This window comes from Mesorhizobium sp. M0019 (assembly GCF_040323975.1).
GTDB lineage: Bacteria > Pseudomonadota > Alphaproteobacteria > Rhizobiales > Rhizobiaceae > Mesorhizobium.
In genome coordinates this window covers 1-113476 of record NZ_JAMYVK010000013.1, presented here as the reverse complement: position 1 = coordinate 113476, position 113476 = coordinate 1, and the positions used below count along the sequence as shown (strand labels likewise).

The following is a 113476-nucleotide window of genomic DNA, read 5'->3' as shown; positions in this document are numbered from 1 at the left end:
CGGCAACCTTTCTGGCGGCAATCAGCAGAAGGTGGTGCTGTCGAAATGGCTGTTCGCCAATCCGGAAGTGCTGATCCTCGACGAGCCGACACGCGGTATCGACGTCGGCGCCAAGTATGAAATCTATACGATCATCGCGCGTCTCGCCTCCGAGGGTAAGGCAATCATCGTCATCTCGTCGGAAATGCCCGAACTGCTCGGCATCACCGACCGCATCTACGTCATGAACGAAGGACGCATCGTCGGCGAAATGGCGGCAAGCGACGCCAGCCAGGAAAAGATAATGCGCGCCATCGTCCGCGGAGAAGGAAAAGCATCATGAGCACCGAAAGCGCTCCCGGGCCGCAGACCGGCGTTGCCCAGGATCTACAACAGGGACCTCGCATTGCCGTCTCGGCGCTGGTCACCAACCTGCGCGAATACGGGTTGGTGCTGGCGTTGATCGCAATCATGGTGTTCTTCCAGTTCACCACGTCCGGAACGCTGTTCAAGCCGGTGAACCTCAGCAATCTCGTGCAGCAGAACAGCTTCATCATCGTGATGGCGCTGGGCATGCTTCTGGTGATCGTTTCGGGTCACATCGATCTCAGCGTCGGCTCCGTCGCCGGCTTCATCGGCGCACTGGCGGCGATGATGATGGTCATCTGGCCGCTTGGCCCATTGAGCAATCCGCTGGTGGTGTCGATCATCTGCCTGATCGTCGGTGGTGCGATCGGCGCGGCACAAGGCTACTGGATTGCCTATCACCGAATACCGAGCTTTATCGTCACGCTGGCGGGCATGCTGATCTTCCGCGGCATCTGCCAGGCGCTGCTGGGTGGCGGGTCTTCCGTAGGGCCGCTTCCCGTCGGCTTCAAGGCGCTCAGTTCCGGCTTCATTCCGGACCTGATCGGCCCATTGACGCTGATACCGCCAACCGTGAACGCCGCCGGCAAAACCATTGTCGGCAGCGGCCTGACGCTGCACCTGACGACGATCGTGATCGGCCTCGTCGCCGTGCTCGCCTATGCCTATTTCGGGCTCAGGGCACGGCGCACCCGCGAAAAGCATGGCTACGAAGCCGAGCCCTTCTCGCTGTTCGTCGTCAAGACCCTGGTGATCAGCGCGCTGGCGCTGTTTCTCGTCTACCAATTCGCCACCTATAGGGGCCTCCCCATCGTTCTCATGGTGATGGGCGTGCTGATCGCGTTGTTCGTCTTCGTTACCAAACGCATGACGATCGGCCGTCGCATCTATGCGATGGGCGGCAATGCCAAGGCAGCCCAGCTATCGGGCATCAAGACCGAACGGCTGACGTTGATGGTGTTCGTCAATATGGGCGTGCTGTCGGCACTCGGCGGCCTGATTATCGCAGCGCGCCTGGGGCAGGCTGTGCCGGCGGCCGGCCTCGGCAGCGAGCTCGACGTCATCGCCGCGGTGTTCATCGGTGGCGCTTCGGCGATGGGCGGCGTCGGCCAGGTGATCGGCGCGGTGGTCGGCGGCTTCATCATGGGCGTCATGAACAACGGCATGTCGATCATGGGCGTCAATGTCGATTGGCAGCAGGTGGTCAAAGGCCTGGTGCTGCTCGGCGCCGTCGTCTTCGACGTCTACAACAAGAACAAGGCTTGAGAGGCAACCAGGAGGCATACGGGTCACATCGCGGCGCTGCCGGGCGGCGCAAAGAAGTCCCCCCCGAGGGACCTGATCCGCGAGCGCAATCCGGACGAAGAATTTCAACCGAGGCGCGGACAGGGTCCGGGCCGCGCGGGGCAGGGTTTGCCGAGAAAGGGCAGGCCAGCCCACAATTCAGAGAGGGTTACCATGCTGATCTCACAAATCCTCGACGACGCCGAGACGATCCGCGTCGTTGCCCGCAACGGCGGCAAGACCCGCGTCATCAACGGCGCCCGCAGCGTCTATTCGCTGGCGATGGAAGCCGCGCGTACCGGCAGCGGGCTTGTCGCCCTGATCGAGCGCAAGGGCTTCGGCGAAACCGTCGATCTCGACGCAGCCTACAAGAAGGGCCGGCTGCTGTCGCCGATCAACCATCCCGATCCGGCGCATCTCCATCTCACCGGCACCGGGCTGACGCATCTCGGCTCCGCCGCGACCCGCGATTCCATGCACAAGAAGCTCAGCACGGACGGCGAGGAACAGCTGACCGATTCCATGAAGATGTTCCGCATGGGGCTTGAGGGCGGCAAGCCGGCGAAAGGCCAGACCGGCGTGCAGCCGGAATGGTTCTACAAGGGCAACGGCACCATGGCAGTAGCGCCCGGGGCGGCGCTTATGTCGCCCGCCTTCGCTCAGGATGCCGGCGAGGAGCCGGAAATTGCCGGCATCTATGTGATCGGTGACGACGGCGCCCCGTTCCGTGTCGGCTTCACCCTGTCGAACGAGTTTTCCGACCACGTCACCGAGCGTGTGAACTACCTCTTCCTCGCCCATTCCAAGCTGCGCAACGCCTCGTTCGGGCCGGAGATCCTGATCGGCGACCTGCCGTCCGACATCCGCGGCGCTTCACGCATCCTGCGCGACGGCAAGCTGCTTTGGGAAAAGCCGTTCCTGTCGGGCGAGGCGAACATGTCGCACACCATTGGCAATCTCGAGCATCACCACTTCAAATACTCGGCCTTCCGCCAGCCGGGCGACGTGCATGTGCACATGTTCGGCACGGCGACGCTGTCCTTCGCCGACGGCATCAGGACCGAGGCCGGCGACGTATTCGAAATCGAGGCGCAGGATTTCGGCCTGCCTTTGCGCAACCCGCTTGAAATCGAGCAGCCGGTGAAGGTGGCGGTGAAGGCGTTGTAAACTGGTGACATAATTCAGGGGCGAGAAATGAACGGCCTGCGGATTGGCACTGTGTTCGTAAGTTTAGTCCTGTTCCTCGCCTATTTCTCCCCAGCGGCTTACAGCGCCGGACAATGCAGCGCAAAATCCTATCGCGAGGCCCGGATGTCGATGACTAACCGGCTTCTGGCCACCGGCTATTCGAAATCGCAAGTGAGCTTTCTGATGCGCAACGCGGATCGCATGACGTCCGCACTCCGCGCTGACAGACTGAACGACAATGGCAGAGCCTGCGGTGTCGACTCCGCCAGAGCCCATGTGCTGGGATGTATCGACAAGCAGTTGTTCCCCTTGCAGTCCAGCTCAAGCGCCTCACTTGACGACGAGAAGCAAACCAGAGGATTTTGGGGGAAGAAGCGATTGGCAGTGCGAGAACTGCTCTTTATCGGTCAGTTTCATGGCTGCCTTGGCGCCGCGAAAGAATATCTGTTTCGCGGCTGACGGAATTGCGAACAAGCTCAGCGCGCGGCGCGGAAATGCTTGGACAATTTCAGACCCTGCGCCTGATAGTTCGAGCCTAGATCTGTGCCGTAGAGCGCCCGCGGCCGTTTCAGCATGTGCTCGTAGACCAACCGTCCAACGATCTGGCCGTGATCGAGGATGAACGGCACTTCGTGGCTACGCACCTCGAGCACCGCCCGGCTGCCGGTGCCGCCCGACGCCGAATGGCCGAAACCCGGATCGAAGAAGCCGGCATAGTGGACGCGGAATTCGCCGACCAGCGGGTCGAAAGGCGTCATTTCGGCGGCGTAGAGTGGCGGCACATGCACCGCCTCGCGCGACACCAGAATATAGAATTCGTCCGGATCGAGCACCAGCTCGCCGGCACCGCTCTTGTAGAGCGGCTCCCAGAAATCGACCACATCCTGCGCGGCGCGCTTGTCGACGTCGACCAGGCCGGTGTGGTGCTTGCCGCGATAGCCGACCAGCCCGTCCTTGTCGCCGTCGAGATCGATCGACAGCGCGATGCCGCCGCCTGAGATGTTGGGCGGTTCGGTGGCGACCAGCATCTCGGCGCGGTGCAACTCGTGCAGCTCGCTTTCCGACAAGAGCGCATTGCCGGTGCGGAACCTGATCTGCGACAGCCGCGAGCCGGTCCGCACGACGATCGGGAAAGTGCGCGGGCTGACCTCCAGATAGAGCGGGCCTTCATAGCCGGCGGCGATCTTGTCGAACTCGTGGCCACGGTCGGTCATTACCCGGGTGAAGATATCGAGCCGTCCGGTCGAGCTTTTCGGGTTGGCGGAGGCGGAAATATGGGCGGGCAGCGCCAGGTTTTCGAGCAGCGGCACGATGTAGACGCAGCCGGTTTCCAGCACGGCACCTTCGGCGAGGTTGATCTCGTGCAGCTTCAGCCGGTCGAGCTTGTCGACAACCCTGTGGTCCGGGCCGGGCAAGAAGGAAGCGCGCACCCGCCAGGCCTTGTCGCCGAGCCTGAGGTCAAGGCTGGCCGGCTGGATCTGATCGGCATCGAGCGTGCGCGGCGATTTCAGCGCGCCCGTCTGGAACAGCGCGGAAATATCCTGATCGGGAAGAATGCCTGTCTGCCGCAAGGGTCTGGCTCCGTTCGAACGCCGGGCGAGGTCTTGTTCTGTCGCAGGACGCCTTTGGCACCTGCTTGGTACAACCCTCTTAATCATGCCGGCAATTGACGCAAGCGTGGCGCGGGTCTAAAGCTCGTTATCCCGTGGTGATTTGGCCGGTCGGCTTGCAGCCACGTTAAACAAGTCGCTAAAGGACCGTCGGGCCGCAAGGCCATATGGACCGGTTGCGACTTTCGCGACCGGTTTTTTGTTGTTTGGACCAATTTTGGTGTTTGGATGGAATGATGACCAAGAAGCGCGACTGGAAGCCTCAGACCGCACTCGTGCATGCCGGGACGCTGCGTTCCGGCTTCGGCGAGACCTCCGAGGCGATGTATCTCACCCAAGGCTATGTCTACGAGACGGCGCAAGCGGCGGAGGCCCGCTTCAAGGGCGAGGAGCCGGGCTTCATCTATTCGCGCTATGCCAATCCGACGGTCGACATGTTTGAGAAACGCATGTGCGCGCTGGAAGGAGCCGAGGACGCGCGCGCCACGGCATCCGGCATGGCGGCGGTGACGGCAGCACTGCTGTGCAGCGCCAAGGCGGGCGACCATATCGTGGCGGCGCGCGCGCTGTTCGGCTCCTGCCGCTGGGTGGTCGAGACGCTGGCGCCGAAATACGGCATTGAGGCAACGCTGGTCGACGGCACCGACATCGCCAATTGGGAAAAGGCGGTCAAGCCCAACACCAAACTGTTTTTCCTGGAAAGCCCTACCAATCCAACGCTGGAGGTAGTCGACATTGCCGCCGTCGCGGCACTTGCCAATTCGATCGGCGCCAGGCTGATCGTCGACAATGTCTTCGCTACGCCCTTGCAGCAGAAACCCCTGCAGCTTGGCGCCCACATCGTCGTCTATTCGGCCACGAAGCATATTGACGGCCAGGGGCGCTGTCTTGGCGGCATCGTTCTGTCGGACAAGAAATGGATCGACGAGAACCTGCATGACTATTTCCGCCACACCGGCCCAAGCCTCTCGCCCTTCAATGCCTGGACGCTGCTGAAAGGCCTGGAGACGCTGCCGCTACGCGTACGCCAGCAGACGGAAAGTGCCGGCCGCATCGCGGATTTCCTGGCCGAGCGCCCGCAAATCGCCCGCGTCATCTATCCCGGCCGCGCCGACCACCCGCAAGCGGCCGTGGTCCAGAAGCAGATGTCGGGCGGCTCGACGCTGATTTGCCTCGATGTGAAGGGCGGCAAGCAGGCGGCCTTTGCCTTCCAGAACGCACTCGAGGTCGTGCTGATTTCCAACAATCTCGGCGACGCCAAGAGCCTGATCACCCATCCGGCGACGACGACGCACAAGAACTTGACCGATGAGGCCCGCGCCGAGCTCGGCATCGGACCGGGAACGCTCAGGCTGTCAGTTGGCCTTGAGGACGCCGACGACCTGCTCGAAGACATCGAGCAGGCACTGAGAGTTGCCGGATAAGGGCTGGCCGAATAGAGGCGAGCGGGGACGCGCCGATCAGGCGCCGGACGGGGTCTCTTCCAGCTCTGCGACGGCCTTGGTCTGGATAGTCATCACATTGCCGCGCCAGTCGACGGCGCCGCTCAGCCATCCGCGCGCCCAAATGGCGGGAAGCATCAGGTCTCGCGCCATCATCGCCAGGATGGTGCGCAGCGACAGGTGCCATCCCTTGGCCGAGGCCAAGGCGCATTCCGGCAGGTAGGCCGCGACCAGCACGGCGATGGCGGTTGCCGGCAGGCTGACGCCGGCGTCAGCCGCCGCGATCAGCGCAAGCACCAGCGGCGGCGCTGCGCCGATCAGGATCTCGGGGGCGAAGAACAGCGCGAAGGTGACGCGGCGCAGCCGCGCCCAGCGCGCCTGCCGCGACCAGATCTCGCCAAACGTGCGCCGGCCGAGCGGCTGTTCGAAGGGCGAGGCGACAAGATTGACCCGCAGTCCGAACCCGTTGACCAGCTTGGTCGCGGCGGCGTCTTCGGCGATCTCGGCAGCAAGCGCGCAGATGCCGCCATTGGCGTCGAGCATCGGCTTATTCCACAACATGCTCTTGCCCTGCGCGAAGCCGAGGCCGAGCGCCTCTCCGGCGTACTGCCAGCGTGCCTGCAGCGTGTTGAGAAAGGTGCATTCGACCTCCCCCCAGAAGCCGTCCGGCCGCGAGCCGATCGGCGTCGAGCAGACGAGGCCGGTGTCGTGCCGCCACGCCGCCATCAGGTGCTGGACGTAGTCGCTCGGCATAAGCACGTTGGAATCGGCAAGGATGACCCAGCTATAATGCGCCGCTTCCCAACCCTTCACGCAATTGTTGAGTTTTGGATTGCCGCTGATGCGGTCGTCACCGACTAGAAGGCGGGCGCGAATAGCTGGAAAGCGCGCCATTGCGGCGGTGATCGGCTTGACCACCGGGTCGTCGGCATGGGCAACGCAGAAGATGAGTTCGTAGCGCGCCCAGTCGAGTGAGAAGGCGCGCTCCAGCGTCTCTTCGGCAAACGGCTCGACGCCGCGCGCCGGGATGACGATCGATACCGGCGGCGCGTTGGCCGCGGGCGGTGCGATCCTGCCTGGTCGCTTCAGCTTCAGCGAAGCTAACAGGATGCTGGCGAGATTTGAAAGAAGGAGGGCTATGGAAAGGAGGGCGGCTGCGAATGTCGGTTCCATCGAGATCTGGTCACTCCAGAAGTGCCGGCCGCATGACGGCCGTTTTCAACAATTCGACAGAACGCTGAGTCGCCCGGCACAAGCCTGCACACCATCATTGTCATGTGTCACTTAAATGACATTGTTTTTCGGCACCTGCCCTCGAGTCGGGCAAGAAGATGACGCGCATCGTTGATCAAACTGCGCTGAGCGTCGAAGTTCCATCTACATTGCTTTGGAGCAGTTTATGTACAGCGCCGTCACCCGCAACATCGAAGTGCAGGTCAGGCCGTTCTATCTGGAGGATCACTCCGACCCGCCGCAAAACCGTTATGTCTGGGGATATCAGGTGACCATCGACAATCAGTCGGATGAGTTCGTGCAGCTTCTGTCGCGCTACTGGCACATTACCGACGGCACCGGCAAGGTCGAGGAAGTGCGCGGCCCCGGGGTCGTCGGCGAGCAACCCGGACTCAACCCCGGCGACAGCTATCAGTATACGTCTGGATGCCCGCTCTCGACGCCGTCCGGCATCATGGTCGGGCACTACACCATGCGCAACAAGCGGGGCGAGACGTTCGACGTCGCCATCCCCGCCTTCTCGCTCGACTTGCCGGGAATGCGGCGCACCATCAATTGACGGCCGTCATCCGGCCGCTGCAAACTCCGCCGGGTCGAAGTCATATTGCTTCGAGCAGAATTCGCAGGCGACGTGAATGCTGCCATCCTCGGTGCTGTCCCTGATCTCCTCGGCGGAAAAGCCTTCGAGGATGCCGTGGATCTTCTCCCTCGAGCATGAGCATTGGTCGGCGACCGGCACCCCGCCGAACACGCGGACGCCATGCTCGTGGAAAAGCCGGTAAAGCAGCCGTTCGGCGCCGATCGTCGGATCGATCAGCTCGGTCGGTTCAATAGTACCAAGCAGCGCCAGCAGCTCCTGCCAGGAATTGTCGGTCGGGTCGTGGATTTCCTCACGCGGATCGCCGTCGCCACCGGGAAGGTCGGGTACGCGCATGCGCTCCGCCGACTGCGGCAGGAATTGTGCCAGCAGGCCACCGGCCCGCCATTGCTCGCGGGCACCGCCGACGCCGGGCGTCAGAAGCTTGGCAACCGAAAGCCGGAGGTCGGTCGGAATCTGCTCCGACTGGCGGAAATAGGTGCGTGCGGCATGTTCCAGTGTGACGCCGTCGAGCTGGACGATGCCCTGGTAGCGTTGTGTGTGCGCGCCCTGGTCGATGGTCAGCGCCAGGACGCCGCTGCCGAGCAGCGTCTGCGGTGACGTCTCGCCGGCAGAAGTCAAAGCCTGCAGCCGGTCGGCATCGAAGCGGGCATAAGCGCGCAGCGCTTGCGGCGTGGAGAAATCCGCGACCAGCATGTCGACCGGCCCGTCGGTGCGGGTCTGCAGAATGAACTTGCCCTCGAACTTCAGCGAAGTTCCGAGCAATACCGTCAACACACAGGCTTCAGCCAGGAGCCGGGCGACCGGCTCGGGATAGTCGTGGCGGCTCAGAATAGCATCGAGCATCGGCCCGAGCTGGACGGTGCGACCGCGCACGTCGAGCGGGCCGACCTCGAACGGCACGACATGGTCGTCGCCGGCGTAGCCGAATTCGCCGAGCTTGGGTTTATGTTCAGCCAATTGATGAGTTTCCAACATGACAAAGCTCCGGGGCGCGGCGATGCCGCCCTCCGGGGCGCATGCGACGAGACGCGCTCGATTTGCGTGGTGCGCCTGAGATAGGCACCACCAACTCCCGGATCAAGGCGGCCCAGATCAAGGCGGCGCAGATCAGGCCGGCCCGGATCACCGCGGCTCGTATCAAGCGCCCAGGCACCAGGCCAGGACCGCCTTCTGGGCATGGAGCCGGTTCTCGGCCTCATCGAACACCACCGAATGCGGTCCGTCGATGACCTCGTCGGTAACCTCCTCACCGCGATGCGCCGGTAGACAGTGCATGAACAGCGCGTCCGGCTTGGCTTTCGCCATCAGTGCCGCATTGACCTGATAGGGCAGGAAGACATTGTGGCCGCGGGCACGGTGCTCCTGGCCCATCGACACCCAGCAGTCGGTGACGATGCAGTCGGCCTCGTGAACGGCCTCCTCGGGCGAACGGGTGAATTTCAGCTTGCCGCCATTGGCTTTCGACCAGTCGACATGCTTCTGGGCCGGTTCGCTGCCCTCGGGCACGGCGACGTTCAGCTTGAAATGGAACCGCGCGGATGCCTCCAGCAGCGAATGCAGCACGTTGTTGCCGTCGCCGGTCCAGGCGATCGTTTTACCGGCCACCGGACCGCGGTGCTCTTCGAAGGTCATGATGTCGGCCATCAGCTGGCAGGGATGGGTCTCGTCGGTCAGCCCGTTGATGACGGGGACCGTAGCGTTTTCCGTCAGTTCCAGCAGCCGGTCATGCGAGGTGGTGCGGATCATGATGGCATCGACATAGCGCGACAGCACCTTGGCCGTGTCGGCAATGGTCTCCGAGCGGCCAAGCTGCATCTCGGTGCCGGTCAGCATGATCGTCTCGCCACCCAACTGCCGCATACCGACGTCGAACGACACGCGCGTGCGCGTCGACGGCTTGTCGAAGATCATCGCCAGCACCTTGCCTTCGAGCGGCTTGCTGCGTTCGCCGGCCTTGAGCCTTGCCTTTCGCACCGCTGCGTCGTCGAGCATGAAGCGCAGATCGCCTTCGGAAACGGCGGAAAGATCGGTGAAATGGCGAAGGGACATCAGGAATTCCAGGATTACTTCGCAGCGGCAGCGACGATGGCATCTGCCAGGCTCTTGGCGCCGGCACGAATGCGCTCGAGCGCTTCGTGGATCTCGGCGTCGGTGACGGTGAGAGGCGGTAGCAGGCGGATAACGTTGTCGCCGGCCGGAACCGTCAAGAGATGCTGGTCACGCAGTGCCACCGTAACCTTGGTGTTGGGCATCGCGCATTTAAGCCCGAGCATCAGGCCGGTGCCCCTGATGCTTTCGATAACATCCGGAAATTCGTCGGCGACGCCAGCGAGCCCCTGCTTCAACAGCAGTGCCTTGCGCCGGACGTCTTCGAGAAAGCCGTCTTCCAGCACCACGTCGAGCACGGCGTTGCCGACCGCCATTGCCAGCGGATTGCCGCCGAAGGTGGTGCCGTGCACGCCGGCGGTCATGCCGACCGCTGCCTCGTCGGTGGCGAGGCAGGCACCCATCGGGAAGCCGCCGCCGATGCCTTTGGCCACCGCCATGAGGTCGGGTGTGACACCCGCCCATTCATGCGCGAACAGCTTTCCGGTGCGGCCGACGCCGCATTGGACCTCGTCGAAAATCAGGAGCAGTCCGTGCTGATCGCAGAGCTGCCTGAGCCGCTTCAGCGATTGCGTCGGCACTTGCCTGATGCCGCCCTCCCCTTGCACCGGCTCGATCAGGATCGCCGCGGTTTCAGGCGTGATCGCCTTCTCGGCGGCATCCACATCGTCGAAACCGACCTGGTCGAAGCCGTCGACCTTGGGGCCGAAACCTTCCAGATACTTGTACTGGCCGCCGGCGGCGATGGTCGCCAGGGTGCGGCCGTGGAAGGCGCCTTCGAAGGTGATTGTGCGGTAGCGCTCGGGATGGCCCTTGACGAAGTGGTACCGCCGCGCCGTCTTGATGGCGCATTCGAGCGCCTCTGCGCCGGAATTGGTGAAGAACACCTTGTCGGCAAAGCTTGCGTCGGCCAGCCGCTCGCCGAGCCGGCTCTGTCCCGGAATCTCGTACAGATTGGAGACGTGCCAGAGCTTGGCGGCCTGCTCGGTGAGGGCCGCGACCAGATGCGGATGGCTGTAGCCCAACGAATTCACGGCGATGCCGCCGGCGAAATCGAGATATCGCTCGCCCTTGTCGGTGACCAGCCAGGTGCCTTCACCGTGGTCGAAAGCCAGGGGTGCGCGAACAAAGGTCTCGAAAAGCGCCGAACCGCTCATTATATGCGTCTCCGGAACCGGAAAAATCAAAAAGCCGCCAAAGCGGCGGCCCTTGTGGCTTATCGTGTTTTTCGGCCGTGAAGTCAACGAAAAGGTCGCGCAAGGTCGCGCGGCAAGCCCCCCAGCATAACGCCGGCTCATAAGCGACCGGGCAAGTTGGGGAAAACCGAAAAAACCGATTCGTGTTGGCCTTGGGACTCTTGTCACCGAGTCAGCGCATAAGGTAATTGTAGTAGAGAAATAACTAGATTTCGTGCGGCGGACCTAATCACCCGATATATGTGGTGTCTGCCCGGCAGAAGCCGGGTCGGGAATGGATTCCGATTGCCGCACGTTTCAGCAGGAGCGCGGTCTCATGAACTGGACTGACGAGCGAGTCGAACTTCTCAGAAAATTGTGGTCGGAGGGCCTCAGCGCCAGCCAGATCGCCGCACAGCTTGGCGGGGTCAGCCGCAATGCGGTCATCGGCAAAGTGCACCGGCTGAAACTGTCCGGTCGCGGACGCACGACCGCCTCACCGGCACGCCAGAAGAAGACGGTGCAGGGATCGACGATCCAGAAATCGGTGTCCCGGGCAGCAAGCGCCACGCGCCATGCCACCACCTCGATGTCGATCGGTGCGACCGCGCTCAAGGCGCAGTTCGATGCCGAACCGGTGGCGCGCCACTATATCCGCCCGGTCGAGAACGTCGTCGTGCCGATCTCGCGGCATCTGCAACTTGTCGAACTCAACGAGCGCACTTGCAAATGGCCGAACGGCGATCCGCTTTCGGAAGACTTCCATTTCTGCGGCAACGACGCCGCCGAAACCGGCCCCTACTGCAAGTACCACGCCCGCGTGGCGTTCCAGCCGGCATCGGAGCGGCGGCGGAGCAGATAGTTAGGGGAATAGGGGAGTAAGGCAGTACGGCAGTAGGTGAATTGTAGAGAAGCGCGCTCCCGAAGCGATAGCCTACTGCCCTACTGCCCTACTGCCCTCCTGCCCTCCTGCCCTCCTGCCCTCGCTTCAAAGCCACCCATTCTTGCGAAACCGCCAGTAAAGAAACGTGCAGATCAGGGCAATTGCCGCCAGGACGGCCGGGTAGCCATATTCCATCCTCAGTTCCGGCATGTCGCTGAAATTCATGCCGTAAATGCCGGCGAATGCCGTCGGCACGGCCAAGATTGCGGCCCATGAGGCAAGCTTCTTGGAGATCGCCGTCTCCTGGCTTTGACCGACCAGAAGGCTCGCCTCGAAGGCGAAGGCGAGAACCTCACGCAGGCTGTCGATCTTTTCCTGGACAGTGCGGATGTGGTCGGTGACGTCGCGAAACAGCGGGTGCATGGCTGTGTGGATTTGCGGCAGATCGGCGCTGGTGAGCCGCCGGCAGACCTCCACCAGCGGCAGGGCCGCATTACGCAGGCGCAAGAGATCGCGGCGCAGCATATAAAGCCGTTCGATATCGGAGCCGGTCATCGGTTTCAGCAGAACCTTGTCCTCGATCGCCTCGACCTCGTTTTCGATCTGCTCAAGCACCGGCATATAGTTGTCGACGATGAAATCGAGAATGGCGTAGAGGACGAAATCCTCGCCCTTGGCAAGCGAATGCGGGCAGCTTTCCCAATGCTGGCGAACGGCCGCGTAGGAGGTCGACGGGCCATGCCTGACGCTGACAATGTAGCCCGCGCCGACGAACAGATGCGTCTCGCCGAAGGTGACGCGGCTGTCGATCAGCTGCGCCGTGCGGGCAACGATGAACAGGGCATCACCATATTGCTCGATCTTCGGTCGCTGGTGCGGATGCTCGGCGTCCTCGATCGCCAGCTCATGCAGATGGAATTGCGCCTGGACGCGCAGCAACAAATTGCGGTCGGGCTCCAGCAGTCCGATCCAGACCACGTGGCCCGGCTTCCCGGCCCATTCGCCGGCTTCCTCGATCGGAATGTCGGCGATGCGCCGCCCAGCCGTATAGACGCCGCAAGCGATTATACCCGACATCGGCGGCGCAGGAGCAAACTCGCGGACGTATTCCATCGCAGCCTCCTGAAGGCGGGGCCTTCATCGCGGAACTGAGAAGTCGGCGCGTCGAAAGCTTAGCGCAATTTTCTGTCAGGTGGCGAATCCGAAATTCGCATCAGTTCTGAGAGAACTCACTTCGCTGGTTGGGTTGCGGGAAGAATAATCTTGTCCGTCTTGTCGCCCTTCGGACGATCGGCCGGCATCTGATCGCCGGTGACGATATAGTAGATCGTCTCGGCGATGTTGGTAGCGTGGTCGCCGATGCGCTCGATGTTCTTGGCGCAAAACAGGAGATGTGTGCAGGGCGTGATGTTGCGTGGGTCTTCCATCATGTAGGTCAGCAATTCGCGAAACAGAGAGGTGTACATGGCGTCGATCTGGTCGTCGCGGTCGCGCACGAAACCGATTTTCTCCACCGACCGCGACGCGTAGACGTCGAGTACTTCCTTGAGCTGGGTCAGTGCCAGATTGGCCAAAGCCTCGAGGCCGCGGAACAGGCTGTTCGGCTGGCGCCCGTCTGCGACGGCAACCACCCGCTTGGCGACGTTCTTGCCGAGGTCGCCTACCCGTTCGAGGTCAGCCGAGATGCGGATCGCGCCGACGATCTCGCGCAGATCCGTCGCCATCGGCTGGCGTTTGGCGATGATGATGATCGCCTTGTCGTCGATCTCGCGCTGTCCCTCATCCAGAACCAGGTCGTCCCGAATGACTTTCTGGGCAAGCCCCGGATCCGCATTGACCAGCGCCGCGACCGCCTGCTCGACCATGCGCTCGGCATGCCCGCCCATCGCCGCGATGCGCTTCGACAGATATTTCAGCTCCTCGTCATAGGCGCTGACGATATGCACGGATTGCATGGACGAAATGCCTTCCCGGGATCTCGTGGTTGAGTCGTTCCCTCGAATCCCCGCTGATACGCTAGCCGGATGACAGAAAAAAGAAACGGCCCATTATGTGCTAGAGATAGTACTACGTTAGCGAGCCGGCAAATGGACCGTGAACGCCGCACCCTTGCCGACCTCCGACCTGATGGAGAGTCTGGCGTTGTGGCGGGTCAGGATATGCTTGACGATGGACAGGCCAAGGCCGGTGCCCTTCTGGGTTCGGCTGTTCTCGACGTCGATGCGGTAGAAGCGCTCGGTGATGCGCGGGATGTGCTCTTCGGGGATGCCGGGGCCGAAATCCCTGATGGTGACGTCGATGCCTGGTTCGGGATCGCTGTCGCTGCGTATGATCGACACCACGACGCGTCCGCCCGACTGACCATATTTGCAGGCGTTTTCCAGCAGGTTTTCGAAGACCTGGAAAAGCTCGTCCCGATCGCCGGGCACGTCGAGCGGCCCTTCCGCGAAATCACGCTCGATGACGACGCCGTTTTCCTTTGCGAGCGGCCCAAGCGAATCGATGACGCTGTCGATGGCCTGGCGCAGGTCGACCTCGGTTCCCGGCTTGAGATAGGGCTTCATCTCCAAGCGCGACAGCGACAGAAGGTCGTCGATGAGGCGCGCCATGCGGCTGGTCTGGTTCTGCATGATCTGCAGGAACTGCTCGCGCGCCGCGGGGTCGTTGCGGGCCGGCCCGCGCAGCGTCTCGATGAAGCCGGCGATCGAGGCGAGAGGCGTGCGCAGCTCGTGGCTGGCATTGGCAATGAAGTCGGCACGCATTCTGTCGATCCGGCGCGCCTCACTCTGGTCCTTGAACACCAGCACGTAGAGATCCGTGGCATGGCCGACTGAAGACGCGCTCACCCGATAGGCTCGTTCGACCGGCAGCTTTTCTATGTAGTCGACGCTGTCCGAAGCGACGTTGCCCGCCAAGATACTATCCAGCAAGGCCTGCATTTCCGGCGCGCGGAATTTCAGCGACAGCGACATGCCGGGGGCAATCCCGCCGAAGGCGGCAAAGGCAGCGGCGTTGGCGTGGACGATGGCGGCGGAGCGATCGAAAATGATCAGCGGATCGGCAACCGCCGCCGCGAGATATTCGCCGGAAAGTTGTTGCACGCTTGACTCGATGGCCGCGGCATTTTCGGTCGATTGGCGGGCGATGCCGGCCGGCAGCATCGCAGCGGCAACCAGCACGGCGCCAGCCAGCAGCACCACATAGCCAGACATGCCGGCAAAACCATAGACCATCAGAACTGCAACGAGGCCGGCCGCCAGCAGCCAGCGGCTGTTCCACAGCCGCATGGCGACGGCTTGCGCCCTGCCTCTCCGCTCTGTGCCGATGTCGGCCATTTGCGCTCCGTCTGCGGCCACTTCAAGAACTTCTTGCTGGACCGGCGCTAGAGCGCAGTGCGTCCAATTGGACGCACAAAGGACGCTCTACCACTTTATCTGCTGCATCGTTCTTTCCGAAAATCGATTCCGATTTTCGGGCCGATGCAGTAAGGCTCCCAATAGCACGAGTCCGGAAGCTGGAAAGGTTCGCCTCGATGAAAAACGCTAAGGAAAGCCCCGCCGCACCCTCATCGGGGCCGCTGAAGATCATGATCGACGGCAAGGAGAGAGCGTTCGACATCGAGGCCCCCGCGCTTCCCGACTGGGTCGAGGACCGCAAGCTCACCGCCGGCGGTTACCCTTACGACAAGAAGATGAAGAGCGAGGAGTATGACGAGAGGCTAGAGAAGCTGCAGATCGAGCTGGTCAAGGCGCAGGCGTGGCTGCAGTCGACGGGCAACCGGGTAATGTCGCTGTTCGAGGGGCGCGACGCTGCCGGCAAGGGCGGCACTATCTTCGTTTTGCGCCAGTATCTGAACCCTCGCACGGCGCGCAACGTGGCGCTGACCAAGCCAACGCCCACCGAGCTTGGACAATGGTACTTCCAGCGCTACGTCGACCACTTCCCGACGTCGGGCGAATTCGTCACCTTCGACCGCTCCTGGTATAACCGCGCCGGCGTTGAACCGGTGATGGGATTCTGCACGCCCGAGCAGCACAAGCAATTTCTGGACGAGGTTCCGCATTTCGAGCGGATGATCCGCAACGAGGGCATACATTTCTTCAAATTCTGGCTGAACATCGGCCGGGAAACGCAGCTCGAGCGATTCCACGACCGCCGCTGGAGCCCGCTGAAGAGCTGGAAGTTTTCGCCAATCGACATCGCCGGCATCACCAAATGGGACGAATACACCAAAGCGCGCGACCTGATGGTCGAGCGCACGCACAAGGAGTTCGCGCCCTGGATCATTGTGCGGGCGAACGACAAACGGCGCGCGCGGCTGGCCGTCATGCAGCGCATTCTCCTTTCGCTTCCCTATGACGGCCGCGACCTCGACGTCATCGGCAAGGAGGACAAGAAGATCATCGGCGAAGGGCCGACTTTCCTCGAAAAATAAGCTCACCTCATCGATACGCGGCTCTCATGCCGCCAGCCGGGCAATCCGCTGCAGTCGCTTCAGCGTGGTGTCGTCCTGCAGCGCCTGCTGGAAAAGCGAGATCTCCTGGTCGATGCGGTCGCAGAGCGCGCCGGTGTCGCCCCTAAGCAGGTCGCGCGTCTGTAGCAGCGCCGCGACAGGCTTCTTGGCGAGTTGCCTGGCTCTTGCCAACGTGGCTTCCTCGACGCTGCCGTCCGTCACGATCTCGCCGACAAGGCCCAGTGCCCTGGCATCTTCGGCGGCGAGCGTGTCGCCCAGGCAGAAGAAGCGGAACGCCCCGGCATAGCCGAGCTTCTGCGGCGCCAGAATGCTGGTCGCCGCGTCCGGCACCAGGCCGAAATCGACGAACGGCACCCGAAACGTGCTCTTGCTCGAGGCGATCACCATGTCGCAGTGGAACAGGATGGTGCAACCGACGCCGACGGCGTCGCCGTCGACACAGGCAAGGACCGGTTTCGGGAACGTCGCCAGCGTGCGGAACATATCGGTGACGGCGGCGATCAGTCGCCGATGTTTGGTGGCGTCGAGAAATTCGGAGAAATCGGCACCGAGGCAGAAGCACCCGGCCAAGCCGCGCAGGACCACGACGCGGACGTCGTCGTCGACAGCGGCTTCGTGGAATGTCCTGGCCAGGCTTTCATAGGCCCGCCTGTCCAGGACCGGGCGGCCGTCACCCGACGATACCGTGACGATCAGCGTGTGATTGCGGAATTCTGCTTTTGAGTGAACGTTCATGGCCTCTCTCCAATCTCACGAGGCGCGTCTCTGTCCGAGCATGTCCGGGTACCCTCTGGCCAGCACCGGCGCAAAATGGTTGCGGCGCGAACGCACCACGTCGAGCGTGTGCTCGTTGAAGGTGAGCAGTGTGGCAACCACCTGCTGGTTGCCATAGGTACGCTGGTAACCGAGCGGCGTTGCCAGGAAATGCAGCTGCAGCGCGCGAAGCACCCACATCGGCTCGAATTCGATGATCACCTGGTTGACGTTGCGCTTCAGACCCCACTCGACGAAGCCGGCGATCAGCTCGGTGCCGACCGTCGACACGCCGCGCCGACCGTCGCGGAATCCCGGCGCAACCGCATAGCGGGTCAGTTCATAGACATTCGGGCCCGACGGTGGGGTTCCCTCATAAAGGTCCGCCAGCACATCGGTTAGAAGATGTGCCCGGGTCGTCGGCAGCATCCGCTGATAACCGGCGAGCTCGCCATTGCGGATGACGATCTGGTGCACTGCCTCGTCGTGGTCGAATTGATCGATCTCGAGGCCATCAGGGCGCTGCAGATCGGTCCATCCCATCTCTTCGACGAAAACTCTGTAACGCAAACGATGAACTGCCTCCCAGAGGTCGGGCCGTTCCATCAATTCCTGGGTCGTGAGGGAAAAAAGCATTTGCCGTCTCCTAGTTTCAATAGGAAGATACGGCCGTGCTTTCCCAAAAAAATTACGCGATCACGCAAGCAAGAATTTCTAGGCCGGCGCGGCCGACCTAGTTAATATAGCCGCGCCTTATCGCTTCCGCGACGGCCTGGACCCGGTTGACGGCACCGAGTTTGCTTTTGGCGTTAAGAAGGTGTTTCTCTGACGTGTGTTCCGAAATGCCGAGAATTTGTGAAATCTCCCATTCGGACTTGCCAACAGCAGCCCATTGCAGGCATTCGCGCTCACGCGGCGTTAATTCGACATGATCGATGGTTTTGCCCGCCATGGTGTGGAGCTGCATTGCGCGGCCAATCGCATAAGTCGAGACCAGCGACACCAACCCGAACTCGGCGCTCGACAATTCGACAGCCTCGCCGCCTAGCGACACCATGACGATCTGGCCATCGAGCGTGATTAGCGGGAAGGCCAACCCGTCGCGCAGCTTGAATTCGCCGGCATCGCCCATCACCTCGCCGCCGCTCTTGCCGATGCGGATGCCCTGAGATGCTTCCCGCCACTGGAATGGCGCTTGAAGCTGCTTCATGTGGCTGACGACGGGGTCGTGATCGACGTAGTTGCGCGCGACGTAGCGCTCAAGCCATTCAGCCGGCCAGTCGCAGAGCAGCACATGGTCCTTTTGCTGGTTTCTCGGCGTGCCAGGTTGCGGAACCGTCCCGGCCATCAGCGCCGTCAGCCCAAACCCGCTTGTTACCCCCAGCAGCTTTTCGCAGACGGCGGCGGCTGTGCCGGCGTGCTGCAACTGATCTATCAACTCCAGCGTACGATCGAAATGACCCATCGCAACATCTACCCCATGTTGCCTTCCGCTCTTGAGGCCAATGGCAGTGATCAACCCGCACCACGCCATCAACCCCGGACTGCAAAGCTGCCTCCCCTGTGCGTCCTACTGCTCCTCTTCAGCCGGCATCACGCAGTCACTTGCAAACTCACTAAACAATATCCCTAAATTGCAATGATGAAACCAAAAACCGTCGTACCTGTGTTTTTTTCGTACAAAAACCTGTGTTATTTCGTACGAAAGGCGGGGCAAGACCGGACGGAGTCGTCGCGTGGCGTTTCGGCGCATATCCATTTCATTGATCTTGATATTGATCGGAGCGCAATCGCTTGCGGCTGCTGCGCTCGCCGCGGAGCCGCAGGTGCCGGTGTTCTGGGACGCCAAGGAGCGGCTGCCAAAGCCGGACCTTTCGATGCTGCCGCGGCTGCGATTCCTGACCACCACGGATTTCCCGCCGTTCAATTTCCTCGATGGGGCAGGCCGGCTGTCGGGCTTCCATGTCGACCTGGCGCGCGCCATCTGCGCCGAGCTCGGCATTGCCGAAAAATGCCAGATCCAGTCGCTGCCCTGGGCCGAGCTCGAAGGTGCGCTCGGGAAAGGCGAGGGCGAAGCGATCATTGCCGGCATCGCCGCGACGCCGGAGTCGCGGTCGAAATACGCATTTTCACGCTCCTACCTGCAATTTCCGGCACGCTTCATCATGCTGAAGACACAGGCGCTGACCGAACCAATGTTCGACAAGCTGCGCAGCAAGCGTGTCGGCGTGATCGCCGGCTCCGCGCACGAGCGGATGCTGCGCGATTATTTCGGCGACGTCCAAATCGTCCCGTTCGCAAAGCCGGAGGAGCTTTATGGCGAGCTGAAAGCCGGCAAGATCGACGCCGCCTTCGGCGACGGCATGCGTTTCGCCTTCTGGCTCGGCGGTTCGGATGCAGCGGGCTGCTGCCGCTTTGCCGGCGGCCCCTATCTGGCGCCCGAATATCTCGGCTCAGGCATGGCAATCGCCACTAGGGCCGACGATCCGGCACTGGCCGCCGCTTTCGACTACGCGCTGCAGGAAATCTCGGTGAAAGGCACGTTCGCCGAGTTCTATCTGCGCTATTTTCCCGTCAGTTTTTTCTGAGCTTGGCCGCCGGCTCAGGTCAGCGTGCGAAGGCGGGCCTTGGCGGCTCGCGCAACGGCGGCGACCGTCAGCGCATCGAGGTCGAGTTCCCGGCGGACGAGCTGCAGGACGCGCACCTCCTCCAGGCGCATTTCGAGATCGACAGCTGCGACCTCGAAGGCGGCGGCATAGGCGGTGTCACGCAGGCGTTCGGGCAGCGCCTCGGCGACGCGCGCCAGGACGCCCTCCAGCCCATCCTTTTCATGCAGCATTTTCTGGCAGGCCTGGGCGACCTCGACCAGCCGCTCCTGGTTGAAATCCTCAAACACCGGCCAGGATCGAACGACGTCGCCGATCCGCGCCAGTTCGACGTCGGTCATGTCGCGGTCTGACGCCGAGGTGATGACCATCAGGTAGATCATGGCTTCGTGTGGCGACAATGGCATTTACAACTCCTTGAGATGGTCCCGAAGTTAGGAACGAGGGACCGGCGCCGCAAGGAAAAACAGCCGCGATCGTTGGCGCTCCGATCACGCCTTGGAACTTGATCCATCCTGACTATCGGGACGGGGGCTCTTAATCTTCTTGCCTGATCACGGTCCTGCCCGAAAACCGGGTTCCACTTTTCGGGATCATGGTCTAGAGCATGCGGCTGCCGGCATGGATGCTGGCAAAGTTGCAGGAATAGCATCATGGCCGAACAACAGCCGATCGATCTCAGCCCGGAAGTCCTCGCCGCCGCCGCCGAAAGCAAGGCGTGGCCATTCGAGGAAGCGAAAAAGATCGTCGCCCGCTACGCGAGCAGCGGCTACCCGGAAACGGTGCTGTTCGAGACCGGCTACGGCCCGTCCGGCCTGCCGCACATCGGCACGTTCGGCGAGGTGGCGCGCACATCTATGGTGCGCCACGCCTTCCGCGTGCTGACTGAAGACAAGGTCAAGACGCGGCTGCTGTGCTTCTCCGACGACATGGACGGATTGCGCAAGGTGCCGGACAATGTGCCTAACAAGGACATGCTGCGCGCCTATCTCGGCAAGCCGCTGACCAGGATACCGGACCCGTTCTCCAATCAGTATCCGTCCTTCGGCGCCGCCAATAACGCACGGCTGCGCGCTTTCCTCGACCGTTTCGGCTTCGATTACGAATTCGCTTCCTCGACCGACTATTATACTTCCGGCCGCTTCGACGCGACGCTGCTCAAGATGCTCGAGCGCTTCGATAAGGTGATGGCAATTATGCTGCCGTCGCTGCGCGAGGAGCGGGCGCTGAGCTATTCGCCCTTCCTGCCGATCCATCCCAAGACCGGCATCGTCATGCAAGTCGCGATCGACGAGCGCAAGCTCGACGCCGGCACCATCGTGTGGCGCGACCCGGACACCGGCGAGCGCTTCGAGACGCCGGTGACCGGCGGTCATGCCAAGCTGCAATGGAAGCCAGATTGGGCGATGCGCTGGGCAGCACTCGGCGTCGATTACGAGATGTCCGGCAAGGATCTGATCGATTCCGTCAAGCTCGCCGGGCAGATTTGCCGCGCGCTCGATGCTCCGGCACCGGAGGGCTTCAATTATGAGCTGTTCCTCGATGAGAACGGCCAGAAGATCTCGAAGTCGAAGGGCAATGGGCTGACCATCGACGAGTGGCTGACTTACGCGCCGACCGAGAGCCTTAGCCTTTATATGTTCCAGCGCCCGCGAACCGCGAAGAAGCTTTATTTCGACGTCATCCCGAAGGCGGTAGACGAATATTACACGTTCCTCTCTGCCTATCAGAGGCAGGACTGGAAGGAGCGGCTGGGCAATCCGGTCTGGCACATGCATGACGGCAATCCCCCGGCAGTCGACCTGCCGGTTCCGTTCTCGCTGCTGCTCAACCTGGTCAGCGCCTCGAATGCGCAGAACAGGGACGTGCTGTGGGGTTTCATTTCGCGCCACGCGCCGGGTGTGACGCCGACAACCCATCCCGAGCTCGACCGGCTGGCCGAATATGCCATCCGCTATTTCGACGATTTCGTGAAGCCGGCGAAAGTGTACCGTGCTGCCGACGCGGTCGAGCGCGAGGCGCTGACCAAGCTTTCGGAAGCGCTCGCCGCGCTGCCGGCTGATGCCGACAGCGAGGCAATCCAGAACGCTGCCCTCAATGTTGCGCGCAAGATCGAGCGCTACCAGGATCATTCCAAGCAGAGCCCGGAGGGCGGACCCGGTGTCTCCGTCGCCTTCTTCCAGATGATCTATCAGGTGCTGATAGGTCAGGAACGCGGGCCGCGCTTCGGCTCCTTCGCCGCGCTCTACGGCATCGCCGAAACGCGCGAGCTCATTCAGCGGGCGCTGGCTGGTCAGCTGGCGGCATGAGGACGCCGTCTTGCTCCTCCAGGATCGAGCTAGGCGCTACAGGCGCGGATCGCGACGCAGCAGCCGGGAGCGGCGGCAGGCCTGAAACGCTCGGCGCCGGCCCGAAGACGCCTTTTTTTGCTGCACGCGCCTTCTCGCCGGCTTCTGCGTAAGGGCCGCCCTTGGCGGCGCGCGCCCAGCCATTTTCGACCAGCCATTGGCCGATATCCTGATTGCCGATCCGGCACTCGGCGGCGATCAGATCACGACCGCCTTCGGGCGGCACGGCACAGACCACCGCACGACTGCGGAGAAAGGCGCGGAAGGCCGTTCGCGCCCGAATGCCGCAATTCCAGGACTCGCCGCCGTCGGTGCAAGTCTCCTCCTGCTTGACGATGTCGATACCGGAAACCGCAATCGAATAGCCCTTTGCTTCGATGACCCCGGCGGCCGACGCGACGGGCTGGAATAGTTTCGTGCCTTTCCAGTCGTCGGGCATTTTCGTTTTTGGCGGCTTGGGCGGTCCGGCCAATGCCAGATCGCTCAACGGGGCGCGCGGCTCTATCCGTTCAAGCTCGTTGGAACCGAGCTGCGGCGGCACCACGATTTCTGGATCGATTGCCCTCGAATGCGCCGCCTGCTTGGCCGGCACTGGTTTCGGGATGGCCGACGTAGCCGGCGCGGCGGGCTGCGGTTCAGCGCCGACCTGGATTTGCTCCCAGGGGTCGCCGCTTTCGCTCTGGACGGCGCGGCCGCCGGCGACAATTGCCGTGGCCATCGCCGGGATCGCCAGAACAGCCAAGGCAAGGTGAGGCAGACGCACCGGCCCCGCGCCTACTGGCTTGCCCAGACAATCCGCGCCACCCATTCGACATCGCGCATGGGGATGTCGCGGTCCGGGTGATCGGGATTGACGGAGACCAGCGCGATCGACCTCGGTGTCTGGCGGTCGAGCACCTTGGCCATCACCTCGCCGGCATTGGTCTTGACGACGACGCGATCACCCTTTCGTATGGTAGCCCCTGGCTCGACGATCAGGACATCGCCATTGCGATAGAGCGGCAGCATGGAATCGCCCTGGACCTTCAAGGCATAGGAGGTTTCGGTTGCCCGTGCCGGAAGCTCGATCAGGTCCCATCCCTGCCCCGCTGGAAACCCGGCGTCGTCGAAGAAGCCACCGGCGCCCGCCTGGGCGAAGCCGAGCAGCGGCACCGACGATCTCTGCACGGGTAGTGCGCCGGAATTACCCCGACCCTCGACCAGCCCCGCAAATTCATCCAGCGAGGCGCCGGTCGCCTCGATGATCTTGGCCAGCGATTCGGTCGACGGCCAGCGCGGCCGTCCATCTGAGGACAGCCGCTTCGATTTGTTGAAGGCGGTCGAGTCGAGGCCAGCGCGCCTGGCCAGTCCAGAGGCCGAAAGCGAATAACGCTCGGCAAGAGCGTCGATGGCGGCCCAAACGCGGTCGTGCGAGAGCACCTTGCTCTTCCTTCGAAACAGGAAAAAATACCTTCCCTGTTCTATCCCTTGGCCGCCATCTTGTCCACCGCCGAAGACGGGGTCAGGCTGCCTCCTTGGCCTCGTCCCTGGTATAGGGATCGAAGCGCTCGTAGAAGGTCTCGCCCTTCTCGGCCATATCAAGCAGCAGCTTCGGCGCCTTGAACTCGGTGCCGTATTTCTTCTGCAGGCGCTTGGCGAGTTTGACGAATTTCTTCGCGCCGATGCCGTCGATGTAGGACAGTGCACCGCCTGTATAGGGCGCGAAGCCGAAGGCCAGGATCGAGCCGACATCGGCCTCGCGTGGGTCGGTAACGATGCCCTCTTCCATCACCCGTACCGCCTCAAGCGCGATGGTGACCAACAGCCGCTGCTTCAGTTCCTCATAATCGACCTGCTCCGGCGCCAGCTGCGGGTAGAGATCCCTGAGGCCTGGCCACAGCTTCTTCTTGGCCGGTTTTGCCGGATAGTCATAGAAGCCCTTGCCGTTCTTGCGGCCCAAGCGACCATGCGTGTCGACCATCGTGTTGATCAGCGCCATCTGCTTCGGATCGACCGCCTTGTCGCCGAGGTCGCGCATGGTCTGCTTCATGATCTTCTGGGCAAGGTCGATCGCCGTCTCGTCGGTCAACGCCAAAGGACCGACCGGCATGCCGGCGGCCTTGGCCGCGTTCTCGATCATTGGCGCCGGAACACCTTCGATCAGCATCTTGTAGGCCTCCGACATGTAGCGCAGCACGCAGCGATTAACATAGAAGCCGCGCGTATCGTTGACGACAATCGGCGTTTTCTTGATGGCACGGACAAAGTCGATCGCGGTTGCCAACGCCTTGTCGCCGGTCTTCTTGCCGAGGATGATCTCGATCAGCATCATCTTGTCGACCGGCGAGAAGAAATGGATGCCGATGAAATTCTTCGGCCGCGCCGAATTCCTGGCCAGCGATGTAATCGGTATGGTCGACGTATTCGAGGCGAAGATCGCCGACGGCTTGAGCACAGCCTCGGCCTGTTCGGTGGCACCCTTCTTTACGGCCGAATCCTCGAATACCGCCTCGACCACAAGATCGCAGCCGGCGAGATCCGCATAGTCGGCCGTCGGCGTGATTAGCGACAGCAACTGATACTTGTCCTGCGGCTTGGCACGGCCCTTCTTTACCTGATCCGAGATCAGGTTGTCGGAATGCGCCTTGCCCTTGGCGGCGGACTCCATGTCGCGGTCGAGCAGCACCACCGGAATGCCGGCCTTGGCCGTCACATAGGCTATACCGGCGCCCATGAAGCCGGCGCCGAGTACGCCGATCTTCTTGAACTTCGTTTCCGGCACACCGGCCGGGCGGCGCGCGCCCTTGTTCAGTTCCTGCAGCGACACGAACAGCGAACGGATCATCGCTGCCGCTTCCCTGGTCTGCATGATCTCGGTGAAATAGCGTTGTTCGATCCGCAAGGCGGTGTCGAACGGCACCAACAGGCCCTCATAGACGCATTTCAGGATGGCGGCAGCGGCGGGATAATTGCCATAGGTCTCTCGGCGCAGAATGGCGATGGCCGGCGGCCACAGATTGGCACCGGCCACCGAATAGATCGGGGCGCCGGGCAGCTTGAAGCCCTTTTCATCCCATGGCGCCACCGGTTTCAAGCCGTTCCTGATCATCGCCTTGGCGGTTTCGACCAGCTTGTCCGGCTCGGCAATCTCATGGATCAGGCCCATCGACTTGGCCTTCTGAGGCGACAGCGTCTGGCCGGACGTCAGCATTTGCAGCGCCTGCTGCTGGTCGGTCAGCCGTGGCACGCGCTGGGTGCCGCCGGCCCCCGGAAAAATGCCGATCTTCACTTCGGGAAGCGCCATCCTCACTTTGTCTGAATCGGCCGCGACACGGCCATGGCAGGCGAGCGACAATTCGAACGCGCCACCCATGCATGTGCCGTTGATCGCCGAAACCCATGGCTTTCCCGAAGTTTCCAGCTTACGGAACAGGCCGTTCATGGTGCCCGCATTGTCGAACAGCGCCTTGGTCGCCTTCTCCGGGTCCTTCGCCTTGTCGGCGGCGAAGGTCGCCAGCATCTTCTGCAGCATGGTGATGTCGGCGCCGCCCGAGAACGTATCCTTGCCGGAGGTGATCACCGCGCCCTTTATCGCTGCATCGCTCGCCACTTTGTCGACGATGGTATTCAGTTCGAGCATCACCTCCTCGGTGAAGACGTTCATCGAACGGTCCGGCATGTCCCAGGTGACCAGCGCAATGCCGTCGGCGTCGATGTCGAGGGTGAAATTGGTGTAGCTCATCATCTCTCTCCGTCAGACGCGTTCGATGATCGTTGCAGTGCCCATGCCGGCGCCGATGCAAAGCGTCACCAGCGCGGTGTTGAGGTCGCGGCGTTCCAATTCGTCCAGCACCGTGCCGAAGATCATCGCACCGGTGGCGCCGAGCGGATGGCCCATGGCGATGGCCCCACCATTGACGTTGATCCGGTCATGCGGAATATCGAAAGCCTGCATGTAGCGCAGCACCACCGAAGCGAAGGCCTCGTTGAGCTCGAACAGGTCGATGTCCGACAGCTTCATCTTCGTCCGCTTCAACAGCTTTTCAGTAACGTCGACCGGGCCGGTCAGCATCAGCACCGGTTCCGAGCCGATGTTGGCAAAGGCGCGGATGCGCGCGCGCGGCTTGAGGCCGAGCGTCTTTCCCGCCTTTTTCGAGCCGAGCAGCACGGCCGCCGCGCCATCGACGATGCCCGACGAATTGCCGGCATGGTGGACGTGGTTGATCTCTTCCACCTCGGGATGCTTCTGCACGGCGACGGCGTCGAAGCCGCCCATTTCGCCCGGCATGACAAAGGACGGATTGAGAGCGGCCAGTGACTGCATGTCGGTCGAAGGCCGCATGTGTTCGTCACGGTCGAGGATGGTCAGGCCGTTCTGGTCCTTGACCGAGATCACCGAATTCTTGAAGCGGCCCTCGCCCCACGCCTTGGCAGCACGCTTCTGGCTTTCCACCGCGTAGGCATCGACATCGTCGCGCGAAAAGCCGTATTTGGTGGCGATCAGGTCGGCCGAGATTCCTTGCGGCACGAACCAGCCGGGCAGGCCGACCGATGGGTCCATGAACCAGGCGCCGCCGGAGGCGCCCATGCCGACGCGCGACATCGATTCGACGCCACCGGCAATGACGATCTCGTCGGCGCCCTGCGCGATCTTGGCGGCGCCGAAATTGATGGCGTCGAGGCCCGAGGCGCAGAAGCGCGATATCTGCATGCCAGGCGCCTTGGTGTCGTAGCCGGCCTCGAAAGCCGCGGCACGTGGAATGACCGCACCCGCCTCGCCAACCGGATCGACACAACCGAAGATGATGTCGTCGACGGTGCCGGTGTCCAGCCCGTTGCGGTCGCGGATGGCCTCGAGCACCTTGGCGCCGAGCCGCACCGCCGGCACTTCGTGCAGCGAGCCATCCTTCTTGCCCCTGCCGCGCGGCGTGCGCACGGCATCATAGACATAAGCTTCGGCCATTTTCCTGCTCCTTGGGTTTGCTGAAACTCGCTCAGAGCGAGCGTCCGATCAGCAATTTCATGATCTCGTTGGTGCCGCCGTAGATGCGCTGGACGCGGGCGTCGCGGAACATGCGCGCAATCGGATATTCATTCATGTAGCCATAGCCGCCATGCAATTGAAGGCATTCGTCGACGACTTTTCCTTGCAGGTCCGACAGCCAGTATTTGGCCATAGACGCGGTCACCGGGTCGAGGCCGCCGTTAATGTGGCGGGCAACGCAGTCATTATAGAAGACGCGGCCGATGGTCGCCTCGGTCTTCAATTCGGCAAGCTTGAACTGGGTGTTCTGGAATTCGATGATGGGCTTGCCGAAGGCCTTGCGCTCCTTGACGTAGTCGATGGTAAGCGCCAAGGCCCGCTCGACCATGGCGATAGCAGTGGTGCCGATCTGCAGCCGCTCCTGCGGCAATTGTTGCATCAACTGGACGAAGCCCTGGCCTTCGTCGTTGCCGAGCAGGTTCGAGGTCGGCACACGTACGTCGTTGAAGAACAGTTCCGACGTGTCGTTGGCCTTGAGGCCGATCTTGTCGAGGTTGCGGCCGCGCTCGAAACCCTCCACCTCGTCGGTCTCGACGACGATCAGCGAGATGCCCTTGGCGCCCTTCTCAGGATCGGTCTTGGCAACGACGATGATGAAATTGGCGAGCTGGCCGTTGGTGATAAAGGTCTTCGAGCCGTTGAGCTTGTACCGGTTGCCGTCCTTTTCGGCGCGCGTCTTGACGCCTTGAAGGTCGGAGCCCGCACCCGGCTCGGTCATGGCGATGGCGCCGATCAGCTCGCCGGTCGCCAGCCTCTGCAGCCACTTCTTCTTCTGCTCCTCCGAGCCGTAGTGGAGGATATAGGGGGCAACGATCGAATTGTGCAGGCCAATGCCGAACCCGTCGACGCCGACATGGCCGATCGCCTCGATGATGGCGCTCTCATGCGCGAAGGTGCCGCCCGATCCGCCATATTCCTCCGGCATAGAGGCGCAGAGCAGGCCGGCAGCACCCGCCTTCAGCCAGCTCTCGCGGTCGACCATTTCGTTCTTCTCGAACTCGTCGTAACGCGGCGCGATCTCTTCCGACATGAAGCGGTGCGCCATGTCGTAAAGCATGCCGACCTCGTCCGTCGCCCAGGCGGGCTTGGGAAGGCCAAGGATTTCGGCGGGGTGGGTCATGGTTTCTCTCTCGCGCCGACGTTCCCCTCCCCCTCGAGGAGAGGGTGGCCGCGAAGCGGCCGGATGGGGTCGCCGATGACTTGCTCGACCTTATCTTTTACAACCTGCGCCATGTGCCACGGCATTGCGATCATTTTCCTCCAAGGCATGCATCAGAATGAAGGTCGGCGCACTGCACGCAGGACCCCTCCCGGCCCTTCGGGCCACCCTCCCCTCGAGGGGGAGAGGAACGCCGAAGCTAGAACGCTTCCGCCGGCAGTGCCATCAATGTGTCGGCACCGCTGGAGATGCGGGCAAGATGCGCCGACGTCTCCGGCATGATCCGCTCTATGAAGAAGCGCGCCGTCACCAGCTTGTTGTCGTAGAAAGACGAAGCGCCGTCGGCGCCATTCGCCAATCTCGCTGCGGCCACCCTGGCCATCCGGGCCCACATATAGCCCAGCGCCACCAGGCCGAAGAGATGCATGTAATCGGTCGAGGCGGCACCGGCGTTATCGGGCTTGGCCATACCGTTCTGCACCAGCCACATCGTCGCCGTCTGCAGATCGTTGAGGCCCTTCTTCAGCGCCTTGGTGAAGGGCGCCATCGTCTCGTCGGTGCGGTTTTCCTCGCAGAACTCTCCGACTTCCTTAAAGAAAGCCTGGACCGCGCGGCCGCCATTCAAGGCCAGCTTGCGGCCGACGAGGTCGAGCGCCTGGATGCCGTTGGCACCCTCATAGATCATGGCGATGCGCGCATCGCGGACGAACTGGCTCATGCCGTGCTCTTCTATATAGCCGTGGCCGCCGAAGACCTGCTGCGCCATTACCGCATGATCGAACCCCTTGTCGGTGAGCACGCCTTTGACCACCGGCGTCATCAGGCCGGTGTAGTCCTCTGCGACCTGGCGATCTTTGTCGTCACCGGAGCGGTGAGCGATGTCGGACTTGATCGCCGTCCACAGCGCCAGCGCGCGGCCGGCCTCGTTGAACGCCTTCATGGTCATCAGGCTGCGGCGGATGTCCGGATGGACAATGATCGGATCGGCCTTCCTGTCCGGCGCCTTCGGCCCTGACAGCGAGCGGCCCTGCAGACGATCCTTGGCGTAGGAAACCGCATTCTGGTAGGCAACCTCAGATAGCGAAAGTCCCTGCAGGGCGACGCCAAGCCGCGCCTCATTCATCATGGTGAACATTGCTTTCAGCCCGCCATCGGCCTCGCCGAGCAGCGTGCCTTCAGCGTCGTCGTAATTCATGACGCAGGTCGAGTTGCCATGGATACCCATCTTCTCCTCGATCGAGCCACAGGAGACGGTGTTCTTCTCGCCCGGATTGCCTGAGGCATCGAGCTTGAGCTTCGGCACGATGAACAGCGAGATGCCCTTCACGCCATCCGGCGCGCCCTCGATACGGGCCAGCACCAGGTGGACGATATTGTCCGACATGTCATGCTCGCCGGCCGAGATGAAGATCTTCTGACCGGAGATCCTGTAGGTGCCGTCGCCATTTGGGACGGCCTTGGTGCGCAGCAAGCCAAGATCGGTTCCGCAGTGTGGCTCGGTCAGGTTCATGGTGCCGGTCCAGGCGCCCTCGACCAGCTTCGGCAACCATGTTGCCTTCTGCTCTTTGGTGCCATGGGTGATGATCGCAGCGATCGCGCCTTGCGTCAGGCCGGCATACATCATCAGCGACATATTGGCCGACACCATGTATTCGGCAACCGCAGTGTGCACCGCGTAGGGCAAGCCTTGCCCGCCAAACTCGACAGGTGCCGCGAGCCCCATCCAGCCGCCTTCGCGATACTGGTCGAAAGCTTCCTTGAAGCCTTTCGGCGTCGTTACCGAACCGTCGTCATGGCGCATGCAGCCTTCCACGTCGCCAACGCGGTTCAGCGGCTGCATCACGTTTTCGGCGAGCTTCGCGCCCTCGGCAAGGATGGCCTCGAGCACATCCGGCGTCGCGTCGGAAAATCCGGGAAGATTGGAATAACGCTGATATCCCAGCACTTCGTTCAGCACGAACAGCGTGTCCCGGACCGGCGCTCTGTAGATCGGCATGCGTTTCCTCCACCATGCGGTCTTGGCCCCGAAATCAGCCCCAGCATATGAGGATGGCAGACGGACCAACGTTGTGGTCGAGATAACAAATATTGACGTTTGCGTAAACGTCAATTCGGCGGTGCGGCAAATTTTCTCCCGCGCGCCAGGACGACAAACGACGAAGCACGGCAAACGACGAAGAATCGCGCAGCGAAAGCCACGCGGCTCTTATTCGTCACAAATCGAAAGCTTAGTTTAGCTCGCTACGCTGGCCTGCGGCGTCGAGCGCTCGATCAGCATTTGCCGGACGGTCGACATCGAAGCACTCAGTTCGCTGATGGCGTCGTCGATCAGCGCCCGCTGCTTCTGCAGACGGGCAAGCTGCTTCTCCGACTTGTCGAGCGCCAGCCGCAATTGCTTGGTGTTGGAGCCGTTCGGATCATAGAGGTCCATCATCTGCTTGACGTCGCGCAGCGAGAACCCGACCTTGCGGCCAAGCAGGATCAGCTTCAGCCGGGCCCTGTCGCGGCGTGTATAGAGACGGGTCGAGCCGTCGCGCTGCGGGTTGAGCAGACCCTTGTCCTCATAGAAACGCAGCGTACGCAGCGTCACTCCGTATTTCTTGGCCATTTCGCCGATGCGGACAAGCTCTTCACCGGCTTCGCTCGACATATCGTTGGTGTTGGCCGCGGCTTGGCCGGGCGAAATAAGTTTCATGGTCACTGGCTTTCCCCGTCTGGTGGCGTCGCGGTCGCGGACCTTGCGTCGCCTGAGTGAAAGCGGGGGCGTGCTTCCACTCGTGGTTTCAACAAACAAATCGCAAACGGCGTAATCCGCTCATTTACGTTTACGTCAATTCTATATCGATAGCCGCCTCACCACGCAAGAGCGTTCTGGTCTTGCAACTTTATGACGCAGCACCAGCGGACAACCTAAAAGGTCGTTCCCGATTTCGGGAGCGATCATGCGGCTGATCAAAATTCTACAACGTCTTTTGCGCGTCCAAAAAAGACTCCCGGCGCCGTCGGCAGCCAGCCGACGAAGTTGCAACTTCTTAAGCTTGGTTAACGCGTTGTTTACCACGTTGGGGCGAAATGTGCGCATGTCGGTTACCCGTGTCTATCCTGTACTGAATTTTTCACGGTTTTTCGGAGCGCGGATGAGACCCGGGAAGCTCGTCTTCCACTGCAACAAGCCAAGCAGTCGCCTTCGTCCCGGCAGGACTTTGGGAACCTGGTGAAAGCCAGCAATTCTGAAACGGGCGCATTGATGAACAGCAAGCGGTCCTACCTCGATACACTCAACGCCGGCAGGCAACGCCGGCCGCACACGACGCTTGAAGAGCTCAACCGCTCCCTGGAAACTCTGGAGCAGCGGCTGGAGCGGACGCGCGAGGAGACGGCAAGCCACCCCGATCCGCGCCGACCAGCGGCAGAACCACGCTATCCCAGCGCCCAACCCTATGGCCAGCAGCGCCGGTATGAGGATCCACGCGCGCAGCGGCCGAAAGGTCCAGCAGCGGCTTTCGACCAGAATTACCAGGCGATCGCCCGCGATATCGACCGGGTGCGCGGCCAGGAGGACAGCGTCGCCCTAGCCGGCAAGATCGCCGGGGAATTGCGCGGCCTGCGCGAAGACTTGCGCCAGCAGATGACCTCCGGCCTGCAACGCGAGTTCGAGGTACTGCGCAAGAATATTGGGCGAGCCTTCCAGTCAAATGGCGGCGGCAAAGGCAGCGCCGAACTCAGCGTCGAATTCGAGCGGCTTTCCGGCGCCATCCAGACACTGGCCGAAAAAAGCGACGACAGAAGCGTCAATATGCTGCGGCTCGAGCTTGAGCAGGTCAAAGCCGCGCTCGATACGCTGGCCCGCGAGGAGAGCGTGCAGGCGGTCGGACGCCGCTGGGACGATTTCGACCGCCGCTGGAACGCTTTCGAGGATCGCGTCGAGGCCGATCAGCGCAAGCGTTCCGATGCACCCGGCCTGTCGGCGCTGACGGAGCGGCTCGAACAGATCAGCAATGCCGTCAGCAGTCTGCCGGAATCGCTGTCGCTGCGCTCGCTCGAGGAAAAGGTCCGCACGCTTGCCGGAGCGGTCGACCATTTCGCCCGCCAGCAGGACAATCGCGGCGGCGACACATTCAGTCAGATCGACGAGCGGCTCGACGAGATTTCCCGCGCGATCGTCGCCTCGACGGTTGCCGCGCAAGCCAATTCGTTCGACCCCGAGCCCTTCGAACGCATCGAGAAGCGGATCGATTCACTGGCCCAGCAAATCGAAGAAGTGTCGCAGGATCGTCCGGGTCGGGAGGTCATTGACCGTCTCAACACATTGTCGAGCCGCGTGGATGAACTGGCCGGCCGAGCCAATCTGCCGGAACAGGCGATGGAGCGCCTTGCCAGGCAAGTCGCGCTTATTGCCGACAAGATCGACCACGCACCTGCCATGCCCGACGCCGACTACATCTTCCAGGGGCTCGAGCAGCGCTTCGACGTGCTGTCCAGCATGATGGAACGTCGCCAGGGCGACGCAATCGAACAAGGCAACATGCTGTTTCGCGACCTTGAGCGCCGGTTGGACGAGGTCGCCGACAGGCTGGACCGGCGCATGCCGCAGGTCGATAGCGCCGGCATTATGGATGCCATCGACGCCCGCTTCACCGCGCTGGCCAAGCGGATTGAGACGCGCGTTCCAGATCCCGCCAACGAGGCGGCGATCCGTGGCCTGGAGAACCGGCTCGAAGACATCTCAAGCCGGCTGGATTCGTCCGCGGCACAGGTCGCCAGCATCGACCCGGCGTTGATCCGCAGCCTTGAAGCGCAGGTCGCCGGCCTGACGGCGCATCTTTCCAAGCCCGGCACGCCGCTGCCGGAATTCGACGACATCAGCCCGCGTCTCAACGAAATCGAGAAGTCGCTGGCCGGAACCCGCGATTCCGTCCTCGGCGCGGCGCGCGAGGCGGCTGAGAGCGCCGTCCGCTCACTGGCCGGATCAAGCGCCAACACGGCGGCCGTTACCGGCCTCGCCCAGGACCTGAAGACGCTCGAGGCACTGACGCGCCGTTCGGACGAGCGCAATTCGAGAACGTTCGAGGCTATCCACGACACGCTGCTCAAGATCGTTGACAGGCTTGGTTCATTGGAGACGGGCGAACCGGCAAGCGCGGAGTTGAGCAAGCGTTTCGGCCGGCCATCCAAGATCTCGGTGCAGGACGCACCGTCGATGGACCTCGACCAGCCGCTGCCGTTGACGGGCAGCATGGCCGATCTCGACGGCCGCGCCGCGGCGCTCGTGCGCGACGAGCCAGGTCCGCGTACGCCAGCCGAGGCCGCCGCCGCAGCAGCCCTGGCGGCTCTCGGTTCAGACACGACGCGTGAAAAAACCGAGCAAGGCGGCGGCAGGAAATCGATGTTAGGCGGGCTGGCGCGCGCCTTGAAGGGCAAGAAGGACGCCGAGATGCCGCCGCTTGCAGGCTCGGCGCAGAGCGCCGAGATACCGAGCGTCGATCTCGACGAGCCCCTCGACCCCAAGCTCGCCAACCGGCCACTGGAACCCGGCTCCGGCGCACCCGACCTCAGCGCCATCATGAAGCGCGTGCGCGACGAGCGCGGGCAGCCGACCCGGGAAGGCGGCGCTGAGGCGGCGAAATCGGACTTCATCGCGGCAGCCAGACGGGCTGCGCAAGCGGCGGCCGCCGAGGCGGACGCCCTCAAGCGCCAGTCGACGATGAAAGGCCCGGTCAAGGCACTCAGGATCGGCGACCTGCTCAAGGCGCGGCGCAAGCCGATCCTGATGGGGGCAATCGCCATCATGCTGGCGCTTGCCGGCCTGCAACTGGGCAAAGCCTTCTTCTCCGACCCGGTCGAAGTCACCAACAATGAGGCGGCACCGGCCGTGGCCGTACAGCCGGTGGAAACCGCTTTGGCCAGCGTTGCCAGCGAGCCGAAGGCGGACGCGCAGACGACAACACAGGAGAGCGCGTCGCCCACCGTCAGGCACGCAGAGCCATCCGCATCGATGACCAAGGACGACACGGCGGCGCAAACCGGCCCCGCTACACCGGCAGCCGAGACATCGACGGCGCCCTCGGCTTCCGCGGCGCCCGCTGACCTGGCGGCGCAAGACACCGCGGCCGCGGTGCCCGCGCCGGCAGCGGCGACGGCCAGCGACGCCGAGCCAATGGCTGCCGCGCCTGCTATAGCCACCGCTGCGATGCAGGACACGACCGGCACGGTGCCGCCGGCGGATGCTGCCGCGGCAGGCGTTGCCAAGATCGACGTTCCGGCCGATGCCGGTCCGGCCGCCCTGCGCGATGCAGCGGCCGGCGGCGACGCCAAGGCGCTGTTCGAGATCGGCTCGCGCTACGCCGAGTCTCGCGGCGTCAAAGAAGACATGGCGGCGGCGGCCAAATGGTATGAGAAAGCTGCCGAACTCGGTTTCGCACCGGCAGAATACCGCATCGGCAATTTCTACGAGAAGGGCATCGGCGTCGCACGCGACATCAAGAAAGCGAAAACCTGGTACCAGCTTGCCGCAGCGCAGGGCAATGCCAGCGCGATGCACAATCTTGCCGTGCTGTTTGCGATGGCGGCGGATGGCGTGACCGACAATGAATCGGCAGCGCGCTGGTTCCAGGCGGCGGCGGATCTCGGTGTCAAGGATAGCCAGTTCAATCTCGGCATCCTCGCGGCGAAGGGCGTCGGCATGAAGCAGAACCTCGAGGAGAGCTACAAATGGTTCGCACTCGTCGCCAAGACCGGCGACAAGGATGCGGCGGCCAAGCGCGACGAGATCGCCAAGGCGCTGAGGCCCGAGCAGCTGGAGCGTGCGCGGGCCGCGGCTGAACTGTGGAAGACCAAGCCGCTCGATCCAGCCGCCAATTCGGCCGACGTTCCTGAATCGTGGCAGGACGGCACACCGCAGACGACCGCCGGCATCGACATGAAGAAAGCGGTCCAGAACATCCAGCGCATTCTCAACAAGAACGGCTACGAGGCCGGCAATCCCGACGGCATGATGGGCCAGAAAACCAAGAACGCGATCATGGCCTTCCAGGCCGACAACGATATGAAGGCAACCGGCGCGATCGACGAAAAGCTGGTCAAGGCGCTGCTTGCGCGTAAATAACGGCGGATGCGTCGTTTCCGCGACGCCCTTGCCACAGATTTGCCTGTTAACTGATTGAGTTGTTTTTTGTTTCGGCGGTGCGGCGAAGTTTGACTTCACGGCCCGGCCGGCGCAAGAACGAGATAGCCTTCTGACGCAAAATGCCCGCAACGGTTGCATTCGCCAGGAGGCAAACTGATCGAGACTGACGGGTGGGCATCTATCTCCCGATCGCGGAAATTTCCGTCAACATCTTCGTGCTGCTGGCCATGGGTGCGGCGGTGGGTTTCCTGTCGGGCATGTTCGGCGTGGGCGGCGGCTTTCTCATTACGCCGCTGCTGATCTTCTACAACATACCGCCGGCAATTGCGGTCGCCACCGGCGCCAACCAGGTCATCGCTTCCTCCTTCTCCGGCGCCCTGTCGCACATGAAGCGCGGCACGCTCGACTTCAAGCTCGGCGGCGTGCTTTTAGCCGGCGGCATCGTCGGCTCGACCGGTGGCATCTATGTCTTTGCGCTCCTGCGCCGGCTCGGCCAGCTCGACCTGTTCATCTCGCTGCTCTACGTCGTGCTGCTCGGCACCGTCGGCGGACTGATGCTGGTCGAGAGCGTCAATGCGCTGCGCGCCACTCGCAGCGGCGCCGCACCGGTGTTGAAGAAATCCGGCCAGCATAATTGGATCCACCGCCTGCCGCTGAAGATGCGGTTCAGGGCCTCGAAGCTCTTCGTCAGCGTCATTCCGGTGCTTGGGCTGGGCGCGGCGATTGGCTTCCTGTCCTCGATCATGGGCGTCGGCGGCGGCTTCATCATGGTGCCGGCCCTGATCTACCTTTTGAAAGTGCCGACCAACGTCGTCATAGGCACCTCGCTGTTCCAGATCATCTTCACCTCGGCTTACACCACGCTGGTCCACGCCACCACCAACCAGACGGTCGACGTCATGCTCGCCTTCCTGTTGATGGCAGGCGGCGTCGCCGGCGCGCAATATGGCGCCAAGGCTGGTCAGAGGCTGCGGGGCGAGCAACTCAGGGCGCTGCTGGCGCTGCTCGTGCTGGCGGTAGCCATCCGGCTTGCCATCGATCTTTTCGTCACGCCGCCCAATCTCTATTCTCTGTCCGGCGTGGGCCTGAGCTGATGGCCGGCCTAAGGACGCTCGCGGCCGCCGCCTTGCTGTCGCTGCTGGCTGCTGCGCCACCGGCGAAGGCGCAGGTGCCACTAACCGAAAACATCCAGATCGGCCTTTCCACCGACAATGTCTCGATTACCGCCGGCTTTTCCGGCGCCGACCTGACCATTTTCGGCTCACTGGAAAATGCCGATCCGCTTGTCGCACGGCAAGGGCGCTACGACGTGATCGTCGTGCTGGAAGGCCCGGCTCGGCCGGTCGTCGTGCGCCGCAAGGACCGGGTGCTCGGCGTCTGGGTCAATCTGGAGTCGGAGACCTTCAAAAACGTACCTGTCTCCTATTCGGTGGCGACGACGCGGCCGCTGCAGGACGTCACCGATCCGAACAGCTACAAGCAGCTGTCGCTTGGCGCCTCCAACCTCTATTTGCAGCCGGCCGACGCGGAGGACAGCCCGGCGACAATCGAGGAGTTCACCGCCGCGCTGCGCGAACGCAAGGCGGCGACCGGCCTCTACAGCGAGAATGTCGGCGGTGTGCAGTTCCTGTCGCAGAACCTGTTCCGCGCCACCGTCAGGCTCGCCCCAAACGTTCCGGTCGGCACCCATAAGGCCCGCGCCTTCCTGTTCAAGAGCGGCCTGTTCATCAAGGAAAGCTCCGCCCAGCTCGAAATCCGCAAGTCCGGTTTCGAACAGTCGATCTTCCGCGTCGCGCACGACTATTCCTTCCTCTACGGTGTCTTTGCCGTATCGCTGGCCATGCTGACCGGCTGGCTCGGAAGACTGGTGTTCAGGAAAGACTGAACTCTCGTAAAAGTGGTTTCCCTTTCCGAGGGTATGGGTTAGACCGCGACCCCCGGCCCGGCCGGACACGAGCTGCTGCTCCCCAAATCAGAAATACAGGAACGCACGATGCGACCAGCATTCGCCGGGATCGACTTCGGCACTTCGAATTCCACCGTAAGCGTGGTCAGGAACGGGCAGCCGCGGCTGGTGGCGTTGGAAGACGGCCAGGTCACGCTGCCCAGTGCGGTATTCTTCAATTTCGAGGACAACCGCACCTATTTCGGGCGACGCGCCCTTGCCAACTATACGGACAGTATCGAAGGCCGCCTGATGCGCTCGTTGAAGAGTGTGCTCGGCAGCTCGCTCGCCCACGAAAAGACGCGCATCAAGGCGCGCTCGATCGGCTTCATGGAGATTGTCGGCCTGTTCGTCGGCCATCTGAAAAAGAAGCTGGAAGAAGAAGCCCATGACGCGGTCGACAGCGTCGTGCTGGGACGGCCCGTGCAGTTCGTCGACGACGATGCCGAGGCCGACGCCAAGGCCGAGCACGAACTCGAAAATGCCGCTCGTGCCCACGGCTTCAAGCACATCGCCTTCCAGTTCGAACCGATTGCCGCGGCACTCGACTACGAACAAAAGGTGACGCGCGAGGAACTGGCGCTGATCGTCGACATGGGCGGCGGCACGTCCGACTTCTCAATCGTGCGGGTTTCGCCCGAGCGCGCCCGCTCGCTTGACCGCAAGGACGACATCCTGGCCAGCCGCGGCATCCACATCGGCGGTACCGACTTCGACCGGCTGTTGAGCATCGCCCATGTGATGCCGCAGCTCGGCCATCTCTCACCGACCAAGGATGGCAAGCGTAATCTGCCGGCGAGCTACTTCATCGACCTGGCGACGTGGCAGCGCATCAACCTGGTCTATACCGCAAGGGCGATGACGCATCTGCGCCAGATCCGCTATGAGGCGGAGCGCGCAGACCTGGTCGACCGCTTCATCCACATTGTCGAGCATCGTTACGGCCACGCGCTGGCGGCGCTGGTCGAAAAGGCCAAGATCGAGCTGACGGACCGATCGTCGGCCGATGTCGAGGTCGCGCTGCCGGAGGTGAGGTTCACGGCAGAAATCACGCGCAAGGGTCTCGAAGCCACCATAGCCAGGGACATTGAGCGTGTTGCGGCTACGGTCGAGCAGACCATCCGCGACGCACAGGTGAAGGCCTCGGATATCACCGCGGTGTTCTTGACCGGCGGATCGACCGCGATCCCGCTGGCCAGGCAGCAGATCCTGGCGCTGGTGCCGCAGGCGTCGGTAATCGAAGGCGATGTGTTCGGCTCGGTCGGGCTTGGGCTGGCGCTCGATGCGCAGCGGAAGTTCGGCTGATCGGCTTAAAGCGGCGCGGATCTGTCAGCTTTGCCGCCAAGATGCGCCTTGAGCGCCATCTGGGCCAGGCTTGGCTGCCGGTCGCGATGCGTGATCATGGCAAATTCGCGCTTCGGCAGATCGACCGGCACAGAACGCAGGCTGCCTTCGGCGACCGCGCGCGCGACGACGAGTTCCGAGATGATGCTGGCGCCGGCGCCGGCCTCGACCGCCTGGCGAATAGCCTCATTGCTCGGCAATACCAGGAATATCTGCAGGTCCGCGAACGAAATCCCGTCGCGTCGGGCAAGGTCCTCCAGCGCCTCGCGCGTGCCCGACCCGCCTTCGCGAATGATCCAGCGAAGCCCACCAAGGTCGGGATGTCCAGGCGAAACTTCCGCGATCTCAGGGTGCGAGCGCGCCACGACCAGCATCATGCGATCGATATCGACCTTGGCACGCCGCAAAATGTCGGATTCGGTGCGCCCCTCGACCAGGCCAAAATCGGCTGCGCCATCAAGTACATAGGTCTCGACCTGCCTGGTGTTGCCAATGCTCACGCTCAGCCTGACGGCAGGATAGGCTTCGTGGAAAGAGGCGAGCCGGCGCGGCAGCCAATAGCTGGCGATGGTCTGGCTGGCAGCGATCGAGAGACTGCCTGATATTGTTTGCGAGACATTCTCCAGCACATTGTGGGCGGCCGCAGCCCGCTCGAGGACCGCCTTGGCCTCGGGCAAGAATCGGCGTCCGGTTTCGGCAAGCTCGATGCTGCGGCCGACGCGGTTGAACAACTGGACGCCATGCTGCTGTTCGAGCGAGCGGATCGCGGCGGATGCGGCCGACTGTGAGATGCCCAGCAACTCGGCCGCTTTGGTCATGTGCGCCCGTTCGGCGACGGCGACGAAGATCCGCAACTGGTCCAGGGTCATTCCGACACTAAGAAGCAAATCCGATTGGAATTACAAGAGCAAGTTGTTAGACGGATCGGTTGCTTTGTTCTAAATTTTGGCCCGAAATTGGAAAAAAGTCGCGCCAGAGCAGTCGAGGGTAGAATTGGTGGGGCGGTTCAAATCGGTGTTTGCGCACTGGACCCGCAGCCTGCGGCGGCGGCTCTTGGGTGAACGCTATCGGCCGGAAGAGCATTACATGCGCGGCCCCGGCCCGAAGACGAGAGCCAAGTTCGCGGAGCGCAAGAGCATCACCGGATCATGACCAACAACCTGCTGCGCGGAGCCAATTCGGCACCATCACAACGGCCGCTTGCCGATACGCGCGCCCCCGCTGAAGGCGACGGCGTCGATACTTCGCCTGATGTCTCCGACAGCATCGCCAAGACCACCTGCTATATGTGCGCCTGCCGCTGCGGCATCGACGTCCATATCAAGGACGGCAAGGTCCGCTACATCAACGGCAACAAGGATCACCCGGTCAACCGCGGTGTGCTGTGCGGCAAGGGCAGCGCCGGCATCATGCAGCATTACAGCCCGGCCCGGCTGAAGAAGCCGCTACTGCGCACCGGCCCGCGCGGCTCGGGTGAGTTCCGCGAAATCGAGTGGGAGGAAGCCTTGTCGATCGCGACAGAACGGCTTTCGAACATCCGCCGAACCGATCCGAAGAAACTTGCCTTCTTCACCGGGCGCGACCAGTCGCAATCGCTGACCGGCTGGTGGGCGAGCCAGTTCGGCACGCCGAATTTTGCCGCCCATGGCGGCTTCTGCTCGGTCAATATGGCGGCCGGCGGCCTCTACACGATTGGCGGTTCGTTCTGGGAGTTCGGCGAGCCCGACTGGGACAACACCAAATATTTCATGCTGTTCGGGGTTGCCGAAGACCATGATTCCAATCCGATCAAGATCGGCCTCGGCAAGCTCAAGGCGCGCGGCGCCAAGGTGGTTTCAATCAATCCCTGCCGCACCGGCTATAATGCAATTGCCGACGACTGGATCGGCATCCGGCCCGGCACCGACGGCCTGTTCGTATTCGCCCTCATCCATGAATTGCTGAAGGCAGGCCGCATCGATCTCGAGTACCTCTTGCGCTACACCAATGCCCACATCCTGGTCGTTCAGGAGCCTGGAGCTGTCGATGACGGGCTGTTCATGCGCAATGGCGACGGCAATCCGCTGGCTTGGGACAGGGTGGCGAAGATGCCTGTCGACGCCGGCGATACCGACGCAAAGCCCGCACTGACCGGCAGCGTTCTCGTCGACGGCCGCCGATGCGTGCCGGTCTTCCAACTCGTCGCCGACCGCTATCTGGACGAGTGCTATTCGCCCGACGCCGTCGCTGACCGGTGCGGCATCTCCGCCGACACCATCCGACGCATTGCTGCAGAACTCGCTCATGTCGCCTTCGAACAGCAAATCGAACTGCGGGTGGCCTGGACGGACTGGGCCGGCCGCCGGCACGAGACCATCAAGGGTCGGCCGGTGTCGATGCATGCGATGCGCGGCATCTCGGCCCATTCGAACGGATTTCACACTTGCCGCGCCATTCATCTGCTTCAGGTGCTTCTCGGCACGGTGGACGTGCCGGGCGGCTTCCGCTTCAAACCGCCTTATCCGCGGTCCGCGCCGCCGGGTCCAAAGCCCGCCGGCAAGAATGTGAAGCCGATGACACCACTCGAAGGCATGCCGCTCGGCTTCGTCTGCGGGCCGGAAGACCTGCTGATCGACGGAGGCGGCAAACCGATCCGTATCGACAAGGCCTACTCCTGGGATGCGCCGCTGGCCGCACACGGACTCATGCACACGGTCATTCGTAACGCCTGGGCCGGCGATCCCTACACGATCGACACGCTGTTCATGTACATGTCCAACATGGCCTGGAACTCGTCGATGAACACCGTCGAGACGATGGCGATGCTGACCGACGCGGACATATCGGGCGAATACAAGATCCCGTTCATCATCTATTCCGACGCTTATTATTCCGAGACCGTGCCTTTTGCCGATCTGGTGCTGCCGGACACGACCTATCTCGAGCGTCATGACTGTATCAGTCTGCTCGACCGGCCGATCAGCCACGCCGACGGGCCGGGCGACGCCATCCGCCATCCCGTCGTCGAGCCGGACCGCGACGTCAGGCCGTTCCAGACGGTGCTGATCGAACTCGGCGCGCGGCTCAGCCTGCCCGGCTTCGTTGACGACGACGGCTCCGCCAAATACCGCGACTATGCCGACTACATCGTCAATCACGAGCGCACGCCAGGTGTCGGTCCGCTCGCCGGCTGGCGCGGCGAGGACGGGACCTCGGTCGGCAAGGGCGACGTCAATCCCGACCAGTTGCAGCGCTACATCGACAATGGCGGCTTCTGGCACCAGGACTTCGCCGCCGATCAGCGCTACTACAAGATGGCCAACCGCTCCTATCTCGACTTCGCCGAGAACATGGGCTTCATCCCGAAAGCCGAGCCGATCGTGTTCCAACTCTATTCGGAGCCGATGCAGCGCTTCCGCCTTGCGGCGCGCGGCCATGGCCGGGTGCTGCCGCCGGAGGCGGAGCGCAGCCGCATCGAGACCTATATGGATCCGCTGCCATTCTGGCATGCGCCCTTCGAAGAGGCTGCGGTCGACAGCCAAGCCTATCCGCTGCACGCGCTGACGCAGCGGCCGATGCACATGTACCATTCCTGGGGCGGGCAGAATGCCTGGCTAAGGCAGATCACCAGCCAGAACCGGCTGTTCGTGCACGATCGGACCGCCGCCAGCCTCGGGCTTGTCGATGACGACTGGGTGTGGATCGAGAGCATCAACGGCAAGGTCAAAGGACAGATCAAGCTGGTCGACGGCGTCAACGCCAATACGGTGTGGACGTGGAATGCGATCGGCAAGCGTCGCGGCAGCTGGGGGCTGAAGGATGATGCGGCCGAATCCAATCGCGGCTTTCTACTCAACCACATCATCGGCGACCAGACCTCTGCCGATGCGAATGGCAAACACTATTCGAATTCCGATCCTGTCACCGGCCAGGCGGCATGGTTCGACCTGCGCGTGCGCATCGTCAAATGCGCAGACGAGGAAGCAGGCTTCACCGAACCGCAGTTCGAGCGGTTCCGACAGCCCCCGCATTTTGAGCCCCCGCCCGATAAGCTTAGTTTCGGCGCCGAATTCCGTCGGGAAAGAGAAGCTGCCAAATGACTTGCCTTCCCACCCATACCGACAAGAAGCTCGGCCTTGTCATCGATCTCGACACCTGCGTCGGCTGCCAGGCCTGCGTTACCGCCTGCAAAGAATGGAACACCGGCGGCCATATGGCGCCGCTAACCGACATCGACCCCTATGGCGGCAATGTCGACGGCGTCTGGTTCAACCGCGTGCACAGTTATGAGCACATGACCGAGATGGGTGGGCGCACGGTCAATTTCCCACGCTCCTGCCTGCACTGCGAGACGCCGGCGTGCGTCACGGTCTGCCCGACCGGCGCCTCCTACAAGCGGGCGTCGGATGGCATCGTGCTGGTCGACGAGGACAAATGCATCGGCTGCAAACTGTGCAGCTGGGCCTGTCCCTACGGAGCGCGCGAATTCGACACCAATGTCGGCGTGATGAAGAAATGCACGTTGTGCGTCGACCGCATCTACAACGACAATCTGGCGGAAGAAGATCGCGTGCCGGCCTGCGTCGCTGCTTGCCCGACCAGCGCGCGGCATTTTGGCGATCTGGGCGATCCGGCATCCGCTATCTCGCAACTGGTGGCCGAGCGCGGCGGTGTCGATCTGATGCCGGAAATGGGCTATAAGCCGACCAACAAATATCTGCCGCCACGTGCCCACACCACCCGCGCCGCATCGGTGCCGGCGCCAGCGCTTGAAGCGGTGCGGGCCGAAGGCGGCTTCCTCGGCTGGGTCGACCGCATGCTTTCGAACTGACCCGTGCCTTCATGCATCCAGCCTTCTCCGTCGTCTTTTTCACCACGGCCACGGGCGCCGGTTACGGCCTGCTCGCGCTGCTTGGCGTGCTCGCCGGACAGGGCTTTATCCCGCCCGATTTCTGGCTTGGCCTCACCGGCATGGGGCTGGCGCTTAGCCTGATCTCGACAGGCCTGCTGTCGTCGGCCGGCCATCTCAGCCGGCCCGAACGCGCCTGGCGTGCCTTCTCGCAATGGCGTAGCTCATGGCTGTCGCGCGAAGGTGTTGCCTCGGTCGCCACCTTCGTGCCGGCGGGGTTGTTCGGTATTGGCTGGGTGGTCCTCGGCCGTACGAGCGGCTGGGCGGCTGTCGCCGGGCTGCTCGCTGCCATCGGCGCGGTCGCAACCGTCTGCACCACCGGCATGATCTACGCGTCGTTGAAGCCGATTGCCCAGTGGCACAGCCGCTTCACCCTGCCCGCCTACCTGGTCTTTTCGGCGATGACCGGCAGCGTACTGCTCAACGCCCTGCTGCAGGGATTTGCCGCAGGCTCGAATATGCCTCTGGCGGGTGCCCTGTTGCTGACCGCGCTCGGCTGGGGTTTGAAGCTGGCGACCTGGCGATACAATGACAGGCTGGAGATCCCGACCAATGCCAACACCGCAACCGGGCTTTCCGGCGGCACGGTGCGGTCGCTGGAATGGCCGCATACCGAGGAAAACTATCTGCTCAAGGAGATGGGTTTTCGCATTGCGCGCAAGCACAGCGCTAAACTCCGCCAGATCACGCAGGTGCTGGCCTTTGCTTTGCCCGCGTTGCTGCTGGTCGCGGCGTTCGCCTTGCCGTGGCCCTATGCGGCAGCACTGTCGATACTCGCCGCAATCGCCCAACTCGCCGGAATGCTGGTCGAGCGCTGGCTGTTCTTCGCCGAGGCCAAGCACACAGTCACTTTGTACTACGGCAGGTAGGTTCAGCCCGGTCTGAGCATCGCGTGGGAAATCGCGAAAATGCGCTCTGTGCCAAGCATATAGGCCATCAGCGTTTCGCGGCGGAACAGCCCGGCATAGGCGCGATCGAGCACGTTGAGCGAGCCGGTATAGGCGCCGAAAGCCGGCATGATCATGCGGCCGCCATCGCCGGCAAAGCAACGACGCCGCACCGAACGGCCTTGCTGCACGATGCGGGCGCAAGGATGCAGGTGGCCTGATATCTCGCCTTCCACTCTCACCGCCGAAGGCTCGTGCCGGAAGAGTAGCGAGCCTATGGCCAGCTCGCGTACGGTCTCGCCTGGCAAGTCGGCCGGCGCTTCTGGATCATGATTGCCGGCGACCCAGAACCAGTCGCGCCCGACCATCAGCCTTTCCAGCCTTTGGCGAAAGCTCGCGTGCATACGTGCGGCGCCGCCGCCATCGTGAAAACTGTCGCCCAGGCTGATAACGATCGCAGGCTGATAATCGGCGATCACCGCCTGTAGCCGGAGCAACGTCGCACCGGTGTCGTAAGGTGGGACCAGCGTGCCGCGCCTCGCCAGTGATGAGCCTTTTTCCAGATGCAGGTCGGATACGGTCAGAAGCCGGAATTCGGGAAAATAGAGCACGCCGCGACGGTCGCAGATCGCGCGTTCGCCGGCGATACGGACAGCGCCCGCATCCGCCAGAGGCGCAGCCATGGCGAGCGCGACAGTCATTTCGTCCCCATGGCCTCCTCGACCAGCGTGGCTGCATCCATCAGCAGCGTGTCATCGGCCTCGCCATGCACCGGCATTTTGCCGATCTCGAGCATGATCGGCACGGCGAGCGGCGATATCTGCTCGAGGTTCTTATGCATGATTCGACCTTGGACGCGCGAGAGCATCTCGGCAAGTCTGCTGACATCCAAGAGACCGGTCGCGGCATCGGCACGCGTCGCCTGCAAAAGGATATGGTCGGGCTCGTGGCTGCGCAGCACGTCGTAGATGAGATCCGTCGACACGGTTACCTGGCGGCCGCTCTTCTCCTGCCCCGGGTGGCGTTTCTCGATCAATCCCGAGATCAGCGCGCAATTGCGAAAGGTGCGCTTCAACAACCAACTGCCGGCGAGCCAGGCTTCGAGGTCGTCGCCCAGCATGTCCTGATCGAATAGCGCAGCCAGCGACGGTTTCTTCGCCCTGAACATATGGCCCATATCGGCCAGCGACCATATGGCAAGCGCATAGTCGGTGGCGACGAAGCCGAGCGGCTTGGCTCCCGCCCTGTCGAGGCGGCGGGTGAGCAGCATGCCGAGCGTCTGGTGCGCCAGCCTGCCCTCGAACGGATAGGCCACCAGATAGTAGCGGTTGCCGCGCGGAAAGGTCTCGATCAGCAGATCGTCGCGTTTCGGCAGCACCGACTTGTCGGCCTGGAAGCGTAGCCAGTCGGCGACCTGTTCCGGCAGCTTCTTCCAGCGCTGCGGATCGTCCAGCATGGCGCGGACCTGTTCGGCCAGGTACGTCGAAAGCGGGAATTTGCCACCACCGTAATACGGCACCTTGGCGTCGCTGCCGGGTGCATTCGAGACAAAGCACTCATTCTCGCGGATACCTTCGAAGCGCAGCACCTTGCCGGCGAACATGAAGGTGTCGCCATGCGTCAGCGTTTCGAGGAACGCCTCCTCGATCTTGCCCAGAACCCGGCCGCCACGCGAAGCCGCGCCTCTGCTGCCCGCCTGGACGTAGCGGACGTTGAGCGCCGGCACTTCGATGATGGTGCCGACGTTGAGCCGGTATTGCTGGGCGACGCGAGGATTTGAGACCCGCCACAGTCCGTCCTTGTTCAACCGGATGCGGGCATAGCGCTCGTAGTTCCTTAGCGCATAGCCGCCAGTGGCGACGAAATCGATGACGCGATCGAATGTCGGGCGATCGAGATCGGCATAGGGTGCTGCCGTCCGCACCTCCTCGAACAGCGCATCGGCATGGAACGGCGCACCGCAGGCACAGCCCAGCACGTGCTGCGCCAGGACGTCGAGCCCGCCATCGACCAGCGGCGGCGTATCCTGGGCACCGAGATAATTGGCGTCGAGCGCCGCCCTGCATTCCAGCACCTCGAAGCGGTTGGCCGGTATCAGGATCGCCTTGGACGGCTCGTCCATACGGTGGTTGGCGCGGCCGATGCGCTGCGCCAGCCGGCTGGCACCTTTCGGCGCACCGACATGGACGACCAGGTCGACATCGCCCCAGTCGATGCCGAGGTCGAGCGTCGACGTGGCGACGATGGCGCGCAGGGTGTTCTCGCCCATTGCCTTTTCGACACGCCGGCGCTGCGCGACGTCGAGCGAGCCGTGATGCAGCGCGATCGGCAAGGTCTCCTCGTTGACCCGCCACAACTCCTGGAACAGCAACTCCGCCTGGCTGCGCGTGTTGACAAACAGCAGGGTTGTCTTGTGGCCCTTGATCTCGTTGTAGATTTCCGGCGTTGCGTAGCGGGCCGAATGTCCCGCCCACGGCACGCGCTCCTCCGAATCGAGAATGGAGATGTCGGGCTTGGCGCCGCCAGTGACGACGATCAGTTCGGCCATCGGCCCCGGTGGATTCTGGCTGACCAGCCAGCGCCGCAATTCGTCAGGCTCGGCGACCGTCGCCGACAGGCCTATCGTCTGCAGGGCGGGCACAAACGAGCGCAGCCGGGCCAGCCCGAGCGACAGGAGATGCCCGCGCTTCGAGGTCACCAGCGAATGCAATTCGTCGAGCACGACATAGCGCAGGTCCTCGAAGAAGCGCCTGGCATCGGGCGCGGCAATCAGCAGCGCCAATTGCTCGGGCGTGGTCAGGAGAATGTCGGGCGGCGCCAGCTTCTGCCGCTGGCGCTTGTGTGCGGGCGTGTCGCCGGTGCGCGTCTCGACGGTGACCGGCAGCCCGATTTCTTCGACGGGTTTGCCGAGATTGCGCTCGATGTCGACGGCCAGCGCCTTCAGCGGCGAGATGTAGAGTGTGTGGATGCCTCGATGCGCCTGCCCCGGCCTTCTCCTCGGTCGGCCGGCCAGTTCGGTCAGCGATGGCAAGAACCCGGCCAGCGTCTTGCCGGCGCCGGTCGGGGCGATCAGCAATACCGACTGCCCACCCTGGGCTTTGGCCAGCAAATCGATCTGGTGGGCGCGCGGCGACCAGCCCTTTTCCGCAAACCATTTGACGAATGGCTGGGGCAGGACGACGGCGGCATTCTGTTGGGCAAGGCGCGGCTGCTCTGTCACGCGCCAGAGGTAGCGCGGCGACGCGCAATCGCCAAGCAGAATCAGAACAAAAGGTGATCGATTCGCATTACGGCCGGCGAAACCCGGTCGGTCCGCCATAGAGATAGCCGATACGGGCGACCGCCTCCCCCAGTCCTTCACGCGACACCAGCATGGTGTGGCCGTTGGCGTGGATCATGGTCTCCGGATCCGTCATGATCGCGACGTGGCCTTTCCAGAAGACCAGGTCGCCGCGCCGCAACCCGGCAAAATCCGGCCCGGGTTCGAGCGGCTCGCCGACGGTCGCCGCCTGCATGTCGGTGTCGCGCAGCACTTGCCTGCCAGCCATGTGCATTGCAAGTTGCACGAGACCGGAACAATCGATGCCGAAGCCGGAAACGCCGCCCCACAGATAGGGCGTGCCGAGAAACGCCTCGGCGACCGCGACGTAGTCGGGGGCAACCTCGGCGACAGGCCTGAGATGGTCAGATATGACCGCCTCGCCGGATGGCAGCAGAGCATAGTACGTGCGGCGTGTTTCAGCCGCGCCTTTCACTGTTACCGCCGATCCCATCGAGAGTTGCCCGCTGATCGGGAACCGCAAATCCGGTCCCGGATAGAGGAAAGTGCGCGGCACCGAGACAACATGCGTGGGCGCATGGTCCCGACCGCCCAGCACAGTGTCGGCGACATAGCCGACATAGCCGTCGCGCTCGGCCTGTATCCAGGCCCAGCCCTCAACGTCCTCGAAGACGAGGACGTCTTCGCCGAACAGAAGCTGGGTATCGACGCCGGCATCCGGGCGCGGAGCCTTGCGGACATCGGCCACGGAGGCTGATATGCGAGCCGGCCGGCCGGCGACGAAACGGTCGGCGGAAACCTCGCCTTTCAGCCTGGCGTCGGCGAGATCGGAGCGGAAGGCATGGAGGCGGGCATCGCTGGCGGTCAAATCGGCAACTCGTTCAAATGGGCAACTCTTGGGCTCTGGCAATGATAACATCGCCAAAGCGCTCGACAAAGAGCGCGCCTTCGACTGTACGCCTGACCAGCACGTTGCGCTTGTCGAGCTCGTCGCGATGGCGCGACACCAGTTTCAGTGCCCCCATCGTATCGAGCGCACGGGTGATCACCGGCTTGGTGACGTTGAGGCGGGCGGCTAACCCCCGCACCGTGTGTGGCGGCGGATCGAGATAGATGGTGAACAGGATCGCCGTCTGGCGCATGGTGAGATCGGGCGCGTCGTCGCGCACCTCCGACAGCACCACCTGTTGCCATAGTCGCAACGCTTGGCTTGGACGCATGATAATCGACATCCGTCCAGCATGTCGGAAAATTGTTTCGGTTCCGTTTCAGTCAATACCTTCGTCGGCTATGTCCTAGAATCAGCCGTAGCGGTTCGAAATGACCTGCTCCAGCGCCCGGATGCCTTGCGCTTCGCCACCCGCAAGGCCGTGCGGGCGGTCGAACGGGTTCCAGGCGAAGATGTCGACATGCGCCCAGCCGGCGGTCTTTTCGACGAAGCGCTTCAGGAAAAGCGCCGCGGTGATCGAGCCGGCGAAACCGTCCGACGTGACGTTGTTGATGTTGGCCACCTTCGACGCCAGCTTGGCGTCATAGGGCTTCCACAACGGCATGCGCCATAGCGGATCCTCGACCGCAACGGAGGCGTCCGCCAGCTCGGATGCAAGCGCCTCGTCACCGGTGTAGAACGGCGGCAGGTCGGGACCGAGCGCAACACGGGCAGCGCCTGTCAGCGTCGCCATATCGACCAGCATCTGCGGCTCTTCGTCATCGGCCAAGGCCAGGGCATCGGCGAGCACCAGCCGCCCTTCGGCGTCGGTGTTGCCGATTTCGACGGTGATGCCCTTGCGGCTCACCAGCACGTCGCCTGGCCGGAAGGCATTGCCGGCTATCGAATTCTCGACAGCCGGGATGAGCACGCGCAGCCGAACCTTCAACCCGGTGGCCATGATCATGGAAGCGAGACCCAGCACGTTGGCAGCGCCACCCATGTCCTTCTTCATCAAAAGCATGCCCGAGGACGGCTTGATGTCGAGACCGCCTGTATCGAAGCAGACGCCCTTGCCGACCAGCGTTATCTTGGGGGCATTGTTCGGCCCCCAAATCATGTCGATCAGGCGTGGCGCGTCGGCAGAAGCCCGACCGACGGCGTGGATCATCGGAAAGTTGGCGGTAAGAAGATCGTCGCCTTTGGTCACCGATATTTCGGCCTTGTGCGTCGCGGCCAAGGTCCGGGCGGCCTTCTCCAACTGCCCGGGGCCCATATCGCTGGTCGGCGTGTTAACCAGATCGCGCGCCAGGAAAATGCCATCGGCGAGGCGGCGGATGCGGGCGGCGTCGGTGCCTGCCGGCAGCGCGAGGCGAAGCGTCTTGCCTGGCTTCTTGCCGTAGCGGGTGAAGACATAGCCGCCGAGCGCCACGGCGAGTGCCGTAAGCTCCGGCTTGGCCGGTGCGGACGCAAAATGCCACTCGCCTTCGGGCAAGGCTCTCGCTAGTGCGCCGATGGCCAGTGCGCCCTCGCCATCACCGGTGCCGAACAGGGCTCCGGCAATCGCGCCGTTGTCGCCAGGCACGATGAGCGTCCTGCCGGCCTCGCCGGAAAAGCCGTTGGCCTTGGCCCAGGCGACCGAGGATGGCGCAAGGCCCGACGCCGCCAGAGCATCCTTCGCCACCAGATGGACCGGCAGCGCATTGCTCAATTCTTTCTCGACGAGTTCGACAGGCATTCGCTGGCCTCCGGCTTCCGAGTCGACGTTTCTTAACTCTCCGTTAGGGTTAACAGAATATTTCTGCGGGAGGAAAGATGACCTCGCAAATGGTCACGCGCATGAACGGAGCCCTGGTGCCGATGCCGACCAACCGCAGGATGAACGCCAGCGCAAATAGGCTGATCAGCACGGCGTTGATGATGGCGCTTGCCGCAGGCGTCGCTGGCTGCGGAACCAGCAAATTGACGACTGGCTCGATTTCTCGTCCAAGCGGCAAGCCGCTGGAAACAATGTCGGCGGGCGAACTGCACAACGCTACGATGGCGCTTGGCCAGTCCTATTCGAAAAACCCCAGCGACAAGCGGATCGCGACAAATTATGCCGCGGCGCTGCAGATGGACGGCGACGCAGACCAATCGCTTGCGGTGATGCGCAAGCTGGCGATCGCCCTGCCGAAGGACCGCGACGTGCTCGCCGCCTATGGCAAGGCGCTTGCCGCCAACGGACAGTTCGAACCGGCTCTCGATGCCGTGCGCCGCGCGCAGACCCCTGAATATCCTGATTGGAAACTGGTGTCGGCGGAAGCTGCCATTCTCGACCAGCTCGGCCAAAAGGACGAGGCGCGCCAAGGCTATCGCAAGGCGTTGGATCTCAGGCCGAACGAACCGTCGATCCTTTCCAATCTCGGCATGTCGTACGTGCTGGAAGGTGATTTGCGCACGGCCGAAACCTATATGCGCTCAGCCGCCCAGCAGCCGAATGCAGATAGCCGCGTCCGCCAGAACCTTGCGCTGGTCGTCGGTCTGCAAGGCCGTTTCGACGAGGCCGAGAAGATCGCCTCGCAAGAGCTGTCGCAGGATCAGGCGCAGGCTAACGTCGCTTACCTTCGCCAGATGCTGGCGCAGCAGAATGCCTGGAGCCAGCTCAAGGACCAGGACAAGGCAAAGCCCGCCACCAACTGACCGCTTCGAGCGCCGAACCGGCGCGCGAATTCCGCAACATGTCTAACGCAAAGAGCCGCGCTGCACCGGCAGCGTGGCTCTGAATCGTATCAGCGTTTCTGGCAACGCCGCTGGCGCTACTCGCTGCTGGATTTCGGCTGGTCGCCAAAGATGCCGCGCTGGCTCACCTGGATGCCGGCGGGACCCAGAATAATGGCGAACAGCACCGGCAGGAAGAACAGGATCATCGGCACGGTGAGCTTCGGCGGCAGCGCGGCCGCCTTCTTCTCGGCGGCATTCATGCGCATGTCGCGGCTCTCACTGGCAAGCACCCGCAACGCATGCGCCACGGGCGTGCCGTAGCGCTCGGCCTGAACCAACGCCTGGGACACCGACCTGACGGATTCCAGGCCAGTTCGGCTTGCAAGGTTCTCGTAGGCCTGCTTGCGCTCCTGCAGATAGGAAAGCTCGGCGTTTGTCAGGATGAATTCTTCCGCCAATGCCACCGATTGCGCGCCGATCTCATCGGCGACCTTGCGAAGCGCCGCTTCCACCGACATGCCGGACTCGACGCATATCAGCAACAGGTCGAGCGCGTCCGGCCACGCCATCTGAATCGATTGCTTGCGCTTGGTAGCGCGGTTGTTGACGTAGAGCACGGGCGCGTAGAATCCCGCATAGGCTACCACGATGCACACGAACAGCTTCACGAAAAGCGGCTGCTCGGGCAATCCGCCGAGCACGAACAGATACATCGCCGCCAATGCAAAGCCGATGAAGGGCAGGACGAGACGGAAGAAAAGGAAGCGCGTCAGCGGATTTTGCCCGCGAAAACCCGCCACTTTCAATTTCTGCAAGGTACCTTCATCCGCCAGCGCACGCCTGAGATCCAGGCGATCGACAATATTGCGCATGCCGACCGACTGTTCTTCGCGCAGGCCCTTGCGGCGGCGGTCGGCTTCGACTGCCAGCCGCGCGCGCTGCTTGGCGCGCAGCTCATCGCGCTCCAGCGCTACGGATTTCATGCGCGCCTTGAGCTGGTTCCCGCCAAAAGCGGGCAGCAGCGTGAAGACGGTCGCAAACACCGCGATACCGACCAGCAGTGCGATCAGCAGGGACGGGTCGGTGAGAGTTCTGATGACGTGATCGGTCATACGCGAGTCCTAGACTTCGAAATTCATCATCTTGCGCATTACCAGGACGCCCATCGACATCCAGATGCCGGAACAACCGAGGATCAGATGGCCGGTGCTGGTGATGAAGAGGGGCATGATGTAGTTCGGGCTCGTCAAATAGACGAGAAAGGCGACGACGAAAGGCAACGCGCCGATGATCACGGCGGATGCCTTGGCTTCCATGGACAATGCCTGGACCTTGGCTTTCATTTTCTTGCGGTCGCGAAGCACGCGCGAAAGATTGCCCAGCGCTTCGGAAAGATTGCCGCCGGCCTGAGACTGGATCTGGATGACGATGCCGAAGAAGCTCGCCTCGGTGCACGGCATCGTTTCTGGCATGCGCATGGCCGCGTCGGGGATCGACAAACCCATTTGCTGCGAATCGACGATGCGGCGGAACTCGGTCTTGACCGGCTCGGGGGATTCGTTGGCGATCAGGCGCACGGCATCGTTCAGCGGCAGGCCGGATTTTACCGCACGCACAATGATATCGAGCGCGTTCGGAAATTCGTTTAGGAACGCCTTGACGCGGTGCGCGCGGCGAAACGAGACGAACCAGCGGGGCAGACCCAAGACGCCGACCAGCAGCGCAGCCGGCAAGACCAGCAACGGTGCGCCGATGAAATAGACAAGAGCCGTCAAGACGACGCCGCAGACCGCCGAGTAGACATAGAAGCGCTCAAGCGAGATCTTCATGCCGGCCTGACGGATTTGGATCTTCAGCGGTGGTTTCTTGACCAGGCTCTGATTGGACTTTTGCTTTTGATCGAGATCCTTCAGCGAATCCTGGACGGACTTGCGACGCTTGGCCGCTTCCGCCACGCGATCGCGCGACGCCTTGACGACGGAACGATCCGTCTCGGCGGTCTTGATCGATTCAAGCCGCTTGCCGACCTGCTTCTCGGTGCTGATCCGGTTAAACAGGAAAGCATAGGCCACAGCGCCGGCGCTGAAGCCGGCGAGCACGACGAATGCCAATACGGTGCCGTCAATTCCGAACATCGACCCTGGCCCCCACGCTTCCAGACGGATCAATCAGCGCGTTTCTCCATCGCCTCGAGCGCAACCGCGAGGCGCTGCTCCTCACCGTAGTAGCGGGCGCGCTCCCAGAAATGCGGACGGCCGATGCCAGTCGACACGTGCTCGCCCAGCAGCCTGCCGTTCGCGTCCTCGCCCTTGATGTTATAGAGAACGATGTCCTGGGTGATGATGACGTCGCCTTCCATGCCGATCACCTCGGTGATGTGGGTGATACGCCGCGATCCGTCGCGCAGGCGTGCAGCCTGTATGATCACGTCGACGGAGCCGACGACGATTTCGCGCACGGTTTTTTGCGGCAGCGTATAGCCGCCCATGGCGATCATCGACTCTATACGGTTGAGGCATTCGCGCGGGCTGTTCGAGTGGATCGTTCCCATCGAGCCGTCATGGCCGGTGTTCATCGCCTGCAGCAGGTCGAACACTTCGGGTCCGCGCACTTCGCCGACGATAATACGTTCGGGGCGCATGCGCAGACAGTTCTTGACCAGGTCGCGCATGGTCACTTCGCCCTCGCCTTCGAGGTTGGGCGGACGGGTTTCGAGACGCACCACATGCGGCTGCTGCAATTGCAGCTCAGCTGAGTCCTCGCAGGTGATGACGCGTTCTTCGCGGTCGATATAGTTGGTCAGGCAATTGAGCAGCGTCGTCTTGCCTGAGCCGGTACCGCCCGAGATGACAATGTTGCAGCGGACACGCCCGATGATCTTGAGAATCTCGGCCCCTTGCGGAGAAATCGAGCCGAACTTGACCAGCTGGTCGAGCGTCAGCTTGTCCTTCTTGAACTTGCGGATGGTAAGTGCGGTGCCGTCGATAGCCAGGGGCGGTGCGATGACGTTGACACGGGAGCCATCAGGAAGACGCGCATCGCAGATCGGGCTTGATTCATCGACGCGGCGGCCAACCTGGCTGACGATACGCTGGCAGATGTTGAGGAGCTGCTGGTTGTCGCGGAAACGGATGCCGGTCTGCTCGACCTTGCCGTTGACTTCGATGTAGACGTTCTTGGAGCCATTGACCATGATGTCGGCAATATCGTCGCGGGCAAGCAGTGGCTCCAGCGGCCCGTAGCCCAAAACGTCATTGCAGATATCCTCGAGAAGCTCTTCCTGCTCGGCGATGGACATCGCGAAATTCTTGATCGCGATGATGTCGTTGACAATGTCGCGGATTTCCTCGCGCGCGCTTTCGGGATCGAGTTTGGCGAGCTGCGACAGATCTATCGTATCGATGAGTGCGGCGAAGACCTGGCTTTTGGTGTCGTAGTAGGTTTCGCTCTTTTGGCGCTGGATACTTTTCGGCTCCGGGGCCAATGGCGGCGGCTCGACCGCACGGCGAACCGCCGGCGCGGCAGGCGCGCCGGATGGCGGCAGCGCCGCCGACCTGGCAGTTACAGCCGCTTCCACAGGGTTTGCGGCCGCCGGCGCAGCAGGTGCGGGTGCTGGCTGACGGAATTCCGGAATGGTCCGGTTGCCGTCGTCGCTGCCTCTTTTACCAAACATGATCGCTTACCAATTCCACCGCTGAGGCATCACTTCTTGTTGCGCGAAAGCTTGCCGATCAGATTGCCGAGGCCAGCCTTTTTCTTCACCTTGATTTCGCTGCGCCCTGTCAGCACATGGGCGATCTCGTTGATCGTGGCGACAACCGGATTCTTGGCATCCATCTCACCGAGCATACGTCCGTTGTTGGCAGCATTTCCGAACAAAAGCGGCTCGAACGGGATGACCGACATCGGCGAAAGGCCGAGCGATTCGGAGAAGTCGGACGGCGTAATCTCAGGACGTTTCGGCACACCGGCCTGGTTGATCACAAGCTTTGGCGCGGGATCGTTCGGACGAAGCCGCTTCAGCATGTCGACCAGGTTCTTCGTGTTGCGCAGATTGGCCAGTTCGGGCGTCGCCGTGATGACGATCTCGTCGGCCTTGACCAGCGTGTTCTTGGTCCAGCCGGCCCACACGTGGGGAACATCGAGCACGAGGAGCGGCGCGCTACGCTGGGCTATGTCGATAAGCTGGCTGAAGGCGTCGGGATCGAAATCGTAGACCCGCTCCAGGGTCGAAGGGGCCGCAAGCAGCGACAGGTGCTCGGCGCATTGGGCGAGCAGCCGGTCGAGATAGACCTCGTCGACGCGTTCCGGCGAGAAGACTGCCTCGGCAATGCCTTGCGCCGGATCCTGGTCGAAATTGATATTGGCCGTTCCGAAGGCGAGGTCGAGATCGGCGACAACCACTTCGGATTTGAAAAGGGACGACATGGCCCAGGCCACATTATGGGCTATGGTCGAGGAGCCGACGCCGCCTTTGGCGCCGATGAAGGCAATCGAGCGGCCGATCGGCTCCGCTTCCGGATCAACGAAGATCGAAGACACCACGCTGACGATGTCGGCCATCGATACGGGCGCGATGACATACTCGGAAATGCCCGAACGAATGAGTTCGCGGTACAGGCCGACATCGTTGTAGTGGCCGACAACCACCACCTTGGAGGTCGGGTCACAATGCTCGGAGAGCTGGGCGAGTTGTTCAAGCAATAGCTTCGGCTCGCTGCGCGATTCAAGCAGGATCAGGTTCGGTGTCGGCGCCGACTGATAGAATTCGATAGCGGTAGGGATGCCCCCCATATGCACCTTCAGATGGGCCTTGGCCATGCGGCGATCCTCGCCGGCGCGCTCGACCGGATTGGCTACGCCTTCGGTCTCGCAAAATGCCTGGATCGAAATGCGCGGGATCGGCCGCAACGCCTGCATCGCGGCAATATCCTGCTCCGAGGTTTCGCCGCCCGGTACCTCTGTGTCATAGGCAAGATTGCTCATTGTCATCACTTTCCGTGACTTGCGCGGCTTAGGGTTTGTTGAGCCTCAACACTCGTTAATATTCGACTTCCGAATTGCCGAGGAATTCGTCCGAAATACCTCTGTCACGATAGACGTCGATCACCGCGCCGCGATTTCCCGCGTCGATCGGGGTCGGCTTGCGTGGCCCGATCAAATCGGACGGATTGGCCATCTGGGCAGCCAGGTTGTTCTGATACGAACAGCCGAAATCGGCATAGTGCTTGTTTTCCGAAGTCTGCAGCAGGTCTTCGGGCCAGCGCCCGCATTTATCCGTCTGAGCCTTCACCGAGACGTAGGCAACACGGATCGGTGCGGACGCTTCGGCCGAAACAGACTGATAGGACCGCATGGCGATCCGCTTCCGGCTGATGCCGCTGGCTATGGCCAGCCTGGCGAAATCGCGGCCGGCCACGGCCGCTGCGATTTCGTTGGCTGAGCCGCTCGGAATCTCGATCGTCAGCACCGGAGCCGCGCTCCTGTCGTATCCGTCCAGGAAGCCCAGGAGCGTGTCACGCTGGGATCTGGTCATGCCACGGTCGCCGGCGCCGACCGGAAGGTCGATCTTCTGTATCTTCTCGGCTATGACGATCGGATGGGTGGTGCGATAATCGTCCGGTATGGCACCCACCGTGACGCTGTCGCGATTGGCGCAGCCGGCCAGCAATGCCGCCACCGCGATCGCCATAATGGGAACGGCCGGCCGCCAGATTCGCGAATGGACCGACCGCGTCGCGGTGATCGCCCGTGCCTTCGATGCTGCCTTAGACATGACCGCTTCCCCGCTTACTTGTAGATAAAGCCGACAACGCCGTGGTAACGGCCGTTGGGCTTGTCGGTCTGCATGGTGCCGTAGACACGGTTGACGCGGCCAAGGAAGATGCCGGCGCCATCGCTGGCGGCGTTGAAATTGTCATCCGGCTTGGCAAGATCGTTGCGCGCCACCGGCTTCACCAGATAGGGCGTAATGATGATGACGAGCTCGGTCTCGTTGCGAACGAAATCCCTGCTGCGGAACAGCGCGCCAAGCACTGGAATCTTTGTCAGACCAGGTAAGCCGTTGACGGCTTGCCTGAGATCATCGCGGACAAGGCCGGCAATCATCATCGAGCCGCCCGAAGGCAGTTCCACTGTTGTGTCGGCCAAGCGCTTGCGGAGCGACAGGGCATTCATGCCCGGGCTTGTTAGGCCTTCGGACAAAGACACAGACCCCTCCGTTGTCGGCTCGGAAACCGAGGTTCTGACTTTCAGGCTGATACGGCCGGGAGACAGCACCACCGGCTGGAATTCCAGGCCAATGCCGTATTCGATCTTCTCGACCGAATACGTCTTCAGACCGGTCTGGTTATCGTTTGATACGGCTTGGGAAACGCTGGTCACCATGTTGTATTCGCCGCCAACCTTGAAGGTCGCCTTCTCGCCGGATACGGCCGTCAATGTTGGTTCGGCGAGGGTTTTCATGACACCGGACTGTTCCATGGCATTGATGTAGGCCTGCAGCGTCGAGCTCCCGATAGAGAGGCCCGAGTTCGACAGCGACTTGCCCAAACCAGTGAAATTGTCGCTTACCGCGCCCCAGCTGATGCCGTTGCTGCTGCCGTTGCCCATCATGTTGACGCCGAGCTGCTTCATCACCGAGCGGCTGACTTCCGCGACCGTTACCTTCAGCGTCACCTGGTCGTCGCCGATGATCTGCAGCAGGTTGACGATCTTGCTGACGCGGCGCTCGGCATCTGGGTTATCGATCGCGACGCCGGCTTCAGCCGAACCGCCGGCAGCGGTCTGCGAATATTGACCCGTGGTCGCCTCGCCGCCGGACACGAAAATGGTTGCCAGATCGGCCGCGCGCTTGGCGTCCAGAGGAGTGTCCACGGTTCCGGTCAGAACGACGTTGTCGTTCAGCAACTCGACCTTGACCTCCGATGACGGGATGAAGCGCTTGATATAATCCTCCAGCCCGGCGACGTCACGTTCGACCGCTAGGTCAAGGCTGACGATCTGCTCGCCATTCGGGCCAAAGACGAAGATATTGGTCTCGCCGACCGCCTTTCCAAACAGATAGATGCGCCTGGCGGTGCGGGTCACCGCGTCGGCTACAGCGGGGTTGGCGACGAGAATGTCGTAGGCATCGCTCGGGAGGTCGATGACCACCGACTTGTTCAGTCCGAGCTTGACCCGCTGGGTGGCGGTCGAAGCCGTCACCCTGGCGTTGTCGCCTGCTGCGCTGGCACAGAGAACGCCATATGCATTCGTTCCAAGGAAAAGCAGGCCGATCGCCGCAGCCAGCGTGACCGGCAATTTGGTTTTTAGCCTCATTTCCTCGCCCCCACTTCGGAAACTTCGCCCGACTTGATCAACCGCACGGTTCCGCGCCAGCCATTGCCGGAAACCAGGTAATCGGCTTCGCCCACATTCTTGTCCTGACTGTCCTTGATCGAGCGCAGCGCCAATGTCAGGCGATCCGCCATCTGCTGTGCGACGGTGATGATCTCGGACTGCTGCGGCGTCAGTTCCAGGGTGGCGGTCTGGCCAACCCTGGTCTTCTTACCTTCCTCGTCCTCCTGAATGGTCTGGTCGATCGCCAGGACGCGAATGTTCTTCAGGATAGTTTCGGTCGTGAAGCCCGGACCACCGCCATTGGCGGGATCGGCTCTGCGGGTCATGATGACGTCGACGAAATCGTTGGGAAGAATAAAGCCACCGGCCGAGGTGTCGGCCGAGATGCTTGTGGCAACGGCCCGCATGCCGGAGGGCAGGATCGACGACATGAAGCTTTGCCCTTCACCGATCAGCTTCGAGCGCCGCAGCGGCTCGCCGGCGTAGAGCGCCACGCGAGCGACGGCGCCCTTCAGCTTGTCCAGCGCTTCAGGCTCGGCGGCGCGGGTGATGAAATTTGCGTTGATGCCGGCGGACGGCCATGACTCCCAGGAAATGTTGTTTTCAAGCGGACTGCCCATCGGAACGTCGCCGGAAAGAACAAGCACATCCTGCAGCGCGATCGCCGGCGCCTGAGGACCGGAATCGACAACCGGAGGCGGCGGAGCCACGACCATGTTCTTCGCGACATAGCCTGCACCACCGGCCGCGGCTATCGCCACGCTCAGAATAATCAATCGGGATGCTGGCATCTGTCCGAACCTCGCCTTGGCAAACCACGTAGCCAAGCGGGACTTTGCAGCGGCAATCGTCAAAACAAGGTTAATGTTATACTTACGATCGTGATTAATTTAACGTTTACATAAATTGGACCGACAAGCCCGGCCCGAAGGAAAACGTGGCCAACTCGCCTGCTCGGCGCCAACCGCGTAAAGCGAAATTCAGCCCGCCAGCCTGGTAAGTGCCCAGGCCATCAATGGCGAGTCGGAATAGGTGAGCAGACCGCCAATGCCAAGCGCGATGCCGTACGGAACGCCGGTCGCCTCATCGGCGAAATGGCGCAGGAACGGATTGTGGCTTGTGACGGCGGCAAGCGGCGATTTTCGATAGGCGAGGATGGCTAGCGTCAGCAGTCCGCCGATGAATGTCGAGGCGACGAGGTATTCGATGAGATGGATGTTCAGTCCCATCCACATGGCAGTGGCAGCCAGAAGCTTGGCGTCGCCGCCGCCCATGCCGCCCAGCGCGAACAGGCCGAACGTCACCGCGAGAACCAGGCCGGCGGCGGCGAAATGCCAGCCATAGGTGGCCCAGTCCATGCCGGTCAAAGGCGCAACCAAGGCGAAGACAACCACAAGCAACACCGGCACGCGATTGGCGATCGTCATCGAAAGCATGTCGGAGATCGCGGCAAAAAGCATGCAGAACGGAAACACGACGAAGATCACGGCTTCAAGCATCGGCGCGCCTATGACCCAATTGCATCTAGCCCCAGCCTAATCCTATTCGATTAACGACTGATGAGGCCTAAATTTCAAATCATGCGAGGACTAAATAAGGGCCGCCAGTGCGGCGGCCCTTATTTCAGAACAACCGAACCCGTTACGGTCAGCTACCGTTCACCTTAGTGGAGATGGCGGTGAACTTGGCGTTCAGCGAGTTGCCGAGCTGGCCGGCGCCGACCATGATGGCGAGTGCGATAAGAGCGGCGATCAGACCGTATTCGATAGCGGTCGCGCCGGATTCGTCCTTCACAAAACGTGCGATGAGGTTAGACATTCGAGCTCCTACTCCAATTGTTACAGCACTTCCGTCAACTTCTCTTGGTGGCTGATCGGATACTGCGAATCTAAGGAGAAGCTGTTTCAATCGGCTTAATAAACAGGCTTACCGATTCCTTTCCCGCTTCGACGACATTGCGTGGTTAACCCAGAACTAAAATACCCGCCGCTAGGCCCCCGGGCTGACAAAAGGCGCAAGAGGCGCAATTCGGCAAAGACGTTCCAGCCGTGCCGGCTAGGCCCAATGCCGGTTCCGGCTTGGTCCTGAACTCCAGCCGCTTAACGGTTGGTTCACCAATCTCGTTCATGTTCCGTTGAACAGTTTGCCAGGGGGCGCCTCAATGGCCGGGCCGAGATCATCATTTCCAGTTGCCGTGCTTTTTGCCGCAGCGGCTTTCGCCTTTCCAGCCAGGGCCGGCGCCGGCATCGAGGTGACGATGAACCAGGCAAAGATCATCAAATTGTCGCGCGCCGCCGATACGATTGTCGTCGGCAATCCGGCGATCGCCGACGCCTCCGTGCAGGATGCATCGACGATCGTACTGACCGGCAAGGGATTTGGCGTCACCAATCTCGTCGTCCTCGACCAGGAGGGCAACCCGATCGTCGATGAGCAAATAACCGTCGTGCGCCAGGCAGCGTCGTCGGTGCGCATCTATCGGCGTTCCGAAGTACAGACCATGTCCTGCGCGCCATATTGCGAAAGCTCGTATAAGAGCGATGCCGAGAAGGCCTCCGAAGCCGAAATGAGCGCCGCGCATTAGTAGCCGACGTCTCCGTCTTTGGCGAGAACGTGCTTCGGTTATCGCCGGGTTAAGGCCTTCCCGTTGAATTTAACGGTCATTCCAACCGGACTTCAATCGGTTCCGACTAAGGGTGGGACCGATACAGAAGCGGCATCGGCGGGCAGAGGACATGAGCAAGGCAGGACGAGCAGGTTCTCCAAGACGGTTTTTGGGCGACCGCCGCGGAAGCACGGCGATCGAATTCGCCATGCTTGCAATTCCTTTCGCGCTTCTTGTCTTCGCCATCCTGGAGAGCTGCATTTCTTTTGCCGCACAGGAAGTGATGGCAAACGCAACCGACGACATCGCGCGCCAACTGCGTACCGGCCAACTAAGACCGGCCGATGTGTCCGGGACCAAGCTGCGGGATATGATCTGCACCAAATTGGAGATCATGGTCGCCAAGACCTGTCCCGGATTGCTGGTGGACTTGCGCGAATATCCGACCTTCGCCGATGCGGCGCTGGCCGGTTTCAAGATCCAGGATGGCGACGTCGTGCTGACCAAGGGCACGAGCACACAGACCTTCACCGTCGCACCTGGCCTGGCGGAGTCGAGAAACATGCTGCGTGTTTTTTACAAATGGCCGGTGATGACCGACTTCATGGCCAAATCGATGGCCAACCTGAAGGACGGCAAAACGCTGCATTTTGCTTCGATCACTTGGCAGAACGAGCCGTTCGACAACTGAACCACGTAGTCGCTTGAAAAGGGGCAAAGCCATGATTCGTGCGGGGGCACAGCTGGGCATCGCAGGGATTTGTACAAGAGCAGTCCGGCTTTGCTCGGACCGCCGCGGTATTGCGGCTGTCGAGTTTGCCCTCATCGTGCCTGTCCTGTTGATCATGTACTTTATGACAATGGAGGCCTCGCAAGCCATCGAGACCAGCAAGAAGGTCAGCCGCATCGGCAGCATGGTAGCGGACCTCGTCACGCAGCAGCAGACCGTCAAGGCGGCCGATGTCGATGCCATCATGGCGATCGGCAGTTCCACGCTCCAGCCCTACAACCGCTCGAAACCGAAGATCATTATCACGGCGATACAGGTGACCAACGAGACGACGCCGAAAGTCCTGGTCGTGTGGTCGCGCAAACTGGTCGATGGCGTCTCTAGCGTCGACGCTGTCAAGGATTCCACCACAACGGTCCCGAGCGCGCTCAAGATCAAAGGCACGTTCCTCATTCGGGTCGAAAGCGATCTCGCCTACAAGCCAATCATCACCTGGTCGGCGGACGGCCAAAGCCGGTTCGGGTTGAGCTCGGTCTTCAATTCGATATCGATGGCGGAAACTTATTATCTGCGGCCGCGCAGGAGCCCGACCATTCCGTGCAGCGATTGCTGACGCCTGAAGCCCGCTAACCGGTCTGTTGCTATTGCTTGCGACCGCGGGCCGAGACTAGACGCACGATGGCTGCAGCCAGCACATAGTCCCTCGGACCGGCAACGGTTCGGCGACGATACCGATACGGAACGTTCCGATAACATCGCGCCAATCGGCTCGCGCCAGATTTGTGCAAGACGCATCCGGCAGCAAAGCCAGTACGGCGGCGAATGCTGTCAGGGCAAGCCTCATGCGAGCTCCGCGCCGCGCATTTCCATCCGCAGATCGACCATGCCGCGATTCGTCTCTCCGGGACCAGCACGCCAAGCCGTGCTGTTTGGGTTTCCGAATTGCCAATGGCGGCGCGGAACCCTATGTCTGAGCCAACACACAGGCAATGATGAACCTTTCGATGGCACGCGCCTTCCTTTTTGTCCTCGACTCCTTCGGCATCGGCGGCGCGGCCGATGCCGAACGTTATGGCGACACCGGCTCCAATACGTTCGCACACATCGCGCGGGCCTGCGCAGAAGGCCGCGCCGATCGCGAAGGCCTGCGTGCCGGACCCCTTCTTGTACCAAACATGCTCGCGCTCGGCCTCGGCCAGGCCGCGGCAACGGCGACGGGTTTCAGGTTCGAGAATGCCGGCAGTGCGCGGCTTGCCGCCGCCTTTCACGGCGCGGCCCAAGAGGTTTCGAGCGGCAAGGACACGCCATCGGGCCATTGGGAAATAGCCGGCCTGCCGGTCCGTTTCGACTGGGGTTACTTCCCAGACAAGATTCCCGCCTTTCCGGCCGAGTTGACCGAAGCAATGGTGCGTGAAGGGAAGGTGCCTGGCATCCTCGGCAATTGCCATGCTCCGGGCACCGAGATTATCGAACGGTTCGGCGAAGACCATATCCGCACCGGCAAGCCGATCTGCTACACCTCGATCGACTCCGTCCTGCAGATCGCCGCGCATGAGGTTCATTTCGGCCTGGAACGGCTTTACGAGTTCTGCAAAGTGGTGCGCAGGCTCGTCGATCCGCTGAATATCGGCCGCGTCATCGCGCGGCCGTTTATCGGTGAAACCGCCGCCACGTTCGAGCGAACGCATAATCGTCGCGACTATGCCGTACCGCCGCCGGAACCGACGCTGCTCGACCGGCTGACGGCGCGCGGCAGCCGGGTTATCGCGATCGGCAAGATCGGCGACATTTTCGCCCATCGGGGGATCTCGGAAGTCCGCAAGGCTGCCGGCAACATGGCGATGTTCGACAAAACGCTTGGTGCCATGGAAGACGCCCGCGACGGCGACCTCGTCTTCGCGAACTTTGTCGACTTCGACACCGAGTTCGGGCATCGGCGCGACGTTGCGGGGTATGCCGCCGCACTCGAAGCTTTCGACCGGCGCCTGCCCGAGGCATTCGCACGGCTGAGGCCAGGCGATCTGCTCATTTTGACCGCCGATCACGGCAACGATCCGACGTGGCGCGGCACCGACCACACGCGCGAGCGTATTCCGATTATCGGGACACGGCCGGGTTTCAAAGGCGCAGAGATCGGACTGAGGACAACATTTGCCGACATCGGCGAAACCGTGGCCGAACATCTCGGGCTGGCGCGCGGCCGTCACGGCACCTCCTTCCATGCCACGATAGGTGGCCATGCCTGAGCTGCCGGAGGTAGAGACAGTCAGGCGCGGTCTGCAGCCGGCCCTTGAAGGTGCCCGCATTGTCGGTGTCGAGGCACGCCGGCCGGATTTGCGGTTTCCGTTCCCCGAGAGATTTTCGGAGCGGCTGACCGGCAAGACGATTGCGGCGCTCGGCCGCCGTGCCAAATATCTGACAATGCACATGGACAACGGCCCGGTTCTGATCTGCCATCTCGGCATGTCGGGTTCGTTTCGCATCGAAACGGCCGACGAGAGCGCAACGCCCGGCGCGTTCCACCACGAACGTTCGAAAAACACTGCTCACGATCACGTCGTCTTCGACATCGCATCCCCTGCCGGCGTCCGCTCTCGCGTGATCTTCAACGACCCGCGCCGCTTCGGGTTCATGCTGTTTTCGGAAGGCGAGCCCGACATGCATCCGATGCTGGCGGGATTAGGCGTCGAGCCTACAGGCAACGCACTGGACGGCGCGCTGCTCGCTTCGTTGCTGAAAGGTCGCAAGTCACCGCTGAAAGCGGCACTTCTGGACCAGAGGCTGATTGCCGGGCTAGGCAATATCTACGTCTCGGAAGCGCTTTGGCGGGCCGGCCTGTCGCCGCTGCGCGAAGCGGGCACCCTCGCGAGAGCCGGCAAGAAAGCCAAAGAGCAGAGCGAACGCCTGGCCGAAGCAATCCGCTCGGTCGTCGCCGATGCGATCGCCGCCGGCGGCTCGTCGTTGCGCGATTATATGCAGACCGATGGATCGCTGGGCTACTTCCAGCATTCCTTCGCGGTTTACGATCGCGATGGGGAAGCCTGCTCCAAGCCTGGTTGTGGCGGCCACATCGAGCGTATCGTGCAAAGCGGTCGTTCGACTTTCCACTGCCGGGCCTGTCAGGCTTGAACCAGAAGCGAGGAGGAGCAAAGCATGGGCTATGAAACCATCATCGTCGAAACCCGCGGCAAGGTCGGGCTGATTACGCTGAACCGGCCGCAGGCGCTCAACGCGCTGAATTCACAAGTGCTCGCGGAACTGGTCGCGTCGGTGAATAGCATGGGCGCCAATGCCGACATCGGCGCCATGGTCATCACTGGTTCGGAAAAGGCTTTCGCGGCAGGTGCCGATATCAAGGAAATGCAGTCCATCTCCTATGTGGATGCCTATCTGCAGGATTTCTTCGTCGGTTGGGAAGAATTTACGCGGGCACGAAAGCCGATCATCGCGGCGGTGGCGGGCTATGCGCTGGGGGGCGGCTGCGAACTGGCGATGATGTGCGACTTCATCATCGCCGCCGACACCGCCAAATTTGGCCAACCCGAGATCACGCTGGGCGTCATGCCCGGCATGGGCGGATCGCAGCGCCTGACCCGCTTTGTCGGCAAGTCGAAGGCGATGGATATGTGCCTGACGGGTCGAATGATGGACGCAGCCGAGGCCGAGCGTTCCGGCCTTGTCTCGCGCGTGGTGCCAGCCGGCGAGTTGATCGAGGAAGCGCTTAAGGCAGCGTCCAAGATCGCTGGTTTTTCCTTGCCGTCGGTGATGATGGCAAAGGAGGCCGTCAACCGCGCCTATGAGACGACGCTCACCGAGGGTCTGCGGTTCGAGCGCCGGCTGTTTCATTCGCTGTTTGCGCTGGATGACCAGAAGGAAGGCATGGCGGCCTTCAGCGGCAAGCGGAAGCCGAATTTCACGAACCGATGAGATGACGAAGGCGCCGGTCAAAAAGAAAGCGCTGCAGCGTTGACGCGCCGGAAAAGCTGAACTATAAGCCGCACCAACCGAGGCGGCCCTGTGGCTGCCCGTTTGTTTTTTGCGCCCTGCGGTATCCCGCAAGCGCCCACCAGATCAGAAGAGAGGCACCATGGCCAATACCTCCTCGGCCAAAAAGGCAACGCGCAAGATCGCCCGTCGCGCAGCGATCAACAAGAACCGCCGCTCCCGCGTCCGGACCTACATCCGCCAGGTCGAAGAGGCGCTCGCGGCTGGCGATAAGGCGGCCGCACAGGCTGCCTTCAAGGTGGCCGAGCCGGAATTGATGCGCGCCGCGACCAAGGGCGTGGTGCACAAGAACACGGCATCGCGCAAGGTGTCGCGGTTGGCCCAACGGGTCAAGGTGCTGTCGGCCTAATATACCTTTTCCTGAACTGCGCTTCTTCAAACCCGGCCAATCGCGCCGGGTTTTTTTTCGTTTGCCGGCAAGTACTTAAAAGAAAGCCCGCAAAATGGCGCTCCGGGTGCATTTCAAAGTTCGAAATGCTTTGCCGGCATATACATGCCCGCTGATATTCGCAGCCTTCGAAACCGCCAATACGAAAATTTCCGAGCGTCACAGATTACTGTTTTTTTTCAGAGGCTTACCGATGGTGATCCACAGCTTGTTCACATCGGCTGTGGCCGATAGGCGGCAATAGGCTGTCAAGTGAATTATTTCAGAAAATTTCGCATTGTGTGGCCTTTTTCACATTCGCCGGAAAAGGGTTTGAATCACAATGGCTTTGTCAAAATCAACTGTTGCAGCATGGCGTTCGAAACGTCCCTTTCTAGTCAGATTCCTTAAAAATCCGTTAGGGGTGGCCTTGCCCTATCCACAGCGATTTCGGTAATGTCTGTCCATCGAAGGGACGGGCCCTTGGCCCTTGACCAGCCTGAAACCGGCCAGCTCAAATTGGCAGAGTTTACACCGCGGATTCAACTCCGCGGACGGGGTTGGTTTGTCTTTTCGATACGGTAGGGGACTGGCGTAATTGTACATGGCAGGTCGACGGTGCGCCGGCGGTTTTTCGCCGGACGGCATTTTGTTGCCCTGACATGACCAAAGCGGATCGGCTCTTCGGCGCCGGACCGACAACGAGGCGATTCATCAGCCGGCGGCGGCGATGGTGTCGCAGCGAAGACACGGTCGCCGGAAACATGGATGCAGGAGGCGCATCCCCGGCGGAAAACAGGTACAAGAGACAAGGAACTCGATCATGCAGAGCGGCGGCATCGAAAGGGAGCTTACAGGCGACCTCCCATTTCCTGGAACGTTAATCGGAAGGAACGACATGGCGGCTTCCAATGAAGCTGAACAGAAGTTCGATCGGGTCAAGGCCCAGTTGAAGGCGCGTCTGGGAACCGAGGTCTATTCGAGCTGGTTCGGGCGCATGAAGGTCGCTGAATCCTCTAAGGGCATTGTCCGCATCTCAGTGCCAACCGCATTCCTGCGTTCATGGATCAACGGCCACTATCTCGATCTCATCACCGAGTTGTGGAAGCACGAGGATCCGGAGATCCTCAAGATCGAGATAGTGGTTCGCACCGCCACACGGCAGGGCCGCAACAACGTCGAGCCAGAAGTGGCCCCGGCGCGCAAGATGACCAGGCAGACGCAAACCGCGCTCTCTGCGGGCACGGCGAGCCCCAGCAGGGTCGAACGGGTCCCGGTACCCCGCCCGGGGATGCCGGCAGAAACCGAGTTCCGGCACAATGTTCTCGGTTCGCCACTCGATCCACGCTATACTTTCACCTCCTTCATCGAAGGACCATCGAACCGAGTGGCTTTTGCCGCCGCCAAGGCGGTCGCGGAATCGCAGTCGAGCGCGGTGCGTTTCAATCCGCTCTTTCTTCACGCGACGGTCGGGCTGGGCAAAACGCACCTGTTGCAGGCGATCGCCGCAGAATCGCTGAAGCAGAATCCGAAATCGCGGGTCGTCTATCTGACGGCTGAGTATTTCATGTGGCGGTTCGCCACCGCGATCCGCGACAACAACGCACTGACGCTGAAAGAACAGCTGCGCGACATCGACCTCCTCATCATCGACGACATGCAGTTCCTGCAGGGCAAGTCGATCCAGCACGAATTCTGCCATTTGATCAACATGCTGCTCGACAGCGCCAAGCAAGTGGTGGTCGCTGCCGACCGGCCGCCGTCGGAATTGGAGTCGCTGGAGCCACGCGTCCGCTCGCGCCTCAACGGCGGCGTCGCGCTGGAAATGTCAGCCCCGGATTTCGCCATGCGTATCGGTATGCTCAAGCTCAGGCTTGCCACCGCCAAGCTCGACGATGCGTCGCTCGATATTTCCGAAGAGATCCTCAACCACGTCGCCCGCACGGTGACCGGCAGCGGACGCGAGCTCGAAGGTGCCTTCAACCAGCTTTTGTTTCGTCAATCCTTCGAACCGCAGATCACCATCGACCGCATCGACGAGATCCTTGGCCACATCTATCGTTCGGGCGAACCCAAGCGGGTGCGTATCGAGGACATCCAGCGCATCGTCGCGCGCCACTACAACGTGTCGAAGACCGAACTTCTGTCCAACCGGCGCACACGCACCATCGTCAAGCCACGGCAGGTCGCCATGTATCTGTCGAAGGTGATGACGCCGCGCTCGCTGCCGGAGATCGGGCGGCGGTTCGGCGGTCGTGACCATACGACCGTGCTGCATGCGGTGCGCAAGATCGAGGATCTTTCCGGTGCCGACAACACACTGGCGCAGGAACTCGAATTGCTGAGAAGGCTGATCAACGACCAGGCCTGACGGCCCGAAAAACGCCGGCTCGCGGACTCCGGCCTTTTTATCCCCAGAAAGCCCGTGCAGCCGGTCCGAACCGGTGGCGCGGGCTTGCGTTTGCCGGGTTTTTCCTGTCAGTTTACGCAGATTCTGAGCCTGTTCAGACCTTTCGCGGGGCGCCGCTTGCCGGAGACCCGTTCATTCATTCAAGCGAGCCTGTTTCGTCATGCGTGTTATCCTGGAACGGTCAAATCTCCTGAAGTCGCTCAACCATGTTCACCGCGTGGTCGAGCGGCGCAATACCATTCCGATCCTGTCGAACGTGCTGCTCAGCGCCGAGGGGGCCAGCCTTGAAATGAAGGCGACCGACCTCGACCTGGAGGTGACCGAAGCAACGCCGGCAAAGGTCGAACGTGGCGGGGCGACGACGGTCCCGGCACATCTGCTCTACGACATCGTGCGCAAGCTTGCCGACGGCGCGGAGGTGGCGCTGAAGACCGACGAAGACGGCAACGCCATGACGGTGACGTCGGGGCGCTCGAGCTTCCGCCTGCAATGCCTGCCGCAGTCCGACTTTCCCGAGCTTTCAGCCGGGTCGTTCTCGCATATTTTCCGGCTCGATTCCGTCGGACTAAAGGGCCTCATTGAAAAGACCCAGTTCGCCATCTCGACCGAGGAGACGCGCTATTATCTGAACGGCATTTATCTGCACACGCACGAGGCCGGCGGCAAGCTGAAGCTGCGCTCTGTCGCGACCGACGGCCACCGGCTGGCGCGCGCCGAGATCGATGCGCCGGCAGGCTCTGAGGGCATGCCTGGCGTCATAATCCCGCGAAAGACGGTCAGCGAGCTGCAAAAGCTGGTCGACGATCCCGATGTTGCAGTCACCACCGAGTTGTCCGACACCAAGATCCGTTTCACCATCGGCAGCGTTATCTTGACCTCCAAGCTGATCGACGGCACTTTCCCGGACTACCAGCGCGTCATTCCGACCGGCAACGACAAGAAGCTGATTATCGATCGCCAGAGTTTCGCCGCTGCCGTCGATCGCGTTTCGACCATTTCGTCCGAACGCGGCCGGGCGGTGAAGCTTTCGATCGCCGAAGGGCAGGTCACGCTTGCGGTCAACAACCCGGATTCGGGCAGTGCCACCGAGGAACTGGCGGCCGACTATTCGTCCGATCCGATCGAAATCGGCTTCAACGCCAAATACCTGCTCGACGTTGCCGCGCAACTGACCGGCACGGAGGCGAAGTTCATGCTGGCGGATGCCGGTTCCCCGACGCTGATCCACGACATGGCCGACGAGACCGCGCTCTACGTGCTGATGCCGATGCGGGTGTAGGGCCCGAACGGGGCCATCTTGCTGTCGTGACCAGATCTGCAAAACCGCAGCAGACGTACATAAGTAAGCTCACACTTACGAATTTCCGCAACTATGCGGCGTTGGCAATCGACCTTGATCCCGGTGCTGTGGTTTTCTCCGGCGACAATGGCGCCGGCAAGACCAATCTGCTTGAAGCGATCTCGCTGCTCACGCCGGGCCGCGGCCTGCGCCGCGCACCCTATTCCGAGGTGGCGCGCGAAGGCGGCGACGGTGGCTTTGCGCTGCATGCCCGGCTTGACGGGCCGGAAGGCCAGGTCGAGATCGGTACCGGAATATCGGGCAGCGACGGCGAAGCCGGCCGGCGGGTGCGGATCAACGGCGCGACGGCACGCTCAGCCGAAGACATGCTGGAATGGCTGCGCGTGGTCTGGCTGACACCGGCCATGGACGGCCTGTTCCCCGGGCCGGCTGCCGACCGCCGGCGCTTCCTAGACCGGCTGGTGCTGGCGATCGATCCTGGCCACGGCCAGCGCGCGCTTGACTACGAAAAGGCAATGCGCGGCCGCAACAGACTGCTCGCCGACGGTTCACGCGACGGTGCCTGGTTCGATGCGATCGAGATGCAAATGGCCGAGACCGGCGTGGCGATTGCCGCGGCGCGTGCCGAACTGGTGCGCCTGCTCGCCGCCATGATCGACCGGCTGCCCGGCGACGGACCGTTTCCGCAAGCCGACATCGGCATCTCTGGCGAACTGGAAGGCGAACTCGGTATTTTGCCGGCCGTCGACGTAGAGGAACGGTTCCGTCGTGCGCTTGCCCAGGGGCGCGACCGCGACCGCACCGCCGGACGCACGCTCGACGGCCCGCACCGTTCCGACCTCGTGGTGCGCCACCGGCCCAAGGCGATGCCGGCCGAGCTCTGTTCGACCGGCGAGCAGAAGGCGCTGCTGGTCGGCATTGTCTTGTCGCATGCGCGGCTAACCGGCGAGATGTCGGGCATGACACCGATCCTGCTGCTCGACGAGATCGCCGCCCATCTCGACGGCGGTCGACGGGCGGCCTTGTTCTCGATCCTGGAGGAACTAAACTGCCAGGCCTTCATGACCGGGACCGATGCCGCGTTGTTTGACAGCCTCAAGGGACGCGCGCAATTCCTGACCGTCGATCACGGCACGGTCAGGCCGACCATTTGAATTTCGTCCATGGCGCATTTCTGAGCTGCATGCATTGACGCCTGACAAGTTTTTTCCTCCGTTATATGGTCCGGCGATGATCACAGCCGCCCTCACCGATGAAGAGCTCGAACGCTACGCCCGCCACATCGTGCTGCCCGAGATCGGCGGCGCCGGCCAGCAGCGGCTGAAGCGGGCGCGGGTGCTCGTCATTGGCGCCGGCGGATTGGGAGCGCCGGTGCTCGAATATCTCGCCGCCGCAGGGATTGGCACTCTCGGTATCGTCGACGACGACATCGTTTCGCTTTCCAACCTGCAACGACAAGTGATCCACGCCACGCGCGATGTCGGGGTGGCGAAAACCGACAGCGCCAGAGCGGCGATCATCCGCATCAATCCAAACGTCGTCGTGGAAGAGCACAATTTCAGGCTGACCGTGGACAACGCCCCTACCCTCATTGCCCGTTATGACATCGTCGTTGACGGCTCCGACAATTTCGAGACACGCTACGCGGTGGCCGACGCCTGCGCCGCGGAAAGCCGGCCGCTCGTGCATGCCGCCGTTGGCCGCTTCGACGGCTCGGTCACCGTACTGAAGCCATTCGAAACCGGCCCGGACGGCAAGTTGAACCCAAGCTACCGCGATCTCTTTCCCGAGGCGCCGCCGCCGGGACTGGTGCCATCCTGCGCGGTGGCCGGCATTGTCGGCGCGCTGACCGGGGTCATCGGCACGCTGCAAGCCATGGAAGCGATCAAGCTGATCACCGGGATTGGCGAGCCGCTGGTCGGACGACTGCTGCTCTACGATGCGCTGGCGGCACGCTTCGACACGATCCGCTACAAGCGAACCAGCCCGTGAGCCTGCCTGCCGACGTTTCCATCGTGCAGCTTGCAGCCGATTTCGACCGTTGGGACGAGGTGCTGGCGCTGGTCATGCGCGCCTTCGCCTTTATGGACGGGGTTATTGACCCGCCGTCCTCGGCGCATCGGCTCACCGTTGAAAATCTCAGGGCTAGAGCGCTGGAGGAGACAGCATTCCTGGCGCTGAAGGAAAACGAGATCGTCGGTTGCGTCTTCATCCTGAAGCGCGCAGACGAGCTCTATGTTGGAAAGCTCGCGGTCGAGCCGGTTCTTCAGGGACAAGGCATTGGAAAACAGCTGATGCAGGCCGTCGAAGATCTTGCCCGCAGCCACAACAGGACCGCCATCGAGCTCCAGACCCGGATCGAGCTGACCGGAAATCACGCAGCCTTTGCCCGCCTCGGTTTTCGTGAAACCGAACGGACAGCGCACAAGGGCTACGACCGGCCGACCTCAATCACCATGCGCAAGGCGTTTTCGTAAGCCAAAGCTATCCAACGACGAACGCGCGGTTGCCGCGGCAAGACTGTGCCGGCGTGACGGCAGGTCACGCCCTCAACGGCAGCACGCGGTCGGGCGGGCGATGACCATCGAAGAAGGCGCGGATATTGATGATCACCTTCTCGCCCATGTCGATACGGCCTTCGAGCGTCGCCGAACCCATATGCGGCAACAGCACGACCTTGCCTTTGTGGGCAAGCTTCAGCAGCTTGCTGTTCAGCGCCGGCTCGTGCTCGTAGACGTCGAGGCCGGCGCCGGCGATCTTGCCGTCATGGATGAGCTTGATCAGCGATTCCTCATCGATGATATCTCCGCGCGCGGTGTTGACTATGTAAGCGGACGGTTGCAGAAGCGCCAGCCGCCGTGCCGAAAGCAGATGGAAAGTTGCCGGTGTCGATGGGCAATTGACCGAGATAATGTCCATACGGGCAAGCATCTGGTCGAGGCTTTCCCAATACGTGGCTTCCAACTCCTCCTCGATTGCCGGCAGCACGCGGTGGCGGTTGTGGTAGTGGATCGAGAGGCCAAACGCCTTGGCGCGCCTGGCGACAGCGGTGCCGATGCGACCCATGCCGACAATGCCGAGCCGTTTGCCCCAAATGCGCCGGCCGAGCATCCAGGTCGGCGACCAGCCCGCCCATTTCTTATCGCCGGTCAGCACGTTGGCGCCTTCGGCCAGCCGTCGCGGTACGGCCAGCAGCAGCGCCATGGTCATGTCGGCCGTATCTTCGGTCAGCACGTTCGGCGTGTTGGTGACGGTGATGCCTTTCTTGGCCGCTGCCGCAACGTCGATCTTGTCGACGCCATTGCCGAAGTTGGCGATCAGCTTGAGGTTGTCGCCGGCCTGGGCAATCAGCGCCGCGTCGATATTGTCGGTCACAGTCGGCACCAGCACGTCGGCCTCCTTGACCGCCGCCACCAGTTCCGGCTGCGTCATCGGCCTGTCCTCCACATTCAAGCGGGCGTCGAACAACTCGCGCATGCGCGTCTCGACTAGGTCGGGCAACTTGCGCGTGATGACGACGAGGGGCTTCTTTTTGCCTGCCATTGTTTCCTCGAACCCGATCTCGTTGAGACCTCTTTAACCAAGAACGGCGAAACTGAGAGCCGATCGCGGTACCGGTCATCCATGTAACAAGCGGTTCCGCCGAAGACAAAGAAAAATGGGCGCGAAGGCCGATTGGCGGGCGCCGAAAGGAACGAAAGTGTCTGGTTTCGCGTCGCTCCGCCTGACCCTCAGTGCAGCATTCCTCGGCGCTCTCATCCATAGCCCACTGGTGATGGCGCAAAGTGCCGCCGCACCCGCCCAGAGCGTCACGCTCGGACCAAGCGGCTTGCCGCTGCCGCGCTTCGTCAGCCTGAAATCCGGCCGCGTCAACTCGCGCGTTGGGCCGGGCGTCAATTATTCCGTCGACTGGATGTATATGAAGCCAGGCCTGCCGATGGAGATCATCCAGGAGTTCGATACGTGGCGCCGTGTGCGTGATGCCGACGGCTCGGAAGGCTGGATCAATCAGTCGCTGCTTTCGGGCCGTCGCACGGCGATCGTCGCCCCCTGGCAGCGCGGCAAGGACGCTCGCGTCAACCTCCTTGACGACCCGGCAAAAGATGCAGGCGTCATCGCGATCCTCGAACCGGGGGTAATGGGCACGATCAAGTCCTGCGATGGCCAGTGGTGCGAAATGACCTTCGACGGCCATACCGGCTGGCTCGCGCAGTCGCTGGTCTGGGGTGCCTATCCCGGCGAAAAGGTCAAGAACTGACCTTTCCGAACCGGAGATCAGGCCAGCGCTGCAAGCACCGGATCCGGCATTTGTTTCGCTGATCTTCGGTTCGGGGATGGTTTAGCGGCCGATGCGGCCGAGATGGATATCCTGGAAACTGCTCGACAGCTTCAAACCATAGCCCAGAGCGCGGTCGACGGCGATGTGGGCGATCCAGATCAGCGCGACAGCTATCGCCATTGCATTGTCAAAGACGCTGCCGACAAGCGCCAGCAGAACGGGCAAGATCAGTATGTGCAAGGCGTTGTAGGCGACGGCGCCGACGCGCGGCCCGGCCATGTAACCCAGCATCGACAGGTCGGGCGCCAGAATGAGCACGGCAAACAGCCACCAGGAAACACCGGCGATTGCATAGAAGACAAGAGCCGCCACCGCGACGGCGACCCATTCGAGCCGGAGCGTCAAATCCAGGAATTTCATAAGGCGCCGGTCAGTCGCAGCGTTTCGGACGCAGTCTCACCACGATATCGACATTGGCGATCTCCATGCCCTCCGGCGGTTCCGGCAGGTTGGAAACCGTCACCGGGCCGCTGTCGATATCGAAGATCCTGTTTTCGCCCTCGATATAGAAATGATGGTGATCGGAGGTGTTGGTGTCGAAATAAGTCTTCGATCCCTCGACGGCAAGGATGCGGAGAAGACCGGCCTGGGTAAACTGGTGCAGAGCATTGTAGACGGTGGCCAGAGACACCGGCACGCCGGCGGCAAGCGCCTCCTCGTGCAGTTCCTCGGCCGAAAGATGGCGGTCGCCCTTGGCGAAAAGCAGATCGGCCAACGCGATGCGCTGGCGTGTCGGCCTCAGACCGGCCTCGCGAACCCGCTTGTCCACAGCGACATTATCCTTCCGGCAACCCAGATCCATCTATCCGTCGCGCTCACAGTTCCGCCTCAGACAGGTCCAAAATGGCAGAAATTGAGCATCTGCCGAAACTGGACGTGTCCTGACATATATTCTGTCGACCGAATGCGATCAATAGCGCGCATTGACCCGGGCAGACGGGCAGGTTAAGCGCAAGCGCCGGTTTCCGGCCTGAAACAGATTGTGTTAGGAAACCACCGACAAGGGCGCCTATCGCCCGGGACGATCACGGGGACGAGATTGATGGCGGGTTCGAAATCCAGCTACGGTTACGAGGAATTGCTTGCCTGCGCCCGCGGCGAGCTGTTCGGACCGGGAAATGCGCAGCTGCCCTATCCGCCGATGCTGATGTTCGACCGCATCACCGAGATCAGCGAGACCGGCGGTGCGTTCGACAAGGGTTTCATCCGCGCGGAATTCGATATCAAGCCGGATTTGTGGTTTTTCGCCTGCCATTTCATCGGTAATCCGATCATGCCAGGATGCCTAGGCCTGGACGCCATGTGGCAGTTGACGGGGTTCTATCTCGGATGGCTCGGTGAACCCGGCAAGGGGATGGCGCTGTCGACCGGTGAGGTGAGGTTCAAAGGCATGGTCACGCCTTCGGTCAAGAAGGTGGAGTATGGCGTCGACTTCAAGCGAGTGATGCGCGGTCGGCTTGTGCTTGGCATCGCCGATGGCTGGCTGAAGGCAGATGGCGAGCCCATATACGCGGCAACGGATCTGAAGGTCGGTCTGTCCAAGCAATCGGCCGCCGTCTGAACGAAGACCCTACAGTACGACGTCTTGGACGTCTGATGAACGCTGTAGCACTTTAATTTTGCGCATGGTTCCATTCCGGAAATTGATTTCAGGTTCGGGGTCCGCGCTGGAAGGAGTTGCGAATGAGACGGGTCGTAGTCACAGGTCTCGGCATCGTGTCGTCGATAGGCAACAATGCCAACGAGGTGCAGACCTCGCTGCACGATGCCAGATCCGGCATCAGCTTCTCCGACTCTTTCGCCGAGCATGGCTTCCGTTGCCGGGTGTGGGGTGCGCCGACGCTGGACCCATCGGGCATGATCGACCGTCGCGCCATGCGCTTCCTGTCGCAGGGTGCTGCCTGGAACCATGTCGCAATGGACCAGGCGATCGCAGACGCCGGCCTCGACGGGGCCGACATCACCAACGAGCGCACCGGTATCGTGATGGGCTCCGGCGGACCGTCGACCCGTGCAATCGTCGAGGCGGCCGAGACCACGATCAAAAACGGCAGCCCCAAGCGGATCGGGCCGTTCGCGGTGCCAAAAGCGATGTCGTCGACCGCGTCGGCGACGCTTGCCACCTGGTTCAAGATCCACGGCGTCAACTATTCGATCTCATCGGCCTGCTCGACGTCTGCGCATTGCATCGGCAATGGCTACGAGCTGATCCAGTGGGGCAAGCAGGACATCGTCTTCGCCGGCGGCCATGAGGATCTCGACTGGACGATGTCGGATCTCTTCGATGCCATGGGCGCCATGTCGTCCAAGTTCAACGACAGGGCATCGGTCGCCTCACGCGCCTACGACGTCGATCGCGACGGTTTCGTCATTGCCGGCGGCGCCGGCGTGCTGATTCTTGAAGAGCTCGGGCATGCCAAGGCACGCGGCGCCAAGATCTATGCCGAGATCGTCGGCTATGGCGCGACATCGGACGGCTACGACATGGTGGCGCCGTCGGGCGAAGGCGCGGCGCGCTGCATGAAGCAGGCGCTCGCAACGGTGTCCTCGCCGGTCGACTACATCAATACGCACGGCACCTCGACGCCGGTCGGCGACTCCAAGGAAATGGGCGCCATCCGCGAGGTGTTCGGCGAGAAGATGCCTTTCATCACGTCGACCAAATCGCTAACCGGCCATTCTCTGGGCGCCGCCGGCGTGCAGGAATCGATCTACTCGATCCTGATGATGCAAGGCGGCTTCATCGGCGAGAGCGCCCACATTGAGAACCTCGATCCGGAATTCGAGGGCATGCCGATCGTGCGCAAGCGCATCGACGATGCAAGGATCGACACCGTTTTGTCCAATTCGTTCGGTTTCGGTGGCACCAACGCAACGCTGATTTTCCAGCGCTATTCCGCATAAGGATTTGCCGACCATGGACGGATTGATGAAGGGCAAGCGCGGGCTTGTCATGGGTGTTGCCAACGATCATTCGATCGCCTGGGGTATCGCCCGCAAACTGTCCGAACATGGCGCGGACCTCGCCTTCACCTATCAGGGCGAGGCCTTCGGGCGCCGGGTCAAGCCGCTCGCCGAGAAATTGGGCGCATCCCTGGTGGTGCCTTGCGACGTCGAGGACAGCGTGTCGGTCGCCGCGACTTTCGAGACTTTGGGGAAGGCGTGGGGCGGGCTGGATTTCGTCGTCCATGCAATCGGCTTTTCCGACAAGAACGAGCTGAAAGGCCTCTACGCCGACACGAGCCGCGACAACTTCATCCGCACAATGGTGATCTCCTGCTACTCCTTCACCGAGATCGCCCGTCACGCCGCCACATTGATGAAGGATAGCGGTTCGATGATCACGCTGACCTATGCCGGTTCGGTCCGTGTCATGCCGAACTACAACGTTATGGGTGTCGCCAAGGCGGGGCTGGAGGCCAGCGTCCGCTATCTCGCCAACGACTACGGCCCGCGCGGCATCAGGGTGAACGGCATATCGGCGGGACCGGTACGGACGCTTGCGGGCGCCGGGATTTCCGACGCACGCCACATGTTCTCCTACCAGCAGCGCAACTCGCCGCTACGCCGTACAGTGACGATCGACGAAGTCGGCGGCTCCGCGCTCTATTTGCTGTCCGACCTGTCCTCCGGCGTCACCGGCGAAATCCACTATGTCGATTCCGGCTATCACATCGTTTCCATGCCGACGCTTGACGAATTGAAGCAGACCGACGGCGGGCGGGAATAGCGCGAGCGACGTATCGCCGGCTTGCCCCGCAGGATTTCAGCGTCGCGCCGATAAGACCTTGAACATGCCGTCGCGGGCGAGCTCCGCATGGCTGGAGAAGGCGGCCGCCAGCACCGGTTCGTAGGGAAGTTGACGGTTCGCCACCATGAACAGCCGGCCGCCCGGCTTCAGCGCCTTGCCTGCCGCGCGGATCATGCCGGCACCGATTTCCGGCTCAGTCGCCCGACTGCGATGAAAGGGCGGGTTCATGACGACGACGTCATAGCGGCGCTCGACCGGCTCGCTCAAAAGATCGATCCAGAAGAAACCTGGCTCCACGCCTGTGTTGCCGAGATTGGCCTTCGCCGCCTCCAGCGCCTCGAAATCCGCTTCGTAAAGGTCAAGCGCCGATATGCCAGGTGAGCGGGCGCCGACCTCGGCGGCGACATAGCCCCAACCGGCACAGAAATCCGCAACGCTGCCACGCAGATCGTTGGGCAGATTTTCGATCAGCAGTTTCGATCCGGCATCGATCTTGTCGAAGGAAAACATGCCTGGCGCCGTGCGGAAGCAGCCCTCGACCACCAAATCCGGATTGGCAGCGCGAAGCGTTGCCGCGGCAACGGTATCGGCCGGCCGGCGAAACCAGAAGGCAATGCCGTGATGCTTCGGCAGGTGGCCTTCGAGCGGCACAAGGGCGCCGACATGCTTGCGCAGGCTGGCGATTCCATCGTCCTTGCTGCCGGCGACGACGATCAACCCGCCTGGTGCTGCGCGTTCGACCGCTTCGGCAACGCGCAACTCGTTTTGGCCGCGATGGCGGCCAGCGAGCACAAATGCCGCGTCGAAAGCCTCGCCTTCGACCTGCGGCGTGACCGCGAAGCCGGACGCCTGCAAGGCGCGAAAGTGCGGCCTGAAGCCTTGGACAAGATGAAGCTTGGCATCAAACCCTTCCGGCAAGCGAAAGCCGGGCTCGGCACCGAGAAAGAGTATGCGTTCATCCTTTCGTGGCAGGGAAACAGCACCGGCCTCGAACGAATGGAAAAGCGTTTTCAGCGGCTCGGCGGACATTCACCACTCTTGAACTGCAAGGCTGTTGTTGAAACGCAAACGGGCGCGACCTTCCGGCGCGCCCGCTTCGATTGCATAGTTAGATCAGCTTAGGCGGCGTTTTCTTCGCCTTCGCTCTTCTTGTCGCGCACGATTTCCTTGCCGGTGGCCTGATCGACGACCTTCATCGACAGGCGGACCTTGCCGCGCTCGTCGAAGCCCATCAGCTTGACCCAGACCTTGTCGCCTTCCTTGACCACATCGGAGGTCTTGGCGACGCGGTCATTGGCGAGTTGTGAGATGTGGACGAGGCCGTCACGCGGACCGAAGAAATTGACGAAAGCGCCGAAGTCGGCGGTCTTGACGACCGTGCCTTCGTAGATTTCACCGACTTCCGGCTCGGCGACGATGGTGTGTATCCACTTCTTCGCCGCCTCGATCTCCTTGGCGTTGGCCGAAGCGATCTTGACGGTGCCGTCGTCCTCGATGTTGATCTTGGCGCCGGTCTTTTCGACGATCTCGCGGATGACCTTGCCGCCCGAGCCGATCACGTCGCGGATCTTATCGGTCGGGATGTGCATGACCTCGATGCGCGGCGCGAACTCGCCGAGCTCGGCACGTGCGCCGGACAGCGCGTGGGCCATTTCGCCGAGAATGTGCTGACGGCCATCCTTGGCCTGGTCGAGCGCGATCTTCATGATCTCCTCGGTGATGCCCTCGATCTTGATGTCCATCTGCAGCGAGGTGATGCCGTAGGCGGTGCCTGCAACCTTGAAGTCCATGTCGCCGAGGTGGTCCTCGTCGCCAAGGATGTCGGAGAGCACGGCGAAGCGCTCGCCTTCCTTGATCAGGCCCATTGCAATACCGGCGACCGGCTTGGCCAGCGGCACGCCCGCGTCCATCAGAGCCAGCGAGGTGCCGCAGACGGTAGCCATCGACGACGAGCCGTTGGACTCGGTGATCTCCGAAACGACGCGCAACGTATAGGGGAACTGGTCGGCGGTCGGAAGCATCGGCCGGATGGCGCGCCAGGCGAGCTTGCCATGGCCGATTTCGCGGCGGCCCGGCGAACCCATGCGGCCGGTTTCACCGACCGAATAGGGAGGGAAGTTGTAGTGCAGGAGGAACTTCTCCTTGTACATGCCGGTCAACGAATCGACATACTGCTCGTCCTCGCCGGTGCCGAGCGTGGCGACGACCAGTGCCTGGGTCTCGCCGCGAGTGAACAGCGCCGAGCCGTGCGTGCGCGGCAGGACGCCGACTTCCGAGACGATCTTGCGGACCGTCTTCAGGTCGCGGCCGTCGATGCGCGAGCCGGTGTCGAGGATGTTCCAGCGCACGACCTTGGCCTGGAGCTCCTTGAACACGGTGCCGATCTGTTCGGACGTGTATTTGGCCTCTTCGCCTTCTGCCGGCGCGAACGCGGCCTTGACCTTCGCCTTGACGGCGTCGACGGCGGCATAGCGCTTCTGCTTGTCGGTGATCTTGTAGGCGTCGCGAAGCTCGCCTTCGACGATCTTGAGCATCTCCGCTTCAAGTGCGGAATAGTCCGGCGCGGTGAAGTCACGCGGGTCCTTTGCCGCGACTTCAGCCAGCTTGATGATCGCGTCGATCACCGGCTGGAAGCCCCTGTGGCCGAACATGACGGCGCCGAGCATAAGGTCCTCGCCGAGTTCCTTGGCTTCGGACTCGACCATCAGCACGGCGTCGGCGGTGCCGGCGACGACCAGGTCGAGCTTCGATTCCTGCATCTCGTCGACATGCGGGTTGAGCACATATTCGCCGTTGATGTAGCCGACGCGGGCGCCGCCAACCGGGCCCATGAACGGCACGCCGGACAAGGTCAGGGCGGCGGAGGTGGCGACGATCGACAGGATGTCCGGGTCATTTTCGAGATCGTGCTGGACGACGGTGACGACGATCTGGGTGTCGTTCTTGTAGCCTTCGGCGAAGAGCGGGCGGATCGGGCGGTCGATCAGGCGGGAAACCAGCGTTTCCTTCTCGCTCGGACGGCCTTCCCGCTTGAAATAGCCACCCGGGATCTTGCCGGCGGCGTAAGTCTTCTCCTGGTAGTTGACCGTCAGCGGGAAGAAATCGAGGCCGGGTTTCGGCTCCTTCATCGAGACGACGGTGGCGAGAACCTTGGTTTCGCCGTAGGTGGCCAGCACCGCGCCATCAGCCTGACGCGCGATCTTGCCGGTTTCGAGAATGAGCGGACGGCCGCCCCATTCGATTTCCACTTTGTGGTAATTGAACATGTCTTGTCCTTCATATGCGGAAAGGGCCGCGCCGTTTCAGCGTGCGCGGATGCCCCTTTCCCTTGGCTTCCTTTCTCGGGCAGCCACGGGCAAGACAACGGGAGGCTCGGTTTATTCGGCGCGGTGCCGCACGAGCGTCCTGCAATCCTGCCCCATGACCGTCCATGGGCGGTTTCGAGCGGCCCTCTGCTGTTTCGAAACCGGGTTGGCCAATCGATCCGAGTGGCCTTGCGCGTGAACCCGAAAACCAGGTTTTCGGAAAATATCCTGCGCAAATCTAAACTTCAGAGCGTCCTTTGCGCATCCAAACCGATGCGCGGCGCTCTACTTCCTTCATGGAGCCTTGGATGACCCGATGCTCCAATGCGCGACCGGCGGGCTCTCGAAAGAACCCGCCGGTCAATTCGTCAACGGCGCAGACCGAGCTTCTCGATCAGCGTCTGATAGCGCGCGTCGTCCTTGCGCTTGAGATAATCAAGCAGGCTGCGGCGCTGGGAAACGAGAGCGAGCAGACCACGGCGGGAATGGTTATCCTTCTTGTGGTCCTTGAAATGGTCGGTCAGGTTCTTGATGCGCTCCGAAAGGATGGCCACCTGGACTTCCGGAGACCCGGTATCGCCCTTGGCGGTAGCGAATTCGCCCATCAATTCCTTCTTGCGTTCGGCAGTAATCGACATCGTGTTTTTCCTTGTCTGTTTGAGGAAACGGGACGCCCTCAGCCGGGATGTCGTCCAGCAGGGGCCGGTGCAAGCAACGCGTCAAAGCGCGAGGCTGCGGCGCATATAGTGCAATTCCGACAAAAAGGCCAGCCTAATTCACAAGCCGGCTTTTTGCTGCATAAACGGGCACTTCCGCCTAGTCAGAGCCATTTCTTCCATTTGAAGTACGCAAAGAGCCCGACCGCAACAAGCGCCATGAAGACGAGCGACAGGGGATAGCCGTAATAGGCTTTCAGCTCCGGCATGTTCCAGGGCGAGGTGTCGGGGTCGAAATTCATGCCCCATACGCCGACGAGAAAGGTAAGCGGCATGAAGATCACCGAGACGATCGTCAGATAGCTGATGACGTCGTTGGTGCGCGCCTGGCTGAGCGACAAGTGCATCTCGATCAGGCCGGTCAGCATGTCGCGCTGGGTTTCGACCAGTTCGATCAATCGCAGCGAATGATCGAGCGTGTCGTTCAGAAATATCTTGGTTTCGGCCTTCACATAAGAGACGTCGTTGCGGATCATGGTCGCCAGCGCGTCGCGCATCGGCCAAAGCACGCCCTTCAGCACATTGGCATCGCGCCGCAATTCGTGAAGCTGCCGCATCTGATGCTTGTGCGCCTGGTTCAGCATCTGGTCCTCAATGCTGTCGACCAATTCGCCGGCAGCCTCGATCGGCGGGAAATAGCTGTCAACGATGGCGTCGATCAAAGCATAGGCGAGATAGTCGGCGCCGCGCGAGCGCAAGCGGTTGGGCACCGAGCTTGCGATCCGCTTGCGCACGGGATCGAACGGGTCGCCTTCGCGTTCCTGGAAGGTGACGACGAAGTTCCTGCCGAAGAAGACGGCGATCTGTTCGTAGCGATGCGCGGTGACATCGTCGATCATCCTGACGACGACAAAGGCATGGTCCTCGAAGAAATCCACCTTCGGCCGCTGGCCGGTGTTGACGACATCTTCCAGCGCCAACGGATGCAGGTTGAAGATCCGGCCGATCTCCTCGATCAGCTGGATGTTGGCGAGGCCTGTGCAATCGAGCCAGATAACCGGCCAATTGTGGCAATGGGTGTTGACGTCGTCGATGCTGGCATTGTCGATGGTCTTGAACTTTTCGGGCGAGATCAATGTCAGCCTAAGCTCGGAACGGCGTGCCGCCGGGTCGGCGATCAGCGTGCCGGGCGAAGCCCCGACGGGCGGCCGCCGTGTGTTGAGCACCGCCCGCTTCCTGCCCGTCTCAGCCTTTGCCATGTGCCCCCTCGAATGCAGCGTCGGTGCCGCGCATCCCTTCGGACGGCAAACGACGCCGTCGCCCTGTTGATTTAGCGCATGATCCTTTCCCAAAATAGAATCCGGTTGGAGATCATGCGCCGAGAGACAGCTGTTACCCGATAAAGACCCGCTTTGGCTTGAACATGCCTTGCTCGATGGCGCCGATGGCGACCAGCTTGCCGCGCGCGGTGGCGCAGGCCTCCTCCGCTTCTACCGGCGCGTCACGGCCGCGAATGATGACCGGATTGCCGAGGCGGATTTTGGTTGCCGCATCATCGCTGATCGCGACCTGCGGCAGGCATTCGAGCGCGGCGGCGGTGTCGACCAGAAGTGCATCGATGGCACCGAAGTCGATCGGGGCGTCTGCTTCTTGCGGCTCGCCCTGCTCGCCGAAGCGGGCGGCTTCCAGCTCGGCCAGGGTAACGAAATCTTCCTGCGTGAACGGCTCGACCTCGACCCGCCGCAGCTCGGCGATGTGACCAAAGCAGCCAAGGTCGCGGCCCATGTCGCGCGCCAGCGAGCGGACATAGGTGCCCTTGCCGCATTCGACCTCGAAGATGGTGCGATCGGCCATGTGCTCGACCAGATCGAGCCGGCCGATCTCGACCTCGCGTGCCGGAATGTCGATCGTCTCGCCATCGCGGGCAAGGTCGTAGGCGCGCTCGCCGGCGATCTTGATCGCCGAAAATTGCGGCGGCGTCTGCATGATGACGCCGGTATATTTCGAAAGCAGCGCCCGTACGTCGGCTTCCGCCGGACGGCGGTCCGAGCTTTTGGTCGCCGGGCCTTCGAGGTCGTCGGTCGAACGCTCCTCGCCCCAGGCAACCGTGAAGCGGTAGACCTTGGCGCCGTCCTGGACGTATGGCACGGTCTTGGTCGCTTCGCCGAGCGCGATCGGCAGCATGCCGGACGCCAGCGGGTCGAGCGTGCCGGCATGGCCGGCCTTTTCCGCCTGGAACAGCCATTTGATCTTGGAGACGGCTTCAGTCGAGCCCATGCCGACCGGCTTGTCCAGTACCAGCCAGCCCGAGATCGGCCGGCCCTTCTTCTTGCCGCGACGCGCCACTATTCGCTGTCCTTCCGGTCGTCTTTGTCTTTGTCGTCGGCGCTGAGATCGCGCGCCACTTCGGGCGAGTGCAGCAACTCGTTTATCTTCTGGAAATTGTCGTAGCTGGTGTCGAGCCGGAAGCGGAATTCCGGCATGTACTTCATCTGGCGCAGCGCGCCGGAGACGCGGCCGCGCACGAACTTCGCATGCTTGTTGAGCGCCTCGATCACCGCCCCGGCATCCTTGGCGCCGAGCGGCGAAACGAAGGCGGTGGCGATCTTGAGATCGGGCGACATGCGCACTTCCGAGACCGAAACCACCGTGTTCTCGATCAGCGGATCGAGGATCTCGCCGCGCTGCAAGGTTTCCGACAGAGCATGGCGCACCTGCTCGCCTACGCGAAGCATGCGCTGGGATGGGCCTGATGTGATTGAACGGGGCATTTTTCTCTATCCTGAAATCGTGGGGCGCGGGATAGGACCGCACCACATGTCTCATATGGTTTGGGCGGCGGTCTTTCGACCACCGCCCGGTCTCGATGGATGCCCGAACTCGAACGTTCGAGCTCAGAGCGTCCTGGTCACCATCTCGACGCGGAAGCACTCGATGACGTCACCGACGCGCATGTCCTCGTAGTTCTGGAAGGCCATGCCGCATTCCTGGCCGCCCGGAACTTCCGAAACCTCGTCCTTGAAGCGCTTCAGGGTCTTCAGCGTGCCTTCGTGGATGACGACGTTGTCGCGGATCAGGCGCACGCCCGCACCACGCTCGACCTTGCCTTCGGTGACACGGCAGCCGGCGATCTTGCCGACCTTGGTGATGTCGAAGATCTCGAGGATCTCGGCATTGCCGATGAAGGTCTCGCGACGCTCCGGCGAGAGCAGGCCGGAGAGCGCCGCCTTCACGTCATCCACGAGATTGTAGATGATGGAGTAGTAGCGGATCTCGATGCCTGCCGCGGCCGCTGCCGCACGCGCCTGCACATTGGCGCGAACGTTGAAGCCGATGATCGCGGCCCCCGAGGTCTCCGCCAGCGACACGTCGCTTTCGGTGATACCGCCGGCTCCCGCATGGACGATGCGCGCACGCACCTCGTCGGTGCCGAGATTGTCCAGCGCCGCGTTGATCGCCTCGATCGAACCCTGCACGTCGCCCTTGATAACCAGCGGGAATTCTTTCAGTCCGCTGGTCTGCAACTGCGACATCATCTGCTCCAGCGAACCGCGCTGGCCGGCATGCCTGGCAACCGCCTTCTCGCGTGCCAGACGCTGGCGGTATTCGGTGATCTCGCGGGCGCGGGCCTCGTTGTTGACCACGGCGAAGCGGTCGCCGGCCTGCGGCGTGCCTTGCAGGCCGAGCACCTCCACCGGCATTGCCGGCGGCGCTTCCTTGACCTGCTCGCCGCGATCATTGACGAGCGCGCGTACCCGGCCCCATTCGTTGCCGGCGACGAGAATGTCGCCCGGCATCAACGTGCCGGTCTGCACCAGCACGGTAGCGACTGGGCCGCGGCCCTTGTCGAGCTGGGCTTCGATGACCACGCCTTCGGCGGTGCGGTCCGGATTGGCCTTCAGGTCGAGGATTTCGGCCTGCAGCAGGATCGCTTCGAGCAACTTGTCGAGATTGATGCCCTTGGTCGCCGACACCTCGACATCCAGCACCTCACCGCCCATGGATTCGACGAACACCTCGTGGCGCAGCAGTTCCGAACGCACCTTCTGCGGGTCGGCGTCATGCTTGTCGATCTTGTTGATCGCCACAATGATCGGAACGCCGGCCGCCTTGGCGTGATTGATCGATTCGATCGTCTGCGGCATGACGCTGTCGTCAGCTGCCACCACGAGGATGGCGATATCGGTCGCCTGGGCACCGCGGGCACGCATCGCCGTGAAGGCGGCGTGGCCGGGCGTGTCGATGAAGGTAACCTTGTGACCGTTCTTCTCGACCTGATAGGCGCCGATATGCTGGGTAATGCCGCCGGCCTCGCCGGAGACGACGTTGGCATTGCGGATGGCATCGAGCAACGAGGTCTTGCCGTGATCGACATGACCCATGATCGTTACCACCGGCGGACGCGGCTGCAGGTCCTCGGGACGATCGGCGATGTTGAACAAGCCCTCTTCGATGTCGGACTCGGCGACGCGGCGGACCGTGTGGCCAAATTCGGTGGCGACGAGTTCGGCCGTGTCGGCGTCGATGACGTCACCAGGCTTCAGGATCTGGCCCTGCTTCATGAAGAACTTGACCACGTCGACAGCGCGCTCGGACATGCGCTGCGCCAGCTCCTGGATGGTGATGGTTTCGGGCAGGATCACTTCACGCATGACTTTCTCGCGTGGCTCGTTATGCAACGCGCGCTTGAATTTCTCCTGACGGCGGCGCATCGACGAGAGCGAGCGGGCGCGCGCATCCTCGTCGGAAAGCGCCGAATTCAGCGTCAGCTTGCCGCGGCGGCGGTCTTCCTCGCCCTTGGTCGGTTTGGCCGGACGCGCCACTTCCGGCGTGACCAGACGGCGCACTGGTGCGCCGGCACCGGCCCGCTTCGGTTTGACCTCTTCCTCGTCATCGACTGTTGCCAGTTCGGCGGCGAGCGGCGCACGGCGGCGCGCCTCTTCCTCGGCACGGCGGCGGGATTCGGCCTCGGCTTGCAGCCGTGCCTCTTCCTCGGCCTGACGGCGAGCCGATTCCTCGCGCTCGCGGCGGCGGCGCTCTTCGTCCTCGCTGCGGCGCTTGGCTTCCTCGATGGCGCGCTGGCGATCCTCGACATCGCGGACCTTCGAGCCCTCGAGAGCCCGGCGGCGTGCTTCCATTTCCTGGCGCGACAACTCGTTCAGCACCATGCCGCCGCGTTCGACCGGCGGCGGAGGGGGAGGCGCCTTGGGAGCTTCCTGCACGGCGGGCGCTGCCGCGACCGGCTTCGGCGTGAAGACGGACACAGGCGCTGCCGCCGGCTCCGGCTTGTCGCCGGGCAGCGAGAACTTGCGCTTCTTGGTCTCGACGACCACCGACTTGGTGCGGCCGTGTGAGAAGTTCTGGCGCACCGTGCCCTGTTCCATACCGGGGCGCTTCAGCGTCAAGGTCTTCTTCGGCGTAACACTCAGCGTCTTGTCGTCGCCCGATTTCGTATCGCTCATTCCATATCCTCTGCGGCATCATCTTCGTCAGCAACGGCCGCAAGCATTGCCAGATCGTCCGGGGAACCGCCCCGATATCGGTCGAGCGCAACCATGCGCTTCTGGACCGCCCTGCCCGCGTCTCCCGCGAGAACGGCAGCATGTATCACATTTGTACCCCCCAATGCCAAGCTCAACTCGGCCTCGGAGAAAAGTTTGTAAGCGCGGATCGCAGGCCCGCCGAGGTGGACGGTTGCCCGTCGCGCCTGGCTTATCTTGCGGACGCCATCGTCGGAAGCCTCGGTCGCGTGGAGCACGAAAAGTGCAAGTCCGCCGCGCACGGCGCTCTCGACCTTGGTCGCTCCGAGCGCTATGGCGCCCGCCTTGCGGGCCAGGCCAAGCATGCCCAGAGCGGACCTGGAAAGCAGCGCGTCGACCATGCCGCCAAGATCGGCCGGCACGCTCACCTGCGCCTTAAAAGCACGGGCAAACAGGTTTTTGGCCGCTGCCTTTTCTATATGTAGGCGGTCGGCCGTCACCCAGCAACCGCGGCCGGGCAGGTTTCTCTTGATGTCCGGAACGACGGCCGAATCCGGGCCGACGACGAAACGGATCAGTTCATCCGGTTCGGCTTGCCTGCGGGTGACGATGCAGGTGCGATCGTTCATCTCGTCCAAGGGCGGGTTCGGTGCGATGCGGTTTCACCTCACGCACCGACGGTTTCGTCAGCCGGCACGCCCTCGGCGGCAAGCTCGTCTTCGGTGATCCAGCCAGCCTTCAGGCGAGCGGCCAGGACCATCTGCTCGGCATCGGCGCGTGATACGCCGTGGTTGGCGAGCACACCCGGGAATACCTTCGTCTCGCCGTCCTTGCGTTCCTTCCAACCGGTCAGGTCGTCGGCGGCGTAGCCGGCGAAATCCTCAATCGTCTTCACGCCGTCCTCGCCGAGCGTCACCATCATGGCGGTGGTGATGCCGGGAATCTCGCGCAGCTCGTCCTTGACGCCGAGCGCCTTGCGCTTCTCGTCATGCTCGGCTTCGATCTTCTCCAGATATTCGCGGGCGCGAGTCTGGATTTCCGAAGCCGTGTCCTCGTCGAAGCCGTCGATCGACGCGATTTCGCCGGAGTCGACATACGCGACCTCCTCGACGCTGGTGAAGCCTTCGGAAGCGAGCACCTGGCCGACCATCTCGTCGACGTCGAGGGCTTCCATGAACAGCGACGACCGTTCGACGAATTCCTTCTGGCGGCGTTCGCTCTCTTCCTGCTCGGTCAGGATGTCGATATCCCAGCCGGTCAGCTGCGAGGCAAGACGGACGTTCTGGCCGCGGCGGCCGATGGCCAGCGACAGCTGATCGTCGGGAACGACGACCTCGATGCGCTCGGCATCCTCGTCGAGCACGACCTTGGCGACTTCCGCCGGCTGCAATGCATTGACAATGAAGGACGCCGCCGAAGGCGACCACGGAATGATGTCGATCTTCTCGCCCTGCAATTCACCGACGACCGCCTGGACGCGGCTGCCGCGCATACCGACGCAGGCACCGACCGGATCGATGGAGCTGTCGCGCGAGATGACAGCGATCTTGGCGCGCGAACCCGGATCGCGGGCGACCGACTTGATCTCGATGATGCCGTCGTAGATTTCCGGCACTTCCATGGTGAACAGCTTCGCCATGAACTGCGGATGGGTGCGCGACAGGAAGATCTGCGGGCCGCGCTGTTCGCGGCGCACGTCATAGACATAGGCACGGACGCGATCGCCATACTTGTAGTTTTCGCGCGGAATCAGCTCGTCGCGGCGGATGATCGCTTCGCCGCGGCCGAGATCGACGATGACGTTGCCGTATTCGACGCGCTTGACGGTGCCGTTGACGATCTCGCCGATACGGTCCTTGTATTCGTCATATTGCCGGTCGCGCTCGGCCTCGCGCACCTTCTGCACGATGACCTGCTTGGCGGACTGGGCGGCGATGCGGCCAAAATCCATCGGCGGTAGCTGTTCGGCAATGAAATCGCCGAGCTGGGCGTCCGGATTGCGCTCGCGCGCCGAGGAAATGGCAATCTGCGTCGCGTAGTCATCGACCTTCTCGACCACTTCCATCAGCCGCTGCAGCTTCATCTCGCCGGTGTTGGCATTGATGTCGGCGCGGATATTGGTTTCCTGGCCGTAGCGCGAGCGCGCGGCCTTCTGGATCGCATCGGCCATGGCGGCGATGACGATCGACTTGTCGATCGACTTTTCACGCGCGACCGCATCGGCGATCTGCAGCAGTTCAAGCCTGTTGGCGCTTACAACCATCTTCTTTCTCCCGAGCTTGTTGCCGACCTTTACGGCCGGCAGCCCAATCACATTTCCTGTTCGGTTTCGTCTTCCGCACCCTCTGGTGCGTCTTCGGGTTCGCCGCGGCGTTTCCTGGCTTCCTTGCGCGCCCGATTGTCCTTCGAGAGCGCATCGCGGATAAGGTCGTCGGTCAGAATCAGCCGCGCTTCGGCAATCGCATCGTAGGGAACACGTACCGTCGGCTCCTCGCCGTAAGCGGCCTTGTCACGCTCGATCAGCACACCGTCCGCGTCGCTTTCGGCGATCTTGCCCTTGAAGCGCTTACGGTCGGCGACGAGAACCGATGTTTCCATCTTCACCAGATGGCCGGTCCAGGCTGCAAAGTCCGATTTGCGGACCAGCGGCCGGTCGATGCCCGGCGACGACACTTCGAGATGATAAGCCTTCTCGATCGGATCATCGACATCGAGCGCCGGCGACACCGCCCGGCTGACCTCTTCACAATCCTCGACCGTCATGGTGCCGTCTTCGCGCTCGGCCATGATCTGCAGCGTCAGCCCGTTCTGGCCCGACAGGTGCACACGTACCAAGCGGAAACCAATGGCGCGCAGTACCGGCTGAACGATCAGCGCGATGCGCGCATCGATGCCGCTTTCGCGGATGATGCGGTCGTCGCCTTCGCTTGCCGTCACTGTCATTCGGTCCTGTCACTCGATTTCTGTTGGTCGGCAGGTAATAAAAAAGAGCGGGACCGGGTGGACCCACTCTTCGTCATAGCGACCAAGAATTTGAAGCTCATATAGACGATCGTGGTCCTCGTTTCAAGCCCGTCCTGCATGACGGCAAGGCTCCGAGTCCGCAGCGCTGCGCCAAATGCATGGCGCCCATGCAGTGATCCCCCTTTGAGCACCGGCCACACACGACTATCTATGTTGCATTGCACAATTGGAGCGCTCACTGCGCTCAAAAGGGTACCATCATGAACAATCGTGGATTTTTTTCAGCCATAGGCGATGTCTTTAGCGTGTTCGGCAGCGCCGTAGCCGCGTCGCGGGCTGTGGAAAGCGGTCGCAAGCCGCGTGCGCATGATCTGCGCAATCTCGGCATGGAGCCGGCAGCCTTCGACAAGATCCGTCGCTTCTGAGCCAAGTGAGCGCCGAGAGCCTTCGGCCCGCTCGCCTTGTGCTCAGCTCTACTTTCCCGCTTATTTCCGCACGAAGGTGAGATAGGCGGGCCGTCGGCCTTCGCGAATGGCCTTGGCCTCATAGCGCGTCCCCGGCCAGCCATCATAGGGCCGGTGCCAGTCGGCTGCTTCGCTTGCCTGCCACGTGAAGGCGTCGTGCGCCCGGCAATGCAGGAGCGTCCAGTTCACATAGCTATCGATATCGGACGCAAAGTGGAACTTTCCGCCGTGCTTCAGGACGCGCGCGAAGCGGTCGAGATTGACCGGGCTGACGAAGCGCCGCTTCCAGTGCTTCTTCTTCGGCCACGGATCCGGATAGAGAAGATCAATGCCGTCAAGCGAAGCCTGCGGCAGCCAGTCCAGCAGACGTGTGGCGTCGTCGTCATAGACGAGCAGATTGGCAAGCGGCCGCTCCCGGACCGCCATCATCATCTTGGCCATGCCGTTGACGAAAGGCTCGACGCCGATAAAGCCGGTCGCCTGGCTGGCCGTAGCACGGTGCAGAAGATGTTCGCCGCCGCCAAAACCGATTTCGAGCTGGACAGCCGAAACTTCGGCTTCGAAAAGGCTGCGCAAGTCGGCCGGCGGTTCAACCGTCAGATCGAGCCTGTAGGCGGCGAAGCCGCTCTCCAGCGCCGCTGCCTGTTGTGGTCGAATGGTCTTGCCGCGCCGGCGACCGAAAAAGGCCTCGGTCGCACGGCTTGGCCGGTCCTTCGGATCCATAGGCGCCGCGGTTAGGCGGCGACTGCTTCGGCGACCGGTTCGGCGAGAGCGTCCTTGAGCGCCTTGGCGAGATCGGTCTTCTCCCAGGAGAAGGATCCGTCGCGGCCGGCCTTGCGGCCAAAATGGCCGTAGGACGACGTCTTGGCATAGATCGGCTTGTTGAGATCGAGGTGGCGGCGGATGCCGGACGGCGACAGGTCCATCACGGCGCGCAGTGCACGCTCGAGTTTTGCCTCGTCGACCTTGCCGGTGCCGTGCAGGTCGACGTAGATCGACAGCGGCTGGGCGACACCGATCGCATAGGAAAGCTGGATGGTGCAGCGATCGGCGAGCTTTGCGGCAACCACGTTCTTGGCGAGATAACGCGCCGCATAGGCCGCCGAGCGGTCGACCTTGGTGGTGTCCTTGCCAGAAAAAGCGCCGCCGCCATGAGGCGCAGCCCCACCATAAGTGTCGACGATGATCTTGCGGCCGGTCAGGCCGGCGTCGCCATCAGGCCCGCCGATGACGAACTTGCCGGTCGGATTGATATACCAGTTGCAATTGTCGGCAATCTTCAGGTCGCCCAGTGCTTCGCGAATATAGGGCTCGACGACGTTGCGCACCTTCTTCGAATCCCACGTCTCATCGAGATGCTGGGTCGACAGCACGATCTGCGTCACTTCCGCCGCTTTGCCGTCGACATAGCGGACGGTGACCTGGCTCTTGGCATCCGGCCCGAGCCTGCCGGCATCACCGCTGCCTTCATGGCGCGCAGCCGCCAGCAATTCGAGGATCTTGTGGCTGTAATAGATCGGCGCCGGCATCAGGTCCGGGGTTTCGCGGCAGGCATAGCCAAACATGATGCCCTGGTCGCCGGCTCCCTCCTCGCCTTGCCGGTCGGAGGCGTTATCGACGCCTTGGCCGATATCCGGCGACTGGCCGTGCAGCAGGACCTCGATCTTGGCTGTCTTCCAGTGGAAACCGGCCTGCTCGTAGCCGATTTCGCGGATCGCCTTGCGAGCGACCGACTTGAACTTGGCCGGGTTGACAATCGGATGGCCGGCCGCATCCTTCAGGACGTTGCCCTCCTTGTCCTTCTTGAGCAGCGTCTCGGGGACGCGCACCTCGCCGGCGATGACAACGCGATTGGTCGTCGCAAGCGTCTCGCAGGCAACGCGGACCTTCCACGGGTCCATGCCGGTCTTTCTGGCTTCGCGATAGACGAGATCGACAATCTCGTCGGAGATGCGGTCGCAGACCTTGTCGGGATGGCCCTCGGCAACGGATTCCGAGGTGAAGAAGTAATTGTGCCGCGTCACGGGTGTCCCCTCTTGAAAAAAATATCGGCAGGCCGCCGATTTTGGCGCGCCAGTTGTTAACGGTGCCGGGCGTCGCTCGTCAAGCCATGCAGCCGTTCTGGCATGAATTTTGACGTTATTATCTTTGCATCCCGAGACGGCGGCAGGGCGCACTGCGATCAGCCCTTGCACCAACAGACTGAGGAAAACGGCTTCGAGGAAGCGTGTCGAGCGAAATCGACCTGCGCTTCAGCGCATCTGCGGAATGAACATCCCTCAATGCGCGCAGCCGCGAGAAATTGCATGCCCAGCTACGGCGACCCCTTCCTTGTTGAACTCTTCACGGGCCAGTCAATCGACTTCGTCGGTGGAAAGCGACTTCACCAGCTCGATGATCTTGCGGCGCACTTTCACGTCGGCGATCTTGACGAAGGCGCGATTCAGCTGGAGGCCTTCCGGGCTGCCGCAGAATTCGACGGCGGAGGTCATCGAAGCATCCTCGGCAAATCCACGGTTGCCCACGGGCTCCTGACCGGGCGCATCCTCGAAAAAGAAGGCGACGGGGACGCCGAGTATGGAGGCGATTGCCTGCAAACGGCTGGCGCCGACGCGATTGGTGCCCTTTTCGTACTTTTGGATCTGCTGGAACGTTATGCCGAGGTTTTCACCCAGTTTTTCCTGGCTCATTCCCAGCATATTGCGGCGAAGCCGGATGCGGCTTCCGACGTGGATGTCGATCGGATTCGGCTTTTTCTTGTTTTCTTCTGTCATTTTTTCCTCGCCGAATTTTTCCGGCTTTTTCTATTTTGCTGCCCAAACGACGCCGCGGCCCGTGCCCCAACAGAACGACCTTATCGACTTCGAAAATTTTCAGGCGCTTACAGTATGAGTTTCTAATGTGTCGGCTGTCAATTCGCCCGTAGCCTTTGCCTTACGTTCAAAATGCATGCCGCAACGGCAAGCAAAAACATGATCAGCATTCCGTTAATGCGTCGCTGGCCGGAGGAAACGATGGCTTGGTTGGAGATCGGCACCCGCACATCGATCGCGCCGCGTGCATCGATTGCCAGCGCGTCGACGATGCGACCGCGCGGGTCGACAACGGCCGAAATGCCGTTATTAGCCGCGCGCAACAGGGGCACCCCATTCTCCACCGCCCGGATCTGCGCCTGCCTGAAGTGCTGGTACGGCCCCGGCGTGTCGCCGAACCAGGCGTCATTGGTGACGTTCACAATAAGCTCGGCTGACGTTGCGTCAACTGCGACCAGATCGGGAAAGATGACCTCATAGCAAATAAACGGCAGCGCCCGGATACCGCCGGGCAGCGCGATCGGATGCCGCTCATTGCCCGCCGCGAAGGTCATTGGACCGGCAACAAGCTGCTCAAGCCCGAAGCGGCCGAGCAGATCGGCGAAAGGCAGGTATTCGCCGAAGGGTACCAGGTGGACCTTGTCGACGGCATCGACGATTTCGCCCCTTTCGTCGATCGCCACCACAGAGTTGTAGTAACGGCTGCCGGCCGCCGAGCCGCCTTCCTCGCGAACGACGCCGGCGACCAGCATCTGGCCATCGCCAAGCATCTCTCCGATCGCAGGCAGGGCATCCGGACGTTCGGTGAACAGAAACGGCACGGACGTCTCCGGCCACAGGATCAATTGCGGCCTGTCATGGCCGGGTTCCGGCGCCTTGGCCGAAAGCCCCATCATGGTGGCGAAGATACGGTCACGCACCGAGGTATCCCATTTTTCCGTAAGGTCGACGGCAGGCTGCACGATACGGACGTCAAGGCTGCGGGCGGCCGGCTTTTCGGGGGCGGCGAGCCGGATATAGCCGAAGCCGGCATGGGCGGCGACGAGAACGACAAGCAATGCCGCGCCGAGGCGGAGATGCCGGCGCGCCGCAAGCAGCGCCGGCAGCGCAAAGACGAAGACCGCAAGCGCGTCCATGCCGACCATGCCGGTCACCGAGACGCTCTGCATCAGCAAAGGTACCGGCATCGCCGCATAGCCGACGGCATTCCACGGAAAGCCGGTGAACAGGAAGCCGCGCAGCCATTCCGCCAAGGCAAAGCCGAAGGCAAGTGCCGCGATGCGGCCGATGTCATTGCTCCACAACAGCCGGGCGACCACAGCGGCGAAGCCATAGAAGAAGGCGAGCGCGAGGGGGATGCCGACCACCGCGAACGGCAAGGCCCAGGCAAAGCTGTCGGCCTCGACCAGCAGCGCCGAGCCGACCCACCAGAGACCGGCAAGAAAGTAGCCGAAACCGAACCACCAGCCGATGGCGAAAGCCGGCAGCAAGCGCCGCAGAAAACCGTCCGAGGCTTCGCCGGTCGCGCCGTCGAGTAGCCACACCAGCAGGGGAAACGAAACGAAACAGACGGCGAAGAAATCGTACGGCGCCTGGGCAAGAACCGCCAGCGCCCCGGCAAGAAACGCAACCAGCGCGCGCCGCCAGCCCCAAAGCAGAATTATCCGGCCGGCCTGGCGCTCCATCTATGCTTCCGAGTCGTGCGAATCAGGAAGCAAGATTTATCAGGCCGCGGCCTTGGCTCCAAACCGGATAAGAGCGAACAAGTCCGCTCATAGCTATCGATGCCAGCCTTCGATCTTCAGTCCGCCCAGCCGCTCAGCCTCTTCGCGTGGGACGGAGCGGACAGTCTGGGAAAAGGTCCAGATATGGCCTTCAGGATCGCGCGCCCTGTACTGCCGTTCACCGTAGAGCTGGTCGGCAGGCCCCTCGACGATCTCGGCTCCCGCCGCCCTTGCACGATCGCAGTGGGCATCTATCCCGTCCTTGAGACGTACATAGACCGACTGCGTGTTCTTGCCTGCAACTGAAGCCGGGCTGGCTATAGGGTCGGCCCATTCGGAATCGACGATGATATAGCCGTCGCCGAACCGCATCTCGGAATGGACGAGCCTGCCATTAGCATCGCTGACCACCATGCTCGGCTCGAAGCCGAAAGCCTTTTCAAGCCATGTCAATGCGGCCCGCGGATTCTGGTAGAAGACACCCGAGCCCAAGGTTGAGTACTTGAACGGGTCCTCAACCGGCATCGGGCAAGCCGCGTCCTTCAAGCCTGCTCGGTGCGGACGGCGCGGCGGCGGCGCTCGCCCTTCAGGGTCTCGACGATGCGCACGCGCTTGACGCGGCGTGGGTCGGCGTCGAGCACATGAAACTCGAAGCCGGGTATGGCCTGCACCACTTCGCCGCGCGCCGGCACCCGGCCAAGCGTGTTGAAGATCATGCCGCCGATCGTGTCGACATATTCACCGTGCTCGCCGGCGGCGAAATCCTCGCCGATCATCTTGGCGACGTCGTCGATCTCGGCCTTGCCGTCGACGATGAAGACGCCTTCGCCGGCCTGGGTAATCATCGGCTCGTCCTCGTCATGCTCGTCCTCGATGTCGCCGACCACCATCTCGACGATGTCCTCGAGCGAGACGAGACCGTCAGTACCGCCATATTCGTCGATGACCAAAGCCATCTGGGTCCGCGTCGTCTGCATCCGCCCCATCAGGTCGGAGGCGAGCATCGACGGCGGCACGAACAGCACCGGTCGGATCAGGTTGAGATCGCCGATGGTGCGCGCCAGATCGACCTGAGCGAGATCGAGAACCGTCGCGACCGGAGTTTTCCTTGTCGTCCTGCCCTTTCTGACGCGGGCGACCTTGGTGATGTGCGCCAGCACGTCGCGGATATGAACCATGCCGCGCGGATCGTCGAGCGTCTCCGAATAGACCGGCATGCGGGAATGGCCGGACTGCTCGAACAGCCCCAGAAGATCACCCAGCTTCGTGGTGATCTCGACCGCCTCGATGTCGGCGCGCGGCACCATGACGTCCTCGACGCGCACTTCGCGCAGGCGCAGGATGTTGTTGAGCATGGCGCGTTCGCCAGGCGAGAAGGATTCTGCATCGCTCGCCGTTTCGGCAAGCGCACCGGCAATCTCCTCGCGCAGGCTGGTGCCGTTGCGGTGCCTGAAAAGCCCGAGCACGCGATCAAACAGGGAAGGACCGGCAGGCGATGCCTCGCTGGCGAAGCTGCCGGTCGAGGTACTCGGACTCGAGCCCTCTTCCGTCGTTTCGGAAGGCTTGATCACACTGCCGGCGTCGGAGCGGGCGGCAGTCTCTGGTTTGTCGTTCATCATCGTCCGGTCAATTGGTCTTTTGTAATTACGTGTAGGGATCGGGAATGGCAAGCCTCGCAAGTGCTGCGCGCTCTGTCGCTTCCATCAGTTCCGCTTCGGCATCGGTTTCGTGATCATAGCCCAGCAAATGCAGCAGGCCATGGATGACGAGATGGGAGATATGGTCCTCGATGGGCTTGTCTTCCAGTGCCGCCTCGCGCGCGACAGTCTCGGCGGCCAGCACGATGTCGCCGAGCATCGGCGGCAGAGGCCCGCCCCTGGCAAACGGAAAAGCCGGAAAAGACAGGACGTTGGTCGGCTTGTCCTTGCCGCGCCAGCCGGCATTGAGCGTACGGATATGGGCATCGTCGGAAAAGACGATGCTGAGCTCGGAACGGCCGTCGGCACCGGTTTCGGCAAAGCCGGCCGAGACGGCGTGGTCGACCAGCCGCGTCAGCGTCGTCTCGTCGGGCCAGTCGCCCGCCTCGATCGCGATGTCGATCTCGACGGGAAGCGGCCCCCCCGCCTTTTGCTCCTCAGCCATGCGGCCGCATAATCATATCAGCTTTCGACACCCAGGCCCCTGGCCAGCTTGCCGTCGCGGTCATAGGCCTTGACGATCTCGGCGACCAGCGGATGCCTGACGACGTCGCCTTCGTTGAAGCGGACCGTCACCATGCCGGTGACGCCGTCGAGGATTCTCAGCGCCTCGACCAGGCCGGACTTGGTGTTTGGCGGCAGATCGATCTGGGTCGGATCACCGGTGACGATCATGCGCGAGTTCTCGCCGAGGCGGGTCAGGAACATCTTCATCTGCATCGGCGTAGTGTTCTGCGCCTCGTCGAGTATGACGGCAGCGTGCGCCAGCGTACGGCCGCGCATGAACGCCAGCGGCGCGATCTCGATGACCTCGGCGGCAATCGCCCGCTCGACCTTGTCGGCCGGCATCATGTCGTAGAGCGCGTCATAGAGCGGCCGCAGATAGGGATCGACCTTCTCCTTCATGTCACCCGGCAGAAAGCCAAGCCGTTCGCCCGCCTCGACCGCGGGGCGCGACAGCACGATGCGTTCGACCATGCCGCGTTCGAGCAGCATTGCCGCATGCGCCACCGCCAGATAGGTCTTTCCGGTGCCGGCCGGGCCGATGCCGAAGACGAGTTCCGACCGCTCCAGCGCGCGCATGTAGGCGTCCTGGTTGAGCGAGCGGGCATAGATGGTCTTCTTGCGCGTCGATATCTGGGCGGCGGACACCTTGCCCTTGCGCTCCAGCGTCGGCAGCGTCAGCTGGTCGTCGCTGGCGATCGCCATGCGCACGGCGCCGTCGACATCGGACTGGCCGATGTCGGTGCCTTTCTGCAGAATGCCGTAAAGATTGTCCAAGGCGCGGCGTGCCTGCTCGGCGGCCGAGGAAGAGCCCTTGATGGTCAATTGATTGCCGCGCGAGCGGATATCGACGCCGAGCTTCTGCTCGAGTCGGGCCAGATTCTCGTCGAACTGGCCGTAAAGGGCGCTGGCAAGCTTGTTGTTGTCGAAAGTCAGTACGATGTGCGCGATATCCGAGGCCCCCGAGGGTAGGTTCTGGGGCAGGTTCTTCACTTCAGCAGCGCTCAACCGTCTCTCCTCATCTGCCGAGACCTTCAGGCCAATTCGGCGAACAGGCTGTTGTAGCCCGTCTTCGTGATTCGTACCTGGATAATGTCACCGATTTCGCCGGCCTTTTCATCAACAATAACCGGCTGCAGCCAGGGCGAGCGGCCAACCTTCTGGCCGGCCTGGCGGCCCGGCTTTTCGATCAGCGTGTCGATGGTTCTGCCGACCAGGCTGGTGCCGAAATCCTGCTGCTGTTTCAGCAGCAGCGCCTGCAGCCGCTGCAGGCGCTCGTCCTTGACGGCCTCCGGCACGTGATCGCTCATCTCGGCGCCCGGCGTGCCGGGGCGCGGCGAATATTTGAACGAAAAGGCCGAGGCATAGTTGACGTCTTCGACCAACTGCATGGTCGCCTCGAAATCCGCTTCCGTCTCACCGGGAAAGCCGACAATAAAATCGCCGGACAGTGCGATGTCGTTCCGTGCGGCACGGATGCGGTCGATCAACGTCAGATAGTCCTTGGCCATATGCCTGCGGTTCATCGCCTTGAGTATGCGGTCGGAGCCGGACTGCACCGGTAAATGTAGATAGGGCATCAGCGTCGGCAAATCACGATGGGCGGCGATCAATTCATCCTCCATGTCGCGCGGATGACTGGTCGTGTAGCGCAGCCGCGCCAGGCCTGGAATCTCGGCCAGCCTGAACAGCAGTCGGCCAAGGCCCCATTCCCCGCCGTTTTCGCCTCTTCCATGCCAGGCATTGACGTTCTGGCCGAGCAGCGTCAGCTCGCGCACGCCGGCATCCGCCAGGCGCTCGGCCTCGGCGACGATCTGTGCCACCGGCCGCGAGACTTCCGAGCCGCGCGTATAGGGCACGACACAGAAGGTGCAGAACTTGTCGCAGCCTTCCTGAACGGTCAAGAACGCCGTCACGCCGCGCCTGATCAGTTCGGCGCGCTTCGGCTGCGGCAGATACTCGAACTTGTCCTCGACGGCATAGTCGGTCTCGACGATCTTTTCGCCGCCACGCGCCCTCGCCAGCACACCGGGCAGCCGATGGTAGGTCTGCGGGCCGATGACCAGGTCGACGGCCGGCGAGCGGCGGATGATCTCGGCACCCTCGGCCTGCGCCACGCAGCCGGCGACGCCGACCAGCATTTCGCGCCCGGCCTTTGCACGCTCGGCCTTCAACTCACGGATGCGCCCAAGTTCGGAATAGACCTTTTCCGCCGCTTTCTCGCGGATGTGGCAGGTGTTGAGCAGCACCAGATCGGCCTCGCCGATAGCGTCTGTCGCGGCATAGCCGTCGGCCGCCAGCGCATCGGTCATGCGCTGCGAATCGTAAACATTCATCTGGCAGCCATAGGTCTTGACGAAGACCTTTCTGGTCGCGGCAGGCGGAACGACCAGGTCTTCGGCGGCAGCGCCGATGTCGTCGCGTTCTATCGTGTTCAATTCCATTTCGCGGCTTCTAGCGCCTTTCCCCGACAAAAAACAGACGAATCTGGCCGGAACCTGCGCAGCCTACCGGCTCGGACGCGGTTCGGCGAGCGCCGCTTGTACCATCTCGCGTACCTGGCGTTCCATCTGCTTTGCTGTCTCCTTGCGGCTGGAGCCCTTGGAGAAAGCAATCGCCTCGCCAAAATGCACCTCGACGTCGAGGGCGCCCTCGGCCATCAGCACCTTGAGGTGCGGCATCAGCTCCTCGTCGCCGATCCAGGCGGCAACCGGCCGATGCCGGCGGCCGAGCGGCACGCCATGCAGGCGCGTATAGACGATCGCCACCGGCTGGATGAAGACCTGTTCGGCCGCCCCTTCCGCAATCGCCATTGTAGCGGCGCCGAACAGCGTGCTCTTGAACGGCAGGATCATGTTGCCGTCGCCGGTCGAGCCTTCGGCAAACAGCACCATGGCGTCGCCCTTGGCCATGCGGCCGGCGATCTCGCTCGCCTGGTCGCCCGACGAACGCTTACGCTCACGTTCGATGAAGACCGTGCGTTGCAGCTTCGACAGCATGCCGATCAACGGCCAGCCGGCCATGTCGGCCCTGGCGATGAACGTCACGTCGACCATCGACCCCAGCACCATGATGTCGGTCCAGGAGATGTGGTTGGACGCAACCAGCAATGGGCGTTGTTCGGACAGAGTCCCCTTGACATGGATGCGCAGCCCCAGCGTCCTGACGATCATCCTGTGCCAGATTTTCAGGATGAAGGTCTCGCGCCAGAGCCCGGTCCGCATCGACAATATCTGCAGCGGCACAAGCACCAGCGAGCCGACGACAACCAGCCCCAGGGCCAGGAAAATCCTGATTTTTCCGATCATCCGCACCACCCCGGCGTTTGGCTAGCGAAGATCGCGGCGCATGACAAGCGCGCCGGTCGGGCCGTGCTCCGGCGACTTGTAATAGTTGGCGCGCTTGCCGACCTCGCGGAAGCCGAACCGCCGGTAGAGCGCGATCGCGGCGACATTGGTCTCGTCGACCTCGAGGAAAAGCGCCTCGGCGCGCTGTGCGTGCAGTTCGCGCAGCACCGCATCCATCAATTGCCAGCCGAGCCCCCGGCGCCGATGCGAGCGTGCCACCGCGACCGTCAGGATCTCGCCCTCGCCGGCCGCGAGCCGCGCCAGCACGAAGCCGACCGGCGGCTTGGCACCCTGTCCGGTCTCGCGCGCGGCATAGCCGAACACCGTGTCCTGCTCGAGCAGCGCGGCGAATTCGTCGTCGGTCCACGGCCGCGCGAAATCCTCGCGATGCAGCACCGACATGGCCGCGCTATCGGCAACCGTCAACGGCTCGAGCGCATAGTCCCTGCGGCGCGACTGGAGGAAAGGAATGCGCATCAGGACTTGTTTCCGTTTGGACCATGATCTTTTCCCAAAACCGGTTTCCACTTTTTGGGATCATGGTCTTGCCTCGATAGAATAAAGCCTGCCTGAGGCTTTGCGTCGGCGCCGCGCAGATAGAGTGGTTTCGGCTTTTCGCCCTCGCCCTTTTTACCGGCACGTTGGGCGGCGGCCAGCCGGGCATAGACGGCGATGTCGGCGGTGGCCGCTGTCGCGCCGACGTCGAAGGCGCGCCCGGCCGAGGCGGCAATTTGCGTTGCCGCCGTACCGGCCAGAACCGCGGAGCTGTCAACCGCCTTGGCGGCGGCTTGCGAGAGCGTGGTCACCGAGGGACCGTAAATCAAAACGGATGCTTCATCGTAAAGTGCCGCATGGATCTCCTCGCGACCTGCATCGAGCGCGGCGAGCACGGCGCGACCGGGAAATGCCGCTCTCGCTTGCGCCGCCAGGGCCTCCAGAGTCGTCACGCCGATCGCCGGGATTTTCAGCGCCAGCGCAAGGCCGCGCGCCGCCGAGACGCCGACGCGCAGACCGGTGAAGGAGCCCGGACCCGTCGAAACGGCAATGGCGCCGAGGCCGGAATAGTCGGTTCTGCTGGTCCCCAACGCCTTTTCGATGACACCCATCAGATGCTCGGCATGACCCTTACCGAGATCGAGCACCGAACGGCCGAGTTCTTTCCCGGCCGCCGCGTCGTAGACGCAGGCGGCGCAGAGATTGGCGGCACAGTCGATGGCAAGCAATTTCATGAAGCGGCCGGTTGAGACAGTTTCGAAAACAACTTCCCTCTGCCCGCCAGGGCTGATCCCCGCAAGGGAATAATGGATAAATCGTCAGGCGACTTGGCTTCGGCGCGGGTCCAAGAATGTAAGTTCCAACGCACGCAATCGCCACAATAGGTATCGGGACTAGCCGACCTGCTCGATACGCAGCACGTGATTGTCCCAGACATAGTCCGGCTCGGAACGTATCGAGCCACCGGACTCGACGATATCGCCGGCGCCGGTCGTCGCCATGAAGCTTTCCCCATCGGCTGCAACGCCGCAAACCTCGACCAGCGCCTTGGTGGCGACGATGCGGCCGCTGGCCGCGTCGATCACGGCAAGCGAATTGCCCTCAGGCGAAGACACGGCGATGGTGCCGGCGGCAGGGTTGGCGGCGACCGAGCCGATATAATTCCTGAAGCCGGAGAGCACATCCTGCGACATATCGAGCAATTGCAAGTCCTTGCCGCGCGGCGCGCGGCCAACCAGCGGGGGACGATCGGTACCCGGCCCCCTGTACTGGCAGCCGAACCAGACGGTGCCGGACCGGTCGGCATCCATATGGCGGATCGACAATTGGTGCAGCGCCGGCGGCAATTCGTGCTTTTCGGTGAGATCTCCGGTAAGGCGGTCGACCAGAACGTAGGAAGGCTTCATCGTTGCGATGTTGAGCTCGGCGCGGCCATAATCCGGATGCGTCTCGATGCCGCCATTGGCCACAGCAATCGTCCTGCCGTCGGAAAGCAGCAACAGCTCGTGCGGGCCTGTGCCGTAGGTCGGGAACTCGCCGATGCGCTTGAATTTCGCATGCGCGTCATAGACGCCGACGACGCCGGCGGCATTGTCGAAATCGTTCTCGGTTGCGTAGAGCAGCGTGCCATCGGCCGAGAACACGCCATGGCCGAAGAAATGCCGGCCGGCAACGCTGGCAATGGTGCGCGGTTCACCGCGGCCGGTATGGTCGAAGACGACAGCAAAGGTGCCCGGCTGCCTGGCAAACACCACCGAACGCTTGGACACCGGGTCGAAGGTAACGTCGTGACCCCGATCGGGCAGATCGATCGTGTGCAACAACTTGCCGGCCTCGGACAGGACGGCCGCGCCATAGCTGCCGTCGCGCTTGACGAAAGCGGTGGCGAAGACCGCGTCGGCGTCGAGTGTCTTTGCCCAGGCCGACGGCGCCATCGCCGCTACGAAACCAGCGCCGGCGGCCCTCAGGAAATCGCGCCGATCGATCAGCGGCGTCCTCATGATCAGTCGCCATCCAATGACGAGAACCCGGCGGTCAGGCCGAATTCGGCGGTCAGCCTGGTGCCGATCAGGGTCGTCAGGCTGGATGTCACCAGCGAGAAATAGTCGAGCTTCTGGCGCAGCGCCGGATCGGCAAGTGCCTTGTCGATCGGTCCCCTGATCGCCTTGGCCGCCTCGATCCCGTTGGTGAGCTGGATGTGGACCGATTCTGCCATCCAGCGCGCATCGGGCGGCAGCGCGTCGCCAAGCTGCGAGGCCTGGAACAGCGTGTCCATGCCGGCCAGATTCCCGGTCAGCGAGCGGGCGGTGTTTTGCGAGCGCCAATAGATCGCCTGTTTCGGTTTGTCGGCCTCCGGCTTGGCGCCCAGGAAGCCTTTCAGGCGTACGTCGCGGACCATTTCCAGCTCGTTGATGAAGACGCCGACCAGTTCGGTCACCGCTTCAGTTCCGTCGTGGTAGAGCGCGTTCTGCGGACCCGGATTGGCCCAGAGCGCGGCAAAGCCGTTGGGCTCGTTCCAGGCATCGCCAACCTCGCCGGCAATCGTCTCGACATTGCCGGCAATGGCCGCACCGTAGGCGCAGCGATAGGCGTCGTCCCTGCCGACCAATTGACCGGCTCCGTCGCCGTAGAGGACGAATTCCAGTGCGCCGAGCCCTTGCATGGCGACGCTCTTTGTAGCCAGCTGGGCCGGATCGGCGGCTGTCGGATCCTTGCCGGCAAGTGCCGCCTGCACCTGCTTCAGGCCGATGCTCTTGCGGTCCGGCCAAAACAGCATGCGCTCAAGCCGTTTGTTTTCCGCGATCGGCCCGAAACGGATGATTTCCACCACCGACCAGGCATCCACGACGCCTGAGAATTCGGCGCGTGCCGCATCGAGATTGTCTCGCGAGGGCGCTTGGCAAAGCGCGTGCATGGTCTTGGCCAAGCTGTCCGCATGGTCATGCAGTCTGGCATAGGCCGGGCGGACGAAGCCGTCGATCGCCCGCTGGATCACATCCGAAGCCTTCACCGCCGCGGATGCCGGCAGCGCACCGGCGAGGACCAGCATCAGAGCGAATGCAAGACGCTTCCGCATCAGAGCGACTCCAGAAACTTGATCAGCGCGGCGCGGTCGGCCGCATCGGCAGCGGCAAAGCGGTCACGCGCCTTCTGGCCCTCGCCGCCATGCCACAGAATCGCCTCGGCCAGGCTTCGTGCGCGCCCGTCATGCAGGAAGAAGGTGTTGCCGCTGACGGTCTGGGTGAGCCCGATGCCCCACAGTGGCGGCGTGCGCCATTCGCTTCCCGTGGCCTCGCCCACCGCCTGTCCGTCGGCAAGGCCGGGTCCCATGTCATGCAGCAGGAAATCGGAATAAGGCCAGATCAGCTGGAAGGCCTGCGCCTTGTTCGGGGTGCCGCGACGGGTGACGAATTTCGGCGTATGGCAGGAGATGCAGCCCATATCGTAGAACAGTTTTTTGCCGGCGAGCACGTCCGGTCTGTCGAGATCGCGCCGGGCCGGCACGGCAAGGTTTTGCGAATAGAAGGTCACGAGGTCCATGACCGGCGGCGGCGCTTCGACCGGACCGAGGCGCTCCTGCACACCGTTAGGCAGGGCAAGGCAGGTCTTTTCCGCGGCGCTGCAATCGCCCCAGTGCTTCGGCACCTCAGGCGTCGAAATGCCGATATCGCCGGCAAAAGCGTCCGCCGATTGCTGGCGGATCGATGCCGCCTGCGCCTTCCAGCCGAAACGGCCGAGCGTCAGTTCACCGCTGCTGGCGTCGCGTATTATGTTTGGCCTGCCGGAAATCCCGTCACCATCGCGGTCGGCCGCATCGGCACGCGTAAGGATGTCGGCAGGAGCGATCTGCTCGACCAGGCCAAGGCCGATCATCGGCGGCGTCATGCGCGGCGACAGCGTGGTGTGTGGATCGAGCGCCCCGTAGGCGAGACCGTCGACCGAATAGCTCGGCTTGCGCAGCGACACCGTGCTGCCGTCCGCCAATTTCACCTTCTCGTCCTGATAGTCGACATGCATCCTGCCTTCGCCCTGCAGGCCGGGAACGGCCAATTCCTGCAGCTGCGTGCCATAGACCGGGTCGGGAAAGTTGAGCACCTTGTGATCGGCGAGCGCGGCTTTCTCCTCCTCGGTACTGGCTTCCCTTGCCAGGCGCAGAAACATCGAGGTGGTGCCGCTGTCGCCTTCGGGCGGATGCCCGCGGCCGTCCTTCAGATGACAGTTCTGGCAGGCGCGCTCGTTGAACAACGGACCGAGCCCATCCGAGGCTTGTGTCGAGGATGGCGAGGACACCCAGTTCTTGCGGAAAATGGCGTTGCCGAGCTTGAAGGTACCCTCTTCCTCGAAGCTGATGTTGGCAGAGGATTGCGAGAAGGCGTCCTTGTTGACGTCCTTCTTCGAGGTGCCGGCGCCGCCCTGCATCAGCTCGAATTGCTCGGGCTTGGAGAAATCGCTGGTCGGCCTGGTGATGGCGATGACGCGCGCCAGATCCTTCGGCGTCAGATCCGTGCGGCTGGTGGCAAGCCCCGCCGGTTGCGGTGCCCCGGCCAGCGCCGAGGCTGTGAGCGCCGCCACCACGGCAAGAAAGGCGCCGCGAAGGATGTATCGCGGCTTCTTCTGAGGCGGCAGGCCACAATGCTCGGCCGGCCGCAAGCGGCGCATGAAATCTAGGGGGCGCCGCATTCCGGCATGTCCTTATTCCGCCTCGTCGGCCGACGCTGCGTTGAGTTGGCCGTACTTTTCTTCGCCGATCGAGGCGAGCAGGTCGAGTTGCGTCTCGAGGAAGTCGATGTGACCTTCCTCGTCAGCCAGCAATTCCTCGAACAGCTTCATCGTCACGTAGTCGCCTGCTTCGTTACAAACCTCGCGCGAACGCTTGTAGGCGGTGCGCGCGTCATATTCGCCGGCAAGATCGGATTCGAGCACTTCCTTGACATTCTGCCCGATGCGCAGCGGCGCCACGGACTGCAGGTTCGGATGGCCCTCGAGGAAGATGATGCGCGCCACGAGCCGGTCGGCATGGTGCATTTCCTCGATCGATTCAGCGCGTTCCTTCTTCGCTAGCTTGGCGTATCCCCAGTCTTCCAGCAGCCGGAAATGCACCCAGTATTGATTGACCGCCCCAAGTTCCAGAAACAGAGCCTCGTTAAGCCGCTCTATGATCTGCTGTTCGCCTTTCATGGGTTCTGCTCCCGTATTGGACGCGTAGGCCTCTAACGCGATCCAGGTGTGAAACGATGTCCACGCCACTCGCCGCCGAGCGGGCATGGTAATTTTCGGTGACCCGAATGATCGTTTCGACCACATTTGGGAAGCAGCCGCAACAGCGACCGCGCTTGTGCATGGCGTGATAGACCTTGGCCGGCACGATCAGCTGCCAGGGGTCCTCATCCAGCAGTCCGACGATCGTCTGCTCTATCTCCTTTTCGGTGATGATGTTGCAATGGCAGATCAGCATTTGTCGCTCTGGCTAACGGCGCTTCGTTGCGGCGTGTGGCTGGTGGTTTCGATAGTTTATTGGAACACCTTGTCCGGTGAATCGAGGCTGTCCGAACCCTCGAAGGCTATCGCATTGAGCTTCAGGGTGCCGACGGCGCGTTCGATCGACTTGGTCTGATCGACCAGCGCGTCGATCGCCGCCTGCACGGTGGCATTGCCTTCCGTGTTGCCTTCTCCGATCTGCTGGTCATAGGCCTCGCCGGCAAGCGCCCGCGCCTTGATGGCCTCCATCTTGGCGACGGTGACGTCCAGTTTGTCCGACAATTCCTTGTCAACCGCCGGGTCGGCCGCCTTGACCATGTCGGCCACCGACGGCCCCTCGACGACAGTGCCGTCGAGCCGCTTGTAGCTGCCGTGATAGGCGGCACGGATGCCGATCGCATCGTAAAGATGGGAGTTGTAGGTATTGTCGGAGAAGCAATCGTGCTCCTCTTCCGGGTCGTGCAACAAGAGGCCGAGCTTCATCCGCTCTCCGGCGAGCTCACCATAGGACAACGAGCCCATGCCGGTGAAGATGGTCGAAATGGCGGCGTTCAGCTCGCCATCGACAAGGTTCTTGCGGGCGGCGCCGCCTTCCTTCCAGTCGTCGACCATATCCTTTAGATCGGAAACCAGAAGGTCGCTCGCCGATTTCAGATACTGTCCGCGACGGTCGCAATTGCCGCCGGTGCAATTGGCGAGGTCGTAGTCGGTGTAGGGCCGTTCGCCGGCGCCCGGACCGGTGCCGTGCAGGTCCTGACCCCAAAGCAGGAATTCGATAGCGTGATAGCCGGTCGCCACATTGGCCTCGATACTGCCGGCCTCCTGCAGGGTGCCGGAGAGGAACTCCGGCGTCAGGTCGGTGGCGTCGACCTTCTTGCCGTTGATCTCGATCGACTTGTTGGCGATCACATTGGCGGTGTAGAGCACGTTGGCGTCCGACTCGGTGCCGTAGCTCTTGGCGACATAGTCGATCAAGCCTTCGTCGAGCGGCCAGGAGTTCACCTTGCCTTCCCAGTCGTCGACGATGGCATTACCGAAGCGATAGACCTCGGTCTGCTGATAGGGAACGCGCGATGCCTTCCAGGCCTCGCGGGCGGCGTTCAGCGTTTCGGCAGATGGCTTGGCGAGCAGCGCATCGACAGCCTTGTCGAGCGCCTCGGCCGTGATCAGCGAATCCTCGTATTTGGCGAGCGCAATGTCGGAATAGGTCTTGATGACCGCCTTGGCATCGGTTTGCGCCTTGGCCGGCAGCACGAACACGGCCGCCGTCAGCATCGCGGTGGCGCCGATCGCCGCAAGCCTGCCGCCATACCGCGCCGTGATCATCGTTCTCATGATTGTCTCTCCTCGGGAATCAATGAAATGCCGGCGCCGCGGCGGGCAGTTGCCAGCGGGCAAAGAAGGGTCGCGCCATCGCGCGGTTCGCGGAAGAAAGACACCGAAATGCCTCCAATCGAAAGGGTTCAAGGCCCAGACATCAAAGGGATGCGCTGACGCGCGAGCTTCCATAAAACGGCGAAGACGCCGGATGTCAACTGGTGGCATAGAAAAAATTCAATTGAAACAACAGTTTAGAATTATTCTAAACTAGAACTGTCAACTTTAACACCGACGTATGAGGAATGCCGGCGCATGACGCAGTTGACAGGCGGCCGTTCCGGGTGCGACCCGGATCGGCGCTCTTGCGGCGGCGCCGGACAATCGCCACCTGGCGAGACGTCCTAGATTTGGATGAGGAATCGGGCTGTTATGAAGAACGGGGTCGTCATTGTCGGTGCGGGTCATGCGGGCGTGCAAGCGGCCGCCAGCCTGCGCGAAGAAGGCTATGACGGCCCGGTGATCCTGGTCGGCGACGAAAACGAATTGCCCTACCACAAGCCGCCGCTGTCGAAGACCTTCATCAAGGATCAGCAAGCAAAGCCGCAGCCGTTGCGCGGCGAGGCTTTTTATACCGGCAGCGCCATCGACTTCCGGCCAGGCATCCGGGTCGAGCGGATCGACGTAGGCGGCCGCAGGCTGGAGATATCGGGCGGCGGCGTGCTGCCGTTCGGCCGGCTGATCCTCGCCACCGGCGCGCGGCCGCGCCTGCTGCCGCTGCCGGGTTCGGAGCTTTCTGGCGTTGTGTCGCTGCGCTCGCTCGGCGATGCCCGCCTGATCCGCGAATTGAGCGCGCAAAGCGAGGAGGTCGTCATCCTCGGCGGCGGCTTCATCGGCCTGGAGATTGCCGCGACGCTCACCGCGGCAAGCCGCAAGGTTACGGTGGTCGAGGCGGTCGACCGGCTGCTCGGCCGCGCCGTGGCACCGGTCATCGCCGGCCATGTGCGCCAGCGGCTGGAGGCCACCGGTGTGCGCATTCTTACCGGCACCACCATCGAACGGCTGGAGGGCGAGAACGGCCGTGTTTCGGCTGCAATCACCTCATCTGGCGAGAGATTGCCGGCGCAGGTGGTCGTCATCGGTATCGGCGTCGTGCCGAATGTCGAATTGGCCGAAGCCGCCGGCATTGCCATCGCCAACGGCATCCGCGTCGACCAGCAGATGCGCACGTCGGTGCCGGAAATCCTCGCCATCGGCGATGCCGCCTCCTACCGGCACTGGTTCACCGGCGGCGATGTGCGGCTGGAATCGGTACAGAACGCCACTGACCAGGCGCGGCTCGCCGCGCGCACCATCGTCGGCCACACCGACAATTACTCGGCGGTGCCGTGGTTCTGGTCCGATATCGGCGACATGAAGCTGCAGATGGTCGGCCTGATTTCGGGCGGCGACAGCCATGTCGTGCTGGGCGACGTGGCCGAGAACAAATTCTCGATCTACCACTATGCCGCAAGCCGGCTGCTCGGCATCGAATCGGTCAACCGGCCCGGCGACCACATGCTTGGCCGCAAGATGCTCGGCGCCGGCTTTTCGCCGTCGCCGCAGACTGTCGCGACCGGGCCCGACGGGCTGAAGGCAGCGCTCGCCGCCTTCCAGCAGGCAGAGCCGGCCCGCGCGGCAGGATAATCGTATCGCTCAGGCAGCGCGGGCCTCGCGGATCGAACTTTCCAGGATGTCGAGCGCCTCGTTCATGACTCCGTCCTGGATGGTGATCGGCGCGAGGAAGCGGATGACGTTGCCGTAGACGCCGCAGGTGAGCAGGATCAGGCCCTTGTCGAGCGCCTTCAGCCGGACCGCATTGGCGAGTTCCGGCGACGGCAGCCCCTTCGCCACATCGTTGAACTCGACCGCGTTCATGAAGCCGGGGCCTCTGATATCGACGATTTCCGGGGCTTCGTCGCGGATCGCTTGCAGGCGCTGCTTCAGACGGTTGCCCAGCGTGTTGGCCCGGTCGCAGAGCTTCTCCTCGTCGATGACGTCGAGCACGGCATGCGCCGCGGCGACGCCGATCGGGCTGCCGCCATAGGTGCCGCCGAGCCCGCCGGGGTTCGGCGCATCCATGACATCGGCGCGCCCGGTGACCGCCGCCAACGGGAAGCCGCCGGCCAGGCTCTTGGCCATGGTGGTGATGTCGGCCGCCACCTCGTGGTGATCCATGGCGAACATCTTGCCGGTGCGGGCAAAGCCGGTCTGCACCTCGTCGGCGATCAGCAGCATGCCGTGCTGATCGCAGATCTTGCGCAATGCGGTCATGAAATCGCGCGGCGCCTCGTAGAAGCCGCCCTCGCCCTGCACCGGCTCGACGATGATCGCGGCGACGCGGGCCGGATCGACATCGGCCTTGAACAGCCGGTCGAGCGCAGCCAGCGAATCGGCGACCGACACGCCGTGCAGCGGAACCGGGAACGGCGCATGGAAGACATCCGCCGGCATGGCGCCGAAGCCGACCTTGTAAGGCACGACCTTGCCGGTCAGCGCCATGCCCATGAAGGTGCGTCCGTGGAAGCCGCCGGAAAAAGCGATGACCGCCGGCCGGCCGGTGGCGTTGCGCGCAATCTTGATCGCGTTCTCGACCGCTTCGGCGCCGGTGGTGACAAAAATCGTCTTCTTGTCGAACTTGCCGGGCAGCATGCCGTTCAGCCGTTCGGCCAGCCTGATATAGCTCTCATAGGGCACGACCTGATAGCAGGTGTGGGTGAAGCGGTCGAGCTGCGCCTTGACCGCTTCGATCACCCTGGGGTGACGGTGGCCGGTGTTGACGACGGCGATGCCGGACGAGAAATCGATGTAGCGGCGGCCTTCCACATCCCAGATCTCCGAGTTTTCGGCGCGATCGGCATAGATCTGAGTGGTCATGCCGACGCCGCGCGAAATCGACTGGCTCTTGCGTTCGGAAATGGCTGAATTTGTCATCGTATCCCTCACCGGGCCGGCGCCCGCTCTCGTTTGATGGCTGTTGAGACTCTTCTGGGCTTATTTCAGGTTTTCCTCAAGTTGGCACTGGCGGCGGGTGATTGGGCCTGTCGCCGATGCGTTAACTGGCCAGCTTACCCAACCGCCTATACGCGTACGAGAAGAGGTTTCCTTTTTGCGGGGATCAATTATCCTCGCCATTGTCCGCGCCGTCTTGCTACAGGGGGCGGTCCGCGCAGTTGAGGGAGCTATGAGCAGGAACGCGACATCGTCCGTCTCGCCGCCGCCGGTCAAAACCCATTTGTCTTTTCCTGCCTCCACAATTCTAGCCTGCGCAATGGCAATGCTGCCTTTGCTTTTGGCCGGTTGCCAGAAGCAGGAGGCCGCCGCGAAGAAACTGCCTGTGATGGTCCTCACCGAGACCGTGGCGATCGCCAACTATGCGCCAAGGACTTCGCTCACCGGTGTGATCGCTGCGCGCACGCTAAACAATCTTTCGTTCCGGGTCGGCGGCCGCGTCGCCGAACGGCTTGTCGACGTCGGGCAGCATGTCGATCAAGGTACCGTGCTCGCCCGCATCGATCCGCAGGAACAGGAATTCGACTTGCGCTCGGCGCAGGCTGATCTCGACGCCGCGCAGGCGCAATTGACCCAGGCCGCCGCCGCCTTCGAACGGCAAAAGACACTGCTTGCCCAGGGCTACACCACGAGGCGCGACTATGATGCGGCCGAACAGGCGTCGAAGGTGGCGCGAGGCAGCGTCGATGCCGCTCAGAGCTCGCTCGCCAATGCTAAAGAGGACCTTTCCTTCACCGAACTCAAGGCGGGTGCGGCAGGCGTGATCACAGTGCGCCAGGTCGAAGCCGGGCAGGTGGTGCAGGCGGCGCAGACCGTCTTCACCCTTGCCGAGGATGGCGACCGCGATGCGGTCTTCAACGTAGAGGAAACGATGGTAGCAAAGACGCCGGCAGCACCCGCGGTGACAATCACGCTGTTGTCGAATCCGCAGATCAAGGCGATGGGCAAGGTGCGTGAAATCTCGCCGGCGGTCGATCCGGCTTCAGGCTCGATCCGGGTCAAGGTCGCCATTCCCGACACGCCCGCGGGCATGCCGCTCGGCGCGGCCGTCATCGGCTCGGTCAGCGCCCAGCCGTCGAAGGCCGTCATCGTGCCGTGGCAGGCATTGACCTCGAGCGCGGGCAAGCCGGCCGTCTGGGTCGTCGATCAAGCGACCAAGGCGGTGGCAGCGAGACAGGTGGAGGTGCTGGCCTTCGGATCCGGCTCGGTCATCATCGACAAGGGGCTCGAGGCAGGCCAAACCGTCGTCACCGCCGGCGGCCAGTTGCTCAGCCCCGGCCAGACCGTCGAGATAGCGGGAGCGGAGCAATGAACCGGCTCCTGCGCAGCCCTGCCCCGCTTGTTCCTGCCCTGTTTGGGCTCGTGCTCGGCGCCTGCTCGCAATCGGAAGAGAAGCCGCCCGAGATCATCCGGCCTGTGCTGTCGGTGGTGGTCGAGCCCCGCACCGTAGAGACCTTCGGATTCGCCGGATCTGTCGAACCGCAGTTCAGCGCCGACCTTGCCTTCCGCCTGCTTGGCCGGGTCGTCGTCCGCGATGTCAGGGTCGGCGATATCGTCACCAGGGGCACGACGATCGCGGCGCTCGATCCGACGGCGCTGGAGCTTGCCGTGCAGGCGGCGAAGGCAGAACTCTCCAACGCGCAGGCGCAATTTGCCAATGCCGCCGCCAGCGAGGAGCGCCAGCGCCAGTTGCTTGTCGCCGCTAACACCTCGCAGGCCGTCTTCGACGCCGCGCGGCAAGCCAGGCAGGCCGCCGCGGCCGGTGTCGAGCGGGCCAATGCGGCGCTGGCCAAATCGCAGGAACAGCTTGGCTATACCAGGTTGTTCTCGGACTTCGATGGCGTTGTCACCGCCGTCGGCGCCGAGGTCGGCCAGACGGTCTCGCCCGGCCAGACCGTCGTCACGGTGGCGCGCTCTGATCCGCGCGAAGCAGTCGTCGACATTCCCGACCAGTTGACCGGCGATCTCGCCTTCGGCACGCCCTTCCAGATCATCCTGCAAT

104 protein-coding genes, 1 pseudogene and 1 riboswitch (1 of these 106 cut by a window edge) are annotated in these 113476 nt (G+C 62.5%); of the genes and pseudogenes, 38 read left to right on the top strand and 67 right to left on the bottom strand.

Annotated features, from left to right (window positions below):
- From mmsA to NKK47_RS12415, 4 genes are all read left to right on the top strand, one after another.
- On the top strand, window positions 1-322 hold the 3' end of the coding sequence (mmsA, locus tag NKK47_RS12430; protein ID WP_023677359.1) for a multiple monosaccharide ABC transporter ATP-binding protein. Its footprint begins 1211 nt before the window's first position; only the last 322 of its 1533 coding nucleotides appear in the window; its start codon lies off the left edge, out of view; it ends in the stop codon at window positions 320-322.
- The gene (gene mmsB, locus NKK47_RS12425) at window positions 319-1611 is read left to right on the top strand and encodes a multiple monosaccharide ABC transporter permease (RefSeq protein ID WP_352576990.1); all 1293 of its coding nucleotides are present in this window, start codon (window positions 319-321) and stop codon (window positions 1609-1611) included. The genes mmsA and mmsB overlap by 4 nt, the downstream gene beginning before the upstream one ends.
- A gap of 192 nt (window positions 1612-1803) precedes the next feature.
- A complete protein-coding gene (gene araD1 / locus NKK47_RS12420; protein WP_292659523.1) occupies window positions 1804-2796 on the top strand; it encodes an AraD1 family protein in 993 nt (330 codons plus the stop codon).
- Between the two features lie 27 nt (window positions 2797-2823).
- The gene (locus NKK47_RS12415) at window positions 2824-3276 is read left to right on the top strand and encodes a hypothetical protein (RefSeq protein ID WP_352541309.1); all 453 of its coding nucleotides are present in this window, start codon (window positions 2824-2826) and stop codon (window positions 3274-3276) included.
- Between the two features lie 17 nt (window positions 3277-3293).
- Here NKK47_RS12415 and NKK47_RS12410 read toward each other — a convergent pair whose 3' ends face one another.
- Window positions 3294-4388: a 2'-deoxycytidine 5'-triphosphate deaminase gene (locus tag NKK47_RS12410; RefSeq protein WP_352576988.1), complete on the bottom strand. Its 1095-nt coding sequence runs from the start codon at window positions 4386-4388 to the stop codon at window positions 3294-3296.
- Window positions 4389-4512: 124 nt separating this feature from the next.
- Window positions 4513-4590: riboswitch (SAM riboswitch) on the top strand.
- 70 nt (window positions 4591-4660) lie between these two features.
- On the opposite strand from NKK47_RS12410, the gene NKK47_RS12405 reads away from it, so the two are divergent.
- Window positions 4661-5851 carry an O-succinylhomoserine sulfhydrylase gene (locus NKK47_RS12405; RefSeq protein ID WP_352576987.1) on the top strand — a complete coding sequence of 397 codons (1191 nt, stop codon included), beginning with the start codon at window positions 4661-4663 and terminating at the stop codon, window positions 5849-5851.
- Between the two features lie 36 nt (window positions 5852-5887).
- On the opposite strand, the gene NKK47_RS12400 is transcribed toward NKK47_RS12405, so the two are convergent.
- Entirely contained in the window at window positions 5888-7042 is a 1155-nt protein-coding gene (locus NKK47_RS12400; RefSeq protein WP_352576985.1) for a glycosyltransferase, read from the bottom strand.
- A gap of 226 nt (window positions 7043-7268) precedes the next feature.
- On the opposite strand from NKK47_RS12400, the gene apaG reads away from it, so the two are divergent.
- Window positions 7269-7661: a Co2+/Mg2+ efflux facilitator ApaG/CorD gene (gene apaG / locus NKK47_RS12395; RefSeq protein ID WP_352576983.1), complete on the top strand. Its 393-nt coding sequence runs from the start codon at window positions 7269-7271 to the stop codon at window positions 7659-7661.
- A 6-nt stretch (window positions 7662-7667) separates the two neighbouring features.
- Here the strand turns inward: apaG and NKK47_RS12390 are convergent, their stop codons facing one another.
- The 3 genes from NKK47_RS12390 to NKK47_RS12380 form a co-directional block, all read right to left on the bottom strand.
- Complete coding sequence (locus NKK47_RS12390; protein WP_352576981.1) at window positions 7668-8678, bottom strand: Hsp33 family molecular chaperone; 1011 nt, start codon at window positions 8676-8678, stop codon at window positions 7668-7670.
- Between the two features lie 162 nt (window positions 8679-8840).
- A complete protein-coding gene (argF, locus tag NKK47_RS12385; protein WP_254816329.1) occupies window positions 8841-9752 on the bottom strand; it encodes an ornithine carbamoyltransferase in 912 nt (303 codons plus the stop codon).
- 14 nt (window positions 9753-9766) lie between these two features.
- Entirely contained in the window at window positions 9767-10966 is a 1200-nt protein-coding gene (locus NKK47_RS12380; RefSeq protein ID WP_023677349.1) for an aspartate aminotransferase family protein, read from the bottom strand.
- Between the two features lie 355 nt (window positions 10967-11321).
- Here NKK47_RS12380 and NKK47_RS12375 point away from each other — a divergent pair, with 355 nt between their 5' ends.
- Window positions 11322-11846: a GcrA family cell cycle regulator gene (locus NKK47_RS12375; protein ID WP_023677348.1), complete on the top strand. Its 525-nt coding sequence runs from the start codon at window positions 11322-11324 to the stop codon at window positions 11844-11846.
- Window positions 11847-11972: 126 nt separating this feature from the next.
- On the opposite strand, the gene NKK47_RS12370 is transcribed toward NKK47_RS12375, so the two are convergent.
- From NKK47_RS12370 to NKK47_RS12360, 3 genes are all read right to left on the bottom strand, one after another.
- A complete protein-coding gene (locus NKK47_RS12370) occupies window positions 11973-12980 on the bottom strand; it encodes a magnesium and cobalt transport protein CorA (RefSeq protein WP_023677347.1) in 1008 nt (335 codons plus the stop codon).
- 116 nt (window positions 12981-13096) lie between these two features.
- Window positions 13097-13822: a phosphate signaling complex protein PhoU gene (phoU, locus tag NKK47_RS12365; RefSeq protein WP_023677346.1), complete on the bottom strand. Its 726-nt coding sequence runs from the start codon at window positions 13820-13822 to the stop codon at window positions 13097-13099.
- A gap of 117 nt (window positions 13823-13939) precedes the next feature.
- Window positions 13940-15202: a sensor histidine kinase gene (locus NKK47_RS12360; protein ID WP_352570369.1), complete on the bottom strand. Its 1263-nt coding sequence runs from the start codon at window positions 15200-15202 to the stop codon at window positions 13940-13942.
- Window positions 15203-15399: 197 nt separating this feature from the next.
- Between NKK47_RS12360 and ppk2 the strand changes: the two genes are divergently transcribed.
- Window positions 15400-16302, top strand: coding sequence for a polyphosphate kinase 2 (ppk2, locus tag NKK47_RS12355; protein ID WP_352576979.1), 903 nt, complete (start codon window positions 15400-15402; stop codon window positions 16300-16302).
- Window positions 16303-16326: 24 nt separating this feature from the next.
- On the opposite strand, the gene NKK47_RS12350 is transcribed toward ppk2, so the two are convergent.
- From NKK47_RS12350 to NKK47_RS12340, 3 genes are all read right to left on the bottom strand, one after another.
- Window positions 16327-17076: an enoyl-CoA hydratase-related protein gene (locus NKK47_RS12350; protein ID WP_023677343.1), complete on the bottom strand. Its 750-nt coding sequence runs from the start codon at window positions 17074-17076 to the stop codon at window positions 16327-16329.
- A gap of 15 nt (window positions 17077-17091) precedes the next feature.
- Window positions 17092-17730, bottom strand: a complete 639-nt coding sequence (locus NKK47_RS12345) for an acyl-homoserine-lactone synthase (RefSeq protein WP_023677342.1) — start codon at window positions 17728-17730, stop codon at window positions 17092-17094.
- A 97-nt stretch (window positions 17731-17827) separates the two neighbouring features.
- A complete protein-coding gene (locus NKK47_RS12340; RefSeq protein WP_023677341.1) occupies window positions 17828-18559 on the bottom strand; it encodes a helix-turn-helix transcriptional regulator in 732 nt (243 codons plus the stop codon).
- Between the two features lie 271 nt (window positions 18560-18830).
- Here NKK47_RS12340 and NKK47_RS12335 point away from each other — a divergent pair, with 271 nt between their 5' ends.
- Window positions 18831-19682, top strand: coding sequence for an ABC transporter substrate-binding protein (locus NKK47_RS12335; protein WP_352576977.1), 852 nt, complete (start codon window positions 18831-18833; stop codon window positions 19680-19682).
- A 14-nt stretch (window positions 19683-19696) separates the two neighbouring features.
- Here NKK47_RS12335 and NKK47_RS12330 read toward each other — a convergent pair whose 3' ends face one another.
- Window positions 19697-20107, bottom strand: coding sequence for a tellurite resistance TerB family protein (locus NKK47_RS12330; RefSeq protein WP_352576976.1), 411 nt, complete (start codon window positions 20105-20107; stop codon window positions 19697-19699).
- 246 nt (window positions 20108-20353) lie between these two features.
- On the opposite strand from NKK47_RS12330, the gene NKK47_RS12325 reads away from it, so the two are divergent.
- Window positions 20354-22009, top strand: a complete 1656-nt coding sequence (locus tag NKK47_RS12325; RefSeq protein ID WP_352576974.1) for a lysine--tRNA ligase — start codon at window positions 20354-20356, stop codon at window positions 22007-22009.
- Here the strand turns inward: NKK47_RS12325 and NKK47_RS12320 are convergent.
- From NKK47_RS12320 to NKK47_RS12290, 7 genes are all read right to left on the bottom strand, one after another.
- A complete protein-coding gene (locus NKK47_RS12320; RefSeq protein ID WP_352576972.1) occupies window positions 21972-22811 on the bottom strand; it encodes a thermonuclease family protein in 840 nt (279 codons plus the stop codon). The genes NKK47_RS12325 and NKK47_RS12320 overlap by 38 nt on opposite strands.
- A gap of 11 nt (window positions 22812-22822) precedes the next feature.
- Window positions 22823-23467, bottom strand: a complete 645-nt coding sequence (locus NKK47_RS12315) for a S24 family peptidase (RefSeq protein WP_352576971.1) — start codon at window positions 23465-23467, stop codon at window positions 22823-22825.
- Between the two features lie 82 nt (window positions 23468-23549).
- Entirely contained in the window at window positions 23550-25769 is a 2220-nt protein-coding gene (locus NKK47_RS12310; protein WP_352577021.1) for a 3-hydroxyacyl-CoA dehydrogenase NAD-binding domain-containing protein, read from the bottom strand.
- A 12-nt stretch (window positions 25770-25781) separates the two neighbouring features.
- The gene (locus NKK47_RS12305; RefSeq protein ID WP_352576969.1) at window positions 25782-26990 is read right to left on the bottom strand and encodes an acetyl-CoA C-acetyltransferase; all 1209 of its coding nucleotides are present in this window, start codon (window positions 26988-26990) and stop codon (window positions 25782-25784) included.
- A 31-nt stretch (window positions 26991-27021) separates the two neighbouring features.
- Window positions 27022-28191, bottom strand: a complete 1170-nt coding sequence (locus NKK47_RS12300; protein ID WP_352576967.1) for an acyl-CoA dehydrogenase family protein — start codon at window positions 28189-28191, stop codon at window positions 27022-27024.
- A 238-nt stretch (window positions 28192-28429) separates the two neighbouring features.
- The gene (locus tag NKK47_RS12295) at window positions 28430-30226 is read right to left on the bottom strand and encodes an acyl-CoA dehydrogenase (RefSeq protein ID WP_352576965.1); all 1797 of its coding nucleotides are present in this window, start codon (window positions 30224-30226) and stop codon (window positions 28430-28432) included.
- A gap of 237 nt (window positions 30227-30463) precedes the next feature.
- Window positions 30464-30925 carry a MerR family transcriptional regulator gene (locus NKK47_RS12290; RefSeq protein WP_023677331.1) on the bottom strand — a complete coding sequence of 154 codons (462 nt, stop codon included), beginning with the start codon at window positions 30923-30925 and terminating at the stop codon, window positions 30464-30466.
- A gap of 552 nt (window positions 30926-31477) precedes the next feature.
- Here NKK47_RS12290 and NKK47_RS12285 point away from each other — a divergent pair.
- The 4 genes from NKK47_RS12285 to NKK47_RS12270 all read left to right on the top strand — a co-directional run bounded on the left by NKK47_RS12285 (window position 31478) and on the right by NKK47_RS12270 (window position 38606).
- On the top strand, window positions 31478-35335 hold the full coding sequence (locus tag NKK47_RS12285; RefSeq protein WP_352576963.1) for a peptidoglycan-binding protein: 3858 nt from the start codon (window positions 31478-31480) through the stop codon (window positions 35333-35335).
- 191 nt (window positions 35336-35526) lie between these two features.
- Complete coding sequence (locus NKK47_RS12280; protein ID WP_023676949.1) at window positions 35527-36450, top strand: sulfite exporter TauE/SafE family protein; 924 nt, start codon at window positions 35527-35529, stop codon at window positions 36448-36450.
- Window positions 36450-37241 (top strand): TIGR02186 family protein, encoded by a 792-nt coding sequence (locus NKK47_RS12275; RefSeq protein ID WP_352576961.1) that lies wholly within the window; start codon window positions 36450-36452, stop codon window positions 37239-37241. The genes NKK47_RS12280 and NKK47_RS12275 overlap by 1 nt, the downstream gene beginning before the upstream one ends.
- 108 nt (window positions 37242-37349) lie before the next feature.
- Entirely contained in the window at window positions 37350-38606 is a 1257-nt protein-coding gene (locus NKK47_RS12270; RefSeq protein WP_352576959.1) for an Hsp70 family protein, read from the top strand.
- Window positions 38607-38611: 5 nt separating this feature from the next.
- Here the strand turns inward: NKK47_RS12270 and NKK47_RS12265 are convergent, their stop codons facing one another.
- A complete protein-coding gene (locus NKK47_RS12265) occupies window positions 38612-39514 on the bottom strand; it encodes a LysR substrate-binding domain-containing protein (RefSeq protein WP_352576957.1) in 903 nt (300 codons plus the stop codon).
- Window positions 39515-39793: 279 nt separating this feature from the next.
- Here NKK47_RS12265 and NKK47_RS12260 point away from each other — a divergent pair, with 279 nt between their 5' ends.
- From NKK47_RS12260 to NKK47_RS12250, 3 genes are read left to right on the top strand one after another with little or no spacing between them, the layout of a single operon-like run.
- The gene (locus NKK47_RS12260) at window positions 39794-42724 is read left to right on the top strand and encodes a molybdopterin oxidoreductase family protein (RefSeq protein WP_352576955.1); all 2931 of its coding nucleotides are present in this window, start codon (window positions 39794-39796) and stop codon (window positions 42722-42724) included.
- The gene (locus NKK47_RS12255) at window positions 42721-43455 is read left to right on the top strand and encodes a 4Fe-4S dicluster domain-containing protein (RefSeq protein ID WP_352455137.1); all 735 of its coding nucleotides are present in this window, start codon (window positions 42721-42723) and stop codon (window positions 43453-43455) included. Before NKK47_RS12260 ends, NKK47_RS12255 begins: the two co-directional genes overlap by 4 nt.
- 11 nt (window positions 43456-43466) lie before the next feature.
- Entirely contained in the window at window positions 43467-44402 is a 936-nt protein-coding gene (locus NKK47_RS12250) for a dimethyl sulfoxide reductase anchor subunit family protein (RefSeq protein WP_352570352.1), read from the top strand.
- Window positions 44403-44404: 2 nt separating this feature from the next.
- Here the strand turns inward: NKK47_RS12250 and pdeM are convergent, their stop codons facing one another.
- The 5 genes from pdeM to NKK47_RS12225 form a co-directional block, all read right to left on the bottom strand.
- Entirely contained in the window at window positions 44405-45121 is a 717-nt protein-coding gene (gene pdeM, locus NKK47_RS12245; protein WP_352576953.1) for a ligase-associated DNA damage response endonuclease PdeM, read from the bottom strand.
- Window positions 45118-47640, bottom strand: a complete 2523-nt coding sequence (locus NKK47_RS12240; protein WP_352455135.1) for a ligase-associated DNA damage response DEXH box helicase — start codon at window positions 47638-47640, stop codon at window positions 45118-45120. The genes pdeM and NKK47_RS12240 overlap by 4 nt, the downstream gene beginning before the upstream one ends.
- A gap of 67 nt (window positions 47641-47707) precedes the next feature.
- Complete coding sequence (locus tag NKK47_RS12235) at window positions 47708-48619, bottom strand: C40 family peptidase (RefSeq protein WP_502896642.1); 912 nt, start codon at window positions 48617-48619, stop codon at window positions 47708-47710.
- On the bottom strand, window positions 48582-48932 hold the full coding sequence (locus tag NKK47_RS12230; protein WP_023676939.1) for a MarR family winged helix-turn-helix transcriptional regulator: 351 nt from the start codon (window positions 48930-48932) through the stop codon (window positions 48582-48584). The genes NKK47_RS12235 and NKK47_RS12230 overlap by 38 nt, the downstream gene beginning before the upstream one ends.
- Before the next feature lie 69 nt (window positions 48933-49001).
- The gene (locus tag NKK47_RS12225; protein ID WP_352455133.1) at window positions 49002-50366 is read right to left on the bottom strand and encodes a leucyl aminopeptidase family protein; all 1365 of its coding nucleotides are present in this window, start codon (window positions 50364-50366) and stop codon (window positions 49002-49004) included.
- Between the two features lie 122 nt (window positions 50367-50488).
- Here NKK47_RS12225 and NKK47_RS12220 point away from each other — a divergent pair, with 122 nt between their 5' ends.
- Complete coding sequence (locus NKK47_RS12220) at window positions 50489-51310, top strand: tetratricopeptide repeat protein (RefSeq protein ID WP_023676937.1); 822 nt, start codon at window positions 50489-50491, stop codon at window positions 51308-51310.
- A 116-nt stretch (window positions 51311-51426) separates the two neighbouring features.
- On the opposite strand, the gene NKK47_RS12215 is transcribed toward NKK47_RS12220, so the two are convergent.
- From NKK47_RS12215 to NKK47_RS12175, 9 genes are all read right to left on the bottom strand, one after another.
- A complete protein-coding gene (locus NKK47_RS12215; RefSeq protein WP_023676936.1) occupies window positions 51427-52443 on the bottom strand; it encodes a type II secretion system F family protein in 1017 nt (338 codons plus the stop codon).
- Between the two features lie 9 nt (window positions 52444-52452).
- Window positions 52453-53466, bottom strand: a complete 1014-nt coding sequence (locus tag NKK47_RS12210) for a type II secretion system F family protein (protein WP_023676935.1) — start codon at window positions 53464-53466, stop codon at window positions 52453-52455.
- Window positions 53467-53495: 29 nt separating this feature from the next.
- Window positions 53496-55004 (bottom strand): TadA family conjugal transfer-associated ATPase, encoded by a 1509-nt coding sequence (locus NKK47_RS12205; RefSeq protein WP_352455132.1) that lies wholly within the window; start codon window positions 55002-55004, stop codon window positions 53496-53498.
- 29 nt (window positions 55005-55033) lie between these two features.
- The gene (locus NKK47_RS12200; RefSeq protein ID WP_352576951.1) at window positions 55034-56317 is read right to left on the bottom strand and encodes a CpaE/TadZ family protein; all 1284 of its coding nucleotides are present in this window, start codon (window positions 56315-56317) and stop codon (window positions 55034-55036) included.
- A gap of 55 nt (window positions 56318-56372) precedes the next feature.
- Window positions 56373-57107 carry a CpaD family pilus assembly protein gene (locus NKK47_RS12195; protein ID WP_352576949.1) on the bottom strand — a complete coding sequence of 245 codons (735 nt, stop codon included), beginning with the start codon at window positions 57105-57107 and terminating at the stop codon, window positions 56373-56375.
- 14 nt (window positions 57108-57121) lie between these two features.
- A complete protein-coding gene (locus tag NKK47_RS12190; RefSeq protein WP_352576947.1) occupies window positions 57122-58651 on the bottom strand; it encodes a type II and III secretion system protein family protein in 1530 nt (509 codons plus the stop codon).
- The gene (gene cpaB, locus NKK47_RS12185) at window positions 58648-59463 is read right to left on the bottom strand and encodes a Flp pilus assembly protein CpaB (RefSeq protein WP_352576945.1); all 816 of its coding nucleotides are present in this window, start codon (window positions 59461-59463) and stop codon (window positions 58648-58650) included. The genes NKK47_RS12190 and cpaB overlap by 4 nt, the downstream gene beginning before the upstream one ends.
- 189 nt (window positions 59464-59652) lie before the next feature.
- Window positions 59653-60171 (bottom strand): A24 family peptidase, encoded by a 519-nt coding sequence (locus NKK47_RS12180; protein ID WP_023676930.1) that lies wholly within the window; start codon window positions 60169-60171, stop codon window positions 59653-59655.
- 148 nt (window positions 60172-60319) lie between these two features.
- Window positions 60320-60490, bottom strand: coding sequence for a Flp family type IVb pilin (locus tag NKK47_RS12175; RefSeq protein ID WP_023676929.1), 171 nt, complete (start codon window positions 60488-60490; stop codon window positions 60320-60322).
- A gap of 343 nt (window positions 60491-60833) precedes the next feature.
- On the opposite strand from NKK47_RS12175, the gene NKK47_RS12170 reads away from it, so the two are divergent.
- The 3 genes from NKK47_RS12170 (at window position 60834) to NKK47_RS12160 (ending at window position 62620) form a co-directional block, all read left to right on the top strand.
- On the top strand, window positions 60834-61256 hold the full coding sequence (locus NKK47_RS12170; RefSeq protein WP_023676928.1) for a pilus assembly protein N-terminal domain-containing protein: 423 nt from the start codon (window positions 60834-60836) through the stop codon (window positions 61254-61256).
- A gap of 151 nt (window positions 61257-61407) precedes the next feature.
- The gene (locus NKK47_RS12165) at window positions 61408-61968 is read left to right on the top strand and encodes a TadE/TadG family type IV pilus assembly protein (protein ID WP_023676927.1); all 561 of its coding nucleotides are present in this window, start codon (window positions 61408-61410) and stop codon (window positions 61966-61968) included.
- Between the two features lie 31 nt (window positions 61969-61999).
- Window positions 62000-62620 (top strand): TadE/TadG family type IV pilus assembly protein, encoded by a 621-nt coding sequence (locus tag NKK47_RS12160; RefSeq protein WP_023676926.1) that lies wholly within the window; start codon window positions 62000-62002, stop codon window positions 62618-62620.
- Between the two features lie 102 nt (window positions 62621-62722).
- Here the strand turns inward: NKK47_RS12160 and NKK47_RS35195 are convergent.
- A pseudogene (locus NKK47_RS35195) lies at window positions 62723-62851 on the bottom strand (phosphate/phosphite/phosphonate ABC transporter substrate-binding protein); the annotation flags it as partial.
- A gap of 160 nt (window positions 62852-63011) precedes the next feature.
- On the opposite strand from NKK47_RS35195, the gene NKK47_RS12155 reads away from it, so the two are divergent.
- The 9 genes from NKK47_RS12155 to NKK47_RS12115 all read left to right on the top strand — a co-directional run bounded on the left by NKK47_RS12155 (window position 63012) and on the right by NKK47_RS12115 (window position 72566).
- Window positions 63012-64253 carry a phosphopentomutase gene (locus tag NKK47_RS12155; RefSeq protein ID WP_352576943.1) on the top strand — a complete coding sequence of 414 codons (1242 nt, stop codon included), beginning with the start codon at window positions 63012-63014 and terminating at the stop codon, window positions 64251-64253.
- Window positions 64246-65136: a bifunctional DNA-formamidopyrimidine glycosylase/DNA-(apurinic or apyrimidinic site) lyase gene (gene mutM, locus NKK47_RS12150; RefSeq protein ID WP_352576941.1), complete on the top strand. Its 891-nt coding sequence runs from the start codon at window positions 64246-64248 to the stop codon at window positions 65134-65136. The genes NKK47_RS12155 and mutM overlap by 8 nt, the downstream gene beginning before the upstream one ends.
- Before the next feature lie 24 nt (window positions 65137-65160).
- Window positions 65161-65934, top strand: a complete 774-nt coding sequence (locus NKK47_RS12145; RefSeq protein WP_352448613.1) for an enoyl-CoA hydratase — start codon at window positions 65161-65163, stop codon at window positions 65932-65934.
- A 160-nt stretch (window positions 65935-66094) separates the two neighbouring features.
- Window positions 66095-66361 carry a 30S ribosomal protein S20 gene (gene rpsT, locus NKK47_RS12140; protein ID WP_023676922.1) on the top strand — a complete coding sequence of 89 codons (267 nt, stop codon included), beginning with the start codon at window positions 66095-66097 and terminating at the stop codon, window positions 66359-66361.
- Window positions 66362-67277: 916 nt separating this feature from the next.
- The gene (dnaA, locus tag NKK47_RS12135; RefSeq protein WP_352570349.1) at window positions 67278-68750 is read left to right on the top strand and encodes a chromosomal replication initiator protein DnaA; all 1473 of its coding nucleotides are present in this window, start codon (window positions 67278-67280) and stop codon (window positions 68748-68750) included.
- A gap of 199 nt (window positions 68751-68949) precedes the next feature.
- Entirely contained in the window at window positions 68950-70068 is a 1119-nt protein-coding gene (gene dnaN / locus NKK47_RS12130) for a DNA polymerase III subunit beta (RefSeq protein WP_023676920.1), read from the top strand.
- 26 nt (window positions 70069-70094) lie between these two features.
- Window positions 70095-71243 carry a DNA replication/repair protein RecF gene (gene recF, locus NKK47_RS12125; RefSeq protein WP_352576939.1) on the top strand — a complete coding sequence of 383 codons (1149 nt, stop codon included), beginning with the start codon at window positions 70095-70097 and terminating at the stop codon, window positions 71241-71243.
- A 76-nt stretch (window positions 71244-71319) separates the two neighbouring features.
- A complete protein-coding gene (locus NKK47_RS12120; protein ID WP_352570347.1) occupies window positions 71320-72081 on the top strand; it encodes a molybdopterin-synthase adenylyltransferase MoeB in 762 nt (253 codons plus the stop codon).
- A complete protein-coding gene (locus tag NKK47_RS12115) occupies window positions 72078-72566 on the top strand; it encodes a GNAT family N-acetyltransferase (protein ID WP_352570346.1) in 489 nt (162 codons plus the stop codon). The genes NKK47_RS12120 and NKK47_RS12115 overlap by 4 nt, the downstream gene beginning before the upstream one ends.
- 64 nt (window positions 72567-72630) lie before the next feature.
- Here NKK47_RS12115 and NKK47_RS12110 read toward each other — a convergent pair whose 3' ends face one another.
- A complete protein-coding gene (locus tag NKK47_RS12110) occupies window positions 72631-73632 on the bottom strand; it encodes a 2-hydroxyacid dehydrogenase (RefSeq protein ID WP_352570345.1) in 1002 nt (333 codons plus the stop codon).
- Between the two features lie 157 nt (window positions 73633-73789).
- Between NKK47_RS12110 and NKK47_RS12105 the strand changes: the two genes are divergently transcribed.
- Entirely contained in the window at window positions 73790-74347 is a 558-nt protein-coding gene (locus NKK47_RS12105) for an SH3 domain-containing protein (RefSeq protein WP_023676915.1), read from the top strand.
- An 81-nt stretch (window positions 74348-74428) separates the two neighbouring features.
- Here NKK47_RS12105 and NKK47_RS12100 read toward each other — a convergent pair whose 3' ends face one another.
- Together NKK47_RS12100 and irrA are read right to left on the bottom strand one after the other, a co-directional pair.
- The gene (locus NKK47_RS12100; RefSeq protein ID WP_352576937.1) at window positions 74429-74788 is read right to left on the bottom strand and encodes a DUF4260 domain-containing protein; all 360 of its coding nucleotides are present in this window, start codon (window positions 74786-74788) and stop codon (window positions 74429-74431) included.
- 10 nt (window positions 74789-74798) lie between these two features.
- A complete protein-coding gene (gene irrA, locus NKK47_RS12095) occupies window positions 74799-75230 on the bottom strand; it encodes an iron response transcriptional regulator IrrA (protein WP_023676913.1) in 432 nt (143 codons plus the stop codon).
- A 240-nt stretch (window positions 75231-75470) separates the two neighbouring features.
- Here irrA and fabA point away from each other — a divergent pair, with 240 nt between their 5' ends.
- From fabA to fabI, 3 genes are all read left to right on the top strand, one after another.
- Entirely contained in the window at window positions 75471-75989 is a 519-nt protein-coding gene (gene fabA / locus NKK47_RS12090) for a 3-hydroxyacyl-[acyl-carrier-protein] dehydratase FabA (RefSeq protein ID WP_023676912.1), read from the top strand.
- Window positions 75990-76111: 122 nt separating this feature from the next.
- Window positions 76112-77332 carry a beta-ketoacyl-ACP synthase I gene (gene fabB / locus NKK47_RS12085; protein WP_352570342.1) on the top strand — a complete coding sequence of 407 codons (1221 nt, stop codon included), beginning with the start codon at window positions 76112-76114 and terminating at the stop codon, window positions 77330-77332.
- Between the two features lie 13 nt (window positions 77333-77345).
- Window positions 77346-78158, top strand: a complete 813-nt coding sequence (fabI, locus tag NKK47_RS12080) for an enoyl-ACP reductase FabI (RefSeq protein ID WP_023676910.1) — start codon at window positions 77346-77348, stop codon at window positions 78156-78158.
- A 36-nt stretch (window positions 78159-78194) separates the two neighbouring features.
- Here the strand turns inward: fabI and NKK47_RS12075 are convergent, their stop codons facing one another.
- The 10 genes from NKK47_RS12075 to rimP all read right to left on the bottom strand — a co-directional run bounded on the left by NKK47_RS12075 (window position 78195) and on the right by rimP (window position 90563).
- Window positions 78195-79208, bottom strand: coding sequence for a class I SAM-dependent methyltransferase (locus NKK47_RS12075; protein ID WP_352570340.1), 1014 nt, complete (start codon window positions 79206-79208; stop codon window positions 78195-78197).
- A gap of 89 nt (window positions 79209-79297) precedes the next feature.
- Window positions 79298-81445 carry a polyribonucleotide nucleotidyltransferase gene (gene pnp, locus NKK47_RS12070; protein ID WP_292654001.1) on the bottom strand — a complete coding sequence of 716 codons (2148 nt, stop codon included), beginning with the start codon at window positions 81443-81445 and terminating at the stop codon, window positions 79298-79300.
- A 407-nt stretch (window positions 81446-81852) separates the two neighbouring features.
- Window positions 81853-82164, bottom strand: a complete 312-nt coding sequence (rpsO, locus tag NKK47_RS12065) for a 30S ribosomal protein S15 (protein ID WP_280940423.1) — start codon at window positions 82162-82164, stop codon at window positions 81853-81855.
- Between the two features lie 140 nt (window positions 82165-82304).
- Window positions 82305-83399 carry a magnesium/cobalt transporter CorA gene (gene corA / locus NKK47_RS12060; protein ID WP_023676906.1) on the bottom strand — a complete coding sequence of 365 codons (1095 nt, stop codon included), beginning with the start codon at window positions 83397-83399 and terminating at the stop codon, window positions 82305-82307.
- Between the two features lie 133 nt (window positions 83400-83532).
- A complete protein-coding gene (truB, locus tag NKK47_RS12055) occupies window positions 83533-84486 on the bottom strand; it encodes a tRNA pseudouridine(55) synthase TruB (protein WP_352455118.1) in 954 nt (317 codons plus the stop codon).
- A complete protein-coding gene (rbfA, locus tag NKK47_RS12050; RefSeq protein ID WP_023676904.1) occupies window positions 84486-84911 on the bottom strand; it encodes a 30S ribosome-binding factor RbfA in 426 nt (141 codons plus the stop codon). Before rbfA ends, truB begins: the two co-directional genes overlap by 1 nt.
- 123 nt (window positions 84912-85034) lie before the next feature.
- A complete protein-coding gene (gene infB, locus NKK47_RS12045) occupies window positions 85035-87602 on the bottom strand; it encodes a translation initiation factor IF-2 (protein ID WP_352570339.1) in 2568 nt (855 codons plus the stop codon).
- Window positions 87599-88249: an RNA-binding protein gene (locus tag NKK47_RS12040; RefSeq protein ID WP_352455116.1), complete on the bottom strand. Its 651-nt coding sequence runs from the start codon at window positions 88247-88249 to the stop codon at window positions 87599-87601. Before NKK47_RS12040 ends, infB begins: the two co-directional genes overlap by 4 nt.
- A gap of 38 nt (window positions 88250-88287) precedes the next feature.
- The gene (nusA, locus tag NKK47_RS12035) at window positions 88288-89883 is read right to left on the bottom strand and encodes a transcription termination factor NusA (protein WP_023676901.1); all 1596 of its coding nucleotides are present in this window, start codon (window positions 89881-89883) and stop codon (window positions 88288-88290) included.
- A 47-nt stretch (window positions 89884-89930) separates the two neighbouring features.
- Window positions 89931-90563 (bottom strand): ribosome maturation factor RimP, encoded by a 633-nt coding sequence (gene rimP, locus NKK47_RS12030; RefSeq protein ID WP_023676900.1) that lies wholly within the window; start codon window positions 90561-90563, stop codon window positions 89931-89933.
- 281 nt (window positions 90564-90844) lie between these two features.
- On the opposite strand from rimP, the gene NKK47_RS12025 reads away from it, so the two are divergent.
- Complete coding sequence (locus tag NKK47_RS12025) at window positions 90845-91009, top strand: hypothetical protein (RefSeq protein WP_352448601.1); 165 nt, start codon at window positions 90845-90847, stop codon at window positions 91007-91009.
- A 60-nt stretch (window positions 91010-91069) separates the two neighbouring features.
- Here NKK47_RS12025 and trmB read toward each other — a convergent pair whose 3' ends face one another.
- The 18 genes from trmB to NKK47_RS11935 all read right to left on the bottom strand — a co-directional run bounded on the left by trmB (window position 91070) and on the right by NKK47_RS11935 (window position 108432).
- Window positions 91070-91771, bottom strand: coding sequence for a tRNA (guanine(46)-N(7))-methyltransferase TrmB (gene trmB / locus NKK47_RS12020; RefSeq protein WP_352576935.1), 702 nt, complete (start codon window positions 91769-91771; stop codon window positions 91070-91072).
- Between the two features lie 11 nt (window positions 91772-91782).
- On the bottom strand, window positions 91783-93072 hold the full coding sequence (metK, locus tag NKK47_RS12015; protein WP_023676896.1) for a methionine adenosyltransferase: 1290 nt from the start codon (window positions 93070-93072) through the stop codon (window positions 91783-91785).
- Window positions 93073-93402: 330 nt separating this feature from the next.
- A complete protein-coding gene (locus NKK47_RS12010; protein WP_023676895.1) occupies window positions 93403-93822 on the bottom strand; it encodes a helix-turn-helix domain-containing protein in 420 nt (139 codons plus the stop codon).
- A gap of 137 nt (window positions 93823-93959) precedes the next feature.
- A complete protein-coding gene (lnt, locus tag NKK47_RS12005; protein ID WP_352576933.1) occupies window positions 93960-95546 on the bottom strand; it encodes an apolipoprotein N-acyltransferase in 1587 nt (528 codons plus the stop codon).
- 93 nt (window positions 95547-95639) lie between these two features.
- Window positions 95640-96110 (bottom strand): VOC family protein, encoded by a 471-nt coding sequence (locus NKK47_RS12000; protein ID WP_352576931.1) that lies wholly within the window; start codon window positions 96108-96110, stop codon window positions 95640-95642.
- 17 nt (window positions 96111-96127) lie between these two features.
- Complete coding sequence (locus NKK47_RS11995; protein WP_023676893.1) at window positions 96128-97201, bottom strand: hemolysin family protein; 1074 nt, start codon at window positions 97199-97201, stop codon at window positions 96128-96130.
- A 28-nt stretch (window positions 97202-97229) separates the two neighbouring features.
- On the bottom strand, window positions 97230-97727 hold the full coding sequence (gene ybeY / locus NKK47_RS11990) for an rRNA maturation RNase YbeY (protein ID WP_023676892.1): 498 nt from the start codon (window positions 97725-97727) through the stop codon (window positions 97230-97232).
- 17 nt (window positions 97728-97744) lie between these two features.
- Window positions 97745-98794, bottom strand: a complete 1050-nt coding sequence (locus tag NKK47_RS11985) for a PhoH family protein (protein WP_023676891.1) — start codon at window positions 98792-98794, stop codon at window positions 97745-97747.
- A gap of 26 nt (window positions 98795-98820) precedes the next feature.
- The gene (miaB, locus tag NKK47_RS11980; RefSeq protein WP_023676890.1) at window positions 98821-100230 is read right to left on the bottom strand and encodes a tRNA (N6-isopentenyl adenosine(37)-C2)-methylthiotransferase MiaB; all 1410 of its coding nucleotides are present in this window, start codon (window positions 100228-100230) and stop codon (window positions 98821-98823) included.
- Window positions 100231-100293: 63 nt separating this feature from the next.
- Window positions 100294-101094, bottom strand: a complete 801-nt coding sequence (olsA, locus tag NKK47_RS11975) for a lyso-ornithine lipid O-acyltransferase (RefSeq protein WP_023676889.1) — start codon at window positions 101092-101094, stop codon at window positions 100294-100296.
- Window positions 101095-101115: 21 nt separating this feature from the next.
- Window positions 101116-101610, bottom strand: a complete 495-nt coding sequence (gene rimI / locus NKK47_RS11970; RefSeq protein ID WP_023676888.1) for a ribosomal protein S18-alanine N-acetyltransferase — start codon at window positions 101608-101610, stop codon at window positions 101116-101118.
- Window positions 101610-102362, bottom strand: a complete 753-nt coding sequence (gene tsaB / locus NKK47_RS11965) for a tRNA (adenosine(37)-N6)-threonylcarbamoyltransferase complex dimerization subunit type 1 TsaB (protein WP_023676887.1) — start codon at window positions 102360-102362, stop codon at window positions 101610-101612. The genes rimI and tsaB overlap by 1 nt, the downstream gene beginning before the upstream one ends.
- Window positions 102363-102521: 159 nt before the next feature.
- Window positions 102522-103628, bottom strand: coding sequence for a DUF1513 domain-containing protein (locus tag NKK47_RS11960; protein WP_023676886.1), 1107 nt, complete (start codon window positions 103626-103628; stop codon window positions 102522-102524).
- A 2-nt stretch (window positions 103629-103630) separates the two neighbouring features.
- On the bottom strand, window positions 103631-104704 hold the full coding sequence (locus NKK47_RS11955; RefSeq protein ID WP_352576928.1) for an imelysin family protein: 1074 nt from the start codon (window positions 104702-104704) through the stop codon (window positions 103631-103633).
- Complete coding sequence (locus NKK47_RS11950) at window positions 104704-106308, bottom strand: di-heme oxidoreductase family protein (RefSeq protein WP_352576926.1); 1605 nt, start codon at window positions 106306-106308, stop codon at window positions 104704-104706. Before NKK47_RS11950 ends, NKK47_RS11955 begins: the two co-directional genes overlap by 1 nt.
- 12 nt (window positions 106309-106320) lie before the next feature.
- The gene (gene bfr, locus NKK47_RS11945) at window positions 106321-106806 is read right to left on the bottom strand and encodes a bacterioferritin (protein ID WP_023676883.1); all 486 of its coding nucleotides are present in this window, start codon (window positions 106804-106806) and stop codon (window positions 106321-106323) included.
- Window positions 106772-107083: a (2Fe-2S)-binding protein gene (locus NKK47_RS11940; protein WP_023676882.1), complete on the bottom strand. Its 312-nt coding sequence runs from the start codon at window positions 107081-107083 to the stop codon at window positions 106772-106774. The genes bfr and NKK47_RS11940 overlap by 35 nt, the downstream gene beginning before the upstream one ends.
- A gap of 56 nt (window positions 107084-107139) precedes the next feature.
- Window positions 107140-108432: an imelysin family protein gene (locus NKK47_RS11935; protein ID WP_502904992.1), complete on the bottom strand. Its 1293-nt coding sequence runs from the start codon at window positions 108430-108432 to the stop codon at window positions 107140-107142.
- Window positions 108433-108855: 423 nt separating this feature from the next.
- Between NKK47_RS11935 and NKK47_RS11930 the strand changes: the two genes are divergently transcribed.
- On the top strand, window positions 108856-110109 hold the full coding sequence (locus tag NKK47_RS11930) for an NAD(P)/FAD-dependent oxidoreductase (RefSeq protein WP_352576924.1): 1254 nt from the start codon (window positions 108856-108858) through the stop codon (window positions 110107-110109).
- A 9-nt stretch (window positions 110110-110118) separates the two neighbouring features.
- Here the strand turns inward: NKK47_RS11930 and NKK47_RS11925 are convergent, their stop codons facing one another.
- Window positions 110119-111396, bottom strand: coding sequence for a 4-aminobutyrate--2-oxoglutarate transaminase (locus NKK47_RS11925; protein WP_352576922.1), 1278 nt, complete (start codon window positions 111394-111396; stop codon window positions 110119-110121).
- 406 nt (window positions 111397-111802) lie between these two features.
- On the opposite strand from NKK47_RS11925, the gene NKK47_RS11920 reads away from it, so the two are divergent.
- Together NKK47_RS11920 and NKK47_RS11915 are read left to right on the top strand one after the other, a co-directional pair.
- Complete coding sequence (locus NKK47_RS11920) at window positions 111803-112786, top strand: efflux RND transporter periplasmic adaptor subunit (RefSeq protein ID WP_352577018.1); 984 nt, start codon at window positions 111803-111805, stop codon at window positions 112784-112786.
- Window positions 112783-113476: efflux RND transporter periplasmic adaptor subunit (locus NKK47_RS11915; RefSeq protein WP_352576920.1), on the top strand; the 694-nt coding region annotated here is incomplete at its 3' end. The genes NKK47_RS11920 and NKK47_RS11915, both read left to right, overlap by 4 nt.

What these genes read in the sequence shown, in the direction of transcription:
- NKK47_RS12100 (WP_352576937.1), bottom strand. Translation starts at nt 74,788, where the DNA reads ATGAAATTCCTGGATTTGACGCTCCGGCTCGAATGGGTCGCCGTCGCG.
- NKK47_RS12285 (WP_352576963.1), top strand. Translation starts at nt 31,478, where the DNA reads ATGAACAGCAAGCGGTCCTACCTCGATACACTCAACGCCGGCAGGCAA.
- rbfA (WP_023676904.1), bottom strand. Translation starts at nt 84,911, where the DNA reads ATGCCCCGTTCAATCACATCAGGCCCATCCCAGCGCATGCTTCGCGTA.
- NKK47_RS12265 (WP_352576957.1), bottom strand. Translation starts at nt 39,514, where the DNA reads ATGACCCTGGACCAGTTGCGGATCTTCGTCGCCGTCGCCGAACGGGCG.
- araD1 (WP_292659523.1), top strand. Translation starts at nt 1,804, where the DNA reads ATGCTGATCTCACAAATCCTCGACGACGCCGAGACGATCCGCGTCGTT.
- NKK47_RS11955 (WP_352576928.1), bottom strand. Translation starts at nt 104,704, where the DNA reads ATGCGGAAGCGTCTTGCATTCGCTCTGATGCTGGTCCTCGCCGGTGCG.
- NKK47_RS12145 (WP_352448613.1), top strand. Translation starts at nt 65,161, where the DNA reads ATGGGCTATGAAACCATCATCGTCGAAACCCGCGGCAAGGTCGGGCTG.
- rimP (WP_023676900.1), bottom strand. Translation starts at nt 90,563, where the DNA reads ATGACAGTGACGGCAAGCGAAGGCGACGACCGCATCATCCGCGAAAGC.
- fabA (WP_023676912.1), top strand. Translation starts at nt 75,471, where the DNA reads ATGGCGGGTTCGAAATCCAGCTACGGTTACGAGGAATTGCTTGCCTGC.
- corA (WP_023676906.1), bottom strand. Translation starts at nt 83,399, where the DNA reads ATGGCAAAGGCTGAGACGGGCAGGAAGCGGGCGGTGCTCAACACACGG.
- pnp (WP_292654001.1), bottom strand. Translation starts at nt 81,445, where the DNA reads ATGTTCAATTACCACAAAGTGGAAATCGAATGGGGCGGCCGTCCGCTC.
- pdeM (WP_352576953.1), bottom strand. Translation starts at nt 45,121, where the DNA reads ATGACTGTCGCGCTCGCCATGGCTGCGCCTCTGGCGGATGCGGGCGCT.
- NKK47_RS11960 (WP_023676886.1), bottom strand. Translation starts at nt 103,628, where the DNA reads ATGAGGACGCCGCTGATCGATCGGCGCGATTTCCTGAGGGCCGCCGGC.
- lnt (WP_352576933.1), bottom strand. Translation starts at nt 95,546, where the DNA reads ATGGAGCGCCAGGCCGGCCGGATAATTCTGCTTTGGGGCTGGCGGCGC.
- NKK47_RS12340 (WP_023677341.1), bottom strand. Translation starts at nt 18,559, where the DNA reads ATGGGTCATTTCGATCGTACGCTGGAGTTGATAGATCAGTTGCAGCAC.
- NKK47_RS12155 (WP_352576943.1), top strand. Translation starts at nt 63,012, where the DNA reads ATGGCACGCGCCTTCCTTTTTGTCCTCGACTCCTTCGGCATCGGCGGC.
- NKK47_RS12415 (WP_352541309.1), top strand. Translation starts at nt 2,824, where the DNA reads ATGAACGGCCTGCGGATTGGCACTGTGTTCGTAAGTTTAGTCCTGTTC.
- argF (WP_254816329.1), bottom strand. Translation starts at nt 9,752, where the DNA reads ATGTCCCTTCGCCATTTCACCGATCTTTCCGCCGTTTCCGAAGGCGAT.
- NKK47_RS12400 (WP_352576985.1), bottom strand. Translation starts at nt 7,042, where the DNA reads ATGGAACCGACATTCGCAGCCGCCCTCCTTTCCATAGCCCTCCTTCTT.
- NKK47_RS12350 (WP_023677343.1), bottom strand. Translation starts at nt 17,076, where the DNA reads ATGAACGTTCACTCAAAAGCAGAATTCCGCAATCACACGCTGATCGTC.
- NKK47_RS12305 (WP_352576969.1), bottom strand. Translation starts at nt 26,990, where the DNA reads ATGGCCGAAGCTTATGTCTATGATGCCGTGCGCACGCCGCGCGGCAGG.
- irrA (WP_023676913.1), bottom strand. Translation starts at nt 75,230, where the DNA reads ATGGATCTGGGTTGCCGGAAGGATAATGTCGCTGTGGACAAGCGGGTT.
- NKK47_RS12290 (WP_023677331.1), bottom strand. Translation starts at nt 30,925, where the DNA reads ATGAAACTTATTTCGCCCGGCCAAGCCGCGGCCAACACCAACGATATG.
- NKK47_RS12295 (WP_352576965.1), bottom strand. Translation starts at nt 30,226, where the DNA reads ATGCCGATCTACAGAGCGCCGGTCCGGGACACGCTGTTCGTGCTGAAC.
- NKK47_RS12000 (WP_352576931.1), bottom strand. Translation starts at nt 96,110, where the DNA reads ATGCCGGTTGAGGACCCGTTCAAGTACTCAACCTTGGGCTCGGGTGTC.
- NKK47_RS12225 (WP_352455133.1), bottom strand. Translation starts at nt 50,366, where the DNA reads ATGCCTGTCGAACTCGTCGAGAAAGAATTGAGCAATGCGCTGCCGGTC.
- NKK47_RS12375 (WP_023677348.1), top strand. Translation starts at nt 11,322, where the DNA reads ATGAACTGGACTGACGAGCGAGTCGAACTTCTCAGAAAATTGTGGTCG.
- NKK47_RS11950 (WP_352576926.1), bottom strand. Translation starts at nt 106,308, where the DNA reads ATGCGGCGCCCCCTAGATTTCATGCGCCGCTTGCGGCCGGCCGAGCAT.
- dnaN (WP_023676920.1), top strand. Translation starts at nt 68,950, where the DNA reads ATGCGTGTTATCCTGGAACGGTCAAATCTCCTGAAGTCGCTCAACCAT.
- ybeY (WP_023676892.1), bottom strand. Translation starts at nt 97,727, where the DNA reads ATGGCTGAGGAGCAAAAGGCGGGGGGGCCGCTTCCCGTCGAGATCGAC.
- NKK47_RS12210 (WP_023676935.1), bottom strand. Translation starts at nt 53,466, where the DNA reads ATGTTCGGAATTGACGGCACCGTATTGGCATTCGTCGTGCTCGCCGGC.
- NKK47_RS12330 (WP_352576976.1), bottom strand. Translation starts at nt 20,107, where the DNA reads ATGCCATTGTCGCCACACGAAGCCATGATCTACCTGATGGTCATCACC.
- NKK47_RS12390 (WP_352576981.1), bottom strand. Translation starts at nt 8,678, where the DNA reads ATGTTGGAAACTCATCAATTGGCTGAACATAAACCCAAGCTCGGCGAA.
- NKK47_RS11935 (WP_502904992.1), bottom strand. Translation starts at nt 108,432, where the DNA reads ATGATCACGGCGCGGTATGGCGGCAGGCTTGCGGCGATCGGCGCCACC.
- NKK47_RS12380 (WP_023677349.1), bottom strand. Translation starts at nt 10,966, where the DNA reads ATGAGCGGTTCGGCGCTTTTCGAGACCTTTGTTCGCGCACCCCTGGCT.
- NKK47_RS12170 (WP_023676928.1), top strand. Translation starts at nt 60,834, where the DNA reads ATGGCCGGGCCGAGATCATCATTTCCAGTTGCCGTGCTTTTTGCCGCA.
- olsA (WP_023676889.1), bottom strand. Translation starts at nt 101,094, where the DNA reads ATGATCGGAAAAATCAGGATTTTCCTGGCCCTGGGGCTGGTTGTCGTC.
- NKK47_RS11925 (WP_352576922.1), bottom strand. Translation starts at nt 111,396, where the DNA reads ATGACAAATTCAGCCATTTCCGAACGCAAGAGCCAGTCGATTTCGCGC.
- NKK47_RS12110 (WP_352570345.1), bottom strand. Translation starts at nt 73,632, where the DNA reads ATGGCAGGCAAAAAGAAGCCCCTCGTCGTCATCACGCGCAAGTTGCCC.
- NKK47_RS12230 (WP_023676939.1), bottom strand. Translation starts at nt 48,932, where the DNA reads ATGTCGATTATCATGCGTCCAAGCCAAGCGTTGCGACTATGGCAACAG.
- NKK47_RS12405 (WP_352576987.1), top strand. Translation starts at nt 4,661, where the DNA reads ATGATGACCAAGAAGCGCGACTGGAAGCCTCAGACCGCACTCGTGCAT.
- NKK47_RS12200 (WP_352576951.1), bottom strand. Translation starts at nt 56,317, where the DNA reads ATGAGCAATCTTGCCTATGACACAGAGGTACCGGGCGGCGAAACCTCG.
- NKK47_RS12120 (WP_352570347.1), top strand. Translation starts at nt 71,320, where the DNA reads ATGATCACAGCCGCCCTCACCGATGAAGAGCTCGAACGCTACGCCCGC.
- mutM (WP_352576941.1), top strand. Translation starts at nt 64,246, where the DNA reads ATGCCTGAGCTGCCGGAGGTAGAGACAGTCAGGCGCGGTCTGCAGCCG.
- fabI (WP_023676910.1), top strand. Translation starts at nt 77,346, where the DNA reads ATGGACGGATTGATGAAGGGCAAGCGCGGGCTTGTCATGGGTGTTGCC.
- NKK47_RS12195 (WP_352576949.1), bottom strand. Translation starts at nt 57,107, where the DNA reads ATGTCTAAGGCAGCATCGAAGGCACGGGCGATCACCGCGACGCGGTCG.
- mmsB (WP_352576990.1), top strand. Translation starts at nt 319, where the DNA reads ATGAGCACCGAAAGCGCTCCCGGGCCGCAGACCGGCGTTGCCCAGGAT.
- NKK47_RS12180 (WP_023676930.1), bottom strand. Translation starts at nt 60,171, where the DNA reads ATGCTTGAAGCCGTGATCTTCGTCGTGTTTCCGTTCTGCATGCTTTTT.
- NKK47_RS11920 (WP_352577018.1), top strand. Translation starts at nt 111,803, where the DNA reads ATGGTCCTCACCGAGACCGTGGCGATCGCCAACTATGCGCCAAGGACT.
- NKK47_RS12345 (WP_023677342.1), bottom strand. Translation starts at nt 17,730, where the DNA reads ATGCTTTTTTCCCTCACGACCCAGGAATTGATGGAACGGCCCGACCTC.
- NKK47_RS12175 (WP_023676929.1), bottom strand. Translation starts at nt 60,490, where the DNA reads ATGTCTAACCTCATCGCACGTTTTGTGAAGGACGAATCCGGCGCGACC.
- dnaA (WP_352570349.1), top strand. Translation starts at nt 67,278, where the DNA reads ATGGCGGCTTCCAATGAAGCTGAACAGAAGTTCGATCGGGTCAAGGCC.
- miaB (WP_023676890.1), bottom strand. Translation starts at nt 100,230, where the DNA reads ATGGAATTGAACACGATAGAACGCGACGACATCGGCGCTGCCGCCGAA.
- NKK47_RS11930 (WP_352576924.1), top strand. Translation starts at nt 108,856, where the DNA reads ATGAAGAACGGGGTCGTCATTGTCGGTGCGGGTCATGCGGGCGTGCAA.
- NKK47_RS12250 (WP_352570352.1), top strand. Translation starts at nt 43,467, where the DNA reads ATGCATCCAGCCTTCTCCGTCGTCTTTTTCACCACGGCCACGGGCGCC.
- rpsT (WP_023676922.1), top strand. Translation starts at nt 66,095, where the DNA reads ATGGCCAATACCTCCTCGGCCAAAAAGGCAACGCGCAAGATCGCCCGT.
- NKK47_RS12075 (WP_352570340.1), bottom strand. Translation starts at nt 79,208, where the DNA reads ATGTCCGCCGAGCCGCTGAAAACGCTTTTCCATTCGTTCGAGGCCGGT.
- apaG (WP_352576983.1), top strand. Translation starts at nt 7,269, where the DNA reads ATGTACAGCGCCGTCACCCGCAACATCGAAGTGCAGGTCAGGCCGTTC.
- NKK47_RS12360 (WP_352570369.1), bottom strand. Translation starts at nt 15,202, where the DNA reads ATGGCCGACATCGGCACAGAGCGGAGAGGCAGGGCGCAAGCCGTCGCC.
- NKK47_RS12190 (WP_352576947.1), bottom strand. Translation starts at nt 58,651, where the DNA reads ATGAGGCTAAAAACCAAATTGCCGGTCACGCTGGCTGCGGCGATCGGC.
- nusA (WP_023676901.1), bottom strand. Translation starts at nt 89,883, where the DNA reads ATGGTTGTAAGCGCCAACAGGCTTGAACTGCTGCAGATCGCCGATGCG.
- NKK47_RS12220 (WP_023676937.1), top strand. Translation starts at nt 50,489, where the DNA reads ATGCCGACCAACCGCAGGATGAACGCCAGCGCAAATAGGCTGATCAGC.
- cpaB (WP_352576945.1), bottom strand. Translation starts at nt 59,463, where the DNA reads ATGCCAGCATCCCGATTGATTATTCTGAGCGTGGCGATAGCCGCGGCC.
- bfr (WP_023676883.1), bottom strand. Translation starts at nt 106,806, where the DNA reads ATGAAAGGCGAACAGCAGATCATAGAGCGGCTTAACGAGGCTCTGTTT.
- NKK47_RS12270 (WP_352576959.1), top strand. Translation starts at nt 37,350, where the DNA reads ATGCGACCAGCATTCGCCGGGATCGACTTCGGCACTTCGAATTCCACC.
- NKK47_RS12255 (WP_352455137.1), top strand. Translation starts at nt 42,721, where the DNA reads ATGACTTGCCTTCCCACCCATACCGACAAGAAGCTCGGCCTTGTCATC.
- rimI (WP_023676888.1), bottom strand. Translation starts at nt 101,610, where the DNA reads ATGCGCATTCCTTTCCTCCAGTCGCGCCGCAGGGACTATGCGCTCGAG.
- NKK47_RS12235 (WP_502896642.1), bottom strand. Translation starts at nt 48,619, where the DNA reads ATGTTATCATTGCCAGAGCCCAAGAGTTGCCCATTTGAACGAGTTGCC.
- NKK47_RS12275 (WP_352576961.1), top strand. Translation starts at nt 36,450, where the DNA reads ATGGCCGGCCTAAGGACGCTCGCGGCCGCCGCCTTGCTGTCGCTGCTG.
- NKK47_RS12370 (WP_023677347.1), bottom strand. Translation starts at nt 12,980, where the DNA reads ATGGAATACGTCCGCGAGTTTGCTCCTGCGCCGCCGATGTCGGGTATA.
- trmB (WP_352576935.1), bottom strand. Translation starts at nt 91,771, where the DNA reads ATGGATCCGAAGGACCGGCCAAGCCGTGCGACCGAGGCCTTTTTCGGT.
- NKK47_RS12260 (WP_352576955.1), top strand. Translation starts at nt 39,794, where the DNA reads ATGACCAACAACCTGCTGCGCGGAGCCAATTCGGCACCATCACAACGG.
- NKK47_RS12025 (WP_352448601.1), top strand. Translation starts at nt 90,845, where the DNA reads ATGAACAATCGTGGATTTTTTTCAGCCATAGGCGATGTCTTTAGCGTG.
- infB (WP_352570339.1), bottom strand. Translation starts at nt 87,602, where the DNA reads ATGAGCGATACGAAATCGGGCGACGACAAGACGCTGAGTGTTACGCCG.
- phoU (WP_023677346.1), bottom strand. Translation starts at nt 13,822, where the DNA reads ATGCAATCCGTGCATATCGTCAGCGCCTATGACGAGGAGCTGAAATAT.
- NKK47_RS12215 (WP_023676936.1), bottom strand. Translation starts at nt 52,443, where the DNA reads ATGACCGATCACGTCATCAGAACTCTCACCGACCCGTCCCTGCTGATC.
- tsaB (WP_023676887.1), bottom strand. Translation starts at nt 102,362, where the DNA reads ATGAAATTGCTTGCCATCGACTGTGCCGCCAATCTCTGCGCCGCCTGC.
- fabB (WP_352570342.1), top strand. Translation starts at nt 76,112, where the DNA reads ATGAGACGGGTCGTAGTCACAGGTCTCGGCATCGTGTCGTCGATAGGC.
- NKK47_RS12165 (WP_023676927.1), top strand. Translation starts at nt 61,408, where the DNA reads ATGAGCAAGGCAGGACGAGCAGGTTCTCCAAGACGGTTTTTGGGCGAC.
- NKK47_RS12325 (WP_352576974.1), top strand. Translation starts at nt 20,354, where the DNA reads ATGGCCGAACAACAGCCGATCGATCTCAGCCCGGAAGTCCTCGCCGCC.
- NKK47_RS12300 (WP_352576967.1), bottom strand. Translation starts at nt 28,191, where the DNA reads ATGACCCACCCCGCCGAAATCCTTGGCCTTCCCAAGCCCGCCTGGGCG.
- NKK47_RS12205 (WP_352455132.1), bottom strand. Translation starts at nt 55,004, where the DNA reads ATGTTTGGTAAAAGAGGCAGCGACGACGGCAACCGGACCATTCCGGAA.
- NKK47_RS12040 (WP_352455116.1), bottom strand. Translation starts at nt 88,249, where the DNA reads ATGAACGATCGCACCTGCATCGTCACCCGCAGGCAAGCCGAACCGGAT.
- NKK47_RS12310 (WP_352577021.1), bottom strand. Translation starts at nt 25,769, where the DNA reads ATGAGCTACACCAATTTCACCCTCGACATCGACGCCGACGGCATTGCG.
- NKK47_RS12010 (WP_023676895.1), bottom strand. Translation starts at nt 93,822, where the DNA reads ATGACAGAAGAAAACAAGAAAAAGCCGAATCCGATCGACATCCACGTC.
- NKK47_RS11995 (WP_023676893.1), bottom strand. Translation starts at nt 97,201, where the DNA reads ATGAACGACAAACCAGAGACTGCCGCCCGCTCCGACGCCGGCAGTGTG.
- ppk2 (WP_352576979.1), top strand. Translation starts at nt 15,400, where the DNA reads ATGAAAAACGCTAAGGAAAGCCCCGCCGCACCCTCATCGGGGCCGCTG.
- NKK47_RS12160 (WP_023676926.1), top strand. Translation starts at nt 62,000, where the DNA reads ATGATTCGTGCGGGGGCACAGCTGGGCATCGCAGGGATTTGTACAAGA.
- NKK47_RS11940 (WP_023676882.1), bottom strand. Translation starts at nt 107,083, where the DNA reads ATGCTGATCTGCCATTGCAACATCATCACCGAAAAGGAGATAGAGCAG.